This is a genomic window from Novosphingobium sp. IK01 (assembly GCF_033242265.1).
In the GTDB taxonomy this organism is placed as follows: Bacteria; Pseudomonadota; Alphaproteobacteria; order Sphingomonadales; family Sphingomonadaceae; genus Novosphingobium; species Novosphingobium pituita.
This window is the reverse complement of the sequence record NZ_BTFW01000001.1, coordinates 1068144-1182766: the sequence shown is the minus strand read 5'-3', so window position 1 is coordinate 1182766 and position 114623 is coordinate 1068144. Positions and strand designations below refer to the sequence as shown.

The window sequence follows — 114623 nt, the reverse complement described above, 5'->3', positions numbered from 1 at the left end:
CGCCCGAGCCGCCGCCGCGCTGGACACGCACGGAGGCGAGGCGTTCGGGGCTGATCGCGCTGAACGGAATATAGCCGAAGAACGGATCGGCCATCGGCACCCCGTCGAGCAGGACGAGCGTGCGGCTGGTGGCATTGCCGCCCAGCGCGCGCAAGGTGATGCCCTGCGACGAGGGGTTGGAGGCGCGGCTGTCGGACCGGCGGAACTGCTGGAGCCCGGCGATATTGAGCAGGGCATCGTCGATCCGGCCCGAGGCGGTTGCCAGCAGGCGCTCGCGGTCGATGGTCTGGGTCGAATAGGCCGGGGCTGCCGGCGTGGCGTCGAGGCCCTGTCCGGTGACGACGATCACCGGCCCTGAAATCGGGGTGGATGCGGCAGGCGCGGGTGCCTCGCCGGTATCGGCGCCAATATTGGCGGCAGTATCGGCAGCAGTATCGGCCAGAGCAGCCACGCCCGAAAGCGCGGCGACGAGCGCCAGCGCGGAAACCGTCAACCGGGAGAGCGAATTCACACCTGCATGCACGTCGACTGGTTCCTTGTCCTGTTGCCCGGTCCTGTTGCCGTATCCGGGTTTCGGCGCCGGATCGGGGCCCGGACGCTCCTAGGCCGGGCGAAGATGGACGTCATTCGCGATTGTTTGCAATACGACGAAAGGATTGGCCGATGCGTTTCGCATGCAACAGGGGCAGACCCTGACTTGCCGCCCGATGTGGCCCGCTGCGGAGGGGGAAGGGCGCAAAACGCAAAAAAAGGGGCCGCACCAGAACGGGCGGCCCTTTGGAAGTTTGGGAGAGGATGCCTGAAAGGCCCGTTCTTTTTGCTGTTTGGGCGGCCTTTGTGCAAGTGCGAAAACTTCCAAATTCATTGCGGAATATGCAACTGTAAACGGGCGGGAAAGCCCGTTTTATAACGGTTGTTTGCATAGAGATTTTTCAATCAATTGATAAAAATCATTTTTATTTTCGTGCTTGGCGGCATCTGCGCTTTTGCGGGGTGCGCTTTGTGCAAGTCTCTGAGGGGCGGCCCTGAGGGGGCTTTCGCAGGTTTTTCCGGTATTTCTGTTCATTTCCGGCCCTGTGGCGCGTGGTCCCGGTTGCATGCTTGAACAGTGATTGCTATCAATCATAACATAATTGGGAGATTCGAGATGCAATTTGAACGGCACAACCCGCTTACGGGCGCGGTTGCCTCGTCGGCGCAGGCGATGCAGGCGGCTGAAATTCCCGCCATTGCCGCCCGCGCGGGCGCGGCCTTTCCGGCTTGGGCGGAAATGGGCCCCAATGCGCGCCGTGCCGTTCTGATGAAGGCGGCCAGCGCGCTCGAAGCCCGCGCCGAGGCCTTTGTCGAGGCGATGATGGGCGAGATCGGCGCCACGCGCGGCTGGGCGATGTTCAACCTCACGCTTGCCGCCTCGATGGTGCGCGAGGCGGCCGCGCTGACCACGCAGATCGCGGGGGAGGTGATCCCTTCGGACAAGCCGGGGTGCCTGGCCATGGCCCTGCGCGAACCGGTCGGCGTGATCCTGGGCATTGCGCCGTGGAATGCGCCGATCATTCTGGGGGTGCGGGCCATCGCCACGCCGCTGGCCTGCGGCAATGCGGTGATCCTCAAGGCCTCCGAACAGTGCCCGCGCACCCATGCCCTGATCATCGAGGCCTTTGCCGACGCCGGGTTCCCCGAGGGCGTGGTGCAGGTCGTCACCAATGCCCCGGCGGATGCGGGCGCGGTGGTGGGCGCGCTGATCGACGCGCCTGAAGTGCGCCGCATCAACTTCACCGGCTCGACCACGGTGGGCCGGATCATCGCCCGGCGCGCGGCGGACCATCTGAAACCCTGCCTGCTCGAACTGGGCGGCAAGGCCCCGCTGGTGGTGCTGGAGGATGCCGACCTCGATGAAGCGGTCAAGGCGGCGGCCTTCGGGGCCTTCATGAACCAGGGCCAGATCTGCATGAGCACCGAGCGGATCATCGTCGTCGATGCCATTGCCGACGAATTCGCCCGCCGCTTCAAGGCCAAGGTCGAGACGCTCACCGTCGGCGACCCGCGCGAGGGAACCACCCCGCTGGGCGCGGTGGTCGACGCGAAAACGGTCGTCCATTGCCGGTCGCTGGTCGACGATGCGCTGGCCCATGGCGCAAGCCTGCTGGTGGGCGGGGAAACCACGCACAATGTCCTGATGCCCGCCCATGTCGTCGATGGTGTCACGCGCGAGATGAAGCTGTTCCGCGACGAAAGCTTCGGCCCGGTCGTCGGCGTGATCCACGCGCGCGACGAGGCCCACGCCATCGAACTGGCCAACGACAGCGACTATGGCCTGTCCGCCGCCGTCTTCACCCGCGACACCGCGCGGGGGCTGCGCGTCGCCCGCCAGATCCGCTCGGGCATCTGCCACATCAACGGCCCGACCGTGCATGACGAGGCCCAGATGCCCTTCGGCGGGGTCGGCGCCTCGGGCTATGGCCGCTTTGGCGGCAAGGCGGGCATCGACAGCTTCACCGAACTGCGCTGGATTACGATGGAGACCCGGCCCGGACACTTTCCGATCTGACCACTTTCCAATCCGACCCTTTCCCGATCCGCCCATATTTTCAAAAAATAACCTGAAAGGACAAGACCATGGCTGACGCACCTTTCGTCCGCGCCGAAGAAGATACCGTCGCTGTCACGATCGAGGATGGCATCGCCTGGGTGCGCTTCAACCGCCCGGAGAAGCGCAACTGCATGAGCCCCAAGCTCAACCGCCAGATGCTCAAGGTGATCGAGGAACTCGAATTCCGCGAGGACGTGGGCGTGCTGGTGCTCTCGGGCGAGGGCGAGGCCTGGTCGGCGGGCATGGACCTTCAGGAATACTTCCGCGAGACCGAGGCGCAGGGCCTCTGGGCGATCCGCAAGTCGCAGCGCGAGGCCTATCGCTGGTGGAACCGCCTGCGCTGGTATGAAAAGCCGACCATCGCGATGGTCAATGGCTGGTGCTTTGGCGGCGGCTATGGCCCGCTCTATGCGTGCGACATCGCCGTGGCGTCGGAAAATGCCCAGTTCGGCCTTTCGGAAATCAACTGGGGCATCCTGCCGGGCGGCGGCGCCTCGAAAGTTGCCGCTGACCTCATGAGCCTGCGCAAGGCGCTCTACCACGCGATGATGGGCGAGAACCTGACCGGCAGGCAGGCCGCCGAACAGGGGCTGGTGACCGAAGCGGTCCCCCACGAGGACCTGAAGGCCCGCGTCACCCAGATCGCGCAGACCCTGCTCAAGAAGGACGCCAACGCCCTGCGCGCGACCAAGTGGGCCGTGCGCCGCATGATCGACATGACCTACGAGCACGCCGAAGACTACCTCGTGCGCGCGCAGGAAGCCCTGCACAGCTATGGCGGCGTGGCCGCGCGCAAGGAAGCCACCCGCCAGTTCCTCGACGAAAAGAGCTACAAGCCGGGGCTGGGCACGTTCGATACCTCGAAGATCGCGGGCTGATCGTCCTTCAGGGGCATGGCTCCAAAGCCGTGGAGGGCTCCCGATCATGTCCGGGGCCCTTCGCCACCCTTGCGGGAAAGCTCATCTTGCACTGCAAAAAAAGGTTGTATCCGAAACCGTTCGGGATCAGCTTCCGCGCCCGGAAGGAGTACCCCCGATGAAGTTACCCGTGTCGCTTGTTTCTGCTCTGGCGCTGTCTGCCGCCACGGCCCTGACGGCTTCTCCGGCGCTGGCCGCCGGCCATGCCGAGGCCGAAGCGCAGACCCTGGAGCTGTCCAAGCAGTCGATCGCGCTGCGTTCGGTCCAGGGCCCCGGCAACGAGACCCCCAAGGTCGCCGCGCTCTATCGCGACACGCTGGTCAAGGCCGGCTGGGCGCCTGCCGACATCGAGATCGTCCCCGTCGACGACACCGCCTACATGATCGCCACCTGGAAGGGCTCCGATCCCAGGCTCAAGCCGCTGGTGCTCTCGGGCCACATGGACGTGGTCGAGGCCAAGCGCGAGGACTGGGTCCGCGATCCCTTCGTGCCGGTGGTCGAGAACGGCTATCTCTATGGCCGCGGTGCGCTCGACATGAAGTTCAACGCCGCGCTTGCCGTCTCGACCCTGATCGAGATGCGCCATCAGGGCTTCAAGCCCAGGCGCACGATCCTCATCGCCTTCTCCGGCGACGAGGAAACCAACATGAAGACCGGCGAGATCATCGCCAAGCGCCTCAAGAACGCGGGCCTGGTGATCAATGTCGATGGCGGCGGCGGCATGCTCGACGAGACCACCGGCAAGCCGCTGGCGTGGACGTGGGAAGGCGCGGAAAAGAACTATGCCGACTTCCAGCTCGAAGTGACCAATCCGGGCGGCCACAGCTCGGCCCCGCGCAAGGACAACGCGATCGTCCAGCTCTCGCAGGCGCTGGTCAACATCGGCGCCTATCACTTCACGCCCGAGCAGAGCCCGCTGACCAAGGCCTTCTTCGAAAGCGCGGCGAAGATCACGCCCGAGCCGAAGCTGGCCGCCGCCATGCGCGCCTTTGCCGCCAACCCGGCCGATCCGGCGGCCATCGCCACCTTGCGCGCGCTGCCCGAATATATCGGCCGTATCGAGACGACGTGCGTTCCCACCATGGTCAACGGCGGCCACGCGCTCAACGCGCTGCCCCAGCGCGCCACGGCCAACGTGAACTGCCGCATCTTTCCGGGCCACAAGCGCGAGGACATCATGGCCGAGCTGGCCAGGGTGGCCAACGATCCGGCGGTCAAGGTCAGCGACGTGACGCAAGGTTCCACGCCTTCGCCCGCCAGCCCGATGCGCGCCGACTTCCTCAAGGCGACCGACAAGGCGATCCATCAGGCCTATCCGGGCATCGCGGTGATCCCGGCACAGTCCTCGGGCGCGTCGGATTCGATGTGGTACCGGGTCAACGGCGTTGATTCCTATGGCGCCGCGCCGGTCCTGATCAAGGGCAGCGAAGAGTTCGCGCACGGGTTGAACGAGCGCGTCCCGCTCTCCAACATCGCGCCGGGCGTGGTCTACTTCACCAGCCTGTTCACCGATCTGGCCAAGTAAGCCTGCCAAGGCATGACAGGGCTCCGGGGCTGCCCCGGAGCCCTGTCATGACCGCCCTGTCATGACCGCCCTGTCATGACCGCCCTGTCATGACCGCCCTGTCATGACCGCCCTGTCATGGCGGCCCAGTGATGGCGGCCCTGTGATGGCGAAAAGACACACGGCGCTTGATCGAAACGCCGCGCCATGATTGGTGTGGCCCCACGATGACCACCGTGACCCTGCCCCCGCGCCCCGTCTACGATCCCCGCCTGCTGGCCGCCGCCAGCGCGATGAACGCCAACCGCCTGCCCGAGGCCGAGCCACTGCTGCGCGCGCTGCTGCGGGAAGACCCGTTCGACGTGCGCGCGATCCGCCTGTTTGCCGAACTGGCCGGGCGCATCGGCCGCTATGGCGACGCGGAAAACCTGCTGCGCCGCGCCATCGAGCTTGACCCCGCGTTTACGCCCGCCCGCGCCAACTTGGCGCTCGTCCTCTATCGCACCAACCGCGCGGCCGAGGCGCTCGACCAGCTTGCGCAAGTGACCCGCGAAGATCCCGACAATCCCAGCCACGCCAATCTGGCTGCCGCCGCCAATGGCCGCATCGGCGCATTCGACGCGGCACTGGCGCTCTATGAAAAGGTGCTGGCCGATGCCCCAGCCCAGCCGCGCGTGTGGATGAGCTATGGCCACATGCTCAAGACCGTGGGGCGTCAGGCCGATGGCGTTGCCGCCTATCGCCGCGCGCTGGCCCTGATGCCGGGGCTGGGGGAGGCGTGGTGGAGCCTTGCCAACCTCAAGACCGTGCGCTTTTCGGATGAAGACATCGCCGCCATGGAGCAGGCCCTGTCTGATCCCGGATTGGGCGCGGAAGACCGCTGGCATCTCGATTTCGCGCTGGGCAAGGCCTTCGAGGACCGGCGCGAGGCGCAGACCGCCTTTGCCCATTATGCCGCCGCCAATGCCCTGCGCCGCAAGCGCATTCCCTACAAGGCCGACGAGACCACCGCGACCATCGACGCGATGATCGCCGTGGCGACGCCCGCCCTGTTCGAGGCGGGTGAGGGGGCGGGCTGCCCGGCGCCCGATCCGATCTTCGTGGTCGGCATGCCGCGCGCGGGCTCCACGCTGGTCGAGCAGATCCTGGCCAGCCACAGCCAGGTCGAGGGCACCAGCGAACTGCCCGACATCGCCCAACTGGCGCGCAAGGTGCCCGATTATCCGGCGGGTCTGGCGAAACTCACGCGCGAGGATTTGCGCGCGATGGGCGAGAGCTATCTGCATACCACGCGCATCCAGCGCCACACCGCGCGACCCCTGTTCATCGACAAGATGCCCAACAACTGGGTTCATGTTCCGCTGATCCGGCTGATCCTGCCGCGCGCGCGGATCATCGATGCGCGGCGTCACCCGCTCGGCTGCTGCTTTTCCAACTTCAAGCAGCATTTCGCGCGCGGGCAGGGGTTCTCCTACGATCTGGAGGACATGGGGCGCTATTATGCCGATTATGTGCGGCTCATGGCCCATGTCGATGCGGTGCAGCCCGGCGCGGTCCACCGGGTGATCTACGAGGCCATGGTCGAGGAGACCGAAACGCAGGTGCGCGCCCTGCTGGCGGCCTGCGGCTTGCCGTTCGAGGAAGCCTGCCTGGCCTTCCACAAGACCGAGCGCGCGGTCCGCACGGCCAGTTCCGAGCAGGTGCGCCAGCCGATCTTCCGCGAGGGCACCAGCGCGTGGAAGCCGTTCGAGCCCTGGCTCGATCCGCTCAGGGCCGCGCTCGGGCCGGTTCTGGAAAGCTATCCTCACGCACCGACAGTTTATGATTGGCCGCAAGGTTATGATTGATTGCAGCAATGCGTTGCAAAACTGTCACGCTTATCTGTGATCTATTGGTATCGTTTGCATCCACTTGACGCATGATCATGTCGCAGCGCACACCCTTGCGCATAAGTATGTAACAGGGTGGATTTATCATGCGTTTTGTGACGGCGGGTCTCCCGCGTTTTCTCCTGATGACGAGCACGGCGCTTCTTGCTCCGGCGACCGTCGCCATGGCCCAGGAGGCCGCGCCCGCACCTGCCTCTCCTCCCACCGTCGTTCCTGACGCTGCACCCGCCGCGGAAGAGGGCAACGTCATCATCGTGACCGCGCAGAAGCGTTCGGAAAACCTCCAGAACGTGCCGATCTCGATCCAGGCGCTCAGCACGCAGAAGCTCGACCAGCTCCACGTCAGCGATTTCAAGAGCTACACCCAGCAGCTCCCCTCGGTGATCTCGCAGAACTCGGGCACGCCGGGCACCAACATCATCTACATGCGCGGCGTGGCCTCGGGCGGCGACGGCAACCACTCGGGCCCGCTGCCCTCGGTCGGCGTCTATCTCGACGAACAGCCGGTCACCACCGTGGGCGGCAACCTCGACGTCCACATCTACGACATTGCCCGCATCGAAAGCCTCGCCGGGCCGCAGGGCACGCTCTATGGCGCCTCGTCGGAAGCGGGCACGATCCGCATCATCACCAACAAGCCCGATACCACCGGCTATTATGGCCGCATGGACGCCGAAGTGAACAAGGTCGGTCCGGGCGGCGTCGGGGTCAAGGTGGAAGGGATGGTCAACATCCCGCTCTCGCAGAAGGCCGCGCTGCGCGTGGTCGGCTTCTACCAGAAGGACGCGGGCTACATCGACAACGTGGCGGGCACGCGCTGCTTCCTGCCGACCGACGGCGGCATCTGCGTCAACAATTCCAAGTACGTGAAGAAGAACTACAACGACACCGAAGTGGCCGGTGGCCGCGCGGCGCTCAAGGTCGATCTGGACGACAACTGGACGGTCACGCCCACCGTCATGTACCAGGACACCCGCAGCCACGGCTCCTATGGCTATGACCCCAAGGTCGGCGACCTTCAGGTCCAGCACTTCTTCCCCGAATATCGCCACGATACGTTCGTTCAGGCCGCGCTGACGGTCGAGGGCAAGATCGGCTCGTGGGATCTCACGTATGCGGGTGCCTACCTCGACCGCAAGACGTTCCAGTCGAGCGACTACACCGACTATGCCGAGGCGTATGATTCGCTCTACAGCAGCGCGGGTGGCCTGGCCGGTTATGCCTATTACAAGGACAATGCGGGCAACACGATCGACCCGCGCCAGCAGATCTTCGGCTCGGACCATTTCAAGAAGCTGAGCCAGGAACTGCGCATCGCCTCGCCCTCGACCGAGCCGCTGCGCGTGGTCGGCGGCCTGTTCTACCAGCGCCAGTCGAACCTGATCCATCAGGACTATCAGGTCGCGGGCCTGGCCGACGATCTCTCGGTCAATGGCCATCCCGGCACGCTCTGGCTGACCCAGCAGCACCGCATCGACAAGGACTATGCGATCTTTGGCGAGGTCAGCTACGACATCTTCCACAATCTGACCGCGACGGCAGGCGGGCGCTACTTCAAGTATGACAACTCGCTGATCGGCTTCTTCGGCTTCGGCCGCAATCCCGGCTACTATCAGGGCGCCGACGACAATCCGCCGCCCAACGGCGCGGGCTCGTCGCGCACGGGCGTGGCGGGGTGCTACACCAGCGATGGCCTGACCCTGCGCGATGCGCAGTTGGCGGGCGAAACCGGCATCTCGCTGCTTCCCGCGGCGGTTGCGGGTGGCCCCTGCACCAATCTGGGTGACTATGTGAACGGGGGCGTGGTGCCCAAGCGGGCCAAGGGCGATGGCGCGACCTATCGCTTCAACCTGACCTGGAAGCCCATGCATGATGTCATGGTCTATGGCACGATTTCGCGCGGGTTCCGTCCGGGCGGGATCAACCGCCGCGCCGATGTCGCGCCCTATCGCTCGGACTTCCTCACCAACTACGAGCTGGGTATGAAAACGACCCTGTTCAACGGTTTGCTGCGCCTCAACGTCGCGCTCTACCAGCAGAACTGGAAGGACTTCCAGTTCGCCTATCTGGGGGCGAACAGCTTCACCGAAATCCACAACGGCCCCGATGCGCGCATTCGCGGCGTGGAATTCGATGCCAATGTGGTCAAGGGCGGGCTGAGCCTGAACGTGGGCGGCGCCTATACCAACGCCACGACGCGCAAGAACCTCTGCTCGGTCGACGATCCGACGTATACTTGCGCGGGCAGCGAAATTCTTGCCCCCAAGGGCACCCGCCTGCCGATCACCCCGCAGTGGAAGCTGGCGAGCACGCTGCGTTACGCGAAGAATGTGGGCGAGGCGAAAGTCTATGGCCAGGTCAACGCCACGTTCCAGAGTTCGGCGGCGTCCGACTTGCGGGTCTACATGGCCAATGCGATGGGCTGGCTCCAGCCCTTCAGCCAGGTCAACCTCGCGCTGGGCACCGAATGGCGCAAGTACAGCCTCGAATTCTTCATGACCAACGTGGCCGACGAACGCGGCGATCTCTCGCGCTACATCGCCTGCTCGATCTGCACGAGCCGCACCTACATCGTGCCCAACCAGCCGCGCACGTTCGGCGTGCGTCTCGGGGCCAAGTTCTGAGGCAACGGGATCAGACGGGGGCCTCATGGCCCCCGTCCCTTTCAGGGCCAGGCGGGAGGGAAGGGGCGAGGCGCCTTCCCTCCCGTTTCTTTTCAAGGTTTTGAGGAAATAATTCTAATTTGGAATGATGATAATTCAAAACTATCATTTCAGGAATGATGTTGGGCTCTCTATCTTCGGCGTCCCTTTTGCTGCGCCGGGGAGCGTCCCGGCCTGATCCGCCGGATTTCAAGCATGACCTTCGCGAATGTTCCGCCAGTTGCCAGTGCCAGCCATGTCCCGGTTTCCGGCCAGCCGGTCGATGCCGAAGGGCTTGTCGCGCGGCTTGAGGGGCTGGTGGGCCGGGCCCATGTCCTGACCGGGGAAGGGGCCACGCGCGGCTTTTCCCATGGCATCCGGTTTGGCGCGGGGCCGGTGCTGGCGGTGGTGCAGCCCGGCAGCCTTGTCGAGCAATGGCGGGTGTTGTGCGCCTGTGTCGCGGCGGGGGTGATCGTGATCACCCAGGCGGCCAACACCGGCCTGACCGGCGGATCGACGCCCGATGGCACCTATGATCGCCCGGTGGTGATTATCTCGACGCGCCGCCTTCACGGCATTCACCTGATCGATCAGGGGCGGCAGGTGGTCTGCCTGCCGGGGGCCACGCTCTATGAACTGGAGGCCCTGTTGCGCCCGCTCGGGCGCGAGCCGCATTCGGTGATCGGCTCGTCGTGCATCGGGGCCTCGGTCATGGGGGGCATCTGCAACAATTCGGGCGGCGCGCTGGTGCGGCGCGGACCGGCCTATAGCGAGATGGCGCTCTATGCCCGCGTCGATGCGCGCGGGCAGCTCGAACTCGTCAACCATCTGGGTATCGCACTGGGCGAGGAGGCCGAGGCGATGCTTGCCCGCCTCGAACGCGGCGGATTCACGCCCGAAGAGATCGATCTGGCTCCCGCGCGCGCGGCAAGCGACCATGGCTATGCCGGGCATGTCCGCCAGATCGATGCCGATACGCCCGCTCGTTTCAACGCCGATCCGGGCCGTCTGTTCGAGGCTTCGGGCAGCGCGGGCAAAGTCATGCTGTTCGCCGTCCGCCTCGATACGTTTGAAAAGGACAAGGAAACCCGCGTTTTCTACATCGGCACCAACGATCCGGCGGAACTGACCGCGCTGCGCCGCGCGATCCTGGGCGGGTTTGCCCATCTGCCGGTGGCGGGTGAATATATGCACCGCACCTGCTTCGACATCGCCGCGCGCTATGGCAAGGATACCTACCTTGCCATCCAGAAGCTGGGGACCGACCGCATCCCCGCGCTGTTTGCGGCCAAGGCGCGCATCGATGGCCTGCCGTTCGTGCCGGCCGGATGGTCGGACAAGGTGATCCAGTTCGCCGCCAACCTGCTGCCTTCGCACCTGCCGCCGCGCCTTGTCGAATGGCGCGACCGCTATGAGCATCACCTGCTGTTGCGCATGGCCGACGAGGGCATTGCCGAGGCAAAAGCATGGCTGGAGGCGCATTTCCCGTCAGCCAGCGGCGATTTCTTCGAATGTACCCCGGCTGAGGCCGAAGGCGCGTTTCTCCACCGCTTTGCCGCGGCGGGCGCGGCCAACCGCTATCGCGCGGTCCATGGGGATACGGTGGAGAACATCGTCGCGCTCGACATCGCCCTGCCGCGCAATTGCGAGGACTGGGTGGAGACCCTGCCGCCCGAAATCGAGGGGCCGATCCTCCACAAGCTCTACTATGGCCACTTCCTGTGCCATGTCTTCCATCAGGACTACATCGTGGCCAAGGGCACCGATTGCATGGCGCTCGAAGAAGCGATGCTGCCCCTGCTCGACCGGCGCGGCGCGGAATATCCCGCCGAGCACAATGTCGGCCATCTCTACCACGCCAAGCCCGCGCTGGCCGATCACTATGCGGCGCTCGATCCCTGCAACGTGTTCAATCCCGGCATCGGGCACACCTGCCGCGATGCGCGCGCGCCCAATCCGTAATCAGGGTTTGTCGAGCACATAGCCGAGCGCGCGGACCGTGCGCAGCGGATAGCCCGCGCCCACCTCGCGCAGCGCGCGGCGCAGCCGGCTGACCCAGGCATCGACGGTGCGCTCGTCGATCGGCTGGGTCTGCTTGCCGAGCGCGGCGATCAGTTGCGCGCGCGAGAAGACCTGTCCGGGCTGTTCCATCAGATAGCGCAACAGCCGCAGTTCGTTGGGCATCAGGGCAATGGCCTTGTCCTTCCAGCGCGCCTGAAGCGCCGTCAGGTCGAGGCTGAGATCGCCGAGCCGCAGCGTGCGCGCGACGATCTCGCGCTCGGGCAATTGCACCGAGAGCACGCGGTCGAGCACGGTGCCCCGGTCGATCGGCCCGACGATATAGTCGTCGGCGCCTGCGCGCATGGCCCGGCGCTTGGCTTCGGCATCGTCCTCTTCGAGGATCATCGTCACATGGGCCTGCTCGGTCTGGAGGTCGCAGCGAAGGCGGCGGCACAGTTCCAGCCCCGAAAGCTCGGGCAGCAGCCAGTCGACAAAGGCCCAGGGGCGCCCGTCGAGCAGCGGCAGCGGCCCGTTCCAGCGCCAGGGATGGAACACCACTTTCAGGTCGCCATGGGCGAAACTGTCATGTCCGCCCTCAAGCGGATTGGTCAGAAGAATATCGATCTGGCGCATGGTTTGCCCGCGGGATGAACACTTGCGCGCCTTGTGTCGGCAGTTTGTGACGGGCCTGTGACGGTTGGAGGGTATTTGTCACATTGACGGGAAACTTCGTGTCGTGAGCGGCAATCGGGCGTCTTGTCCCGCTGTTTCACCGACTTGGAGCAGGCGTGGCGCAGGGCCCCGGACCCGGTCCGGGCCCCCGCGCTGTCCGCCCGATCAAACCGGCAGGCCCACATAGTTCTCCGCAATGCTGGTCTGCGCCGCCCGGCTGCCGGCGATATAGTCGAGTTCGGCGACCTGCATCGCCCGCTCGAACGGGCCATCATCGGGAAAGCGGTGCATGAGCTTGGTGAGCGACCAGCTGAACCGTTCCGACTTCCACACCCGCGCCAGGGCTTTGGCCGAATACCCGGCAATGGCATCGGCATCATGGGTTTTGAAGAACGCGCAGAGAGCCTGCGCCGCATAATGCACGTCGCTGGCGGCCAGATTGAGCCCCTTGGCCCCGGTCGGCGGCACGATATGGGCCGCGTCGCCACAGAGCAGCAGGCTGCCATGGCGCATCGGTTCGAACACGAATGAGCGCAAGGGCGCGATCGACTTCTCGATGGCAGGCCCCCGCGTGATCCGCGCGGCGGCCTCGGGGCCAAGGCGGATGCCCAGTTCGTCCCACAGCCGTTCGTCGTCCCAGTCCTCGACCCGTTCGGTCAGCGGCACGTCGATGTAATAGCGGCTGCGCGCGGCGCTGCGCATCGAGGCGAGGGCAAAGCCGCGCGCGTGGTTGGCATAGATCAGTTCGTCGTTGCACGGCGGGACATCGGCGAGGATGCCCAGCCAGCCGAACGGATAGACCCGCTCGAACACGCGCCCGACCGAGGCGGGAATGGCCCGGCGCGAGGGGCCGTGGAAGCCGTCACAGCCCACGATGAAGCGTGCGTCGAGGCGCCGGGCCCGGCCTTCGTGGGTGAACGAGAGCCATGGCGCATCGCTTTCTATGGCGTGGAGCGCGACATCGGCGGCCTCGTAGAAGATCGGCAGGCCCCGTTCGGGGGCGGCGTCCATCAGGTCGCGGGTCACTTCGGTCTGGCCATAGACGGTGACTGTCTGGCCGGTGAGATTGGCGACATCGATGCGGATCAGCCGCTCGCCATCGGCCAGGTTGAAGCCTTCCTCGACAAGGCCCTCGGCCCTGAGCCGCGCGTCGAGGCCGAGGCGCTCCATCAGCTCGACGGTGATCGCCTCCAGCACCCCGGCGCGGATGCGGCTGAGCACATAGTCGCCGCTTTGCCGTTCGACGATCACGCAGTCGATGCCTTCGACCTTCAGCAGATGGCCCAGCAGAAGCCCGGCGGGCCCCGCGCCAACGATTGCAACCTGGGTTTTCATGAGGTTCGTCTCTCCCGTTCGACCCGCATTTTTTCGAGGGAAAGGCGCGTCGTGTCCGGGCCTTGTCCGCTCTGGCGGGCTCATGCCCGAAACTTGACAGCGGCCCTTCCATACGGGAAGGCATGGAGGCGACATTTGCTGGTACTTTGAGGACAGATCGATGGTCCGCCCTGCCATTCCCAGCTATACCCTCTATGGCGAGCGCGAACCCGCCATCGACAGCGGTTTTGCCCATATCGAGACGATTGCCGCGCGCTCCTCGCTCAACGACTGGGAGATCAAGCCCCATCGCCATGCCGATTTCGTCCAGATGCTGCTGGTGCATCGGGGACAGGTGCGGATCTCGTTCGACGGGGCCGTGCAGGCGCTGGAAGGGCCGCTGGCGGTCGTCGTTCCGCCCGGCATCGTCCACGGCTTCGTCTTTGCCGCCGACGTGGAAGGCCATGTCGTCACGCTCGGCGCCGATTTTGCGGGACGGGGGCGAGGGCGGGGGGAAGGCGATGGCCTCCATCGCGTGCTGACGCGCGGACAGGCCGCGCCGCTCGCGCCTGAACCGGCACGGCGTGCCGCATGGCTGGCCGGAGAGATGCTGGCCTTGCAGGTTGCGGCCCGCGCCGATCACGGCTGGAGCGACCCGCTCGTACTGGCCCTGGCCGAGGCGCTGGCGCGCTGCATCGTGCAGGAGACTTCCGAACGGGGGCCTGCGCCCGATCCCCGGATCGACCGTTTCGCCGGGCTGGTCGAGGTTCATTTCCGCAGCCACCGCGATCTGGCTTTCTATGCCGCCGCGTTGGGCATGACCCCGCGCACGCTCTCGCGCCTGACCGCCGCGCGGCTGGGGTGTACGCCGATGGATGTGGTCCACCGCCGCCTCGTGAGCGAGGCACGGCGGCTCTTGCGCTATACCAATGCCACCGCCGCGCAAGTGGCCGCCGAACTGGGCTTTGACGACCCGTCCTACTTCTCGCGGTTCTATCTTCGCCTCACCGGACGGCGCCCGGCGCAGGAGCGCGCATCGGGCGGAGTCCGGTGATCAGGTTGCCGCTTCGCGCGCCTGCGGGGCATGGGCATCGACCAGAACCGCGCTCGCCTGGTTGAGGCCGACGAGTTCGACATGGGTGCCATGGCGGTGCAGGCGGGCGACCACTTCGTCGAGCGCGCCCACGGCGGTCACGTCCCACAAATGCGCCGCCGCAAGGTCGATCCGCACCGATTTGGCCGTCTCGCGCAAGTCGAAGCTGTCGGCAAAGATTCCGGCACTGGCAAAGAAGACCTGCCCCGCCACGGTATAGACGCGGGTGTCGTTCGCCTTGTCGTAGGTGACCGTCACATGCATCATGCGCGTGACCTTGAAGGCGAAGAACACCCCGCTGAGCATGACCCCCACGATGACCCCGGCGGCCAGATCGTGGGTGGCGACAGTCACCGCGACGGTCGCCAGCATGACCACGCCCGAGACTTTGGGATGGCGGCCCAGATCGCGCAGCGAGCCCCACGCGAACGTGCTGGCCGAAACCATGATCATGATCGCCACCAGCGCGGCCACGGGCACTTGCGCGACCCACGGGCGCAGCGGCACCAGCACGACCAGCAGGAACACCCCGGCCATCAGCGTCGAGAGGCGTCCGCGCCCGCCATAGCGCACATTGCCCACCGTCTGGCCGATCATGCCGCACCCGGCGATCCCGCCAAAGAGCCCGGCGGCCATGTTGGCAAGGCCAAGGCCGGTGCATTCACGGGCCTTGGAACTGGTGGTCTCGGTCAGGTCGTCGACGACCGCGGCGGTCATCAGCGATTCGAGCAGGCCCACGGCGGCAATCGCCAGCGCATAGGGCGCGACCACGACCAGCGTTTCGAACGTCCACGGCACGTGCGGCAGGGCGAAGGCGGGCAGGCCCGCAGGCAACTGGCCCAGATCGGCAATCGTGCGCACGGGCATGGGCACGGCCATGGTGATCCCGGTCAGGACGAGGATGCAGATCAGCGGCGAGGGCACCGCCTGGGTCAGGCGCGGCAGCAGGTAGATGATCGCCAGCCCCAGCGCGACGAGCGCATACGTGTGCCAGCTGACCCCCAGCAATTGCGGGACTTGTGCCGAAAAGATGAGGATCGCCAGCGCATTGACGAAGCCCGTGCGGACAGAGCGTGAAACGAAGCGCAAGAGCACGTCGAGCCGCAGCAGCCCGAACACGATCTGGAGCAGCCCGCCCAGCACGCTCGCGGCCAGAAGATAGGGCAGGCCGTGGGCCTTGACCAGCACGCCCACCACCAGCGCCACCGAGCCCGCCGCGCCCGAGATCATCGCCGGGCGCCCACCGAAGATCGCAATGACAATGCCGATCACGAACGAGGCAAACAGGCCGACCTGCGGGTCGACCCCGGCCACGAAGGAAAAGGCGATCACTTCGGGAATGAGCGCGAAAGTGGCGACCAGCCCGGCCAGGATGTCGCGCCGCGCGGCGGCAACCCCGTCGAACCATTCGGCGCGATAGTGATCAAGAAAGGTCGAAGCCATGAAACGGGAAAGTCCACGAAAATCGCATTGCGTGCGCCAGTGGCATGAAGCCCGGCGGCGCGACCAGCCAGCGGCCCACGGAGGCCATGGAACAGCCATGGGGCCTGTCACGCGGCCATAATATGCGAATTGCGTTGTCCGGCGGATCGGCGGCCGGAATAGCCACCCGGAATTTCACCGGGTCCATACGAATGCCCTCATGTTAGCAAGCCCGGCCATATCCGGCAACCGTCGGGCCTTTTCCGTCCGGTGGTGCCGGATCGGTCAGGCTGCGGCGGCCCCGCGATCGGTTTGCGGGGTGATTTCTCCGAGGGCGGGGCGCCAGTCGGCATCGGGGTCGGTGCAACGGGCGAGCAGGGTTTCGAGCGGAAGGGGATGGCTGAACAGATAGCCTTGGGCATATTCGCAGCCCGCCTGCCTGAGCAGCGCACACTGGCTGGCGGATTCCACCCCTTCGGCCACGCAGGCCAGCCCGATGGTGTGGCACAAGGTGATCACCGCGCGTGTCATCGTGCAGCCGCGTTCCCCATCGATGGCGCGCACGAAGCTGCGGTCGATCTTCACTTTGTCGAGCGGGAGTGTCTGGACATAGCCAAGGCTCGAATAGCCCGTGCCGAAATCGTCGAGCGCGATGCGTATGCCCATGTCGCGAAAGGCCTGGAGCGCACCTGCGGCGGCCTCGGCATTGCGCATGACCGCCGTTTCGGTCACCTCGATCCAGATCCGGCCCGGCGCGATGCCCGCCAGTTCGATTTCGCGGCGGATGAAGGCCAGGGTCGTGGCCGAGCCGAGGTCGCAGACCGAGAGGTTGAACGACAGCGCCACGTGGGCGGGCAGGCATTGCGCGGCCTTCAGCCCTTTGCGGAACACGGTCCGGGTGATCGAATGGATCGCGGTCGAGCGCTCGGCGATGGCGATGAATTCGGTTGCCGAAATCTCGCCCAGATGCGGATTGGTCCAGCGGGCGAGCACTTCCACCCCGCCCAGATGGCCGGTGTCCAGCGCGATGATGGGTTGCAGCACGATCGAGAGTTCGTCCTCGAAGCTGCTGGCCTGAAGCGCGCGCTCGATCGCGCGGTTGGCCCGAACGGCAGTTTCGAGCGCGGCGGTGAACACGCACATGCCCCCGCCATTGACGTGCTTGGCGTGATAGAGCGCATAGTCGGCGCGGTCGAAAAGATCCGTGGCGGTAGTGCCCGCCTCGGGAAAGCGCGAGATGCCCAGCGATCCCCCCACACGCAGGACGATTTCGCCGATGTGCAAGGGCGCCTTGACCTGCTGGAGCAGGCGCTCGCACGTATTCTCGAAGGAGGGCAGGTCGGTGTCGATCAGGCCGAATTCATCGCCGCCGAGGCGGTAGACCATGATCTGCGGGCCGGTCATCGCGCGCAAGCGGGCGGCAATCGCGGTGAGCAGGCGGTCGCCGACCTGATGGCCATAGGTATCGTTGATCGGCTTGAAACGGTCGAGGTCGAGCACGCCGATGGCAAAGGGCGCCCGACCTTCCTGTGCGGTCAGGCGGTCGAGGTCGGCGTGGAACTGGCGGCGGTTGGGAAGGCCGGTCAGGCTGTCGGTCAGGGCGAGCCGGCGGTTTTCCTCATTCAGCCGCTGCAATTCGGCATGCTGGCTGGCGAGCAGGGTGGCGGAGAGCACCTGATTGCGAAAATAGGAAAAGGTGTTGAAAAGCACGCGCAGCAACACGCCCAGCACCAGCGCGACATTGATGCCGATCGTCACCAGCGTCAGTTCCTGACGTTCGATGCACATGTAGATGAACGCGGGCAGGACGGTGAGGGCCACCAGCAGCGCGGCCTGGGGCAGGATCAGCAGGCAGAAGATGCAACCGATTACCGTGGTCGAGATATAGAGCCCGACATGGGCCTGCACGAGGGGGCCGCCATAGGGCGCGAGCGCCAGCGACCAGAGGATATAGGCCAGCGCCATCAGCGCGGCGAGAACGGTGATCGTGCGCAACTGGCGCCGTGCCAGCGCGGGCGAGGGCGGCCCCAGCCGTGCCCGGCGCAGCCAGTGGACCATCCGCACCACCGAAATCGTGAACAGCACGGCCGGAACGCTCACCGTGAGCATGAACGGCGCCTGCCCGCGATGGGTGATCGCCACGGCCAGCGAATTGATCAGCAGGAGCCCATAGAGCAGCGGCACCTGCTTTTGCAGGTTGACCGCCTGGGGCACGGCCAGTGCCGGATCACTGCCGATTTCCGCAAACCAACGGACCGGCCACCATGATCGCAAGGGCCTTCTCCTTCAGGGTTTCAGGCTGTGCCTGCCCACCGGGTATGACGCCGAAGGGTAAAGGGACCGCGAGGAACGCCTAAGGGGTTTTCCTGGGGCGATCCTCACGTGTCAAGGGCAACATGGCCCCGCCCGGCGCCGGGCACGCCTCGTGCCGGATGGGATCGAGGCGGATCGCAGACGTGAAAAGGGCCGGTTTCCGCGCGGGAAACCGGCCCTTTTCAGGCGTCACGAGAAAGGCTGGATCAGCCTTCGACGTGCTCGGCCAGGACCGTGAGGCCCTTGTCGTTCACTTCGGCAAAGCCGCCCTGAACGCGGATTTCTTCCGGTTGGCCGCCCTGGGTGCGATAGACCTTGAGCGTGCCGTCCTTCACCGTCGACATGAACGGCGCGTGGCCTTCCAGCACACCGAATTCGCCTTCGGTGCCGGGAACGACAACCTGCCACACCGCTTCCGAGCGGACGAGGCGGGCCGGGGTGACGAGTTCGAAGTTGAGCATCGCACTATTCCCTTTGGCCCCCCGCGTGTTCGACAGGCCTCTTCGAGGCGAGCCGGGCGGCGGGGGGCAAGGTGTCTGTTATCAGGCTTCGGCAGCCAGCTTCTTGGCCTTCTCGACGGCTTCTTCGATGCCGCCGACCATGTAGAAGGCTGCTTCGGGCAGGTGGTCGTATTCGCCGTCGACAACCGCCTTGAACGAGCGGACGGTGTCTTCGAGCTGCACGAACTTGCCCGAGATGCCGGTGAACACTTCGGCCACGTGGAACGGCTGCGAGAGGAAGCGCTGGATCTTGCGGGCGCGAGCCACGGTCAGCTTATCTTCTTCCGACAGTTCGTCCATGCCCAGGATGGCGATGATGTCCTGAAGCGACTTGTACTTCTGGAGCGTTTCCTGGACGCGACGGGCGGTTTCGTAGTGCTCGGCACCCACGATGCGCGGTTCGAGAACGCGGCTGGTCGAGTCCAGCGGGTCGACCGCCGGATAGATGCCGAGTTCCGAGATGGCGCGCGAGAGCGTGGTGGTAGCGTCGAGGTGGGCGAACGAAGCGGCCGGCGCAGGGTCGGTCAAGTCGTCGGCCGGAACGTAGATCGCCTGAACCGAGGTGATCGAGCCCTTGGTGGTCGAGGTGATGCGTTCCTGGAGCGCGCCCATGTCGGTCGCCAGGGTCGGCTGGTAGCCCACCGCCGAAGGAATACGGCCGAGCAGCGCCGACACTTCCGAACCCGCCTGGGTGAAGCGGAAGATGTTGTCGACGAAGAACAGCACGTCCTGGCCTTCCTGGTCGCGGAAGTACTCGGCCATGGTCAGACCCGAGAGCGCGACGCGAGCGCGGGCGCCCGGCGGTTCGTTCATCTGGCCGAACACGAGCGCAACCTTCGAGCCGTCCGAGGTCGGGTTGCCCTCGGCGTCCTTGGCGATAACGCCCGCGTCGAGGAATTCGTGGTAGAGGTCGTTGCCCTCGCGGGTACGTTCACCCACGCCAGCGAACACCGACACGCCGCCGTGGCCCTTGGCGATGTTGTTGATCAGTTCCTGGATGAGCACGGTCTTGCCAACGCCCGCGCCGCCAAACAGGCCGATCTTGCCGCCCTTGGCGTAAGGCGCGAGAAGGTCGATGACCTTGATGCCGGTGACCAGGATCGCCGCTTCGGTCGACTGGTCGACGAAGGAGGGAGCCTTGGCGTGGATCGGGGCGAACTGGTCGGCGCCGACCGGGCCGTTGTCGTCGATGGGCTCGCCCACGACGTTGAGGATGCGGCCGAGCGTCTTGGGGCCGACGGGCACCGAGATCTGCGCGCCGGTCGAGGTCACGCTCTGGCCACGGGTGAGGCCGTCGGTCGAGTCCATGGCGATCGTGCGGACGGTGCCTTCGCCCAGGTGCTGGGCGACTTCGAGAACCAGGCGGTTGCCGTTGTTGTAGGTCTCGAGAGCCGAGAGGATGGCCGGCAGTTCGCCGTCGAAGTGAACGTCGACGACGGCGCCGATGACCTGGCTGATCTTGCCGGTCGGGGTGATGACAGGTGCGGTTGCCATTCTAGTCTTTCCTTGCCTGCTTGGTCGTCGTCAAAGCGCTTCGGCGCCGGCGATGATTTCGACGAGTTCGGTGGTGATCGCGGCCTGGCGGCTGCGGTTGTACTGGATGGTCAGCTTCTTGATCAGTTCGCCGGCGTTGCGCGTGGCATTGTCCATCGCGGTCATCGAGGCGCCCTGTTCGCTGGCCATGTTTTCGAGCAGCGCGCCGAAGATCTGCACGCGCAGGTAACGCGGCAGCAGATCGGCAAGGATCGCTTCCTCGTCGGGTTCGTAATCGACCACGGCCCCATCAGCCTTGGCGGTGCTCCGGGTGTCCGCCTTGGGAGCGGGCACGGGGATGATCTGCTGCGCGGTCGGGATCTGGTGCAGGGCGCTGCGGAATTCCGAGAAGAACAGATGCGCCACGTCGAACTTGCCACCCTCGTAGAGGGCGAGCAGTTCCCCGGCGATCTTCTCGGCTTCGACAAAGCCGGCTTCGCGCACGGTGGTCGTGTCGAAGTGCCCCACGATCGCGTTGGGGAAGTCGCGGCGGATGGCCGGACGACCCTTGCGGCCGATCAGGTAGAAGTGAACGGTCTTGCCCTGGGCAATCAGTTCGTTCGCCTTGGCCTTGGCGGCCTTGACGATATTGGCATTGAACGCGCCGCACAGGCCGCGGTCGGAATTGGCGACGACCAGAAGGTGAATCTGGTCCTTGCCGGTTCCCGCGAGCAGCTTGGGGCTGCCCTCGCCGACTTGCACTTTGCTTGCCAGGCTGGCCATGACATCGGCCAGACGACCGGCATAGGGGCGCGCGGCCTCGGCAGCCGCCTGCGCCTTGCGCAGCTTGGCCGCGGCGACCATCTGCTTGGCCTTCGTGATCTTCTGGGTCGATTTGACCGAGTTGATCCGCAGCTTGAGTTCCTTGAGCGAGGCCACTCGTCTATCTCCACTTCATCACCCCCGGCCCGTCCTTTGCTGATGCGCGGATGGCCGGGGGGATGGTTGGTGTCTTGTCTTCAGGCGATCTGGCCCTCAGGCGAACTGCTTTCCGAAAGCCTCGAGCGCTTCCTTCAGCTTGGCCTTGGCGCCATCGCCCAGGTCCTTGCTGTCGCGGATCTCGGCGAGGAGGTCGGCCTTCTGCGTGCGCAGGAAGCTGAGCAGTTCGGCTTCGTATTCGGTGACCTGCGACACGGGAACCGAGTCGAGGTAGCCCTGGGTGCCCGCGAAGATCACGCAGGTCTGCTCTTCGAAGCCGAGCGGCGAGAACTGGGGCTGCTTGAGCAGCTCGGTCAGGCGCGCACCGCGGTTGAGGAGCTTCTGGGTCGAGGCGTCGAGGTCCGAACCGAACTGGGCGAAGGCCGCCATTTCGCGGTACTGGGCCAGTTCGAGCTTGATCGACCCGGCGACCTTCTTCATCGCCTTGGTCTGGGCCGACGAACCGACGCGCGAAACCGACAGACCCACGTTGATGGCCGGACGGATGCCCTGGTAGAACAGGCCGGTTTCAAGGAAGATCTGGCCGTCGGTGATCGAGATCACGTTGGTCGGGATGTAGGCCGAAACGTCGCCCGCCTGGGTTTCGATGATCGGCAGGGCGGTCAGCGAACCGGCGCCGAAGTCGTCGTTCATCTTGGCCGCACGTTCGAGCAGACGGCTGTGCAGGTAGAACACGTCGCCCGGATAAGCTTCGCGGCCCGGAGGACGACGCAGCAGCAGCGACATCTGGCGATAGGCGACGGCCTGCTTGGAAAGGTCGTCGTACACGATCACGGCGTGCATCGCGTTGTCGCGGAAGAACTCGCCCATGGCGCAGCCGGTGTAGGGCGCCAGGTACTGGAGCGGAGCGGGTTCCGAAGCGGTCGCGGCCACGACGATGGAGTATTCCATCGCGCCGTTTTCTTCGAGCTGGCGGACGATCTGCGCCACGGTCGAGCGCTTCTGGCCGACGGCGACGTAGATGCAATAGAGCTTCTTGCCTTCGTCGTTGCCCGCGTTGGCGGCCTTCTGGTTGATGAAGGTGTCGATCGCAACGGCGGTCTTGCCGGTCTGGCGGTCACCGATGATCAGCTCGCGCTGGCCACGGCCCACGGGAACCAGGGCGTCGATCGCCTTGAGGCCGGTCTGCACGGGTTCGTGGACCGACTTGCGGGGGATGATGCCCGGAGCCTTCACTTCGACGCGGCGGCGCTCGGCGGCCACGATCGGGCCCTTGCCGTCGATCGGGTTGCCCAGCGCGTCGACCACGCGGCCCAGCAGGCCCTTGCCGACGGGAACGTCGACGATCGTGTTCGTGCGCTTGACGGTGTCGCCTTCCTTGATCTCGGCGTCCGAGCCGAAGATCACGACGCCGACGTTGTCGGCTTCGAGGTTGAGGGCCATGCCCTGCACACCGTTGGCGAATTCGACCATTTCGCCGGCCTGGACCTGATCAAGGCCGTAGATGCGGGCGATGCCGTCACCGACCGAGAGCACGGAGCCGACTTCCGAGACCTGGGCCTCGGTACCGAAGCTGGCGATCTGGTCCTTGATGACCTTAGAGATTTCAGCGGCGCGGATTTCCATCGTTCAGCCTTTCGTGCAAACTTTTTGGCTTCAGCCCTGCATGGCCTGGGCGAGCGAATTGAGACGGGTGCGGATCGAACTGTCGATCATCTGGCTGCCGATCTTGACGACCAGCCCACCAAGAATGTCGGGATCGACCGCGGTCTTGAGCTTGACCGACTTGCCGGCACGGGCGGCCAGCTTGTCGGCAAGGGTCGCGACCTGCGCATCGTCGAGCGGGTGAGCGCTGGTGACGTGGGCGGTCACTTCGCCGCGCAGGGCGGCGGCAATCGTGGTGTAGGCCCGCGCGATGTCGACGAGCTTGGGCAGACGGCCCTTGCTGGCCAGCAGGCCGAGGAACTGGCCGGTCAGCGGGCTGACGCCCAGCGTCTGACCCACTGCGGCCATTGCCTGTCCAGCCGCGTGGCGGCTGATCAGGGGGTTGCGGATAAGCGCAGCGAAATCATTCGATTCGCGCAGCGCGTCGGTCAGGCGCTCCAGATCGCCTTCCACGGCCGAAACCTGGCCCTGTTCATGTGCCAGCTCATAAAGAGCCGTAGCGTAACGCCCCGCAAGGCTGGCCGTGATGCCGCCGGAAATCTCCACGCGCCTCAGTCCCCTTCAGTCCAAGGATTTCAAGCAAGGCGCATGACGCGCAAAAATGCACGTGACGCCCCCTAATCCCGGCGCGCCTAGCAACGTCGCACCCGTATGACAAGCCACCAGTTGGGTCGGGCTGTTGATCGAGGCGCAAACGTATGCGTAAACGGGGCTCAAACGTATCGTCTGCGGGACGGTTTGCGGCGAAGGCGCCGGGGGTGTGCCGCAATGGACACAGGGCTCGCGAATCAGGTCTTCCTGATCTTCAACGCGGGCAGGGCACCATACTTGACCCGGTGCCCTGCGGCAGGCTGGCAAAGATCAGGGCGCGGGCTGGCAGTTGTAGCGCATGCGCTCGTTGGGTTCGGCGGGAAGCAGGGCGCGGATCGCAGCCTGTGCGTCGCCAAAGCGGCGCGCCTCGGCATCGCCTGCGCCGCAGGCCGGGGCGATCGTCTTCTGGCGCTGGGCGCGCGCCGCGTTCATCGCGTCGAGGCCCATCAGGAAGCGTTCGACGGTGTACGTGTGGCTGTCGGGATCGAAATGGGTGACCGCGATGGTGTCTTCGCCATTGGGCACCAGCACGCGCGACCAGCCATCGCTGGCAAGTCCATACTGGCTGCGCTGGTTCATGCAGCCATCGGCGGACCATTCGATGGGAACATCGGTGATGTCCGAGACGGTCACGCGGCTGCGCTGCGGATCGAGCACGCAGATGAACTTGCCGGTCGTGCGCGTGGCGGGTTGCGGGCTGGCCGAGGCGCTGGCGCCGGGCTGGTCGTCGACCATGTCCTGCGCGCGGGTGTCGATCGATTGCAGGCTCGGGCGCAAGGCCCAGGCCGCGCCCGCGCCCAGCAGCAGGATCAGCGCGCTGCCCCCGGCGATGCGGGTCGCCTGCGGGCGTTTGCGCTGGGCGAAGATGAAGGCGCTGCCGCCCGCTGCCAGCGTGCCCACGAGCATCAGCACGGCCAGCGCCATGCCGTTGTCGCGCTCGGTCAGCACGGCGATCTCGGCCTGACGGCGCGCGGTTTCGAGCGCGCGGTTGCGGGCAAGCGCCCTGGCGTCCTGCTCGGCGGTCTGGCGGGCCTGGTCGGTGGCGGCGCGTTCGCTCTCGGCGCGGTCGAGGTCGGCGATCGAGGTGCAGGGCAGGTCGCTGGCATGGGCCTGGACCCCGGCCTGCTGGAGGAAGCGCGAGAGTTCGCGCATCGAGATCGCGAAATAGAACGCGGAATCCGTGCCGTTGTCGCTCACCGTGCCGAACGAATTGACCCCCACCACGCGCCCGCAGGCATCGAGCAGCGGGCCGCCCGAATTGCCCGCACCAATCGGTGCGGTGTGCAGGATGGTGTCGAATTCCTTGGAACTGCGCCCGGCCGAGACATAGCCGCGCGTCTTGACCGCTGCTTGCGGGCTGACCAGATCGCCCAGCGAAAGCCCCTGTGCCAGATCGACATTGCCCGGATAGCCTACCGCGCTCACATCCGCGCCATCGGTCACCTGTCCGGCATAGAGCGAGAGCGGGGTCAGTCGTCCGTCGCCCTTGATCTTGAGCAGGGCAAGGTCGTTGCGCGGCGAATAGGCGACCACGCGCGCCTCGAAGCCGCCGCGCCCCTCAGGGGGAACGACGCCTGCAATCAGCGTGTCGTCCTGCCGCAGCGGATCGACCACATGGGCATTGGTGACGACATATTCGGGGGTGACGGCAAAGCCCGTGCCATGGCCGATCAGCGAGGAACCATGCCCGTCGCTCTGCACGATGACCACGCGCACGACCCCACGGCTCGCCGCCGCGATATCGGCGGGGTCGGCATGGGCGGCGGTGATCCCGGAAGGCGTGACAGGCACGACACACAGGGCGGCAACAGCGAGCAGCGGGGCGATGAGGCGGCGCAACATGGGCAGGGGAATGGCCGGGATTCGGTTTGATCGCAAGGCGCGGGATGCACGAAGGGCGCCGCAATGGCATGAGGGATGGGCAAACCATGTTCGGAGTTTTCGATGTCGCAGTGTCCGCTTCCCGATCCCGAGGCCTGCTGGCGGGCGGTTTTGGCGCGCGACCGGGCCTTTGACGGCGTTTTCGTGACCGGCGTTCTGTCCACGGGAATTTACTGTCGGCCCTCCTGCGCGGCCCGGCATCCCGCGCGCGCGAACGTCCGTTTCTATGCCGATGGCGCGCAGGCCCGTGCCGCAGGCTTGCGTCCCTGCCTGCGGTGCCACCCCGACGACATGGCGCGCGACGAGGCCGCCGTGGCCGGGGCCCTGACCATGATCAAGGAGGCGCAAACACCGCCCACGCTCGCACAACTGGCGGAGCAGGCCGGCTATTCCCCCGGCCATTTCCAGCGTGTGTTCACCCGCGCCACCGGTCTTTCGCCCGCCGCCTATGGCCGCGCCCTGCGTCAGCAGCGCATGGCCGAGGGGTTGAGCCATGCGCCCAGCGTGACCGAGGCGATCCACGCGGCGGGCTATGGCGCGCCCTCGCGCTTCTATGCGGAGGCCGACCGACTCGGCATGGCGCCTTCAGCCTGGCGCAATGGCGGGGCCGGGGTAACCATCCACTGGGCCCAAGTGGCCACGACACTGGGCCCGATGCTGGTGGCCGCGACCGACAAGGGGGTCTGCCGCCTCTCGTTCGGCGAGGGTCGGGAGGCGCTGGAAAGCAGGTTTCCCAAGGCCTTGCTGGTCGAAGGTGGCACGGTGTTCGAAGCCCTGCTGGGGCAGGTCGTCGATGCGGTCGAGGTACCGGGGCGGGCCGACCACATCCCGCTCGACGTGGCCGGGACGGCGTTTCAGGAGGCGGTCTGGCGCCAGCTTCAGGCCATTCCGCCCGGAGAAACGCGCTCTTACGCGCAGATCGCCGCCGCCGTGGGCAAGCCGGGCGCCGTGCGCGCGGCGGGCAGCGCCAACGGGGCGAACGCTGTGGCCGTGCTGATCCCGTGCCACCGGGTGGTCCGCTCGGACGGATCGCTGGGCGGCTATGCCTGGGGCCTTGCCATCAAGCAGGCCCTGCTGGACCGCGAACGCGGCGATTGAGACGCACGGGAGGTGGCCGATCAACAGGGGGCGGTCAAACGAAGCTGTAGGGATCGATATCGACCGCCACGCGCACCCCTTGCGGAAAGCGCAAGGGGGCAAGCCAGCCCCGGATCACCTTCTGCACCTCGCTCGTGCGCCGCGCATTGATCAGCAGCCGATAGCGATAGCGCCCGCGCAGCAGCGAAAGCGGGGCAGGGGCGGGCCCCAGGATCATCACGTCGGGCAGGCGCGGCGCGCAGCCGCCGATGGCGCGGGCCGCGTCGCGCGCCTCGGCCTCGTCCTCGCTCGACACGATGATCGCCGCCCAGCGCCCGAACGGCGGGGCATGGGCCTCGCGCCGGGCTTCGGTCTCGGCCTCGTAGAAGGCGTCGCGGTCGCCGCTGGCCAGCGCGGCGATGACCGGGGCTTCGGGATGGCGGGTCTGGATCAGCACTTCGCCCGGCTTCTCGCCGCGCCCGGCGCGCCCCGCCACTTGCGCGACCTGTTGATAAGTCCGCTCGGCAGCGCGCAAGTCGCCCCCTTCGAGGCCCATGTCCGCATCGACCACGCCGACCAGCGTGAGGTCGGGAAAGTGGAAGCCCTTGGTGACAAGCTGGGTGCCCACGATCACGTCGATCGCCTTGTTCTCGGCCTGCTCGACGAATTGCGCAGCCTTGGCCGCGCTCGTCAGTGTGTCGGAGGTGACGAGCGCGACGCGCGCTTCGGGCAGGATCTGGGCCACTTCGTCGGCGATCCGCTCCACCCCCGGCCCGCAGGCGACGAGGCAGTCCGGCTCGCCACATTCGGGGCAGGTGTTGGGCGTGGGCACTTCGTGGCCGCAATGGTGGCAGGCGAGGCGGTGCGAAAGCCGGTGCTCGACCAGCCAGGCCGAGCAATTGGGGCACTGGAAGCGGTGGCCGCAAGTCCGGCACAAAGTCAGCGGGGCAAAGCCGCGCCGGTTGAGGAACAGCAGGCTCTGCTCGCCCCGGCCAAGCCGCTCGTGCAGCCCTTCGACGAGCGAGGGGGCCAGCCAGCGCCCGCGCTCGGGCACGTCCTCACGCAAGTCGACAATGCGGATCGTTGGCAATTGCGCGCCCCCGAAACGGCTGGGCAGGACGAGGCGTTCGTAGCGCCCGCTCGCGGCCATCTGGAGGCTTTCGAGCGCCGGGGTCGCGCTCGCCAGCACGACCGGAACGCCTTCGAACCGCGCCCGCATCACCGCCACGTCGCGGGCATTGTAGCGCACCCCGTCGTCCTGCTTGAAGCTGATCTCGTGGGCTTCGTCGACGACGATCAGGCCCAGGTTGGCAAACGGCAGGAACAGTGCCGAGCGCGCGCCGACCACCACTTGCGCGCGTCCTTGCGCCACCGCACGCCAGGCCCGCCGCCGCTCCGAGGACTTGAGCGCGGAATGCCACGAGACCGGCGGACTGCCGAAGCGTTGCTCAAAACGCGACAGAAAGCTTTGAGTCAGTGCGATTTCTGGCAAGAGGACGAGAACCTGTCGCCCCTCTTCGAGGGCCGCGGCAATCGCCTCGGAATATGTCTCGGTCTTGCCCGATCCGGTCACACCGTCGAGCAGGAACGGCTGAAATGCCCGCGCCTTGACCGCCGCGACGAGGCGCGCGGCAACGGCCCCTTGTGCATCGGAGAGTGCGGGCTGGGCATGGTGCGGGTCGGCGCGGGGGTAGGCGCGGTCGGCATCGACGGTCACCGCTTCGAGCAGCCCTGCGGTCACCATCCCGCGCAGCACGGCTTGCGAGACTTCGGCGATTTCGGCCAGTTCGCGGATGGTCGCCTGCTGGTCGATCAGGAGGTCCATCGCCTGCGCGCGCTGGGGGGTAAGGCGCCCCTTGGGCAGGCTCTCGGGGGCACGGCCCGAGAGGCGATATTCGGTAACCGTGCTGCCCCCTTGCAGCGCCGCCGTGCTCGAGAGCGCCATGCGCGCGACCGAGGCCAGCGGGGCAAGGTAATAGTCGGCACACCACTCGATCAACCGGCGCAGCGGCGCGCCGAGCGGGGGCACCGGCAGCACGCCCAGGATCGGGCGCAGCTTGGCCTCGGGCACGTCGGCTTCGGGCAGGCGGTCGGCTTCCCACACCACGCCCAGAATCTGGCGGGGCCCGAGCGGGCAGATCACCACATGGCCGGGCTGAACGTCGAGATGGGCAGGAACCTTGTAGTCGAGCGGACCCAGGGCGGCGTTGAACACCACGCAGCGGATGCGAGCAGAAGAAGGCTGGGTCATCGCCCCCGGATATAGGGAGCGGGACGCCACAGGGCAAACCGGAGGCGGGAAACAGGGCGCAAGGGTGTGCATGAGCGCACCTTGTGGCCACAAGCGGGCCTGACAGGCCGGGGCAGGTGGCCTATAGGCCGCCCCAGAATCAACTTGGCCAATCAACCTGGCCAATCAAGTTGGTCACTCAACTTGGACAATCAATGTGGACCGCCGCCGTGGGCTTCACGGGTGGAAGGCTCCACAAACCTGCGCAGGAAACACCGCCATGAAGTTCTTTGTCGACACGGCCGATACCGCCGAAATCGCCGATCTGGCCGCCACCGGCCTGCTCGACGGCGTGACCACCAACCCCACCCTGATCGCCAAGTCGGGCCGCGACTTCATCGAGGTGACCAAGGAAATCTGCGGCCTGACCCATGGGCCGGTCTCGGCCGAAGTGGTCGCGCTCGACCATGAAGGCATGATGCGCGAGGCCGAAATCCTGCGCAAGATCGCCGACAACGTGTGCATCAAGGTGCCGCTGACCATCGACGGCCTCAAGACCTGCAAGAAGCTCTCGGCCGATGGCACGATGGTCAACGTCACGCTGTGCTTCTCGGCCAACCAGGCCCTGCTGGCCGCCAAGGCCGGCGCGACCTTCATCTCGCCCTTCGTGGGCCGTCACGACGACAACGGCTTCGATGGCATGGACCTGATCCGCGACATCCGCCTGATCTTCGACAACTACGCGTTCGAGACCGAAATCCTCGTCGCCTCGATCCGCCACGGCGTCCACATCCTCGAAAGCGCCAAGATCGGTGCCGACGTGATCACCGCGCCGCCCGCCGTGATCAAGGGCCTGTTCAAGCACGTTTTGACCGACAAGGGCATCGAAGGCTTCCTTGCGGATTGGGCCAAGACCGGCCAATCTATCGGCTGACGCGATGGTTTGCGCCCCGGTGCCGGTCTGGCTTGGTTGCCTTTCCCGGCCCGGGGTGCCTGAAATACGGAACTGATCTTGGCTGGCGAATCTCCTCTCGACACTTTCCGCTCGGTGCTCACCGGCACCGCACGGGCGCTTTCCGAACAGAGCGACGTGGAGGTGGCCTGGACCTCCGATCAGGCCAGCCAGACCGGCCATTTGATGCGCGTGCCCATGCCCGGTCGCGCCTTGCCCGAAGCGCAAGTGGCGCAGGCGCGCGGCGCCGCCGATTCGATGGCGCTGCGCCTGCGGCTGCACAACGACCGTGTTCACGAGACCGGCGCGCCGACCGAACTGCTCGCGCGGGCCTGCTATGATGCGGTCGAGCGCGTGCGCTACGAGGCGCTCGGCTCGCGCGGCTATGCGGGCATGCAGGTCAATCTCGATGCGGTGACCGCCCAGCGCGTCGCCGCCGACCCGATCTCGCGCGCGACCAAGCCCGAGGAAGTGCCGCTGCCCACCGCGATCGCGCTGCTGCTGCGCGAGAAGCTCACCGGCCAGTCCGTGCCGCCGCTCGCCCGTCTGGGCACCGACATGGTGCGCAGCTGGATCGAGGCGCGCGCTGGCGACGATTTCACCCATCTGGCCGACAAGCTTGAAGACCAGAAGGCTTTTCAAAAGCTTGCCCTCGATATGTTGGGCCATCTCGAACTGACCCAGGCCACCCCTCCCGAGCCGAACGAGAACCAGGACCAGGAAGACGAGGAAGACCAGGACGACGGCACCGAACAGCCCGAGGAAGCCGAGACCTCTGCCGACGACCAGCAGCCGGTCGAGATGGCCGGCGACAGCGCGCAGGGTGACGATCAGGGCGAAAGTCAGGAAGACACCGACCGTCCCGATGACCCCGCCGATTCGGATGTCGACGACGAGGGTGAGGACGGCATGCTGCCGACCCGGCCCAACCGTCCGTGGACCGACCTGCCCGAAGATTTCGATTATCAGGCCTATACCACCCGGTTCGACGAGGTGATCGCCGCCACGGATCTGTGCGACGAGGAGGAGCTGACCCGCCTGCGCGCCTATCTCGACAACCAGATGAAGGGCCTGCAAAGCGTCGTCACCCGGCTGGCCAACCGGCTTCAGCGCCGGTTGATGGCCGCGCAGAACCGCAGCTGGGATTTCGATCAGGAAGAAGGCCTGCTCGACGCCGCCCGCCTCGCGCGCGTGGTGATCGCGCCGGGCCAGTCGCTGTCCTACAAGATGGAACGCGATGTCGAGTTCAAGGATACCGTCGTCACCCTGTTGATCGACAATTCAGGCTCGATGCGCGGGCGCCCGATCTCGATTGCGGCGATCAGCGCCGACATTCTCGCGCGCACGCTCGAACGCTGCGGGGTCAAGACCGAAGTGTTGGGCTTCACCACCCGCGCGTGGAAGGGCGGGCAATCGCGCGAGGCCTGGCTGGCCGGTGGCAAACCGGCTCATCCGGGCCGTCTCAATGACTTGCGCCACATTGTTTACAAGAAGGCCGACGAACCCTGGCGCCGCGCGCGCAAGAATCTGGGCCTGATGATGCGCGAGGGCCTGCTCAAGGAAAACATCGACGGCGAGGCGCTGCTCTGGGCGCACAGCCGCATTCTCGCCCGCCCCGAAGACCGCCGCATCCTGATGGTGATCTCCGATGGCGCGCCGGTCGATGACAGCACGCTCTCGGTCAACCACGCGGGCTATCTCGAACAGCACTTGCGCAAGGTGATCGGCTGGATCGAGAAGCAGAGCCCGGTCCAGCTTGTCGCCATCGGCATCGGCCACGACGTCACGCGCTATTATCGCCGCGCGGTGACGATCATGGATGTCGAGCAACTGGGCGGCACCATCGTCGAACAACTCGCCGACCTGTTCGAGGTCGATTGATCGCCAAGGAGGCGGGACAGGTTCCAACGGCAAAGCTTGACCGGACCTGCCCCGCCGGGGCAAGGCGCGGGGCTATGACGCACACCGCAGCCCCGCTCACGCTGTTCAACAGCCTCACCCGCGCGCTCGAACCTTTTGTCCCGGTCCATCCCGGCGAGGCGCGCGTCTATTCGTGCGGGCCGACGGTCTACAACTATCCCCACATCGGCAACATGCGCGCCTATGTTTTTGCCGACGTGCTGGGCCGCACGTTGTCGTGGAAGGGCTATGCGCTCACCCACGTCATCAACATCACCGATGTCGGCCACCTGACCGACGACGCGGACGCGGGCGAGGACAAGCTCGAAAAGGCCGCCAAGGCTGGTTCACAGTCGATCTGGGACATCGCGCGCCACTATACGCAGGCCTATTGGGCCGACATTGCCGCACTGGGCATCCGCCAGCCCGCGCACTGGTCGATCGCCACCGACTATGTGCCCGCGATGATCGAGTTTGCCAAAACAATCGCCGACAAGCACTGCTACGAGCTGCCCGGCGGCCTCTATTTCGATGTTTCGACCGTGGCCGATTATGGCCGCCTTGCCCGCGCGGCGACGGACGAGGGCGAAGGCCGCATCGAGCAGGTCGAGGGCAAGCGCCATCAGGCCGACTTCGCGATCTGGCGCAAGACGCCAGAGGGCGAGACCCGCCAGATGGAATGGGACAGCCCGTGGGGCCGCGGCGCGCCGGGCTGGCATCTCGAATGCTCGGTCATGTCGGGCCAGTTGCTGGGCTTTCCGTTCGACATCCACACCGGCGGGATCGACCACCGCGAGATCCACCATCCCAACGAGATCGCCCAGAATCAGGCGTTCTGCTGCGCGGGCAGTCTGGCCAATCCGGCCAATTCGGGCGCGCGGACGTGGATGCACAACAACTTCCTCGTCGAACGCTCGGGCAAGATGAGCAAGTCTTCGGGCGAGTTCCTGCGCCTGCAACTGCTGATCGACAAGGGCTACCACCCGCTCGCCTATCGCCTGCTGTGCCTTCAGGCGCACTATCGCAGCGAACTGGAATTCTCGTGGGAGGGCCTTGGCGCCGCGCTCACGCGCCTCAAGCGGATGGTCATGGCTGTTGCGCAACTGCGCGAGCGGGTCGAGGCTGGCGCTTCGGGCGAGGGCTGGGAGCGCCATGCGAAGATCGCGCCGCTGGTCGAACGCTTCGACGCGGCGATTTCCGATGATCTCAATACCGCCGTGGCGCTCACGGTGATGGACGAGGTGATCGCGCTCAAGAAGGTCGATCCGGCGCTCAAGCTGGCAGCGATCGGCGCGCTCGACGCGGTGCTGGGCCTGCAACTGACCACTCTGGCGCGCACCGACCTGCGCCTGACGCCCAAGGGCGCGACAATCACGCCCGAGGCGATTACAGCCGTGCTCGACGAACGCCGCGCGGCCCGTGCGGACAAGGATTTCGCGCGCAGCGATGCCCTGCGCGACGATCTGGCCACGCAGGGGGTCGAGGCGATGGACGGCGATCCGCTGGGCTGGGACTGGCGCCTGGGCTGAGCATGGTCAGGTCCCGTGCCGCCTGACGCGGATACGGGACCTGCTCCCTTCAGGCGGGGATGATTTCCAGCGACAGGGCCGGGGCGCCCCCGGCAATCGCGATCAGGCGGTCGATATTGGGGTGGGCGCCGGGCGTGGTGCGCGCGCCGGGGGTATGTTCGGCAAAGATTTCGAGGCCGAGTTCGGCAGCCTGCGCGTCGAGCGTGGCAAAGCGCGTCTTCAGATACTGGTAGACCGCGAGCGAGCCCTGCTGGCCCGGCTGGTTGGCAATGCTGCCTGCAAGTGTGCCATTGGCGTCGAACAGGTCGATCCGGGCCACGCCGTCGATGGCGGGAAGCCGGGCGAGATTATCCTTGAACGAGGGGCCGAACAGGAGCGTGGTCGTCATGGCAAAAAGCACCTTTGAAACGAAGGAAGTGCAGGGGGCTGGCAGGGTCTTCTGAGGCGACTGCCAGCCCCCTGCAACCGGTTTCGCTCAGTGGTAGCGGCGCAGGAGACCGGCGAGCTTGCCCTGTACCTCGATCTCGCTTTCGGCGTAGAATTGCGGTTCGTAGGCGGCATTGGCCGGGTCGAGGCGGATGCGGCCGCGTTCGTGGCGCAAATACTTGAGCGTGGCTTCCTCGCCATGGATGAGGGCAACCACGATCTCGCCATCGCGGGCGACATTGGTGCGGCGCACAAGCGCGACATCGCCATCGAGAATGCCGGCGTCGACCATCGAATCGCCTGAAACTTCGAGCGCATAATGTTCGCCCGAGCCGAGCAGGGCGGCAGGCACGGGAAGCATGGCGCTGCCCTCGATCGCCTCGATCGGCATGCCTGCGGCGATCCGGCCATGAAGCGGGATTTCGACCACGTCGTTGGCGGGCTTGCGCAGCGGGGGCGTGCTTGCCGGGGCGGCACTCGTGGCGCGGGCACGCGACGGTGCCTTGGTGGCCAGGCTCTCGGGCTCGCGGATCACTTCGAGGGCGCGGGCGCGGTTGGGCAGGCGGCGGATGAAGCCGCGTTCTTCCAGCGCGGAGATCAGGCGGTGGACGCCTGATTTCGACTTGAGGTCGAGCGCCTCCTTCATTTCCTCGAACGAGGGGGAGATGCCGGACGCATCAAGCCGCGTCTGAATGAACGAGAGCAGTTCGTGCTGCTTGCGCGTAAGCATCCGCAAGTCTCCTTTGGCGAACGAATGCGGAACGAATAAGCAACCAAACCGAACCCGTCAAGCAAATCCGCCACAATCGAGCAGATAGATCGGCACTTCACTCGCTTCTGGCTGCATTGGCGCGCGCGCTTCGCGGCGCACGAGGCAATTGGCCCGTGCGATGGGCGAGAGTGCGCCCGAATCCTGCAACGGGTCGAGCATGACCTTGCGGCCATCCCATTGTCCGCGCAAAAATTCGGTGCGGCTGCCCCCTGCAGGCATGGCTTCGCCCAGCGGCACCATCAGCGGGCGGGGCAGGGGGTGGGCGGCGCCCAGCGTGGCGCGCAGCAGCGGCAGCAGGAACAGGTGTGCGGTCACGAAGGCCGAGGCCGGATTGCCCGGAAGGCCGAGGATCACTTGCGACTGGTGCTCGCGCGGGCGGCGTCCGACGAGGATCGGCTTGCCCGGCTTGATCCCAACCCGCCAGAAATCGAGGCTGGCGCCAATGGCTTCGAGGGCGGGGCGCACGAGGTCGTGATCGCCGACCGAGGCGCCGCCGCTGGTTACCACGATGTCGGCCTCGCGCGCGGTGTCGAGCGCGCTGGCCAGTGCATCGAGGCGGTCGGGCACGGGGCCGATACGGGTGACCTTGACCGGCAGGCTCGATGCCATGGCCGCCAGCATCGGGCCATTGCTGGCCGGGATCTGGTGGGGGAGCAGCGGGTGGCCGGGGGCGGCCAGTTCGTCGCCGCTGTCGATCACCGCGACGGTAAGGGGACGGTGGACGGGCAGGTGGGAGTGACCTGCGGCGATGGCCAGCGCGATCTGGGCGGGCCCCAGGCGGGTGCCGGATTCGAGCAGGGGATGGCTGGTGGCAAAGTCCATGCCCGAGGGGCGGATATGGCGCCCGAGCGGGTCTGGCGGGGTTCCGGTGAAGGCCACCTGATCGCCGTGGCGAGCCGTGTCTTCCTGAAGCAGGACCATGTCGGCCCCGGCAGGCAGGGCCGCGCCGGTGCTGATGCGGACGGCCTCACCCGGCCCGACCGTACCGGTGAACGGATGCCCGGCGGCGCTTTCGCCCACGACTTCCCACGGGCCGGGCATGTCGGCCTGACGCAGGGCATAGCCGTCCATCGCCGAAAGGGCGGTGGCGGGCTGGGTACGCTCGGCCAGCAGGGGGCCTGCCAGATAGTGGCCGAGGCATTCGGCGCTGGCGATGTGTTCGATGGCCACGCGCGGGGCGAGCGCGATCAGGCGGGCCTGCGCCTCTTCAAGCGCGAGCGGGGGCTTGCGCGGGCGCCCCTGGGGAACGGGATTGGTCACGGGAAATGTCTCACTCGGGGCAGGTCCAGTCGCCCGACTTGCCGCCGCGCTTGGCGATCAGGCGGACGGCCTCGATGATCATGCCCTTGTCGACGGCCTTGGCCATGTCGTAGATCGTCAGGAGGGCCACGCTCACGGCGGTCATCGCTTCCATTTCCACGCCCGTGCGCGCGGTGAGCGAGGCGGTAGCGGTGCATTCGACGCCATGGCCGGTCAGTTCGAAATCGATTGTCACCGCGTCGAGCGCGAGCGGATGGCATAGCGGGATCAGGTCGCCGGTCTTCTTGGCGGCCATGATCCCGGCGATGCGCGCGGTGGCCAGAACATCGCCCTTGGGCACGGTGCCGTCGCGGATGGCGGCGAGCGCGGGGGCGGACATGCGGATCAACCCGCGCGCGACGGCCACGCGCCGGGTCTGGGCCTTGGCGCCCACGTCGACCATGCGTGCATGGCCACGGGCATCGAGATGGGTCAGGTCGCTCATCGCTCGCTCATGCCAGACTGGATGGCCGGTGCAAGTGGCTGCGGCGTGGGAAGACCCGCGCGCAGGCGTTCCAGCGCAATTCCGGCGAGATTTTGCGCGCGCCCCACATGGCGCAGGCGCACGCGCGAAAATGGAACGATGGCGTTCCGATAGGCCGCGAGGCAATCGGCATGGGCAGAGAGCGGCGCGGTGCGGCCCTCGATCTGGTCGATCACGCAGGCCGAATCGCCGCAGAGGATCACATCGGTTTCACCCATTCGCGCGGCCAGCGCGAGCGCGGCCAAGAGGGCGAGCCATTCGGCGCGGTTGCAATCGCCCTCTCCGGCGTCGGGCGTGAACCAGGTCTGCCCGCGCGTGACGACAGCGTGTTCCATCCGGCCCGGATTGGGGCGGCAGCCACCGTCGAACCACAGCTTGCAGGGCCGGTTCGCGGCGGCCACGGGGTCAGCCTTCGAGGAGGGTGCGCGTGGCGGCAGTTACGTCGGCGTGGCGCATCAGGCTTTCGCCCACGAGGAACGTGCGCGCGCCGCACGCCGAAAGGCGCACGAGGTCGGCATGGGTGTTGATGCCGCTTTCGGCAACCAGCAGCGTGCCTTCCGGGGCGAGCGGGGCGAGGCGTTCGGTCGTGGCGATGTCGGTCACGAAGCGCTTGAGGTCGCGGTTGTTGACGCCGATCAGGCGCGAGCGCAGGCGCGCGGCGCGTTCCATTTCGGCCTCGTTGTGAACCTCGACGAGGACATCCATGCCCGCCTCGCGCGCGGCGGCCTCGATCTCGGCCATCTGCGCGTCTTCAAGCGCGGCCACGATGATCAGGATCGCGTCGGCCCCGATCGCACGGGCCTCGGCGACCTGCCAGGGATCGACCATGAAGTCCTTGCGCAGGACGGGCAGGGCACAGGCCGCGCGGGCGGCGACGAGGAAGTCCTCGTGCCCCTGGAAATAGGGCGCGTCGGTCAGCACCGAAAGGCAGGCCGCGCCCCCCGCCTCATAGGCGCGGGCATGATCGGCAGGGTGAAAATCTTCGCGGATCAGGCCTTTGGAGGGGCTGGCCTTCTTGATCTCGGCGATCAGCGCAAAGCCATTGGCGGCGCGCGCGCGCAAGGCGGCCTCGAAGCCGCGCGGCGGCGTGGCGCACGCGGCGCGTGCGGCCAGATCGGCGAGCGAGGCGAGCGGCTTGCGGGCGGCGACTTCCTTGCGCTTGGTGGCGCAGATTTCGGTGAGCTTGTCGGTCATGAGCGGTCGGCCTGATCGGGAATGCGGGAAATGGACGGGTTTAGGCGAGGGCGTCGATCCAGCAGCGCAGCAGGCCATAGGCGAGGCCCTTGTCGATCGCTTCGGCGGCTTCCTCGACGCCTTCGTGCCAGTCGGTCACTTCGCCCGCCACCATCAGCGCGGCCGCGGCGTTGAACAGCACGGCGTCGCGATAGGGGCCCGGTTCGCCATCGAGCAGGGCCTTGAGCGCGGCGGCGTTGTAGGCCGCGTCCCCGCCGCGCAGCGCGCTGACGGGGGCTGTGGGCAGGCCGGCCTCGCTGGCCGAGACACGGCGCAGCGCGATGGTGTGGCCGGTCACGTCGGCCAGTTCGTTGCCGCCCGCAAGGCTCAGTTCGTCGAGGCCTTCGTCGCCCGAGATCACGAACGAGCGGTCGGTGCCCAGGCGCTCGATGGCCTGCGCATAGATCGGCACATAAGCGGGCCGTGCGATGCCCACGAGCTGGTGGCGCACGCGCGCCGGATTGGCCAGCGGCCCCATCAGGTTGAAGATCGTGCGCCGACCGATGGCGCGGCGGATCGGCATGATCCGCCCCATCGCCGGGTGGTGCTGCGCGGCAAAGAGGAAGCAGATGCCCAGGTCAGCCAGGGTCTGCTCGGCGGTCTGCGCCGCGCGGTCGAGGTTGAGACCGAGGGCTTCGAGCGTATCGGCCGCGCCCGCCTTGGAGCTGGCCGCGCGGTTGCCGTGCTTGGCCACCGGCACGTTGCAGGCGGCGACCACGAGGCTGACGGCGGTCGAGACATTGAGCGTGTGGTGCCCGTCGCCGCCCGTGCCGCACACGTCGATGGCGTTGGCCGGGGCCTCGATGGCGATCATCCGCTCGCGCATGGCGCGCGCCGCGCCCGCGATTTCGCTCGCGCTTTCGCCCCGGTCGGACAGGGCGACGAGGAAGGCAGCGGTGTCTTCGTCGGCCACGTCGCCATCGAGAATGGCGCCGAAGGCGGCGAGCGCAGTCTCCTCGTCGAGCGGGGTTGCCGTGATGGCGGGCAGTGCGCTCATGCCGGGAGCTTGGCCCTGATCCCGCAGATCGCGAGGAAATTGGCGATCATGGCATGGCCATGTTCGGTCGCGATGCTTTCCGGGTGGAACTGCACGCCGTGGATCGGCAGGCTGGCATGGCGGAAGCCCATCGTGTGGCCGTCATCGGAACGGGCGTTGACGACGAGGCATTCGGGCACGTCCTCGACGATCAGCGAGTGATAGCGCGTGGCCATGAACGGCGAGGGGAGCCCGGCGAACAGGCCCGTGCCGTCGTGGGTGACCGGCGAGACCTTGCCGTGCATCAGCCCGCCGCGCACGACCTTGCCGCCAAAGTACTGGCCGATCGACTGGTGGCCGAGGCACACGCCGAGCAGCGGCACCTGGGCCTGCGCCGCCGCGCCCACGAGGTCGAGGCTGATCCCCGCTTCGTTGGGGGTGCAAGGGCCGGGCGAGAGGAGGAAGCCCTTTGCGCCCGAGGCGAGCGCATCGGCGGCGGTGAGCGCGTCGTTGCGCACCACTTTCACTTCGGCCCCCAGTTCCATCAGATAGTGGACGAGGTTCCAGGTGAAGCTGTCGTAGTTGTCGATGACGAGGATCATAACCTTGCCTTACTGTCCGAACTGCGGCTCGGCGGCGACGCGGATCGCTTCGCGCGCGGCGGCGAAAAGGGCACCGGACTTGTGTTCGCATTCGCGCTGTTCGGCATCCGGGTCGCTGTCGGCGACGATGCCAGCGCCCGCCTGGACGTGCATGACACCATCCTTGACGACCGCCGTGCGCAGCACGATGCAACTGTCGACCGAACCGTCGGGCGCGAAATAGCCCACGCCGCCCGCATAGGCGCCGCGCGTTTCGGGCTCCAGTTCGGCGATGATCTGGCAGGCGCGCACTTTGGGCGCGCCGCTCACGGTGCCTGCCGGGAACCCGGCGAAGAGCGCGTCCACGCTGTCGGCCCGCGCGGTGTCGAGCTTGCCGACGACGTTCGAGACGATGTGCATGACATGGCTGTAGCGTTCGATCGTGTAGCTCTCGGTGACCTTGACCGTCCCGGCGGCGGCCACGCGGCCCACGTCGTTGCGCCCGAGGTCGAGCAGCATCAGGTGCTCGGCGCGTTCCTTGGGGTCGGCCAGCAGGCTTTCCTCGTTGGCGCGGTCTTCCTGCGGCGTGGCGCCGCGCGGGCGGGTGCCGGCGATGGGCCGGATGGTCACTTCGCCGTTGCGGATGCGCACGAGGATTTCCGGGCTGGAGCCGGTGAGCGCGAAGCCGGGCATGTCGAGGAAGAACAGGAAGGGCGAGGGGTTGATCCGGCGCAGCGCGCGGTAGAGCGCGATGGGCGGGAGGGGAAACGGCGCGGTGAAGCGCTGGGCAAGCACGACCTGAAAGATGTCGCCCGCCGTGATGTAGTCCTTGGCGCGCGAAACGATCTGCGCGTAGAGGCCCGGCGCCATCTGCGGCTCGCGGGCAAGCTCGATGGCTTCGGGCAGGCGCGGATCGGCAGGGGCGGGGCCATGGAGGCGCGCGAGCGCGGCGTCGATCCGCTCGGCGGCGGCATCGATCAGGGCCTGCGGGTCGCTGCCATCAGAGCAGGGGCCATCAGCCCAGACAGGCGCGACGGCGGTCAGTTCGTCGCTCAGGCGGTCGAACACCAGCACCACGGTCGGGCGCACGAACAGCATGTCGGGCAGGACCAGCGGGCTTTGCGGCGCGCGCGGGAGCGTTTCGACAAGGCCGATGGTCTCATAGCCGAAATAGCCCACGAGACAGGCCAGCGTGGGCGGAAGCCCTTCGGGAACGTCGATCCGGCAGCGTTCGACGAGCGCGCGCAGTTCGACGAGGCTGTCGCCTTCGCGCGGAGCGAAGGCCTCGCGGTCGGTCTGCCAGACCGGGTTGATCTCGGCCTTGGGGCCGGTCGCGCGGAAGACCAGATCGGGGTCGAGCCCGAGCAGGCTGTAGCGGCCCCGCACTTCGCCACCCTGCACCGATTCCAGCAGGAAATCGCCGCGTTCGGGCACGATCAGCTTGCGTGCGGCGCTGATCGGGGTCTCGCTGTCGGCAATCAGCTTGCGCCAGACCAGCGCCGGCTTTCCGGCGGCCAGTGCCGCGCGGGCGGCACTGCTGTTTTCGGGCTGGGCGCCAGCTTGCGGCGCGGAACGCGAGAGAGTGGTGGTCATGGGCCTGCTTGTGTTGGGGACGCCCCGTTGCCGGGGCGTCCGGTCTTTGGTCTTTTGGGCCTTACTGGCCGCCTGCCAGACGGGCGCGGAGCGCGCGGATGGCGGTTTCGTTGCGGGTGACGCCCACTTCCTTGCGGATGGCGCTGCGCAGTTCCTCGGCCAGTTCACGCCCGGCCGACTGGCCCAGCTCGGTTCCGGCCTGGGTCAGGAACGGATCGCCAGCCGGGATCGTGCCGGGGGTCACCGACTTGAGCGAGACGATGTAGAAACCGGCCTTGTTGGGGGCTTCGATCGGCTTGGCGGTGTTCTTGGCCATGGCGAAGAGCAGGACGAGCGGCGGGGGAATCTGACGGCCCGACTGCTGCATGGCGGCGAGCTGTTCGCGGCTGATGCTGATCGGCTGGGCCGGGGGAACCGCCACGCCGAGGCCCTTGAGCGCGTCGGGGAGCGAGGCGCCCTTGGCCATGGCGGCCAGAACCCTGGCTTGCGCGTCCTTGGCCTTGGCGGCACCCTGTTCGGTTGCATAGTCGCGGACGAGAGCGTCCTTGACCTGATCGAACGGGGCGGGCGAGGCCGGGATGATCTGCGCCACCTCGTAGATCGCGATGCGCTTGCCATCGGCGAGCGGCGCGATCTGGCCTTCGCCCTCGCGTTCGACGGCAAAGGCGTTCTGGACGAGGGCCAGCACGTCGGCGGGAGCTTTCTCGCCGGTCTTGCCGAACACGCTGCCATCCGAGGTCAGCGGCGCGGTGGTCGCAAGCGTCAGGCCCTGGGCCTTGGCGACATCGGCAAGGCCGGTGTGGTTTTCGAATTCGTCCTCGATCCGGCTCGACAGGTCGAGCAGCGCGGCATGGCGCTTTTCGGTGGAAAGGGTGGCGACGATCTCACCACGGGCCTGGTCAAGGGTCTTGCCCGGCTTGTGGGTGATCACGTCGACGCGCACGACATGCCAGCCAAGGCCGCTCCGGGCGGGCGTGGCGACCTTGCCCTGCGCAGCGGCGAAGACCGAGTCGGCCACGGCGGGCGAGGCCTGGGCGGCGAGCTTGTCGCGGGTGAGGTCGGCGAGCTTGCTGGCAGCCAGACCCTTGGCGCGGGCGGCGGCCTCGATCGGGGTTCCGGCGGCCACTTGCGCGGCCAGCGCCTTGGCGTCGGCCTCGCTGAGCACGACGACCTGGGTCAGCGTGCGGGTCTCGCTCGGGGCATACGTGGCGGCGTTGAGCTTGTAGCGGGCGGCGATCTCGGCCTCGCTGGGGGTGGCCGCATCCTTGAGCGAGGCCTCGTCGATCACGGCATAGCGGATCGTGCGGCGCTCGGGCTGGAGGTAGCGGGCCGCATTGGCCTTGTAGAACGTGGCCAGAACCGCGTCGGTCGGCTTGTCCTTGGGCGCAAACAGCAGGCTGGGCAGGAAGGCGATTTCGCCATCCCGCTTTTCCTTGAGCATCGCGGCATAGCGGCTGACCGCCGAACCGGGCAGGGCGGCGCCCACGGCGACCGGCGAGAGCAACTGGCGCGCGATCAGGCTTTGGGCCAGATCGGTGCGCACGGTTGCGTCGGTCAGCCCGCGCTGGGCAAGGAAGGCGCGATAGACGGAATCGCTGAACTTGCCGTCAGGGCCCTGGAAGGCCGTCTGCTTGGCGATTTCGCTGTCGACGAGGCGGTCGCTCGTGCCCATGCCGTGGGCCTTGGCCCATTCCTGCATGGCGGCGCGGTCGGCAAGGCCCGACAGGGCATCGTCGAGAACGCCCTGCGCCAGGAATTGCTTCATGGTCAGCGTGGGGGTGTTCTGCCGCTCGCGTTCGAGCGCTGCGGTGACGATCTTGCCAAGCTCGCTCGCTGTCACGCTCGTATGGCCGACCTTGGCGACGTCATCGTCGCTCGAAGAACTGCCAAGGCGCGAGCCCGTCACGTCGGCGCCGACGAAAGCCAGCGCGAGAAGCCCGATGAACACCAGCGCACACAGCGCGCCGATGCGGGAATGGATCAATTTACGAAACAGCGAGAGCATGAGGTGCGATCAAATCCGCCACAAAGTCCAATGGTCGCCTGCCTTAGGAGCCTTGAGGCGATCCCGCAATGCTTGGAAGGCAAGATCTGGGCTTGGCGGTCAAGATCCGGGGGCTGGCTGGCAAGATCCGGGGCTTGGCGGGCAAGAATGCCGGGCAGGTGCGGTCGATTGTAAATTTATGGAATCGCAAGGCGCAGAAATCTCCGCATGGATCTTGCGCTCGAAGGGCAAATGCAGGCAAGGGGGAGCGGGTCAGGAATTCGTATTCCTACTTGCCGGGCATCGCTTTGCCGGGGTGGGAGGCCTGACCGGAACGCGGCGCCGGTATTCGTTCTGGCGCCGACATGAATAGCGATACCAGAAGGGGCACTGCCGGGCATGGCGCATCGACCGTATATCGTCGGAAACTGGAAAATGAATGGCAGCCGGGCCATGCTGGCCGAGGCGCGCGCCATCGACCGCGCCGCTGCGCGCCATCCGGGCGTCGATATTGCACTGGCACCGCCGTTTCCGCTGATCGGCCTGATGGGCGAGGCGGTTTCGGATATCGGGGTGGGCGGCCAGGACTGCCACACCCTCGCCAAGGGCGCGCATACCGGGGACGTTTCGGCGGCCATTCTGGCTGACATCGGCGCCAGCTTCGTGATTCTCGGCCATAGCGAGCGTCGCCGCGACCATGGCGAGAGCGACGCACTGGTGCAGGCCAAGGCACAGGCTGCACTGGGCGCCGGGCTGGGCGTGATCGTCTGCGTGGGCGAGACGCTTGAACAGCGCGATTCCGGGCAGGCCGAAGCTGTCGTCGGCGCGCAGGTCGATGGCTCGATCCCGCGCGATGAGGCCGGGGCGGCGCTGGTGGCCGAGGCCCTCGAACAGGGGCGCGTGACCGTGGCTTACGAGCCGGTCTGGGCCATCGGGACCGGGCGCGTGGCGGCGGTCGAGGATGTGATCGCGATGCACCGGGCCATTCGCGGGCGCCTTGTGGCGACCTATGGCGAGGCCGGTGCGCGGGTGCGCATTCTCTATGGCGGCTCGGTCAATGCCGACAATGCGCCTGCGCTGCTGGCCGCGCCCGACGTGGGCGGGGCGCTGGTGGGCGGGGCAAGCCTGACGGCGGATGCGTTCCTGCCGATCGTGGCGGCTGCGGCTCTCGTCGAGAGCTGAGGCTCCACAGCAAGGGGCCATAAGAAGGAGGCTGTGTGCAGACGCGGCGGGGCGGGGGACGGAAACCACCCCTTGCGCCGCGCGTCTTGCCGCCTTAAGTGCCCCCCAACAGTTTCAGGCGGAATGTCATGTCGCTCTTTATCTTCCTCACCGTTGTCCAGGCGCTGGTGGCTGCCGCGCTGGTCGGCGTGATTCTCATCCAGAAGTCCGAAGGCGGTGGCCTCGGCGTGGGCGGCAGCCCGGCGGGCTTCATGTCGGCGCGCGGTGCGGCCGACTTCCTCACCCGCGTGACCGCGATTCTCGCGGGGCTCTTCGTGGTGCTCAGCATCGTCCTGGCGGCCCTTGCGGTCCACTCGGGCGGCACGCGCGAACTCGATACCTCGCTGGCGCGCACGCCCGATCCGATTGCGGCAGGCGCTGCGCCTTCGGCTCCGGTTGCGGCCCCAGTGGCCCCGGCTTCGGTTCCGGCTGACCCGCTTCAGGGTGCGGCCAAGCAGTAATTTTTCGTTCCAGTTGCGAACACACGGCGTTCCTGCCGCTTCCGGCGGGGGCGCCGCTTGTTTTTTGCGAGTGGAACCTGTCCTTTTCGTGATGCTTTCGCGTGCCGGTTTGCGGCATGGTGGCGGTCACGGTTCGTCCTTGCGCATGTGGCATATCGGTTAACGGATTCGTGGCCTTCCACGGATTTGTATGCGGACGCCGCTTGCGTTCCTCCCCCTTCTGACGCTAAGGCCCAACTCCCATGGCGCGGTACATTTTCATCACCGGCGGCGTGGTCTCCTCGCTCGGCAAAGGTCTCATGGCGGCAAGCCTCGCGGCATTGCTCCAGGCTCGTGGCTATCGAGTGCGGATCCGCAAGTTCGACCCCTATCTCAACGTCGATCCGGGCACGATGAGCCCTTATCAGCACGGCGAGGTCTTCGTGACCGACGACGGCGCGGAGACCGACCTCGACCTTGGCCACTACGAGCGCTTCACCGGCGTCTCGGCGCGCCAGGCCGACAACATCACCTCGGGTCGCATCTATCGCGACATCATCGCCAAGGAACGTCGGGGCGACTATCTGGGCGCGACCGTTCAGGTCATCCCGCATGTCACCGACGCGATCAAGGACTTCGCCCAGGCCGAGACCGACGACCTTGATTTCGTCCTGTGCGAAATCGGCGGCACGGTGGGCGACATCGAGGGCCTGCCCTTCATCGAGGCGCTGCGCCAGCTCCACAACGACCTCGACCGCGACGAGACCTGCTTCGTCCACGTCACGCTGGTGCCCTATATCGCGGCCGCCGGCGAGCTGAAGACCAAGCCCACGCAGCACTCGGTGCGCGAACTGACCGGCCTTGGCATCCAGCCCGACATCCTGCTCTGCCGCTGCGAAAAGTCGCTGCCCGACAGCGAGCGCGGCAAGATTGCCCAGTTCTGCAACGTGCGCAAGTCGGCGGTGATCCCCGCGCTCGACGCCAGCAGCATCTATGCGGTGCCGCTCCAGTATCACGCCGAGGGCCTCGACGCGGAAGTCCTGCGCCACTTTGGCATGACCGCGCCCGAGCCGGAACTCTCGCGCTGGGACGACATCGTCGACCGCTTCCAGAACCCCGAAGGCGAAGTGACCATCGGCGTGGTGGGCAAGTATGTCGGCCTTCAGGACGCCTACAAGTCGCTGAACGAGGCGCTGGCCCATGGTGGCATGGCCAACCGCGTGAAGGTCAACGTGCGCTGGCTCGACGCCGAAGTCTTCGAGAAGGAAGACGACGAGATCGCCGCCCAGCTCGAACCGATGCACGGCATTCTCGTGCCCGGCGGCTTTGGCGAGCGTGGCTCGGAAGGCAAGATCGCCGCGGTGCGCTTTGCCCGAGAGCGGAACGTGCCCTTCTTCGGCATCTGCCTTGGCATGCAGATGGCCTGCATCGAAGGCGCGCGCAACACGGCGGGAATCGCCGAGGCTTCGTCGACCGAATTCGGCCCGACCAAGGAGCCGGTGGTGGGCATCATCACCGAATGGATGACCGCCGAAGGCCTCGAAAAGCGCGAGGCGGGCGGTGATCTAGGCGGCACGATGCGTCTGGGCGCCTATGAGGCGCAGCTGGCCGGCAACAGCGATGTGGCCGCGATCTACGGCGCCACCACGATCAGCGAGCGCCACCGTCACCGCTACGAAGTGAACGTCGCCTATCGCGAGGCGCTTGAAAAGGGCGGCCTGCGCTTCTCGGGCATGTCGCCCGATGGCCTGCTGCCCGAAATCATCGAGCGCCCGGACCATTCGTTCTTCATCGGCGTGCAGTTCCACCCCGAATACAAGAGCCGTCCGTTCGATCCGCACCCGCTGTTCAAGGGCTTCATTGCCGCAGCGGTCAAGCAGGCCCGTCTGGTCTGATAAAGCCTGGTCTGATTGCCGGGCACAGGACACGAAAAGAAAGGGCGGGACCGCAAGGCCCCGCCCTTTTTGTTTGCCTTGATGCAGGGATCAGGCCGCGTGGGCGGTATCGCCACCTTCGACGACAGTGAGCGTCTTCTGGTCGCCGATCAGCACCTTCTTGGGCTTCATCGCCTCGGGCACTTCGCGCACGAGGTCGATGGTCAGCAGGCCATCGGCCAGGTCAGCGGCATCGACGCGCACGAAATCGGCCAGTTCGAACCGGCGTTCGAAACCACGGTTGGCGATGCCGAGGTGGAGGTACTGGCGGTCGGAAAGGTCCGCCTTGCTGCCCTTGATCACCAGCAGGTTCTGCTGGGCGGTGATGTCGAGTTCCTCGGGCTTGAACCCGGCCACGGCCAGCGTGATCCGGTAGGCGTCCTCTCCCCGGCGCTCGATGTTGAAGGGGGGATAGTTGTCGCCGGCATTGGCGCGGGCCTGGCGTTCGAGCAGGTCGAACAGGCGGTCAAAACCCACGGTCGTGCGGCGATAGGGGGTAAAATCGAAACGGTTCATGGCAATATCCTCAAAAAAGAGCAATCTGCACTGGCCCCGGCCCGGCAAACTCCGGCGTCGGGGCGGCTGAAAGTGAGGAGCCCGTCTTGCGGCGCCCTTCACGAAAGACCATGTGTGGGCTCGAAAGTCCCGTTTCAAGACCCCGTTTCCGGTCTTCCCGTTCGAGGAGAAAACATGAGCTCGTCCCAGTTTCCCAAAGTCGAAATCTACACCAAGTGGGGCTGCCCCTATTGCGTGCGGGCCAAGCAGTTGCTCGACGCCAAGGGCGTGCCTTACGAGGAATATGACGTGACCATGGGCGGGCCCAAGCGTGCCGAAATGGTCGAGCGCGCGCCCGGCGCGACGACCGTGCCGCAGATCTTCATCGCCGGTCAGGCCATGGGCGGTTGCGACGACATCCACGCGCTCGACCGCGCGGGCAAGCTCGACCCGCTGCTGGGCCTGGCGTGATGGGCACGCCTTCTCTGACTGAGGGACGGGGGCCGGTCAGGGTTGGCCTGTTGCAGATGACCAGCGGGATCGACCCGCTGGCCAATGCCGGCATGCTCGTGGCCGCGATGGAGCAGGCGGCGCGCGAGGGTGCGGCCATGCTGTTCACGCCCGAGATGACCGGCCTGATCGACCGCAACCGCGCGCGCGCGGCGGCCCATATCGTGGGCGAGGACGAGGACCGCGTGCTGGCCGCCGCGCGCGAGGCGGCGGCGCGGCTGGGCCTGTGGGTCCATCTCGGCTCGCTGGCGATCCGGCCCGAAACCGGGCCCGATGGGCGCGCGGGCGACACCCGGCTGGCCAACCGGGCCTTCGTGATCGACGATACCGGTGCGATTGCCGCGCGCTACGACAAGATCCACATGTTCGATGTCGATCTGGCAAGCGGCGAGACATGGCGCGAATCGGCAGCCTATCGGCCCGGCGAGGCGGTCGTCACGGTCGAATGTCCGGTCGGCAGGCTGGGGCTGGCGATCTGCTACGACATTCGCTTTCCCGCCCTGTTCGAGGCGCTGGGCCGCGCGCGCTGCGACTGCATTGCGGCGCCTGCCGCCTTTACCGTGCCCACGGGCGCGGCGCACTGGCACCTGATGCAGCGCGCCCGTGCGGTCGAGGCGAGCGCCTATGTGATCTCGGCGGCGCAATCGGGCCTCCACGAGGACGGGCGCGAGACGTATGGCCACAGCCTCGTCGTCGATCCCTGGGGCGAGGTCGTGCTCGATATGGGGCAGGCTGCGGGACTTGGCTTTGCCACGATCGACCCGGCCCGCACGGCGGCGGTCCGCGGGCAAGTGCCCAGTCTTGCCAACAAACGGTCCCTCGGAGGGGACTTGCCAAGCCCGCTCGCCTGCACGTAACGGGCGCGCCATGATTGTCTTCGATCTGCAATGCACGCCTGAAGGGCACCGGTTCGAGGGCTGGTTCGGCTCGTCGGGCGACTATGCCGACCAGCAGGCGCGCGGGCTGCTGGCCTGTCCGGTCTGTGGCAGCGCGGCGGTGGGCAAGGCGGTCATGGCCCCGGCAGTGGGGCGCAAGGGCAATCAGGCGCCGGTCCGGGCCGAGCCGGACAAAAGCGGGCCGGAAGGAGCCGCGCCTGCTGCGCCCTCTGCACCGACCCCCGCTGCGCCGCCGGCTCCTCCGCCCCTTCCGCCCGAAGCCGTGGCAATGCTCAAGGCGGTCGTGCAGGCGCAGGCCGAGGCGCTCAAGCGTTCGACCTGGGTGGGCGATACTTTCGCCGACGAGGCCCGCGCGATGCACTATGGCGACAAGGAAGTGGCCCCGATCCACGGACAGGCGACCCCCGGCGAGGCGCGCGACCTGCTCGATGAAGGGATCGAGATCGCCCCGCTGCTGGTGCCCGTGGTGCCGCCCGAGCAGGCCAATTGAGGGCCTGCAAGTCTCCTGTTCAAACGCGCATTGCCTTGGCGGCACGCCTTGCCTAAGAGAGGCGCGGGCGCCCGTAGCTCAGCAGGATAGAGCACAAGATTCCTAATCTTGGGGCCATGGGTTCGAATCCCGTCGGGCGCACCATTTCTCGTCGAAATCTGGGCTGGAGCGGGTGTGCATGACCAGTGCTCTCCATGCGAACGAGACTGTCGGCCAATTTCCCCCCTCGTTCTATGCGGCGACCACGCCGCCGCTGCCTGCCTTCCCGGCGCTGGCGGGCAAGGGCACTTGCGATGTGTGCATCGTGGGCGGGGGGCTTTCGGGGCTTTCGGCAGCGCTTCATCTGCGGCGGCGCGGCTATGACGTGGTCGTGCTCGATGCGCACCGGCTGGGCTGGGGGGCTTCGGGGCGCAACGGTGGACAGATCGGGCCGGGGCAGCGGGTCGACCAGATCGCCCTTGAAGCGATGGTCGGGCGCGAGGACGCGCGCGCGCTGTGGGATGCGGGGCTGGCGGCAAGGCAACTCGTGCTCGATCTGGTCGACGAACTGGGCATTGCCTGCGACCTCAAGCGCGGGATCATCCATGCCAACCACCGCGCGCGGCTGGGCGCCCATACCCGCGCCGAAGTGGACCTGCTGCGCACGCGCTATGGCTACGAGGCGATCGACTGGCTCGGGCGCGAGGACATCTGCGCCTTGCTGGGAACGCAGGCCTATCACAACGGCTCGTTCGATGCGCAAGGGGTTCACCTTCAGCCCTTGCGCTATGTCTTCGCTCTGGCGCGGGCCTGCATCGCGGCGGGCGTGCGGGTTCATGAAAAGTCGGAAGTTCTGGCGCTAGATCAGGGCGCAAAGCCGCTGGTCAAGACCCTTGGAGGAAGCCTGCGCGCGGGCCATGTGATCTTGGCGGGCAACGGCTATCTGGGCAAGCTTGATCGCAAGGTCGCGGACCGGGTCATGCCGATCAACAACTACATCATCGCGACCGAGCCCCTGGGCGAGGATCTGGCCCGTTCGCTGGTCGCCAACGATGCGGCGGTGGCTGATTCAAAGTTCGTGATCAACTATTTCCGCCTGTCGGGTGATCATCGCCTGATCTTTGGCGGGCGCGAGAGCTATGGCTATCGTTTTCCGGCCGACATCCCCGCCTATGTGCGCAAGGCCATGCTGGGCATCTATCCGCAGCTGGCGGGAACCCGGATCGATTATGGCTGGGGCGGCACGCTGGGCATCACGATGAACCGGATGCCCTATTTCGATTTCCTCGCCCCCAATATCCTGACCATCGGGGGCTATTCGGGGCAGGGGGTGGCCATGGCGACCTGGGGCGGGGCCGTGGCCGCACAGGCGATTGCCGGCAGTGCCGAGCGGTTCGACCTGATGGCCCGCGTGCCCACCGCCAGAATTCCCGGCGGCTACGAGGCGCGCCTGCCCCTGCTGGTGCTGGGCATGGCCTGGTATTCGCTGCTCGACCGGCTCTAGACCGCAGTCAGCAGTCCTCTTCGGCGACCATGGGACTCGGGTTCGTGACCCCAGCGTTCAGATTGCGGTCGTCGCGCACGTACATGGCGGCGTCCTTGTGCAGCAACTGGGGGGTGAACAGCGAGCCGAAGAACATCGGGCGATACTGATAGACCACCTCGACGAACATGATGGCATTGGGATATTCCACGGTCATCACGTGGCCCGGCTGGCCCATTCCCGCAAACGAGGTGCCGCTCGCGCCGGTTCCCTCAACGCCATAGCGCGAGGCATAGGACGTATTGCCCCAGCAGCGCTGCCAGTGAATCCACTGGCCGCCTTGCGCATTGGTTTCCAGGCTGGAGAGGATCACGCGCCCGTTGGTGGGGAAATCGAGATCCCGCACCGAGAGCGAGGCGCCGGTGAAGACCTGGTTGACGTCGAACTCGCGGAAGACCGGCGCGCCGCCCACAACCGATTGCTTCGCGCGCGAGGCATTGTCGGCCACCGAGATCGCCAGCTGGTTGAGCCGGTCATGGAGAATGCCCAGGTTCACCATTTCGAGCGTACCGAGGATCATGACCATCAGGAACGGCAGGCTCACCGCCAGTTCGATGACGGTCACGGCCCCGCGGTCGCGGATGAGGCGCGCGAGCAGGCGCGCGATCCCGGTCTGGCGCTGCCGTTTCACGAAGGAAGAGCGAATGTTCAGCATACCTGGGTCGTCGTGCGGGTGGACTGGGTGGCGAAAGGCTGGTTTCGCATGATCGTGCTGGCGGACAGGCTCATCTGCGAAGGCAGCCCGAGCATCGGCGTGAACGGGAAGATCGGCGCATAGGTGACCCTGACGGTGTAGAGTACGGCGTCGTTGGCGCCGCCGATGCCCGATGCGCCCATATCGGCGTCCCACACACCGTTGCCATTGGCATCTGCAAAGCATTCGCCCTGGTCATACTGGCCGTTGTGGTTGGAATCGGTGAAGTCTTCGGGCGTGCCGATATTGGTGAAATTGGTGTAGTTTTTTCGTGACATGGTCACCTGCGCCCAGGGCACGGCATTGCGGATCTGGGCCGTGACCTGGGCATCGATTGCGCTTGTCCCGGTTTGCCCGCTCTGGAGCGAGGAGGCCCGGCCCGCCGCATTGATCGTGCCGTTCAGAACCGTATCGACATAATAGGCCATGCCCAGTTCGACCCCCATCGACATGATCAGCAGGAGGAACGGCACGACCAGCGCGAATTCGACGGCGGTGACGCCTGCCCGGTCGCGTAAAAGCCGGTCGCGCCGCAACCGGCGCCCTGCGCGGGCGAGGGGGATGGCGCGCCTTCCCATCACTTGTTGATCCGCAGGTCGGCGACCTGACCGGCAATGTACTGGAACGTGGTGGTCAGCTTCGAGGTGTCCGAGGCGTAGTAAGCGCGGCCCGCCGTGGCGCACGAGGTCATCTGCGGGGTAAGCGTCTGGCCAAAGCCGATCACCCAGATCGTGTAGCCCATCGCCTTGACCGTGTTGCAGGCGGCCAGAAACCGGTTGTTGTGATAGTTGACGAGGCTGGTGTTCGAGGTGTTCGTCGGTGCATCGCGACCGTCGTAGGCGGTCACGCCCCAGGCGGTATAGTTGCTGGGATAGTTTTCCATCGTGCCATCGGTCATGAAGATGATGTGACGGCTGACCGAGGAGAGGTTGCCGGCATTCACATTGGCAGCGAAGATCCCGCTGGGGTTGCCCAGGCGTCCGCCCCATATCATGCCGATGTCGTGATAGGTGCCGCCATTGGCGACGAGGCCGCTGAGATAGGTATTGAGCCAGTCGGGCACGGTATTGGGGGCCGTGGTATCGACGGTGGTGAACGGCATCATCGGTGAAGGGCAATAGCCGACCTGCCTGTCAAACACCGATGTGGTATCGGGCGTCGAGGTCGTATAGTTCGACCGATAGTATTCGAGGTCCGCAAGATAGGGCTTCCAGCGCGTGTCATCATTGATCGGCGCACTGGTCAGGTCCATGTCGGTCGCGCCGCTGGGAATGGGCGACATCGAGAGCTGCGGCACGGTCGCGCGTTCTTCGATGCATCCCCCCCAACTGCTGTTGGTGGTGCTCAGGTTCCCGACGGTGCCTGTCACATTGGTGCCGGTGGCCAGGTCGCGCAGGTTGTAATACGGGTTGGAACTCGACGGCTGGTTGGTCACATAGGTCGCGCTCGAGGCATTGTCGTAATAGCCCCACCAGCCGTTGGATTGCGTGTAGAGCGTGACCCCGGTGCCCAGCGCCACGTTGCCAAAGCCCTTGAAGTCGGAAACCGGGATCGTGCTCTGGATATACTTGTAGGCGATGGCAAGGTAGCGGGCCTGCCTCACCCCGTTCACGGTGACATAGGTCGGGCTCGTCGAAAACTTGACCATCATCGTCTGGTAGGGCGCACTGTCGGCGAAGTAGCTTGTCGGCATCGCGCCTGATGTCAGCAGGTTCTTGGCGTTGACCGTCATGCCATAGGGCACGAAGCCGAAACGGATGCGGGTATTGGCCTTGTCGGTCACCGCCGAGGCAACGGTCTGGTAGAACGAGCGGACAGCCGCGCGCAGGCCCACGATCTTGGACGAGGAGCCCGAGTTGCAGTTGTTGCCATTGACGTCGCAGGCCATCGAGCCGGTGGTGTCGAGTACGAACATCACGTCGGCGTTGGCCATCTGCAATTCGGCGCTACAGACCACCGAGACCGGCACGCTGGTATAGCCGGCCATCTGCATCAGGGTGGTGGGCATCGTCGTGCTGGCGGTGCCGTTGACGTGGCCGGTGGAATCGGCCGAACTGCTGAAGACCGGGGTGCTGGAGCCTGTCTCGCTCTGGTGGAAGTTGAAGGCGAACATCTTGTTGGCCTTGGCGGTTTCGCTCGTGCCATAGGTGCCCGAGGCGGCCATGGCCTTGCGCCCGGCCAGCACGCCGGCGTCGCATGCGTTTTGCAGGCTGGTCTTGACCAGATAGGCGCGCGACGCGTCGGTGCCCAGGCCCGCCAGGGTGATCACCAGAAAGGCGGTGAGGGCGACGATGGCCCAGGCATTGCCCGCACGATCGGTGGCCAGTTCGCAGGCGAGGCGGGCGAAAAAGCCGCGTTCGTTTCGGCGCGTGCAACCGTCCCGGTGCGTGCGCCTCGAACCCAACTGGCGCATGATACCTGGACCAAACCAACCAAGACGCATGAGCTGAACAGAGCCTTCCCGCAAATTCGGCACGCGACAAGGCGCCGCGTCCTCGGGGAGAACTTCCCCGCAGCGGCGATCATGCATGCGCAAGTGCTTCGGACGGGTTAATGTCTGCCGAAAATTTCCCCCGGATTGCTACGCAGGGGCCCGGCCCGGCATGGCCGGGAAAGGCGTGGGCGCGGCGCGGGAATGCGCGAGGAACCATGCTGATGCCATCGGTTTTGGGGCAGCGGGCACGCAGCAGGTACATGGCGAAGATTGACCGTTCCGGTTCCTTGCGCGAGCCCGTCCTGAAGCCTCGCGCCACACGCGGGTTTTCCATCGCATTTGCGACGAGGCGTTCTTGCCAAAACGAAAGCAATGTGATCTCGTTTGGCCATGAAGCGGCGCCGTCCAAACCTCAAGATGCCCCGCAACAGCATGACCGAGTCTCTGGCTTTGCTCGCGCTGTTGATGATGGGTGCTTTCGCCGTGGCGGGCCCCAGCGGGCTGCTCGCGTGGAGCGAGAACGCGCGCCTGCTCGAACAGCGCCAGAAGGAAGTCGTGCTGCTCACCGCCGAGCGGGACCGGCTTTCCAACCGCGTCAACCTGCTCGATCCGCGCCATGCCGATCCCGATCTGGTGGGCGAGTTGCTCCGCGCGGACCTCAACGTCGCCCACCCTGACGAAGTGGTGATCCCGCGCCAGCCGTGACCCAGCAAGAATAATGCTGGCAATAATCCTGCGACGGCGGGGGCGGGAACGTTTCCCCGCCATGGCTTGTTTGCCGACAGAGCATTGCGAAGCGTTCGCGGAGCGGGTAGCGGCTTGCGCGTGGACTTTGCCCGCAAGCGGCGTGAAAACGCGGGGCGCGGGCGGTTTCCTGATGGTGAGTTGAGGACTGGACGACAATGAGCAAACTGCCCGGCTGCGGCCATGATGAGGCCGACGAGGACGCCCTGCGCGGCAAGATGCCGGTTCCCGACGATGTACAGGAGGCGATCCGCACGCTGCTGCGCTGGGCGGGCGATGACCCGACGCGCGAAGGCCTGCGCGACACCCCCAAGCGCGTGGCCCGCGCCTGGGCCGAATATTGTCAGGGTTTTCAGGAAGACCCGGCCATCCACCTGAGCCGCACGTTCGAGGAAGTGGGCGGCTATGACGAGATCGTCGTGCTCAAGGACATCCCGTTCCAGTCGCACTGCGAGCACCACATGGCGCCGATCACCGGCAAGGCCGCGATCGCCTACCTCCCCAAGAACCGGGTGGTTGGCATTTCCAAGCTGGCGCGCGTGCTTCACGGCTATGCCCGCCGCCTCCAGATTCAGGAGCGCCTGACCGCCGAGGTCGCGCAGTGCATCTGGGATCACCTCCAGCCCGAGGGCGTGGCCGTGGTGATCGAGGCGCAGCATGGCTGCATGACCGGGCGCGGCGTGCGCACGCCGGGCGTGGGCATGGTGACGAGCCGCCTGCACGGCTGCTTCCTGGCAGATTCGCGCAGCCGCAAGGAAGTGATGAGCCTGATGGGCTATTGACCGGGATCGGCAGTCAGCCTGCCCCCGGCGCGAAGCAGGGGGCAGGCTGACCTGATCACGATGTGATCAGAGCTGTTCGAGCAGGTATTCGGCCGAACTGACCTTGAAATCGCCGGGCGCTTCGACGTGAAGCTGCTCGACGACGCCGTCCTTCACCACCATCGCATAACGCTGGCTGCGCAGGCCCATGCCAAAGCCGCTGCCGTCCATGGTCAGGCCCACGGCCTTGGCGAAGTCGCCGTTGCCGTCGGCCAGCATGGTGACGGTGTCGGCGCCATTGGCCGCACCCCAGGCCTTCATCACGAAAGCATCGTTGACCGAGATGCAGGCGATCTCGTCGATGCCCTTGGCCTTGATCGCATCGGCCTTTTCGACGAAGCCGGGCAGGTGCTTGGCCGAGCAGGTGGGGGTGAAGGCGCCGGGCACGGCGAACAGCGCCACGCGCTTGCCCTTGAAGAACTCGGCCGACTGGACGGCTTCGGGGCCTTGCGCAGTGGCCTTGACCAGCTTGACGTTGGGCAGGGTGTCGCCAACAGAAATCGTCATGCCCAAAATTCCTTTCGCTTATGCGGCGCGGCGGGGGTGCGCGCCGGGCCATGGATATAGACCGGGCGCAGCGTTGCGCAACCGGGCCGCAACGGGAGTGCAGGTGCGTGACCCTGCGAAAAGACCCGATATAAAGACATCTTTATATTAACGTTGCCCTGCCGGTGGGGAGCGGCTAAGAGGCAGCCATCAACGATCCGCCGTGATCCGCCTGACGCGGATTTCGCGTGCGGCTCTGGTACGTGAAAATACCTCATTTGACGGAGAAAAGCCTCGTGGCCACCGCGCTCGAAGCCAGCAAGGACTATGTGATCGCCGACCTCGGCCTGGCCGATTTTGGCCGCGCCGAAATCGCCATCGCCGAAACCGAAATGCCCGGCCTGATGGCTCTGCGCGCCGAATTCGGCGCCTCGCAGCCCCTGAAGGGCGCGCGCATCACCGGCTCGCTGCACATGACGATCCAGACCGCCGTGCTGATCGAGACGCTGGTCGCGCTGGGCGCCGAAGTCCGCTGGGCGACCTGCAACATCTTCTCGACGCAGGATCACGCCGCTGCCGCGATCGCCGCGCAGGGCATCCCCGTCTTCGCCATCAAGGGCGAGAGCCTGGCCGACTATTGGGACTATGTGGGCCGCATCTTCGACTGGGGCGATGAAACCGCCAACATGATCCTCGACGATGGCGGGGACGCCACCATGTTCGCGCTGTGGGGCGCGCGCGTGGAAGCGGGCGAAGAGCTGTTCGAGCCCAGCAACGCCGAAGAAATCGAGTTCTGCCGCGCGCTCAAGGCGTTCCTGGCCGCAAAGCCCGGCTACCTGACCGCCAGCGTCAAGGCTATCAAGGGCGTTTCGGAAGAAACCACCACGGGCGTTCACCGCCTCTACCAGATCGCCAAGGACGGCAAGCTGCCGTTCCCCGCGATCAACGTGAACGATTCGGTGACCAAGTCGAAGTTCGACAACCTCTATGGCTGCAAGGAATCGCTGGTCGACGCGATCCGTCGCGCCACCGACGTGATGCTGGCCGGCAAGGTCGCGTGCGTGGCCGGTTTTGGCGACGTGGGCAAGGGTTCGGCCGCCTCGCTGCGCAACGGCGGCGCGCGCGTCATGGTCACCGAGATCGACCCGATCTGCGCGCTTCAGGCCGCGATGGAAGGCTATGAAGTCGTCACGATGGAAGAGGCCGTCACCCGCGCCGACATCTTCGTGACCGCGACCGGCAACGAAGACGTGATCACCGCCGAGCACATGAAGGCCATGAAGCCCATGAGCATCGTGTGCAACATCGGTCACTTCGACAGCGAGATCCAGATTTCGGCCCTGTCGAACTACAAGTGGACCGAAGTGAAGCCGGGCACCGACCTCGTCGAATTCCCCGACGGCAAGCAGATCATCGTGCTGGCCAAGGGCCGCCTGGTGAACCTGGGCTGCGCCACCGGCCACCCCAGCTTCGTGATGAGCGCCAGCTTCACCAACCAGACGCTGGCCCAGATCGAACTGTTCACCAAGAACGGTGAATACAAGAACGACGTCTATGTGCTGCCCAAGCACCTCGACGAGAAGGTCGCCGCGCTTCACCTCGAAAAGCTGGGCGTCAAGCTCTCGAAGCTGAGCGAGAAGCAGGCCAGCTACATCGGCGTGACGCCGCAGGGGCCGTTCAAGCCGGACCACTACCGCTACTGATCGCGCGCCAGCGCATCGCAAGGCGTGACAGCGCCCCGCATCCTTCAAGAGGATGCGGGGCGTTTGCTTTGGGGCCTTGTTGCGCCGGTTTTGGCCATTTTTGAAGGTTCGTACAGTTGTCAATTGCGGGCGCTGGGCCTAGCCATGGGCCGATGCAGTCCCATTCCCTTGCACTCGTGGCCGTGGCGCTGCTTCTGGCGGTCTGGACGCTGGTGGCCGGTTGGGCGGTGCTGGCCGCGCGCGCGCGCATGGCCCGTGCGCAAGGGGCGCAGCAACTTGCGCGCAAGCTGGCCCGCATGGTCGAGGAAGCGCCCGCCCTGCCGCTGCTGGTCCGCGCCGACGGGCGGATCGAGGGCGCCTCGCGGCTGGCCGGCTGGCTGGGGCGCGATGCCCTGCCCGATTACCTGACCGAGCTGGAAGATGTGCTCGACGCCCAGGCGCTGGGCGCCTTGACGCAGGCCGTGCGCCACACCCAGAAGACCGGGGCGCCGCTGGCCATGGCGCTGGTTCCGCGTGGGGGTGCCCGCACGCTTTCTGTGCGTGGCGGGCTGGCCGATCCGCAAGTGGCCCCTGCCGATGCGGCGCTGCTCTGGGTCTTCGATGCGACCGACAGCGAAAGCCGCGTGCGCGCGCTGGAAGCTGAATCCGCGCAGGCCCATGCCGATTTTTCGGGGCTGGCCGGGCTGATCGAGGCCGCGCCCCTGCCGATGTGGTTTCGCGATGCGGCGATGCGCCTGCGGCTGGTCAATTCGGCCTATGTCCGGGCCGTGGGCGCGGCCAGCGCGGTCGATGTCGTCGAGCAGGGGATCGAACTGGTCGAGGCGGGCGAGGGGCCGACCCCGGCCAAAGTGGCCGCCGATGTCTTTGCCAGCGGGCGCCCGCTCGAACGGGTGGTGTCGGCCACGATCAACGGCCAGCGCCGCACGATGCGGGTGAGCGACCTGCCCATCGGCGCGGAAGGCGTGGCCGGCTATGCGGTCGATATCGAGCAGATGGAGGAACTGACCCGCCAGTTCCGCCGCTTCCGCGAGGCCGAGCGGCAGACGCTCGACACCCTGTCGGCGGGGATCGCCCAGTTCGACGCAGGCCGCAATCTGGTCTTTGCCAACCAGCCGTTCCTGCGCATCTTTGCCATTCCGCCCGCCTGGGTGGCCGATACGCCGCCCTTCGACCGCGTGCTCGACCGGCTGCGTGATGGCGGCAAAGTGCCCGAAGTGCGCGATTTTCCCGAGTGGCGGCGCGAGCGGCAGGCATGGTTCCACGCGCGCGAGCCGCGCGAGGAGCCATGGCACCTGTCGGACGGCACGCATTTGCGCGTCGTTGCCCAGCCGATGCCCGATGGCGGGCTGCTGCTGATCTTCGAGGACCGGACCGAGCAGTTGCAGCTTTCGGCCACGCGCGACACCCTGCTGCGCACGCGCACGGCCACGTTCGACAACCTGTTCGAATCGCTCGCCGTGTTCGGGCCGGACAGCCGTGTGCAACTGTGGAACCGCCGCTTTGCCACCGACTGGGCGCTCGACGAGGAGTTCCTCGCCACCCATCCGCGCGCCGATCACCTGCTCACCCGTCTGGCGCCCTCGCTGCGCCGCCCGGCGCAAGTGGGGCAGATCGGGCAGGTGATTCAGGCCGCCACGCTCGAACGCAAGCAGACCAGCGGGCGTCTGGCGCTGGCCGATGGGCGCCACCTCGAATTTTCCGGCGTGCCGCTGCCCGATGGCAATGGCCTGCTGACCGTGCTCGACATCACCGATTCCCAGAAGGCCGAAGCCGCCCTGCGCGAGCGCAATGCCGCGCTGATCGAGGCCGACGCGGTCAAGTCGCGGTTCATGGCCAACATGAGCTATGAATTCCGCAATCCGCTCAATTCCATCGGCGGCTTTGCCGAAATGCTCGACAGCGGCCTTGCCGGGGAACTGACCCCGCAGGCGCGCGATTATGTCGCCGCCATTCTGGCCTCGGTGGCGCGGCTGGGCGAGCAGATCGAGAACGTGCTCGACCTGTCGCAGAGCGAGGCGGGCATGTTGCCCCTCGCGCGCGAGCCGGTCGATATTTTCCCGCTGCTGGCCGATGTCGTGCGCGAACGGGCCGAAAAGATCACCGCTGCCGGGCTGACCCTCGATTTGCGCGGCACTTCGGCTGTGGGCAAGGTGACGGGCGACGTGCGCCGCCTGCGCAAGGTGTTCGGCCTGCTGATCGACAATGCCATGGCTGCCACGCCGGAGGGCGGGCGCATTCTCGTCGAATGCACGCGGCAGGCGCACGACGTGCGCGTGGTCGTCTCCGACAATGGCAAGGGCATGGATGCGGCCGCGCTGGCCCGCGCGATGGAGGGCCTGAGCCTGAGCACCGATGGCCGCCCGGTCGAGCGGCGGCTGGGGCTGGGCCTGCCGCTCGTGCGCCAGTTGATCGCCGCGCACGGGGGCCAGTTCGAGCTTTTGTCCGAGCCGGGCGCGGGCACCAGCGCGATTGTCACACTGCCCTGATTGTTTTCACTTTTACCTGACAAGGCCTTGTTTTTGCATGTCTTCAGTCGTTCCCTTGCCCGATCTGGCCGCAACGCAGGCCTTTGCCCGGCGCCTTGCTCCCCTGCTGCGCGCGGGCGATGTGCTGGCCCTCGAAGGGACGCTGGGGGCCGGCAAGACCACGCTGGCGCGCGCCCTGCTCGAAGCGCTGGGTCACGAGGGGGAGGTGCCTTCGCCCAGCTTCACCATCGTCGAGGCCTATGATCCGCCCGCCGTGCGCCTGCCGGTGGTTCATGCCGATTTCTACCGGTTGAACGACCCGGCTGAGGCCGAGGAGATCGGGCTGGACGATTATCGGTATGGCGCGGTGCTGATCGCCGAATGGCCCGACCATGCCGGGGGGTTTGCCCACGAGGCCGGGTGTTTGACGCTGCGTCTGGAAATAGCGGAAAACGGGCGGCAGGCCATTGTCTTGCCGGGCACTGGCTGGCTAGAGCGTTTGCCATGAGCAGCGATCTTCCGATGGGAATCGAGGCGTTCCTGGCCCATGCGGGCTGGGCGGGCGCCGCAATCGAACCTTTGCCCGGCGATGCCTCGTTCCGCCGCTATTTCCGCGTGGTGCGAAGCGATGGCAGCAGTGCGATGCTGATGCACGCGCCCCCGCCGCAGGAAGACCCGCAGCCGTTCCTGCGCGCGGCGCGCTGGCTCGACGCCAATGGCTTGCGCGCGCCCGCGATTCTGGCTGAAGATGCGGGCAATGGCTGGGTCTTGCTCGAAGATTTCGGGAATGTCCGTTGCCGCGAATATCTCGACGCCTGGCCGCAGGATGAAGACGCGGTCTATCGCGCGGCGATCGACGTTCTGGTCGAGCTGGCACACCTGCCTGCCGGGCCGTTCACGGCCTATGGCATGAGCGAGTACTTGCGCGAGGTGAAGCTGTTCATCGAATGGTTCTGCCCGGCGCGCGCGCTCTATGTCGATGTGGAGGGCTGGCAGAAGGCCTGGGAAGAAGTGCTCGCGCCCTTGCTGCCCAACCAGCGCCCCGGCGTGACCGTGCTGCGCGATTATCACGCCGAGAACATCATGCTGCTCGGCGGGCTCGAAACGCAGGGCCTGCTCGACTTTCAGGACGCGCTGACCGGCCATCCGGCCTACGATCTCGTCTCGCTGTTGCAGGACGCGCGGCGCGAGGTCTCGCCCGAGCTTGAGGCGCGCATGTTCGACTACTACGTCGAAAAGGCGCAGCCGCAGGGGGATTTCCTCGCCGACTATGCCCGGCTGGGCGCGCAGCGGAACACCAAGATCGTGGGCATTTTCGTGCGCCTGTGGAAGCGCGACGGCAAGCCGCGCTATCTCGATTATATCCCGCGTGTCTGGGCCATGCTCGAACGCGATCTGGCCCATCCCGCGCTCGCCCCGGTGGCGCGCTGGTTCGATGCCAATATCCCGGCTGACTTGCGCGATCCGGCGCGGCGTCTGGGCGGGGAGTTTGCGGCATGAGCAAGCCTCTGGTTTCCGATACCGCGATGGTGCTGGCGGCCGGGATCGGCAAGCGGATGCGCCCGCTCACCGTCAGCCGCCCCAAGCCGCTCGTGCGCGTGGCGGGCAAGGCGCTGATCGACCATGCGCTCGACAAGCTGTCGGAGGCGGGCGTGACGCGCGCGGTGGTCAATGCCCACTATCTGGCCGACCAGCTCGAAGCCCATGTCCTGATGCGCGAGGCCCCGGCCATCGCCGTTTCGGACGAGCGCGAGGCCTTGCTCGAAACCGGCGGGGGCCTCGTCAAGGCGCTGCCGCTGATCGACCGGGAGACGTTCTTCTGCCTCAACAGCGACAATATCTGGCTCGACGGGCCGCGCAATGTCTTTGCCGCTCTGTCCGATGCCTGGGACCCGGCGCGGATGGACGCGCTTTTGCTGATGGTCAGCCATGCGCAGGCCTTCAACTATGCCGGGCCCGGTGATTTCCATCTCGATCCCATGGGCCTTGTCGCACGGCGCAAGCCGGGGCGGGTGGCACCCTATATCTTCACCGGCATCCAGATCGTGTCGCAGCGGCTCTTGCGCGATGCGCCGCAAGGGGCGTTCTCGACCGGGATCTTGTGGGACCGGGCGATTGCCGAAGGGCGGCTCTATGGCCTGCCCCATACCGGGCTGTGGTATGAGGTGGGCGCGCCCGAGATGATCGCGCCGACCGTTCAGGCGCTCACCGGAGCGTGAGCAGCCGGGGCGCAAGCGTCTATACCATCGCCGCCCATCGCGGCTTTGCCGATGCCCTCGTGGCCGGGCTTTTGCCGCGCTATCGCGAGGACACGTTCGGCCTTGCGCGGCTCACCCTGCTGTTGCCCAGCCAGCGCGCGGTGCGCAACCTGACCGAGGCCTTTGTCCGCGCCTCGGGCGGGGGGCTGCTGCTGCCGCGCATGGCGGTGGTGGGCGACCTCGATCTCGACGAGACCCTGGGCGCCCTGCTCGATCCGCTGGGCGGGGGCAGCGTGGCGCCGCCTGCCTGCGATCCGGTTTTCCGGCTCTTGCGGCTGGCCGAATTGCTGCGCGGGGAATTGCAGGCCGAAGGCATCGTGCGGGGCGAAGCCGGGCTGGTCCGTCAGGCGCGCAGTCTCGCCCAGTCGCTCGACCGCATGGCCGCCGAGGATGTCGCGCCCGAGCAATTGCTCACCATCGACATGCTGCCCGAGCTGGCCGAGCACTGGCAGGACAGCCTGCGCCTGTTCGCACGGGTGCAGATGCGCTGGCGCTTTGAACTGGAGGAGCGCGGACAGGTCGACGCGCCGGTGCGGCGCAATCTCCTGCTCGATCATGCCGCGCAGGCCTGGCGCTTGGCGCCGCCGCCGTTTCCGGTGATCGCCGCCGGGGTGACTTCGGGCGCGCCCGCGATTGCGCGGCTGTTGCGCACGGTCGCCGACCTGCCGCAAGGGGCGGTGGTACTGCCCGATCTCGACCTTGCGCTCGATCCTGCTGTCTGGGACGCACTGGGGCAGGCGGGGGCGAGCGAGGAGGACGCCGAAACGGGGGAGCCGGGCCCGGTGTTCGGGCGCGGGGACCAGCTCACCCACCCGCAGTATCACCTCAAATTGCTGCTCACCCGCATGGGCCTGACGCGCGAGGACGTGAAGCCGTGGCACCGTGCCGGGATGTCCGCCGCGCCCCCTGCGCGCAGCCGGGCGATTTCCAACCTGTTCCTGCCGCCCGAGGCGAGCACGGCGTGGATCGACCTGCCGCCGGGCGACCGGCGCTTTACCGGCGTGCGCCTGATGCGCAGCACCCACCCGGAAGAAGAAGCACAGGCGATTGCCGTTCTCGTGCGGCAGGCGCTGGCCCAGCCCGAACGCCGGGTGGCGGTTGTCACCCCCGATCGTGGGCTGGCCTCGCGCGTGATTGCGCATCTCGAACGCTGGAACATCGCGGCTGACGATACCGCCGGGCGGCCCTTGCCCCAGACGGTGGCCGGGCGCCTGTTCCTGCAACTGGCGCAAGTGCGCGCGGAACGCTGCGCGCCTGTCGCCCTGCTGGCGCTGCTCGGCCATCCGCTGGTCATGGCCGGTGAGGCGCGCGCAGCCTGGCTGGAGCGCGTGCGGCAACTCGATCTGGTCTTGCGCGGGCCCCGTCCGGGCCCCGGACTGGAGCCGATCCGCGAGGCCGTGCGCGAGCGCGAAAAGCGCTATCCGGGCCTTTCGGCCTGGTGGGACGGGGTCGAACTGCTGCTCCTGCCGCTGCTCGGCGCGAGTGGGCTGGAACAGGACGATGGCTTGCCGCTGGCCGCCACGCTGACCATGCTGGCCGATCTGGCCGAAACGCTGGCGGGCGCAAGCATCTGGGGCAATGCCGACGGGCGCGCGCTGGCGCAGTTTGTCGAGCAATGGCGCGAGGCGGCGGCACAGGCGGGCAGCCTGCCGGTCGACCCGCGCGAGATCCCGGCGCTCTTGCGCGATGCGATGGACGAGGTTTCGGTGCGCCCGCCCTATGGCGGCCATCCGCGTCTGGCGATCTATGGCCTGCTCGAAGCGCGGATGAGCCGGGCCGACCTCGTGATCTGCGCCGGGATGACCGAAGGCTCGTGGCCCGCCGCGCCCACGCCCGATCCGCTGCTGGCCCCGCCGATCCTGCGCGCGCTGGGCATTCCGGGGGCCGATTTCCGCATTGGTCTTGCCGCGCACGATCTGGCCGCGATGCTCGGCGCGCCTGAAGTCGTGCTCAGCTATGCCGAGCGCGATGCCAGCGGCCCGGCGATCCCTTCGCGCTTTTTGCTGCGCGTCCACGCCCTACTCGACGAGGAGGACGTGGTCTGGGAAACGGACTCGGTGCAATGGGGCAAGGCGCTCGACCATGCGGCGCAAGGCCCGGCGTATCGCCGCCCCCGGCCCCTGCCGAGCCGCGACCAGCGGCGGGTCGATATTGCGGTGACCGCGCTCGACCGCCTGCGGTCCGACCCGTACCAGTTCTATGCCGCGTCGATTCTGGGGCTCAAGACGATTGACCCGCGCGACGCCGATCCGACCCCGGCCTGGCGCGGGACGGCGGTTCACGCCATTCTCGAAGCCTGGCACCGCGCGGGCGCGCCGCCGGGCGAGCTGATCCCGCTGGCCGAACGCGCGCTGGCGCAGATGAGCGCGCATCCGTTCATGCGCAGCCTGTGGCGTCCGCGCCTGCTCGCCGCGCTCGGCTGGATCGAGGACGAACAGGATCGTCTGGCGGGCGAGGGCCGCGATGTTGCCGCGTTCGAATGCTGGGGCGAAACACGGGTGGAGGGCGTGCGCATCTTTGGCCGCGCCGACCGGATCGACCGGCTGGCCGATGGCACCCTGGCGATTGTCGACTACAAGACGGGCACCCCGCCATCGGGGCGGATGGTGCAGGAAGGCTTTGCCCTGCAATTGGGGCTGATCGGCCTGATCGCGCAAGAGGGCGGCTTCCGCGACAAGGACGGCAAGTTGCGCGTGGAGGGCGACTCTTCGCGCTTTGAATACTGGTCGCTGGCCCGCGATCCCAAGGGTGGCGGCTTTGGCTTCATGCGCGAGCCGATCCTCGAAGGGCGGCGCAAATCGGGCATCCCGCGCGAGGATTTCCTGCCCGAGACGCGGCGCTTTCTTGAAGAGGCGATTGCCCGGTGGATCCTGGGCACGGAGCCGTTCACCGCGCGGCTCAACCCCGATCTGCCCGGCTATGCCGACTATGACCAGTTGATGCGGCTCGAAGAATGGCAGGGCCGTGATGGGCGCGATGATGAAGGGCGGGACGCATTGTGAGCAAGGTCTATCCGCTTCAGGGCAACCAGGCCCGCGCGGTCGCGCCTGATCGCACGGTCTGGCTTTCCGCCTCGGCAGGCACGGGCAAGACGCAGGTGCTGTCCGCGCGCGTGCTGCGCTTGTTGTTGCAGCCCGATGTCGAGCCGGAGAATATCCTGTGCCTGACCTTCACCAAGGCGGGTGCGGCGGAAATGGCCACGCGCGTCAACGATGTGCTGGCGCGCTGGGTGCGGATGCCCGATGTGGAGCTGTTTGCCGATCTGGAGGCGATTGGCGCGCAGGCCGGGTCCGACAAGCTGGCACGCGCGCGCAGCCGCTTTGCCGCCGTGCTCGATTGCCCCGGCGGCGGCCTGCGGATCGAGACGATCCACGCCTTTTCGCAGTGGCTGCTCTCGGCCTTTCCGGTCGAATCCGGGCTTTTGCCGGGCACGCGGGCGATGGAGGATCGCGACCGCGAGCTGCTCGTGCGCGAGGTGCTCGCCCAGATGTTGGTCGAGGCCGAGGAGCATGGCGACGAGGGCCTGCTCGACGCCCTCGCGCTGCTGGCGCTGCGGATGGATCAGGGGAGCGTCATCGGCTTCCTGCTGCGCTGTGCCTCGGCCATTGAGCTGTGGACCGGGCCGACCGGCTGGCAACTGCCGCTGCGTCCGCAGATCAATCAGTTGCTGGGGCTTGAGGCCGACGAGGACGGCAGCGATCTGGCCGCGTTCTGTTCGGACGAGGCCTTTGACGTTGCCTCGGTGCGCCGCTGCATGGAGGCCAATGCCGCCTGGGGCACGAAGACCGGGATCGACGCGGCCAACATGATGGGCGATTGGCTGGCCTGCAATCCGCAGGCGCGGCTCGCCGGGATCGACGACTTTGCCAAGCTGTTCCTGACCGGCAAGGGCGAGGCCAAGTCGACCCGCAACATCGACAAGCACGAACCGGCCTATGGCGACTATCAGGCCCGCGTGATCGCCGGGATCGCCGCCTTGCGCGAGCGGGCGGCGCTCTTGGCACTGGCCGAGCTGCTTGATCCGGCGCTGACCGTCGGGCGGCGTTTTGCCCTCGCGTGGGACGCGGCCAAGGCGCGCGAAGGATTCATCGATTTCGACGACCAGATCCGCGCCGCGGCCTCGCTTTTGACCGAGCGGGCCTCGGCAGAATGGATCCGCTTCAAGCTCGACCGGCGTTTCGACCATGTGCTGGTCGACGAGGCGCAGGACACCAACGAGGCGCAATGGCGCATCGTGCTCAAGGGGCTGGTCGACGATTTCTTCAGCGGCGAGAGCGAGCGCGCACGCACGCTGTTCGTGGTGGGCGACTACAAGCAGGCGATCTTCGGTTTTCAGGGCACCAGCCCGGAAAATTTTGCCAAGGCGCGCGAGCAGGTGCGGCGCGAACTGGCCGGGCTGGCAGAGGCCACCGGCGAGGAAACACGCAAGCTGCTCTCGCTTGGCCTTGGGCAATCCTATCGCACGGCGATGCCGATTCTGGCGTTTGTCGACCGCGCGATCCAGACCATCGGCCCCGAGCGGTTCGGCCTGCCCGAGGCGCCCGAGCAGCATGTGGGCGACATGCGCCCCGGTCTCGTGCGGCTCTGGCGCACGGTCGGCGATGGCTCGGACGAGAGCAGCGAGGATGACGACGCGCCCGAGGCCGGGGAGGAGGGCGCGGAAAACTGGCTCTCGCGGCCCGACCGCGATCTGGCCGACCGGCTGGCGCGGCAGGTGCGGCTCTGGATCGACACCGGATACCCGCTGCACAAGGGCAAGCCGCGCAATGCCGGTCCGGGCGACATCATGGTCCTCGTGCGCAAGCGCAAGGATCTGGCCGGGCTGATCGTGGCGCGGCTTCATGCCCATGGCGTGCCGGTGGCGGGCGTCGATCGCTTGCGGCTTGGGGCGCCGCTGGCGGTCAAGGACCTGATGGCCGCGCTGCGGTTCTGTGCGCAGCCGTTCGACGACCTCAACCTTGCCAATCTGCTGGTCTCCCCGCTGATCGGGTGGAGCCAGGAAGACTTGCTCGCGCGCGGCTATCGCAAGGACGGGGTGCGGCTGTGGAGCCATCTGGCCGCCTCGCGCGATCCGGCCACGGTCGAGGGTGTCGAGCGGCTGCTCGACCTGTTGCGCCGCGCCGATTACGAACCGCCTGCGTCGTTGCTGCACTGGTTGCTGGTGGGCCCTTGGCAGGCGCGCTATCGCCTTGTCGCGCGACTGGGGCGCGAGGCCAACGACCCCATCGACGAACTGCTCAATGCGGCGATGGCCTATGCCTCGGGGCAGGTGGCCAGCCTCGTCGGCTTCATCCAGTGGTTCGACAGCGGCGATGGCGAGTTGAAGCGCGAGGCCGGGCAGGCCGCCAATCTGGTGCGGGTGATGACCGTCCATGGCTCGAAGGGGCTTCAGGCGCCCATCGTGATCCTTGCCGATGCCGCCGACGACCCGGACGCGAGCATGGCGCGCGGGGGCGAACTGCACGAGCGCGTTGTCGTGCCCGGACAGGCCGCGCGCGCGGTGCCGCTGCCGCCCTTGCGCAAGGCCGAGAAAGCGGGCCCCGTGCGCGCCGCGCAGGAAAAAGCCGCGCTCGAGGAGCGGGCCGAACACTGGCGCCTGCTCTATGTGGCGCTGACCCGCGCCGAAGAGGCGCTGTTCATTGCCGGCGCGCGGCCCAAGAGCCGCAAGGACTTGCCTGCCGACAGCTGGTATGCCCGCCTGCAACCGCTGTTCGAGGGCGGCGAGGATGAGGAAGACGGCTGGGCGCCCGATCCGATCTGGGACGGTGCGCGCGATATCGGCATGGCCGGGCCGCCGGTTTCGCAGGGGTATCAGCCCGCCACCTCTCTGGGCCTGCCGCTCCTGCCGCCGGTCCTGACCACCCCCATCGGCCCCGAACCACGCCCGCCGCGCCCGCTCGCCCCTTCGGCGCTGGGCGACGACGAAGCCCCCGATCCGCCCACGCAGCCGGGGCCGGGGGCCTTGATGGCGGCGCGGCGGGGAACGCTGATCCACCGCCTGATCGAACGGATGCCCGCCGTGCCGCGTGACGAGCGCGAGGAGGCCGCGCGCGGCTGGCTGGCGCGGCAGGCCGCCGATTTTGCGCCAGATCAGCACGAGGACATGGTGCGCGCGGCCTGTGCCGTGCTCGACCATCCCGACTGGCAGGGGGTGTTCGGGCCGCAGTCGCTCGCCGAAGTGCCGCTGGCGGCGGTTGTCGAGGGGCGCGTGGTCTCGGGCAAGATCGACCGCCTGCTGATCGAGGACGAGCGCGTGCTGATCGTCGACTTCAAGACCGCGCGGCGTCCGCCAGCACGGCTCGAAGAGGTGCCGGTGGCGACTTTGCGCCAGATGGCGGCCTATGCCGCGGCGCTCAGCGCAATCCATCCGGGCCGCCGGGTCGAGGCCGCGCTCCTTTATACCCATGCGCCGCACCTGATCGCGGTTCCGCCCGGGGTTCTGGCGCTCCATCGGCCCCAGCCTGTCTAGATTTGCCTCGCGGGGGACGAGCAAAGCTTTCTGCACTGCGTGGTTGTCAGGGCCGCGCCAGCGCCTAGATACTGTTCCAAACGTTCAAAGGAGTTCTGTTTCATGTCGACCAAGGCCGTCACCGACGCCAGCTTTTCCGCCGATGTCCTCGAATCGGGCAAGCCCGTGCTCGTCGATTTCTGGGCCGACTGGTGCGGTCCGTGCAAGATGATCGCCCCGGCGCTCGAAGAAATCGCCGGGGAACTGGCTGACAAGGTGACCATCGCCAAGGTGGACATCATGGAAAACACCGCCACGGCCAGCAACTTTGGCGTGCAGTCGATCCCGCTGCTGATCCTCTTCAAGGATGGCAAGCCGGTCGCCCAGAAGCTGGGTGCGGCGCCCAAGAGCCAGCTCAAGGGCTGGCTGGAAAGCGTTCTCTAAGGCCCTTTCTCCTCCCCGCTCGCGGGGAGGCGGACCGCTCGCGTAGCGGGTGGTGGAGGGGTTCCTCCCCTCCGTCAGGCCTTCGGCCTGCCACCTCCCCACGGTGTGAGGAGGATCTTTGGGGCACTGCTGTTGCTCCTCCCCGCGTGCGGGGAGGGGGACCGCTCGCGTAGCGGGTGGTGGAGGGGGGCCTCCCCTCCGTCAGGCCTGTGGCCTGCCACCTCCCCACGGTGTGGGGAGGATCTTTGGGGCACTGCTGTTGCTCCTCCCCGCGTGCGGGGACGGGGACCGCCCGCGTAGCGGGTAGTGGAGGGGTTTCTACAGGTCGCGCAGGCGCTGGGCCATGGCGTCGAACAGGGCCGGGCTCGATGCGGCGATCAGCCCGCGCTGGCCGATCTGGTCGACGCGATAGGGTGTGCCGTCTGGCCTTGCCGCCTTGCCGCCCGCCTCGTTGACGAACAGCACCCCGGCGGCATGGTCCCAGGGCAGGGTGCGCTCGAAGATCGAGACATCGTTTACCCCCAGCACCAGACGCGGATATTGCTCGGCCGCGCAGCGCGGAATGTCGACCACGGTGTAGTGGGGCAGGATGTGCTGGCGCATCGCCTCGCGCCGGGTGGCGTCCATGAACACGGTGGAAATCGCGGCGACGGGCGGGGTCTGTCCGGTCGTTTGCGCGCGCACCGGCTTGCCATCGACAAAGGCACCGCGACCGTCTTGCGCGGTACACAGACGGCGCGTGAGCACGTCGTAGATCCAGCCTGCCACGCAGACGCCATCATGCGCCAGCGCGATCAGCACGCCGAAGGGCGGGCGCCCGGCGGCGAAATTGTTGGTGCCATCGAGCGGGTCGATGATCCAGCACAGGCCCTGTTTGAGCCGCTCGAACACCGACGGATCGGCATGGGCGGCTTCCTCGCCCACGATCCGTGCCTCGGGCAGGATGCGCGCGAGGCCCTCGGCCAGCAGGCGTTCGGCATGGGTGTCGGCCACGGTTACCACGTCGTCGGCGGCCTTGGCGGTCACGTCGTGTTCGGCAAGCTGGCGATAGCGCGGGGCGATGGCTTCGTCGGCCACGCTGGCGATCAGGGCTGAAACAGCCTGGTCGAGCGCGGGAGTCCAGCTCATGTGAAGGGGACCGCGGCGATGTCCTGAAAACCGGGGCGCGTGCGCAGGCGGGCCATCCAGTCTTCGACATGGGGCAGCGAGGGGCGCTCGACGGGGAGGTGGAACCAGGTGTGGGCATAGGTGCCCATCGGGATGTCCGCGACACCGAAGCTGTCGCCCGAGAGCCAGGGCGTGCGGGCCAGTTGTGCGTCGAGCAGGGTCATCAGCTCGGCGCAGGCCGCCGCCGATTTGGCCACGACCGGATCAGAGCCGTCCTTGCCGCCGCGCACGCAGCCCAGGAACGCCTCGCGCTGGGCGTCGGCATAGAGGAACTGCCAGTCCATCCACTGATCACCCTGCGCGCGCACGGCCGGATCGGCAGGCCACAGCGCCGGAGCATGGGCGGCGAACAGGTAACGCAGGATCGCGTTCGATTCCCACACCACAACATCACCATCCTCGATCATCGGGACCAGATGGTTGGGGTTCTTGGCGAGATAGTCGGGCGTGTAGCCGAATTTCCCGCCCATCTCGCGCCGTTCGAAGGGCAGGCCGCATTCCTGCGCGGCCCAGACCACTTTCTTGACGTTGTGCGAATTGATGCGGCCCCAGATGATCAGCATGGTCTTGTTTTAGCTCCGGTAGTCGGCGTTGATCGAGATGTAGCCGTGGGTGAGGTCGCAGGTCCAGACCGTGGCGCGGCCTTCGCCAAGGCCCAGATCGACCGTGATGGCGATTTCGCGGCCCTTGAGGTGGGCGGCAACGGGCGCTTCGTCGTAGTCGGCGACGGGCTGGCCGTCCCTGGCCGTCCAGATGCCGCCAAAGCCGATCGACAGACGGTCGCGATCCGCCGGTTCGCCTGCCTTGCCCACGGCCATGACCACGCGGCCCCAGTTGGCGTCCTCGCCTGCGATGGCAGTCTTGACCAGCGGCGAATTGGCGATGGCCAGGCCCACGGTGCGCGCGCTGGCGTCCGAAACAGCGCCCGTGACGCTGACCGCGATGAACTTCTGCGCGCCTTCGCCATCCTTGACGACGAGGTGGGCGAGCTGGCGGCAGATGTCCTCGATGGCGGCGGCAAAGGCATCGGCGCCAGCATCGGCCCGGCTGGTGAGCGGGGCATTGCCCGCCTTGCCGGTGGCAAAGGCCAGCACGGTGTCGCTCGTCGAGGTGTCGCTGTCGACGGTGATGCACGAGAACGTGCGGGTGTTGGCCGCCGACAGGCATTCCTGAAGGAAGGCGGGCGAAACGGCGGCATCGGTGAAGATGTAGCCGAGCATCGTGGCCATGTCGGGCGCGATCATGCCCGAACCCTTGATGATCGCGCTCAGGGTCACGGTGGTTTCGCCGATCACCGCCTGCGCGGTTGCGCCCTTGGCGAACGTGTCGGTCGTGCCGATGGTGTTCGCGGCCTCTTCCCAGGTGCAGGGCTGGGCAAGGAGCGCGGCTTCGATCCCGGCGCGGGCCTTGTCCTTGGGCAAGGGCACGCCGATCACCCCGGTCGAGGACACGAAGACCTGCTCGCGCGGGCAGCCGCGGTGGGCGGCGACCTGATCCATGATCGCCTCGACCGCCTCGCGCCCGCGATAGCCGGTGAAGGCATTGGAATTGCCCGCATTGACGACGAGCGCGCGGGCCATGCCTTGCGCCACGTTCTGGCGGCCCAGTTCGACCTCGGACGAGCAGCAGACATTGCGGGTGAAGACCCCGGCCACCGCCGTGCCTTCATCGAATTCCACATACGTCAGGTCGCAGCGGCCCCAGTCCTTGTATCCGGCGCGGGCCACGCGCGGGGTGACCCCGGCAATCGCGGGGAGGGCGGGGAAGGGCGAGGCGAGCGGGGAAATGGCGTCGGACATGGCGCCGTTCCCTAGCGGCTTGGCCGGGCGGCGTCCATGGGTGAGAAAGGCGAGCGGCATAGGGGAAGAAGGGGGGAATTTCGTCGTTTCGGGTGGACGTTTCGCTGCGGCTTGCCTATCTCAAAGCGCAATGCGGTTTCTGCTTGTCCTGTTTGCCCTGCTCAGCGGCCTGTCGCTGCCCGAGGTGGCCAATGCCACCACGCGCACCGAAGTGGCCGGATGCGCGGCTGTGGCGAGCGTTTCGGCAGCCGCGCCGACGGCCTGCGTGGTCGCTGCGGCGCGGGTCATGGCGGCCCGTCCGGTGTTCGATCCCGCGCAGGGGGTGCTGCCTGCATCGGCGCGACCTTTCGGTCTGGCGCCGGGCCTGCCGCATCGTTCGGACCGCGCGCGGGAATGAGCCGCGCCTGAGGGCGGCCTTGCGCGCCCTGTCCTGATTTGGGCTGTCCTGATTTGGGGGCCCTGCCTTTGCTGTGCGGGCACCAATCCTTGTCTTTCGCGTTGCCGGTTCCATGCGCGCGCCCTTTGAGGCCCTCGCGCCCGGCTTTGCCGCCACCATCACATGCATCTCATGCATCGCATAACGGGGAACCACCGCCATGTTCGGCGCACTTGCCAAGTCCATTTTCGGTTCGTCCAATGATCGTTACGTCAAGTCGCTCGACAAGCAGGTGAAGAAGATCGCCGCCTTCGAGGACACCATGAAGGCGATGAGCAACGAGGAACTGGCCGCCCAGACGGTCAAGTTCCGGGGCCAGCTCGAAGCGGGAGCGACCCTCGACGACCTCCTGCCCGAAGCCTTTGCCACCGTGCGCGAGGCGGCGGTGCGCGCGATGGGGATGCGCCATTTCGACGTGCAGATGATCGGCGGCATCGTGCTGCACCGGGGCGAGATCGCCGAAATGCGCACCGGCGAGGGCAAGACTCTGGTCGGCACGCTGGCGGTCTATCTCAACGCGCTCGAAGGCAAGGGCGTTCACGTGGTGACCGTGAACGACTATCTCGCCCGCCGCGACGCCGAGACGATGGGCGTGCTCTATGAATTTCTGGGCCTGACGGTCGGCGTGATCGTGCCCAACCTCAACGAGTACGAGCGCCGTCAGGCCTACGAGGCCGACATTACCTATGCCACCAACAACGAACTGGGCTTCGACTACCTGCGCGACAACATGAAGCACGAGCGCTCGCAGATGGTGCAGCGCCCGTTCAACTTCGCGATTGTCGACGAAGTGGACTCGATCCTGATCGACGAGGCACGTACCCCGCTGATCATTTCGGGGCCGACCGACGACAAGAGCGAACTTTATGTGTCGGTCGACGCGGTGGTCAAGCAGATCGACCCCGAGCTTTACGAGGCCGACGAGAAGACCAAGAGCATCACGCTGACCGAAGACGGCGTGGAATGGGTCGAGCGTCGCCTTGAGGAAGCCGGCATACTGGTCGGCTCGAACCTCTACGATGTCGAGAACACGATGGTCGTCCACCACCTCGACCAGGCGCTCAAGGCCAATGTCATGTTCAAGCGTGACATCGACTACATCGTCAAGGACGACAAGGTCGTGATCATCGACGAGTTCACCGGCCGCATGATGGATGGCCGGCGCTGGTCGAACGGTCTGCACCAGGCGGTCGAGGCCAAGGAAGGCGTCAAGATCGAGCCGGAAAACCAGACCATGGCCTCGATCACCTTCCAGAACTATTTCCGCATGTACCCCAAGCTGGCGGGCATGACCGGCACCGCCGCGACCGAGGCGACCGAGTTCTTCGAAATCTACAAGATGAACGTCGTCACCATCCCGACCAACCTGCCCGTGAAGCGGATCGACGAGGAGGACGAGTTCTACAAGAACACGCTCGACAAGTTTGCCGCCATCGCCCGCCTGATCCGCGAGAAGAACGAGATCGGCCAGCCGGTGCTGGTCGGCACGGTCTCGATCGAGAAGTCGGAACTGCTCAGCGAGTTCCTCACCCGCGAGGGCGTCAAGCACGCGGTGCTCAATGCCCGCTTCCACGAGATGGAAGCCCATATCGTGGCCCAGGCCGGGCGCCTTGGCGCGGTGACCATCGCCACCAACATGGCCGGGCGCGGGACCGACATCAAGCTGGGCGGCAACCTCGAATTCCGCATCGATGACGAGCTGCGCGACGTGCCCGAAGGCCCCGAGCGCGAGGCCGCGATTGCCCGCATGGCCGCCGAGATCAACGCCGAAAAGGCCAAGGTTCTCGAGGCTGGCGGCCTGTGCGTGATCGGCACCGAGCGCCACGAAAGCCGCCGCATCGACAACCAGCTGCGTGGCCGTTCGGGCCGTCAGGGCGATCCGGGGCTGTCCAAGTTCTATCTGTGCCTCGAGGACGACCTCCTGCGCATCTTCGGGCCCGACACGCTGTTTGCCCGCATGATGAATTCCAACCTTGCCGACGGCGAGGCGATCGGTTCCAAGTGGCTGTCCAAGGCCATCGAGAACGCGCAGAAGAAGGTCGAGGCGCGCAACTACGACATCCGCAAGCAGGTCGTTGAATACGACGACGTGATGAACGACCAGCGCAAGGTGATCTACGAGCAGCGCTCGGACATCATGGACGCGCAGGCGGTCGACGATGTCGTGCTCGACATGCGCCACGAGACGATCAACGCCATCGTTGGCGATGCCTGCCCGCCCGGTTCCTATCCCGAGCAGTGGAACGTCGAAGGCCTCAAGGAGCGCGTCGCCGAAGTGCTGGGCATGACCCCGCCGATCGACGACTGGCTGGAGGAAGACGCGGTCGAGCCCGACCTCATCAGCGAGCGCCTGATCGCGCTGGCCGATGCCCACATGGCCGCCAAGCTCGAAACGGTCGAGCCAGAGACCTGGCGCGGCCTTGAAAAGTCTATCCTGCTCGAACGCCTCGACCATCACTGGAAGGAGCATCTGGCGACCCTCGATGCGCTGCGTCAGGTGGTCTACTTGCGCGCCTATGCCCAGAAGACGCCGATCAACGAATACAAGCAGGAAGCCTTCGGCCTGTTCGAGAAGATGCTCGACGGAATCCGCGAGGATGTGACGCGCATCCTGATGATCAGCGAGATCCGCATGCAGCCGATCGACCAGATGGGCGATTTCCAGCTTCCCGAACTGCCCGATTTCCTCACCAGCCATATCGATCCGTTCACCGGCGAGAACGATGCCGTGCCCCAGGTTCCGGGGGCGGCGGCGATGCTGGGGGCGCTGGGCGGCGGTCTTGGTGGCAGCGGCTTTGGCGGCGCGGCCCCGGCTCCCGTTCCCGGACAGGACCCCTATGCGGGGCAGGGCGTGAACCGCAATGCGCCGTGCCCGTGCGGCTCGGGCCAGAAGTACAAGCACTGCCACGGCGTGGCGGCCTGACACGGCGCATCGCGCCACCCGGACATAATACGAAAAGGCCCGCCACAAGACCGGCGGGCCGCACATGCAGGAGCCCTTTGTGGACAAGACGATCAAGTTGACCTTTAGCGAAGACGAAGCCGAGATGCTGGTCGATGCTCTCGAAGTGGACCTCGAAGGCTACCTCGAATCGGCCAAGGAAGCGCGCGGCAACGGCAACCGCGCCGATGTCGAGACGTTCACCGAAGCGGCTGACCGCATCGGCAAGCTGATCGCCAAGATCCGCGCCAAGCTCGACTGATCCTCCCCGGACTGCGCGAGCCTGAATAAAAAAGGCCCCGGCTGATCCAGCCGGGGCCTTTTTCGTGTCATGCTCTGGCGCGCAGGCTCACCACAGGTGGGCGCGCTTGTCGGGCGCAATGTACATCGCGTCGCCCGGCTTGATGCCGAAGGCCTGATACCAGCCCTCGATATTGGGCAGCGGGCCAAGGATGCGGAAACGCGGCGGGCTGTGCGGGTCGGTCGTCACCTGGCTGCGCAGGAAATCCTCGCGCGCGCGCGAACGCCAGGCCTGCGCGAACGAGAGGAAGAACCGCTGGTCGCCGGTCAGTCCGTCGATCAGCGGGGCCTCGTGGCCGCCCAGCGCGGTGTGATAGGCCACCAGCGCGACCTGAAGCCCGGCCAGATCGGCGATGTTCTCGCCCATCGTCAGGCCCGGATTGATGAACGATCCGGGCGCGACTTCGAATTTTGCATATTGCGCGCCGAAGACTTTGGCCTCGGCGTCGAAGCGGGCGCCGTCCTGCGCGGTCCACCAGTCGGTAATCGCGCCGCTGGCGTCGATCTTGCGGCCCTGGTCGTCGAAGCTGTGGCTGATCTCGTGGCCGATGACCGCGCCGATGGCGCCATAGTTGACGGCCAGATCGGCCTTGGGATCGAACAGCGGGGGCTGAAGGATGCCTGCCGGGAACACGATCTGGAGCTTAGCCCCGGCATTGTAGGCGTTCACGATCTGCGGGTTCATGCTCCACTTGGCGCGGTTGACCGGCTTGCCGAGGTCTTCCATGGCATAGGCCGCATTGAACGCCGCGCCGCGCACGATATTGCCATAGAGATCGTCGGCCCTGATCTCCAGCCCGTCATAATTGCGCCAGACATCGGGATAGCCGACCATGACGTCGATTTTCGCGAGCTTGTCGAGGGCGGCCTGCTTTGTGGCTGGTTCCATCCAGGTGTTGGCATTGATCCGCACGACGAAGGCCTTGCGCAGGTTCGCCACCAGATCCTGCATCTGCGCCTTGGCTTCGGGCGGGAAGTATCGGGCAACATAGGCCTGCCCGGCCAGTTCGCCCAGTTGCGCGTTCACCAGCGCGATCCCGCGCTTCCAGCGCGGCTTGATCTGGTCGACGCCGCTGAGCGTGCGGGCAAAGGCGAACTGGCTGTCGACCATCGCATGGGTCAGGTAGGGGGAGGCATCGTCGGCCATGTGGAAGACCTGCCAGAGCCGCAGCGTGTCGAGGCTGGTCTGGTCACAGAGCTTCGCGAGGTCGGCAATCGCGCTCTTCTCGCGCACGATCATGCGCTTTTGCGGGGGAACCTTGCCGCCCTCGAAGAAGGCCGCCCAGTCGAAGCCGGGGGCAAAGGCTTTCAGTTCGGCAAGGCTCATCGGGTTGTTGGTGGCGTTGCGGTCGCGGCGGCGGGCCACGTCCCAGCTCAGGCTGGCGATCGAGGTCTCGAAGGTCAGGATTGCCTGCGCGCCGGCCTCGGGGTTCTTTTCGCCCACGGCCTTGAGCGTGCGGGCGATATAGGCGAGGTAGGCGCCGCGCTGGCGGGCGAAGCGGGGCAGCAGGTAATAGTCGCGGTCGGGCAGGCCAAGGCCCGACTGGCCCAGGGTCAGTACCGATTGCGTGGCGTCTGCCGTGTCGGGCCCGACGTAGAAGCCGAACAGGCTGTTGCCCAGGCCATAGTGCGCCGCGCCCATCGCGCGGGCGAAGGCGGTCTTGTCGGACAGCGCGCGTATCGGCGCCAGATCGGCCAGCAGCGGGGCGAGGCCGCGCTTTTCGATGGCCGCCTCATCGAGGAAGCTGGCGTAGAGCGCGCCAACCTTGCCATTGCGCGGGGCCTGCTCGACGAGCGCGCGCATCTGGCCCTGAACCTGCTCGTCCATCAGCGCGAGCGTGCCGATCTGCGGACGGTCGGCGGGGATCGGCGTGCGCGCCTTCCATGCGCCGTTGGCATAGGCATCGAAATCGTCGCCCGGCTTGATCGCAAGGTCGCGGCCGCTCAGATCGACGCCCCAGCCGCCGATGGGCATGGGCGCCGAGGCGGGAGCAGGGGGGGCAGGCGGGGGCGTCTGGGCGAGCGCTAGACCCGGCGTGCCGAAGGCCAGAAGGGCGGTGCAGGCCATTGTTTTGGCGCGCAGGGCCTGCCTGTTCAAACGCCGCATGTTCAAACGAGTTTCGTTCACTACCGGTCCTGTCCTTGCATTGCCTCGGTCTTGGCCGGGCATCGCGCGGGGCGCGGGCGGGCTGGTCAACCCGTGCCCGATGGACGGCACAGTGGGGTCGATCAACGACGTCGCAGCAGGGTCTTGACGCTGATCGCCACGGTGGCCTGCTTGGCGTCGAAGCCGGTTTCCTGTTCGATGTCGGTGCGGATCTGCGAGATCTGGCTGTCAGGCAGGTGCTCGATGCCGATGAATTCGCCGCGTGCGCCTTCGAGCGCGCGGATCAGTTCGTCGAGCTTGGCCTGCATGGCTGCCGCGTCGCGGTTCTGGGCGTTCTGGATCACGAAGACCATCAGGAAGGTGACGATGGTGGTCCCGGTGTTGATCACCAGTTGCCATGTATCGGACCAGCCGAAGATCGGCCCGGAAATGCCCCAGCCCAGAATGATCACGGTGGCCAGGGCAAAGCTCGCAGGCTGGCCGGCCCAGGCCGAGATGCGATTGGCAAAGGCGGTGAAAAGCCGGTCCATTGCAGGAAGTTCCTTGTCTTGATCGGGGTTTTTGTCGGACTTTCTGGTAAGCGATCAGGACGGCAACGATAAGCCGGATTTCGGTGCTGCGTGCGCTGTGCGAGGCCTATGCGGCTGACGACGCGCAGGAGGCTTTCCCGAGGTTTCAGAACATATCTGCATGGCCCGGTATGCAGGCGGGCGGGGCTCGCCGTTGCCGCCTTTGTCGCAGGGCGCGGGATCAGGAAAATCCTGCCGCTATTTCAGCCTGTTTGGGGACATCCGGGCCAGAATGCGGGCCAGTTCCCGGCGCGGGCGCATGAAGAGGGCGGGGGCTGAAAACAGCCGCTGCTTGACATCGATCAGCGTGACCGGCCCCGCGCCCGAGAGCGTGTGCAGGCCATCAAGAAAGGGCGCCGCCGCAGCGGGCGGGCGCAGCAGGCCCCGTTCGCTGGCGACCAGTCCGGTTTCGTCGATGCGCTCGATGGAGAGCAAGCGGATCGCGCAGCCATAGGAGTGCGTGCAGTCCTGCACCGGCAGCACGATCTGGCCGTCGATATGTACCACCGGTCCGGCCGGGCGCACCCCGCGCGGGTCGATCCGCAGCGGATTGGCCCGGTGGGGTGTCCACGGACCGGTCAGGTCGGGGGCCCAGGCGGCATGAAGATGGGTGAGCCGTTCGCGGGGGGTGCCGGCGGGGGAATAGAACATCCACCAGCGATCCCCGATCCATTGCGGTGTCGCATCGAGCGCGGGCAGGTCGATCCTGCCGACCCGCTCCCACTCGAAGGGAAAAGCGCGCGCGCGATAGAGCCACTGGCCACCGCTCGCGCTGGTTTCGGGGATCATCCATGTTGCGCCGTCATGCTCGACCAGCAGCGGATAGGAGACATGCCAGGGCTCGCGCAGGACTTCGCGCGTTTCGAGCACGCGCAGCGAGGCATCGAGCACATGGACGGCGATGGCGCCATGGGCGCTGCGGTAATCGAACGTCTCGACGAAGACGTGGAGCAGGCCATTGCGCCAGATCCCGAACGGGTCGGCGGAAAATTGCAGGGCGGGTGCGGCAGGCAGCCAGTGGCAAGGCAGGCCATCGAGGCTGCCTCGCCGGATGATCGTATCGACAGAGGCTCCAACGACCATGGGTCGCCAGATGTCCTTCTTCCATTCCATCGCGCCGCGTCAGCCGCCCATGCCTTGAGAGTCCCGGTCTCATGTGGATGTTTTCCATCGCTTCCCTGCTGCTGCGCGGAGCAATGGTCAATCCTGCCGCGCCATCATTTTTGTCGCCGCTTGGGACAGAATGGCCGTGCCGGGGATAAAGGAAGGTCCGATGACGGAAACAAAAAAGCCGGCCCGAAGGCCGGCTCTTGCAAACCGCTGGAAACCAGCGGTTTAAATGGTCGGGGAGAGAGGATTCGAACCTCCGGCCCCTGCCTCCCGAAGACAGTGCTCTACCAGGCTGAGCTACTCCCCGACCGGAGCGGTTCGGGCTAGGCCGTCCCCGCTGGGCAGGGCCGCCCTATATGCGGGGGATTCCGGGCGCGCAAGCTTCGTTTTTCAAAAACTTATCAACAGCTTAGAAAAATATGTAAAAACAGTGACTTGGCCTGTTTGCGGGCAATATGCGGGCCAGCGTGTTGGCCTGCGGGCGGGGGCGGACTATGCATTGCGGCCATGACGATGGCTTCCGAATCCCGCTCTGCCGCCCAGAATATTCATTATGAAGGGCAATATCTCGACCTCATGCGCCGCATCTGGGAGCATGGTGACGAACGCATGGACCGGACCGGGGTGGGGACGCGCGCGGTGCTGGGCGCACAGTTGCGGTTCGACCTTGCCGACGGGCGCGTGCCGCTGCTGACGACCAAGCGCGTGTTCTGGAAAACGGCGACCCGCGAATTCCTGTGGTTCCTGACCGGGGATACCAATATCCGCGCGCTTTGTGCGCAAGGGGTGGAGATCTGGACCGACTGGCCGCTCGACCGGTATCGCCGCGAAACCGGCGAGGCGATCAGCCGCGAGGCCTTTTCGCAGCGGATCGTGGCTGATGAAGCCTTTGCCGCGCGCTGGGGCGATCTGGGCCCGGTCTATGGCAAGCAGTGGGTCGATTGGCCGGTCTATGAGCCGGCGGGCGAGGAGGGGCTGTTCCGCCGCCGCCCGCAAGGGATCAACCAGGTGGCCCAGCTGATTGCGGGGCTGCGCAGCAATCCGGGCGGGCGCCGCCATATCGTCGAGGGCTGGAACGTGGCCGAACTGGACGCGATGGCGCTGCCGCCGTGCCACAAGACCTATCAGTTTCATGTCGCTGGCAATCGCCTCTCCTGCGTGCTCTATCAGCGCAGTTGCGACGTGGTGCTGGGTTTGCCGTTCAACTTGTGGGGTGCTGCGCTGTTTGTGCACATGGTGGCGCAGCAATGCGACCTTGAACCGGGCGAACTGGTGTGGATGGGCGGGGACACCCATCTCTATCTCAACCATGCCGATCTGATCGCCGAACAACTGACGCGCGTGCCCGCGGGCGCGCCGCGTCTGACCATCGCGCGCCGCCCCGAGACGATCTTTGACTATCGGATCGAGGATTTTTCGGTCGAGGGCTACCATCCGCAAGGGCATCTTTCCGCGCCGGTTGCGGTTTGAGCGCGCGGGTCACAGGAAAATGCACCTGTGACGATGCGATTTTGGCCCCGTGTTTCCGGGCACTTTCCCAGTAATCCACAGCTCGTTGTAAAAATTGTGCGGGTCAGTTTGTTGACAGAAATGCGAGGGGCGCATAGAGGCCGCCTCACCCCAAGGGAAGTGCGGGTGTAGCTCAGTTGGTTAGAGTGCCGGCCTGTCACGCCGGAGGTCGCGGGTTCGAGCCCCGTCACTCGCGCCACTCCCTTGGGGATGCCGTTTCACGGCGTCAGCTTTGGAAAGGGTCAAATCTTTCCATTCGGTTGTTTTTCTCACGAAAAATTGCCGGTTGACAGTGAAATGGACGCGCCTTAGAGGCGCGGCATTCCAAGATGCGCGGGTGTAGCTCAGTTGGTTAGAGTGCCGGCCTGTCACGCCGGAGGTCGCGGGTTCGAGCCCCGTCACTCGCGCCACTTGGATCGCACAAGAAGGCCCCCGAAAGGGGGCCTTTTTTGTTGCGCGCAAGGCGGGCGATCTTGCGCCAGATAATGGGGTCCAAGGGGCAATGGCCCCTTGCTGTTCTCTTTTCTTTTTTATTTTTGACGGGCTCTCAGCCCCAGCGCCCGGTTTCCATCCAGATCAGGAAACGGCGCAAGGGCAGCAGCCAGATCGTCCCGAGGACGAGATAGACGGGTGCTTGGGCGAGAATCGGCAAGGCTCCGATCCATGGCGAAAGCCCCATGATCACCCCGGCATAGACCATCAATCCCGCCAGCAGCAGCAGGATGCCCACCGGCTTGCGCCATGTCGGGGTGGGGGGAATCAGAATGGACCGTAGAGGCGCGTGGGCGTGACCACGGCGCGCAAGGGGTGGTCGTGGGCCTCGTGGGGGAGGGCGTCGACGCATTGCGCGTCCCAGCCCATGCCGATCGCGGTGGCGCCGGGGTTGGCGGAAAACCAGCGGTCGTAATGGCCGCCGCCCTGGCCCAGGCGCGCGCCCTGCGCCGTAAAGCCGACGAGGGGCACGAACAGTACGTCCGGGGTCATTTCCGGCGCATGGGCGGGGGGCTGTTTGACGCCCCAGGGATCGGCTTCGAGATCTTCTTCGAGCGGAGGCACCTGCCACTGGCGGAACTGCATCGGCGCTTCGCGCGTGGCAAACCAGGGCAGGGCGACCGCGTGCCCGGCTTCATGGAAGAACGCCGCATAGCTTGCTGCGGGGGCTTCCCAGCGCCCGGCATTGTAGACGCCGATGACCGCGTTTGCGGGGATCAGGTCGAGCAGCGGGGCGGGTGGTCGGCGAAACAGCAGGGCGCGGGTGCGCGGATCGAGCCCTTCGACATGGGCGCGGCGCGCGGCGCGCAACCGGCTGCGCAGCGCCTGCTTTTCGGCTGCCGCCTGCTTGTCGGTTACGGCGTCCGTTTTGGCAGCGGCTTCTTCGGAAAAGGGGGGTGACGGGCCCACCATGGGTCGTTCTCCGGGAAAATCCTCTGACGCCTCAACGTCAGGTGGGGACCATGTGCCTGTGCCAGGGCCCAGGTAGGGACAGCCCCCTTGGATTTGCTTATAGCCTCAGGGATGTTTCATGCGGCGCGTGCCGGGCAGAACCCGTCAGGGACTGATCTAGGCGATGGTCTCGCCCGGCTCAAGGGGAGCGGCCAGATTTTGCGCGAGTTTTTCGATCCGCTCGGCAAGGCCTGCCACGCGGGCGACCAGTTCGGGCGGCGGTTCGACCGTAGTGGTGACGGGCTCCGGGGCTGGGCGGCTGTGCAGTTCGTGCAGTTCGTCGGCAAGCATGAGCGAGGCAAACAGCATCATGCGCGCCTCGCCCTGGTTGGCGATCGTGCCCATGCGTCGCACGCGCTCGTCGATCATCCGGCCGAGCATCTCGACATGGGCTTCCTCGCCGCTGGCCACCGCAATCGTCAGCGCCCGGCCGCCAATGTCCAGTGTCACGTTGGTCATCTGCATGGCTGGATCGCGATCCTTGAAGGGAGCAGGGGGTGAGGCGTCGTTGTCGATGGTGCCGATTTATTGGGGCAGGCTGGAAAGCAGCAGGTCGAGTTGTTGCAACTGGGCATCGACCCGTTCCTTGAGCTTGTGGTGACGGGTCTTGAGTTCGCTCAGTTCGACCTGGGTCGACTGCGCCTTTGCGGCCTGGGTCTCGCGCTCGTTCATGCGCTGGGCGACCGCGCCTTCGAGGCGGGCCAGCGCCAGTTCGATCCGTTCAACTGCGGAAAAAAGGTCTGAAGTGCCATTTGGTATAGCCATGGCTTCACCGGTATCACACTGGCTCGTCCCTGCAAATTCCCCCTGCGCACGGATGTGGGGAAGGATCGGTGAAGTGAAAAGCGGTCAGACTGCGCTGTCAATCGCAGCTATGGCCCAATTGCGCGCAATTCCGGGCCCCTTGTTCTTGACGCTGGCAGGCAGGGGAACCAAAGAGGCGGCGATTTATCCGAATCAACACGTACCGGCGCCCGAGCGCGCAAGGCCTCGATGTGCAAAAGGACATTAACTCGAGTATGACAAGCGATCCGACCGCGCTGGCAAACATGGCCAACGCGATCCGTGCGCTGGCGATGGACGCGGTCCAGGCAGCGGAATCCGGCCACCCCGGCATGCCCATGGGCATGGCCGACGTAGCCACTGTGCTGTGGTCGCGCTTCCTGAAGTTCGACCCTGGCGCGCCCAAGTGGGCCGATCGCGACCGCTTCGTGCTGTCGGCGGGGCACGGCTCGATGCTGCTCTATTCGCTGCTTCATCTCTCGGGCTATGCCCAGCCCACGATGGATGACATCCGCGATTTCCGCCAGCTTACCAGCCCTTGCGCCGGCCACCCGGAAAACTTCCTGCTGCCCGGCGTCGAATGCACGACCGGCCCGCTGGGCCAGGGTTTTGCCATGGCCGTGGGCATGGCGATGGCCGAACGCCACCTCAACGCCCAGTTCGGCAGCGATCTGGTCGATCACCGCACCTGGGTGATCGCGGGCGACGGGTGCCTGATGGAAGGCATCAACCACGAGGCCGTGGGCCTTGCCGGTACGCTCGGCCTTGGCCGCCTGATCGTGCTGTGGGACAACAACAAGATCACCATCGACGGCGACACCTCGCTTTCGACCAGTGAAGACATCCTTGGCCGCTATGAAGCCAGCGGCTGGCACACCGAGGATTGCGACGGTCACGATTTCGTCGACATCGAGCGCGCGATTGCCGCGGCCATGGCCGATGGCCGTCCCTCGCTGATCTCGTGCCGCACGGTGATCGGCAAGGGCGCCCCCAACAAGCAGGGCGGCCACAATGTCCACGGTTCGCCGCTGGGCAAGGACGAGATCGCCGCGGCCCGCGAATATCTGGGCTGGAGCGCGGCTCCCTTCGAGATTCCGGCGCAGATCATGGCCGACTGGCGCGCCACGGGCGATGCTGGCCGCGACCTCCATGCCGAGTGGGACGCGCGCCTCGCCGCCGCGCCGCAGGGCGCCGAATTCATGCGCCGCATGGCTGGCGAGCTGCCTTCGGGCGAGGAAGCGGGCAAGGCCTTTGCCCAGTGGCTCGAAAAGAGCCAGAACATCGCCACGCGCAAGGCTTCGGAGCTGGCGCTTGAGGTGCTGACCCCGCTCGTGCCCGAAATGGTTGGCGGTTCGGCCGACCTGACCGGCTCGAACAACACCAAGACCAAGGCCACCACGCCGTTCGGTCCGGCCGACTATGCCGGTCGCTATATCTATTACGGCATTCGCGAATTCGGCATGGCTGCGGCGATGAACGGCATGGCGCTGCACGGCGGGATCATTCCCTATGGCGGCACCTTCCTGATCTTTGCCGACTACTGCCGCAATGCGATCCGCATGTCGGCGCTCCAGCACCTGCGGGTGATCTACGTGCTCACGCACGATTCGATCGGTCTGGGTGAAGACGGCCCGACCCACCAGCCGGTCGAGACGATCATGAGCCTGCGCATGATCCCCAACCTTCAGGTCTTCCGCCCCGCCGACGCGGTGGAAACCGCCGAATGCTGGAACATCGCGCTCGCTTCGCCCGAGACGCCTTCGGTCCTCGCGCTGACCCGCCAGAACCTGCCCCAGCTGCGCCACGACGGCGCGATGCTGAGCGCGCAGGGCGCCTATCGCCTCGTTTCGGCGCAGGCCGCGCGCAAGGTCGTGCTGCTGGCGACCGGTTCGGAAGTGTCGCTGGCGGTCGATGTCGCCAAGGCGCTCGAAGAGCAGGGCATCGGCGCCGATGTCGTCTCGATGCCGAGCTGGGAACTGTTCGAGAAGCAGGACGCCGCCTACAAGGCCGACGTGCTGCCCGCGGGCGTGCTCAAGGTCTCGATCGAGGCTGGCGTGACGCTGGGCTGGCAGAAGTATGTCGGCGATGGCCTGACCATCGGCATCGACAGCTTCGGGGCCTCGGCCCCCGCGCCGGTGCTGTTCGATCACTTCGGGCTGACCGTCGCCAAGATCGTTCCCCAGGTGCTCGCCCGTCTCGGGTGAGCGCCCGGCGGGGCCGGGCGTGCAGGGCCGAACAGGCAGATAATTCTATAAATATTCCAGTCTCTTCAAATCGAGGGAGTAAGACCATGGCGACCAAGGTTGCAATCAACGGTTTCGGGCGTATCGGCCGCAATGTGGCCCGTGCCATTCTTGAACGTCCCGACTGTGGTCTCGAACTGGTGGCGATCAACGACCTGGCCAGCCCCAAGGCCAACGCGCTGCTGTTCAAGCGCGACAGCGTTCACGGCGCCTTCCCCGGCACTGTCGAGGTCGACGGCGATGACCTGGTCATCGACGGCAAGCGCATCAAGGTGACCGCCGAACGCGATCCGGCCAAGCTGCCGCACGCGGAACTGGGCGTCGACATCGCGCTCGAATGCACCGGCTTCTTCTGCGACCGTGAAGGCGGCCAGAAGCACATCGACGCGGGCGCCAAGAAGGTGCTGATCTCGGCTCCGGCCAAGAACGTCGACCTCACGGTCGTCTTCGGCGTCAACGACGACAAGCTGACCGCCGAGCACGTGATCGTCTCGAACGCGTCGTGCACCACGAACTGCCTCGCGCCGTTCGCCAAGGTGCTCAACGATTCGATCGGCATCGAGCGTGGCCTGATGACCACGATCCACAGCTACACCAACGACCAGAAGATCCTCGACCAGATCCACTCCGACCCGCGCCGTTCGCGCGCCGCGGCGATGAGCATGATCCCCACCACCACCGGCGCCGCGCGCGCCGTGGGCGAGGTTCTGCCCGAACTCAAGGGCAAGCTCGACGGTTCGGCCATCCGCGTGCCGACCCCGAACGTCTCGGTCGTCGACCTGACCTTCCAGCCCAAGCGCGACACCACCAAGGAAGAAGTCAACGCCCTGCTCAAGGCAGCGGCGGAAGGCCCGCTCAAGGGCGTTCTGGGCTATACCGAGGAACCGCTGGTCTCGATCGACTTCAACCACGATTCGCACTCGTCGACCATCGACAGCCTCGAAACCGCGGTGATCGACGGCAAGCTGGTGCGCGTGCTCTCGTGGTACGACAACGAATGGGGTTTCTCGAACCGCATGGTCGATACCGCCGGCGCGATGGCTGCGCTGATCTGATTGCCTGATTGAAGGCCCGGTTGCCCGCGCGCCTGCCTCCTTGCGAAAGGGGGCGGGGGCGGGCGCCGGGCCTTTCTCTTTCCAAAGGGGCAAATTGCATGACTTTCAAGACTCTGGACGATCTTGTTGACGTGGCCGGCAAGGCCGTGCTGGTGCGTGAAGACCTCAACGTGCCGATGGCCGATGGCAAGGTGAGCGACGATACCCGCCTGCGCGCGGCTGTCCCCACGGTGACCGAACTGGCCGACAAGGGCGCCAAGGTGCTCGTCCTCGCGCACTTCGGCCGCCCCAAGGGCGAACGCAGCGAAGCCAATTCGCTGGCCCAGATCGTTCCGGCCTTCGCCCATGTGCTGGGCCGCGAAGTGGTCTTCATCGCCGATTGCGCCGGGGCCGAGGCCGAAGCGGCCGTGGCCGCGCTGGCCGATGGCACGATTGCCGTTCTGGAAAACACCCGCTTCCACAAGGGCGAGGAAAAGAACGATCCCGAACTCGTCGCCGCCATCGCCAAGCTGGGCCAGGCCTATGTGAACGACGCCTTTTCCGCCGCGCACCGCGCCCATGCCTCGACCGAGGGGCTCGCCCATGTGCTTCCCGCCTATGCGGGCCGCGCCATGCAGGCTGAACTCGAAGCGCTCGAAAAGGCGCTGGGCAACCCGGTCAAGCCGGTGGCAGCCGTCGTTGGCGGGGCCAAGGTCTCGACCAAGCTCGACGTGCTCAAGCACCTTGTCGGCAAGGTCGACCACCTGATCATCGGGGGCGGCATGGCCAACACCTTCCTCGCCGCGCGCGGCGTGGATGTGGGCAAGTCGTTGTGCGAACACGACCTGACCGGCACCGCCGAGGAAATCCTCGACAATGCCGACAAGGCCGGTTGCACCGTCCACCTGCCCTACGATGTCGTGGTCTCGAAGGAATTCGCGGCCAACCCGGCCTCGCTGCGCACCACCAATGTCCACGAAGTGGCCGCCGACGAGATGATCCTCGACGTCGGGCCCGCTGCGGTCGAGGCGCTGGGCGACGTGCTCAAGACCTGCCGCACGCTGGTGTGGAACGGACCGATGGGCGCGTTCGAGATGGCGCCGTTCGATGCGGCCACGGTGGCGCTGGCCCGCACGGCGGCGGCGCTGACCAAGGAAGGCTCGCTGGTTTCGGTGGCCGGGGGCGGGGATACCGTCGCCGCGCTCAACCATGCCGGTGTTGCGGCTGATTTCTCGTATATTTCAACCGCAGGCGGCGCTTTCCTCGAATGGATGGAAGGCAAGGAACTTCCCGGCGTTGCGGCGCTGGAAGCCTGATTTCCAGTTCTGATCTGACAGGCGCGTGTTGCAGTGCAGCGCGTGCCTGTTTATTTTTGTACTCTGCATAGGTATGCGTAGTCAGATTCGCGGCGCTTTGGGGTCATACTCCGTGCGTGCGCGCTCGTTCGCAAGCCCTCCAGTTTTCAGGCCCTCCAAGTCATAGGATGATCCATGAACCACGCTGAAATGACCGAAAAGATGGCCGCCGGACATGGCTTCATCGCCGCTCTCGACCAGAGCGGGGGCTCGACCCCCAAGGCGCTCAAGGGGTACGGCGTCGAGGCCGACGCCTATTCGAGCGAAGAAGAGATGTTCGGTCTCATCCACGAGATGCGCAGCCGCATCATCCGCTCGGACGCCTTTTCGGGCGACAAGGTGATCGGCGCGATCCTGTTCGAACGCACCATGGACGGCACTGTCGATGGCAAGCCGGTTCCCACCGCGCTGATCGAAAAGGGCGTGGTGCCCTTCATCAAGGTCGACAAGGGCCTTGAGGACGAAGCCAACGGCGTGCAGCTGATGAAGCCGATGCCCGAACTCGACGCGCTCGTCGCCCGCTCGAAGGCGCTGGGTGTGTTCGGCTCCAAGGAACGCTCGGTGATCCACTCGGCCAATGCCGAAGGCATCGCCGCCGTGGTCAAGCAGCAGTTCGAGATCGGCAAGCAGATCCTTGCCGGTGGCCTGATGCCGATCATCGAGCCCGAAGTGAACATCAAGAGCGAAACCCGCGCCGAATGCGACGCGATCCTCGCCGCCGAGATCCTCAAGGAACTCGACGCCCTGCCCGAAGGCGTGCAGGTGATGCTCAAGCTCTCGCTGCCCAAGGTGCCCGGCACGTTCGACGCGCTGGTCGATCACCCCAAGGTGCTGCGCGTCGTGGCGCTCTCGGGCGGCTTTGCGCGCCCCGAAGCCTGCGCCGAACTGGCCAAGAACAAGGGCATCATCGCCAGCTTCAGCCGCGCCCTGCTCGAAGACCTGCGCTATCAGATGACGCCGGAAGAATTCGACGCGGCGCTGGGCGGCGCGATCGACGAAATCTTCGCCGGTTCGGTGAACAAGCTCGTCGCAGCCTGATTTTTTTTGCAGGCTTGACGCGTGAAAGGCGCTCCGGGGGAAACTCCGGGGCGCTTTTTCTTGGGCGTCGTGCGGTTTTGGGGGCGATGGACGGGGCCAATGGACTGGGCCAATGGACTGGGACGGGCGAACGGGCTAGGGGCGCAAGGATGACCGATCTTGCCAGCCAGCTTTATCTGATCTCGCCGCTCGATGTGACCGGCGCTTTCCCCGATCGCCTTGCCCGCGCGCTCGATGCCGGGCCGGTTGCGGCCTTCCAGTTCCGCGTCAAGGACATCGACGAGCATGGCGCGGCGCGTCTGGCCGAGCCGCTTCAGCGGATCTGCGCCGATCGCGACGTGGCCTTCATCGTCAACGATTCGGTCGGCCTCGCCAAGCGCCTGGGCGCCGACGGGGTCCATCTGGGGCAGGAAGACGGCGACGTGGCCGAGGCCCGCCAGCGTCTGGGCCGCGACGTGCAGATCGGGGTGACCTGCCACGGCAGCCGCCATCTGGCGATGGAAGCGGGCGAGGCCGGGGCCGACTACGTGGCCTTCGGCGCCTTTTTCCCGAGCACGACGAAGGATGCCAAGCACCGCGCCGAGCCCGACATCCTGACCTGGTGGTCGACCCTGTTCGAACTGCCCTGCGTGGCCATTGGCGGGATCACCCAGGCCAATTGCGCCCCGCTGGTGAGCGCGGGCGCCGATTTCCTCGCGGTGAGCGCGGCGGTGTGGAATGCCGATGGCATGAACGAGGCCCAAGCCGTGGCCGCCTTCATCGAGGCGATCAGGGCGGCCCCCCCGCGCGAGACCGAAGGTCTGGCCTGAACCTGGCCAGTTTGCGCCATACCGGCCAAAGATAATGGGGTGCAGGGGCCTTTGGCCCCAAAGATAATGGGGTGCAGGGGCCCTTGGCCCCTGCGTCAGCCTTTTCTTTTTTCCATTTTTCGCGAAACCTCGCGCCTTGCGCGCAGGAGAAACGTGACATGACGGCCAAGACCCACCCACACGAACCCACGCCCAAAGAATTGACATGGCGCGGCGTCGCGCTCGGCGCGCTGCTCACGGTGATCTTCACCGCCGCCAATGTCTATCTGGGCCTGCGCATCGGGCTGACTTTTGCGACCTCGATCCCCGCGGCGGTGATCTCGATGGCGATCCTGCGGCTGCTGCCCGGATCGACCATTCAGGAAAACAACATCGTCCAGACCATCGCCAGTTCGGCGGGCACGCTTTCGGCGATTGTCTTCGTGCTGCCAGGTCTGGTCATGGTCGGCTGGTGGAGCGGCTTTCCCTATTGGCAGTCGATGGCGGTGATCGCCATCGGCGGCATTCTGGGGGTGATGTATTCGGTTCCGCTGCGCCGCGCGCTGGTGACCGGGTCGGACCTGCCCTATCCCGAGGGCGTGGCTGCTGCCGAAGTGCTCAAGGTCGGCGCGGGCGAGGCGGGCTCGGAGGAAAACCGCAAGGGTCTGGCCGCCGTGGCGACCGGAACGGCGCTGTCCGCCGGGTACCCGCTGCTGGCCAAGCTGGGCGTGGTGGCCGAGGAGGCGAGCGGGGTGTTCCGTCTGGGCGGCGGGGCAACAACGGCGGGGGGCGGGCTTTCGCTCGCGCTGATCGGGGTTGGCCATCTGGTCGGCCTTGCCGTGGGCCTTGCGATTTTGAGCGGGATCGTCATCGGCTTTGGCGTCCTGCTGCCGATCTATACCGCCGGGGGCGCACCAGCGGGTACCGATCTGGCCGATTTCGTCTCGGGCGTATTCCGCGCCAAGATCCGCTTTATCGGTGCCGGGACCATCGGCGTTGCCGCAATCTGGACCCTGCTGCGGGTGATCGGCCCGATCGTGCGCGGGATCGCGGGCGCGCTGGCGGCGAGCCGCGCGCGCGCGGCGCAGGGCTATGCCGGGCTCGACCTGACCGAGCGCGACTTGCCCATCGGCCTTGTCGGGGGCACGATCCTCGCGCTCATGCTGCCGATTGCGGGCCTTCTGGCGAGCTTTGCCAGCGGCGGCCCGGCGGCCGATCACCTGGTGGCGACGCTCGTGGCGACGGTGCTCTATGTTCTGGTCGCGGGCGTGATCATCGCTTCGGTCTGCGGCTATATGGCCGGGCTGATCGGGGCTTCGAACAGCCCGATCTCGGGCGTGGGCATTCTGGCGGCGCTGGGCATCGCGCTGGTCCTGCTGGCGCTGTTCGGGCATCTGGCCGATCCGGCATCGGGCAAGGCGCTGGTGGCCTTTGCCCTGTTCGTGACCGCGCTGGTCTTCGGCGTGGCGACCATTTCCAACGACAACCTGCAAGACCTCAAGACTGGTGAACTGGTCGGCGCGACACCGTGGCGCCAGCAGGTCGCGCTGGCGCTGGGCGTGGTGTTCGGTTCGCTGGTGATCCCGCCGATCCTCTCGCTGCTGAACAGCACGTTCGGGTTCGTCGGTGCGCCCGGTGCCGGGCCCGATGCCCTGGCTGCGCCGCAAGCCGCGCTGATTTCGGCGATCATCCAGGGCGTGCTGGGGCAGGGGCTCGACTGGTCGCTGGTGGGGCTGGGCGCGCTGATCGGCGCGGGGGCGATTGCCGTCGACGAGATCCTGCGCGCGCGCGGCAAGGGCGCCTTGCCCGCGCTGGCGGTGGGCATGGGGATGTATCTGCCGATGCCCACCACGCTGCCGGTCGTCGTCGGCGCGGTGCTGGGCCATGTCTACAATCGCTGGGCCGAACGCCAGCGCGATCCGGCACTGGCCGAGCGCATGGGGGTGCTGACCGCCACGGGCCTGATCGTGGGCGACGGGCTGTTCAACATCGCCTTTGCCGCGCTCGTGGCGGGAAGCGGCAAGGCCGACATTCTGGCCGTGGCGGGCACGGGGGCGTGGGCGATGCCGCTCGGGCTCGCGCTGTTTGCCGCGCTGGTCGCCTATGCCTATGCCCGGATGGTGCGGGCCGTGCGGTGATCAGCTGATCAGTTGCTGCCGTCGGTCAGGACCGCTTGCGGCGCGTCGGAGAAACCGCCCACTGGCGGGCCGACGCGCACGCAGCGCAGGCCCGTGCGGCGCCCGTCGCTGTCGAGTTGCAGGACGGTGCTGGCGCTCTGCGCCTCGAACCGGCGGCCATTGTAGGGCCCCGAGGTGAACGTCAGCGCCCGCCCGAGCAGGAGGTAGCCGCCACCCGACGTGCCATCGGGCGTGCGATAGCTGGAATCGGGCATGATGCGGAAGCCTTCGCTGGCTTCGGGTTTGGGCTGCGACACGGCGGTTCCGGGCATTTCGCAAGTCCAGCGGCCATTGTGCAGCGTGCTCAGGTCGCCGCCGGGCGTCGCGAAGGCGGGGGGGGCGGCGGTAATTGCCAGCAGCAGGCAGGAAACCGGCACGAGAGCAGGGCGGAGAGCAGCACAGAGAGCGGGGCGCTTTGTCATGTCCGACCCGCTAGCACGCAGCACCGGCTTGAAGCAATCGGCGACCTGGGCTAAGGCGCGCGCTTTCCCATACTCGTCAGGGCTCTTTCCATCATGAAGATCAGCGGCGTGGACATCCGTCCGGGCAATATCCTGGAATACGAAAAAGGCATCTGGAAGGTTGCCAAGACCCAGCACACCCAGCCCGGCAAGGGCGGTGCGTTCATGCAGGTCGAAATGAAGAACCTGATCGACGGGCGCAAGACCAACGTGCGCTTCCGCAGCGCCGATACGGTCGAGCGCGTGCGTCTCGACACCAAGGACTTCCAGTTCCTCTATGCCGAGGGCGAAGACCTCGTGTTCATGGACGTGGAAACCTACGACCAGATCACCCTGCCGCGCGATCTTCTGGGCGATGCCGCTGCCTTCCTTCAGGACGGCATGACCGTTCTGCTCGAAATGTATGACGAGCGCCCGATCTCGGTCGAACTGCCCGAAACCGTCGAAGCCACCATCGTCGAGGCCGACGCCGTGGTGAAGGGCCAGACCGCTTCTTCGTCGTACAAGCCCGCCGTGCTCGACAACGGCGTGCGCATTCTGGTGCCGCCGCATATCGAAAGCGGCACGCGCATCGTGGTGGACGTCTACGAACGCACGTACGTCGGCAAGGCGGGTTGAGATCATGGCGATTTCAGGTCTTGTCCGGGTGATGGAGCGTGCCGCGCGCAAAGCCGGCACGCGTCTGCGCCGTGACTTCGGTGAAGTCGAACACCTTCAGGTGAGCCGCAAGGGCCCCGCCGACTTCGTGTCGAAGGCGGACAAGGCGGCTGAGCGCACGCTCTACGAGGAACTGCGCGCCGCGCGTCCCGACTGGAACTTCCTGATGGAAGAGAGCGGCAAGATCGAGGGCGACCCGACCAAGCCGCGCTGGATCATCGATCCGCTCGATGGCACCACCAACTTTCTTCACGGTATCCCGCACTTTGCGATCTCCATCGCGGTGCAGGAAGCCCTGCCCGATGGTTCGGGCTGGGGCGAGGTGATCGCCGGTCTGGTCTACCAGCCGATGACCGACGAGAGCTTCTGGGCCGAGAAGAGCCGCGGCGCCTGGCTTCAGGACCGCCGCCTGCGCGTTTCGGCGCGTCGCCACCTCGACGAATCGGTGATCGCCACGGGCATCCCATTTGCCGGGCAGGGCGACATGGGCGAGTGGACGCGCATCTACCACGAGATCGGCACCCGCGTGGCGGGCATCCGCCGCTTCGGCGCGGCCTCGCTCGATCTGGCCTGGGTGGCCGCTGGCCGTTACGACGGCTTCTGGGAAAGCAGCCTCAAGCCCTGGGACACGGCGGCAGGCTGCCTGCTCGTGCGCGAGGCGGGCGGTTTCGTGTCCGACTATCGTGGCCGTTCGCCGCAGATCTGCGACGAAACGGTGCTGGCGGCCAACGATGGCCTCCACTCGCGCCTGCACAAGCTGGTCGCCACCGCGATCCGCGACTGATCGCGCGAACGAGGGGCCTTGAACGGCGGGTTTGCCGGATTTTTACGGCAAACCCGCTGGTCCCCCGTTGATCCTTTGGGCCGGTGCGGCTAAGCCGCGCGGGCAAGCCGCAGTGCCCCTGTGGTGGAATGGTAGACGCGACCGACTCAAAATCGGTTGTCGAAAGACGTGCCCGTTCGAGTCGGGCCAGGGGCACCATTTGCCGGACTTGCGGTCTGGCCCCTTTCTCTCTTTTCCAGATGCCGCTTTCCTGGACTGGCCGGACGGGCGAGACAGGATTGCCCATCGCTCTCCTTCGCGATAGGGCCACACCTGCATTTTTGCCGCGACCTGTTCCCCTGCGATCGGGCGCGGCCTGGCGGGTTGAACCTTGGGCATGCGGCGCGGTTTCCTTCACGCGGGTCTTTCCTTTGCGATTCGGTTGACGGCGCGCCAGCGGAGGCTGCTGCGCGAGAGTGAAACCGCGTTCATCGTGCTGGCCGCGCTGGCCGGACTGGCCGCCGGGTTCTCGACCAATTTGCTGGGCTTTCTGGCCCATGCCATCCAGCAGGTGCTTTATGGCCTCGACGGAAACCGGCTGAGCGCGCTGGGGCAGATCCGTCATCCCTGGCGTCTGTTGGCGCTTCCGGCGGGGGGCGCCTTGCTGGCGCTCTGGGCGCGCCACTTGCGGCGGCGCGGGCGTGGACTGATCGACGTGGTCGAGGCCAATGCGCTTCATGGCGGGCGGATTCCGCCTGCCGACAACCTGATCATCGCCGGACAGACGGTCCTTTCCAACGGGGTGGGGGCCTCGGTCGGGCTTGAGGCGGCCTATGCCCAGATGGGCGGGGGCATGGCCTCGCTGATCGGGCAGGCGATGAAGCTGCGCCGGACCGATTTGCGCACGCTGGTGGGCGCGGGGGCCGGGGCGGCGGTGGGGGCGGCGTTCAATGCGCCGCTGGCCGGGGCCTTCTATGCCTTCGAGATCGTGATCGGCTCGTTCGTGCCGGGCGCGGTGGCGCCGGTCATGGCGGCGGCGCTGGCGGCGGCGGCCATATCGCGGCTGCTGGGCAGCGAGCCGTGGCTGATTGCGACGACGACGGCCGGGCGCGAACTGACCATCCTCCACTATGTCGCGTTCGGCATTCTGGGGCTGGTCTGCGCCATGGTCGGTATCGCGCTCATGCGGCTGGTGACGGCCGCCGAACAGGGCTTGCAGCGGCTACCGTGGCTGACGCGGGTGCGTCCGGTGCTGGGCGGGTTCCTGCTCATGCCGCTGGCCTTGCTCACGCCGCAGTCGCTCTCGGCCGGGCACGGGGCGCTGCATCTCAATCTGGCGCTGCGGCCGGGCCTCGATTTCCTGACGCTGGTGCTGGTGGTCAAGATGACCGCCTGCGCGGTGGCGCTGTCGAGCGGGTTTCGTGGCGGGCTGTTCTTTGCCTCGCTGTTCCTGGGCTCGGTGGTCGGGCAGATTTTCTCGATCATCGCGGGGCAACTGGTGCCCGGTTTCGCGCTCGACCCTGTCGATGCCGCGCTGGTGGGCATGGCGGCGCTGAGCGTGGCGATCGTCGGCGGGCCGATGACGCTGGCCATGCTGATGCTGGAGATTACCCACGATTTCGCGCTGATGGGGCTGGTGCTGACCGCCTCGCTGGTCTCGACCACGCTTACCCGCGAGCTTTTCGGCTATTCGTTCTCGACATGGCGCCTGCACTTGCGCGGCAGCAACATCAAGGGCCCGCGCGACATCGGCTGGATGCTCAATCTGGCTGCCGGGCGGATCATGCGGCGCGACTGGGTCAGCGTTTCGCAGGATCTGACCATCGCCGAATTTCGCGCGGGGCACCCGTTGGGCGCGTCGAGCAAGGCGATCCTCGTCGATGGCGAGGGACGCTATGGCGGCATTCTGGCGACGGCGAGCGCCTATCGCCCCGATCTCGACCCTGAAACGCGCCTGCACACGCTGGCCCAGCTCGAAAACGTCACGCTGGCGCCCACGGCGGGCATCCGCGCGGTGCTGGCCCTGTTCGACGAGCATGCCGCCGACGAGATCGCGGTCGTCGATGGCGTCGGGCATGTGCAGGGGGTGATCACCGAGCGTCATGCCCGGCGGCGCTATCTCGAAGAAATCGATGCGGCGCAGCGCTCGGCTTTCTCGGATTGAAGCGCGCACCCATTTGCAACACTCATAACGGACGGGCATTCCTCATTGGATGACCATAAACTCAACTGATAGAGTTGAGTTTATGGTCACTTCGAGCGAATTTCCTGTTTCGTCCGCCGGTTGGTCCCGGCGCATGGTTCTGGCTGGCACGGGCGCGGCGTTTCTGGCCGGGTGTGGCCGGGGCGGAGGTGCAGGCCGGGGGGCCTTGCGCGTGGGCATTACCGGCAAGGGCGAGAACGACGCGCGCCTGCTGTTTTCCGCAGCCGGGATCGTGCCCGATTTCCCGATCACATATGCCGAGTTCGAATCCGGCCATCTGGTCGTCGAGGCGCTCAATTCCGGGGCGCTCGACTTTGGCGGGATGAGCGAGATTCCGCCCGTTTTCGCCGCGGCCTCGACCGTGCAGAGCTTCCGTCAGATCGGCGTCTTGCATGGCGACGTCAACAACCAGGCGGTGCTGGTCCCCAAGGGCTCGACGATCACGGGGCTGGCCGGTCTCAAGGGCAAGCGGGTGGGCTACGTCCGGGCTACCACCACCCAGTATTTCCTGATCCAGATGCTCAAGTCGGTCGGGCTGGGCTGGGGCGACATCGAGCCGGTGGCGATGAGCGTGGCCGATGGCGCGGCGGCCTTCGAGCATGGCGCGCTCGACGCCTGGGCGATCTATGGTTTTCCGATCCAGCGCGCCATTGCCACCCAGGGCGCGCGCGTGTTGCGGACGGCGCTGGGGTTCCTCTCGGGCAACTACGTAATTTCCGTTCACCGCGACGTGTTCGGCGATCCGGCCCGCGCCGATCTGGTCGGGCGCTACCTCAAGTTGACGCGGCAGGCCTATGGCTGGGCGCAGGCCAACGAGAAGGAATGGGCCCGCGTGGTGGCTGGTGCCATCGGTGTGCCGGTTGCCTATGTCGAAGCCCAGTTCCGCGCCAAGAGCGCGCCCTATGCGCTGCGCCGGGTGAGTGACGAAGCCATCGCCTCGCAGCAGGCCGTGGCCGATGTCTTTGCCGCCGCAGGCCTGATCGGCCGCCGCGTCGATATGCGCCCCTTGTGGGACACCCGTTTCAATTCCGCCCTTCCGGAGGCCTGAGCCATGGCGACGCATGCCCATTCCGATCCGTATTCCGAACATCACCCCGACTTGTCCGACGCCGCCCTCGCGCGGCTGACCCACGAACTGGCCCACTGGGCGCAGGATTATGACCGCAATCCCCGCTTTCCGCGCGAGGCCTTCGACATTCTCGCCCGCGAGGGCCTGATCGGCCTGACTGTGGCCAAGCGGCTGGGCGGGGCCGGGGCAGGGCTGGTCGATGCGCTGCGCGTGCTGGGCGCGGTGGCCAAGGGAGAGCCTTCGACCGCGCTGATCCTGTTCATGACTTATGCGTTCCACGCGGCGCCCGACAAGGGGCGCCGCTGGGACCGCGCGCTCTACGAACGCCTCGCGCGCGAGGCGGCGACGGGGGCGGGCCTTGTCGGCACGTTCCGGGTCGAGCCCGAACTGGGCACCCCGGTACGCGGCGGTCTTCCGGCAACGACGGCGCGCCGCGCGGGAAGCGGCTGGCTGCTCTCGGGCGAGAAGATCTATTCGACCGGGTCGAGCGGGCTCGACTGGTTCGCCGTCTGGGCGCGGACCGAGGAAGACCCGGTGCGCGTGGGCCTGTTCCTGGTCAAGCCCGACAGCGCGGGGATCACCATCCTGCCCGAATGGGACCATCTGGGCATGCGCGCGACGGTCAGCCACAAGGTCGTGTTCGACGATACGCCGGTTCCGCCCGCGCTCGCTGTCGACTTGCGCGCGCCCGAGGACTGGGCCCCGCGTCCTGAAGACGGAAGCGCGCTGGTCTGGAACGCGCTGGCCATCGCCACGATCTACGACGGTGTGGCGCGCGCCGCGCGTGACTGGCTGGTGGGCTATCTCAATGCGCGCAAGCCCGCCAATCTGGGCGCCGCGCTCGCCACATTGCCGCGCGTGCAGGAAAAGGTCGGCGAGATCGAGGCCCTGCTCCACGCCAACCGCGTGCTGATCGACGAGGCCGCGCGCCTCGCCGACGCCGGGCTGGGGCCGGGCGCGACACAGGCCAATCTGGTCAAGCATCTGGCCAATGCCAATGCGATCAAGGCGGTCGAGATCGGCCTCGAACTGACCGGCAACCCCGGCATTAGCCGCGCCAACCCGCTCGAACGCCACTATCGCGATGTCCTGTGCAGCCGCATTCATTCGCCCCAGGCCGATACCGTGCTGGTCGCGGCGGGCAAGGCGGCGCTCTCTCTTCCGGGCGGATTTCCGGCCCGATGAGCCTGGTCATCGCCAGCCAGCTCGAACCCGAGCACAACGAGGCGCTCGCCCGCCATCCGCTGCGCCCGCGCGTGATCGCGGCCAGCGAGGAGGAACCCTGGCGCGCGGCGGACGAGGCCGACGTGCTGGTCGTGCGCCCTTCGCCGGTCTGGCGCGAGGCAGGCCGGGCGCCGGTGCCCGCGCCCTGGCCGGGGCGACTGCGCTGGGTGTGCAGCGCTTCGGCGGGGGTCGATTTCTATCCTGCGTGGCTGCTTGAGGCCCCGCTGGTGACATGCGCGCGCGGCACCGCCTCGGAAGAAATCGCCGACTACGTGATCGGGGCGCTCTACCGTCAGGCCAAGGATTTCGACGGTGCGGTCGCCCGTGGGCCGCAGGAATGGCGCTATCGTCCGCTCGGGCAGGTTCTGGGCAGCACGGTGGGCCTGATCGGGCTGGGCGCGATCGGCACGGCGGTGGCGCGGCGCGCGCTGGCGCTGGGCGCGCGGGTGGTGGCCGTCAGGCGCAGTGGAGGTGGGGGCAGTGGAAGCGGGGGCAGCCTCGTTCCGGGTGTCGAGGTGGTAGAGCGCGTCGAGGACGTGGTGGCACAGGCCGATCACATCGTCGTGGCCGTGCCCGCCACGCCCGCCACGCGGCATCTGGTCAATGCCGATCTTCTGGCAAGGGCGCGGCCGGGCGCGCACCTTGTCAATGTCGCGCGCGGGAGTGTCGTTGATCAGGAAGCCCTGCTGGCCGCGCTCGATGCCGGGCAACTGGGCTTTGCCACGCTCGACGTGACCGAGCCCGAGCCGCTGCCCGCCGGGCACCGGCTCTACACCCATCCGCGCGTGCGGCTCACCCCGCATCTGGCCTCGAACTACACCCTCGCACGCGACAAGCTGCTGGCCAAGATTCTGGCCGACATCACCCGCTTTGGCGCGGGCGAGCGCCCCAGCGACGTGGTCGAGCCCGCGCGGGGCTATTGAACACGCTTTCGCCCCTGTTTCACGCTCAAGGAGCACCCCACATGGCAACCGTTCTTGACCGTCCCGCCCGCTTTTCGTCCACGCGCCCCCACGGCATCAGCGAGGCCGAATGGGCCACCCGCGTCGATCTGGCCGCTTTCTACCGGGTCGCGGCGATCCACGACTACGACGACTTTCTCTACACCCATATCACCGCGCGCGTGCCCGGCCCCGACGCGCATTTCCTGATCAACCCGTTTGGCCTCGCCTTCGACGAGATCACCGCGTCGAGCCTGGTCAAGGTCGACATCGACGGCAACGTGATCGGCGAAAACGAATATGGCATCAACTACGCGGGCTATGTGATCCACTCGGCCATCCACGGCGCGCGCGAGGATGCGCACTGGATCGCCCATTTCCACACCCGCGACGGCATGGGCGCCTCGGCCCACAAGGAAGGCCTGCTGCCGCTCTCGCAGCGCGCGCTCTATATCATCCCCCGTCTCGGCTATCACGACTACGAGGGCGTGGCGCTCAACCTCGACGAGCGCGAGCGGCTGGTGGCCGACATCGGCGACAAGCAGTACCTGCTCCTGCGCAACCACGGCACGCTGGCTGTCGGGCGCACGCCGGGCGAGGCCTGGGGTGCGATCTACCAGCTTGAGGAAGCCTGTTCGGCGCAAGTCGCCGCGCTGGCTGGCGGGCGCGACAATGTCCTGCTTGCCCCGGCCGAGGCGCAGGAGGAAGCCTTGCGCCAGCTTTCGCAGCGCCCCGCCGCCGCGCTCGCGGCGCAGGGAACCAAACCGCACAACCAATTGGTCTGGGAGGCCGTCCTGCGCCGCGTGCGCCGCGCCTCGCCCGGCTTCGACACCTGAACGAGGGGAGAGGAGCGCGGGTATCGGCGCCGGATTGCGACCCCTGATGCCGATCCTGCATTCTTCAGGGCCGGTTTCGCCCCCGGATCCACCCCGGTGGCGAAACCGGCCTTTTGGTTTTCAGGGCGGAACCGCGATCCGGGCAAGATGGTGGGCCAGATCGCGCGCCTGCACGCGGATGTCGGGCACGGCGACCATTTCCCAGCCGAGCCCCTTGGTCAGCGTGCCCATGGCATAGAGCGGCAGCGCGGCCTTGCCCTCGCGGTCGCGCAGGCGCCATGCCGGATCGATGTCGAGCCCGAGCCGTTGCGGGCAGGCCCGCGCCGCGCCGCGGCTGAGCAGCGTGCGCAGCAAGGGATCGCGGCTGCGTTCCGGGTTGCCATCGGGCCCGGTACAGATCACTGCATGGTCGACCAGCGTTTCCACCGGGGCATCCGTTCCGCGCGGGCGCCAGCGCAGCGCGAGGCGGGCCCCCGCAGCCTGCGCCGCTTCGAGCGACCCGGCCACGACTTGCAAGCGTCCCTCGGCCTCCAGCGCGGCGATGCGCCGGGCGATCTGCGGGGCCATGCGATGGCGGTGAACGTCCCACCACGGGCGCGCATGGCGCAGGAAACGGGCCTGTCCCTCTGCCGCATGGGCCTGCCACAGGGCGTGGGTATGGGGGCGCAATTCATCAATGGCATGATGCCAGCCCACGGTGCGGGCGCGCTTGCGGACATGGGCCACCAGTGCGCTTCCCCGTGCCGTGGGCAGGGGCTGGGGATCGACCACGGGGCCGATGTCGGCATGGGCGCGCGGCAGCAGGCCCCGGCGGGACAGCGCCAGGATCGGGCCGCGATGGCCGCGCGCGTCGAGCGCCTGGATCACGTCGATGGCGGTCAGTCCGGTGCCCAGCAGGAACACGGCAGCCTCCGGGCTGATCGCGTCGAATGCATGCCGTGCCCAGGGATCGGCGATCACGCGCGGGGGCGGCAGGCCCGCGAGCGCCCGGTGGGGGGCGGGCGGGGCATTGCCCTGTGCCAGCACGACCGCGCGGGCATCGAGTGCGCGCCCGTCGTGCAGCAGCACGCGCAAGGCTCCATCATGCGCGGGCACGACATCGTGGGCCGTGCCAAGGCAGACTTCGACAAGGCCGGGCATGGCCGCGCGCGCCTGTGCCAGCACATCGGCCAGATAGCGGCCATAGTCGGCCCGGCTGGCGAACCGGTTGGGCAGGTCGCTGCCCGAGGTTCCTCCGCCCGGTGGCTCTCCATGCCCGAGCCAGCGCAGGAAATGGGCCGGATCGTCGGGAAAGGCGCTCATGTTGGCCGCGCGCACGTTGAGCAGGTGCTGCGGCCCGCAGGCGCCATAGGCCAGGCCATGGCCAAGCGCTGTGCCCTCGCGCTCGACAATCACCGCCCGCGTGCCCGCGCGGGCCAGCTGAACGGCCAGCAATGTGCCCGAAAAGCCCCCGCCGATGATGGCCACGGGCTTTTCCGAAGGTCGGTCCTGCCCGTGATTCTGCACAGCGATCGGCATATCTCAACCTCCCAAGTTGACTTATCTGTCGCAAGTTTGGCTTGGCCCGTCAATAGCCGGGCTTGGGCAGCCTGACGAAGCGAGGCAGGGTGGCGCCCACCTGTTTGCGGGCACAATAAAGAGCCGCCGCCGGACCATGCCCGGCGGCGGTTTTTTCGTGGGATTTGAGGGGAGGCGTCAGGCCGCCGAGCGGGCGTGACGGGCCAGGGTGTTGCGGTTAACCGGCACGTCGAGGCCGAGCGTGTCGCGGAAGGTCTGGCCCGGATAGTCGGTCTTGTAGATGCCCCGGCGCTGGAGGATCGGCACGACCTCGTCGACGAACACGTCGAGCTGGCCCGGCAGGCTCTCGAACAGGTTGAAGCCATCGGCGCCGCGCTGTTCGAGCCATTCCCCGAAGCGGTCGGCAATCTGCTCGGGCGTACCCACGAAATGGCCGCGCGGGGTGGCGCTGCGCAGCGCGATCTCGCGCAGGGTCAGGCCTTCCTCGGCAAGGGCGAGGATGCGGGCCGACTGGCTCTGGTTGCTCTTGTGCCCTTCGGCGGCAACGTGGCGCGGGAACGGCCCGTCGGGGTCGTACTGGCTGAAATTGTGGTCGTTGAAGCCACGGCCCAGCGCGCGCAGGGCGTTCTCCAGATTGCCGAGCGAGGCCAGTTCGCGATACTTTGCCTCGGCTTCGGCCTCGGTGCTGCCGACCACCGGACGCGCGCCGGGCAGGATGAACAGCGTGTCGGGATCGCGTCCGAAGCCACGGGCGCGGGCCTTGAGGTCGGCATAGAACGCGCGTGCTTCGTCCAGATTGTCCTGATGGGTGAAGATCGCATCGGCATGGGCGGCGGCAAAGCTGCGCCCGTCCTCGCTCGATCCGGCCTGGAAGATCACCGGCTGGCCCTGGGCCGAGCGGGAAATGTTGAGCGGGCCCTTGACCTTGAGGAACTCGCCCTTGTGGTTGAGTTCGTGGAGCTTGTCGGGATCGAGGAACTGGCCGCTGGCCTTGTCGCGCACGAGGGCATCGTCTTCCCAGCTGTCCCACAGGCCCTTGACCACGTCGAGATATTCGCCCGCGAGGCGGTAGCGGACATCATGGGCGAGGTGTTCGTCCTTGCCGAAATTGGCCGCGCTCCCCTCCAGCCACGAGGTCACCACGTTCCACCCGGCGCGCCCGCCGCTGATGTGGTCGAGCGAGGCGAACTGGCGCGCGAGATTGTAGGGCTCGGTATAGGAGACCGTGGCCGTGCCCACGAGGCCAATGTGCTCGGTCACCGCGGCCAGCGCCGAGAGGATCGTGAGCGGCTCGAAGCGGTTGAGGTAATGCGGGCTGGAGCGCGCGTTGATCGAGACGCTGTCGGCCACGAACAGATAGTCGAACTTGCCGCGCTCGGCGGTCTGGGCCTGATGCTTGTAGAAGGAAAAGCTGGTGCTGGCGTCGACCTGGGCATCGGGGTGGCGCCAGTCGTCCCAGCCGGGGCCGACACCGTGGAGGAGAAAGCCGAGGCGCAGTTGACGGGTCTTGTCGTGGGCTTTCTTGTCGTGGGCTTGGGTCATCGTTATGTCCCTTCGTGGTTGATCCGATAAATAACGTGGTATTTTCGGATCATACGGAAATGTCTTGAGGGTTTGAGCGAGGTCTTCTCAAGTCGGTTCAAGAAATGCGAATGTCGCATTTTCATCGTGTTACAGGCTCTGGTTCAGATCACCACGAAGCCGTGGGTGCCATCGCGGCGCAACTGGTCGACGAGGCCGAATTCCCAGTCGAGATAGGCCTGCATGGCGGCCTGCGCGTTGTCGGTGCCTTCGTAGGGGCGCTTGTAGCGGCCCTGTCCGTCGCGCGGGGGCGGGGCCCCGTCGGGCCCGGTTTCGAGGGGGATGCCGCCCGGCCAGTCGACCACGGCGACCTCCCAGCCCATCTGGGCCAGCCACGAGGCGGTCATGTCCGCGCGCGGGCCAAGGTCGTCGGCCAGCACGATGCGTGCGCCGCGCACGGGGGCGAAGTGGTCGGTTTCCTGCACCAGCTGGCCCCCTTGCGCATTGCGGAAGCCGGGCAGGTGGCCGCGCGCGAAGTCTTCGGGCAGGCGCACGTCGAAGCGGTAGAGCGTGCGGGTGGTGTCGCGGGCCAGCCAGGCGAGGTCTTCCCAACTGATGTGGCGCACGCCCGCGCGCCAGGCGACATCGCGCGCGCGGGCGCGGGCTTCGCCGGCAAGGGCTGTCTCGGGCGCGGGGGCGCGGCGCTGCTGGCCGGTTTCGAGGCCTTGCCCGGCCAGCGTCCAGCCGATCGTGCCGTTGCGCAGCGCGAAGATGCGGTTGGGCAGGCCTGCATTGATCAGCGACTGGGTGCCGATGATCGAGCGGGTGCGCCCCGCGCAGTTGACGATGATCGTGGTATCGGGATCGGGGGCGATGGCGCGGGCGCGCAGAACCAGTTCGGCGCCCGGCGTGCTGACCCCGCCCGGAATGCTCATCGTCGCATATTCGTCGAAGCGGCGCGCATCGAGAATGGCGATATCGGCCTTTTCCTCGATCAGCGCGGCAACATCGGGCGCGGGGAGCGAGGGGGTGTGGCGGTGATGCTCGACCAGTTCGCCAAAGGCCTTGGAATAGGAGTTCACGTCCTCGAACAGCTCGTATCCGGCCTCGCGCCAGCCCGAAAGGCCCCCGGCCAGCGCCGAGACGCGGGTGAAGCCGAGGTCCGCCAGTATGCCAAGGGCCGGGGCTGTCAGGCCTTCACCGTCATCATAGACGACGATCCGGGTGTCGCGCCGGGGCAGGCGCCATGGAGCCTCGATTTCGAGGCGGCGCAGCGGGATCTGGGCGGCGAACAGCGGGTGGCCGCGTGCAAACGCGGCTTCCTCGCGCAAGTCGATGAGGGCGATCTCCTCGCGGGCGAGAAGGGCGCGGCGGATGTCCTGCGGGGTGGTGGTGCTCATTGGTTGCGCGACCGGTCCCAGAGGTTGGGCACGAGGCTGTTGGCGTAGCCCGAGATGAAGCGTTTGGGGGTGCCATCGGGCGCATAAGTCGCGCGATCGACCGCGCCGATGTTGGCGCCATAGACATGGATCGAGATCGAGGGGGCATCGGCCAGGGCATTGCTGACCCGGTGGATGTCGCCCACGCGGGGGCTGACCGCCTCGACTTCGCCGGGATGGAGCAGGTGGGCCGGACCATCGGCGCGCAGGCTGCCATCGGGGGCGCGGACAAAGCGCTCGGAGCGTTCGGCCCCGCGCAACATGCCGACCAGGCCCCAGACGCGGTGATCGTGGATCGGGGTGCCCTGTCCGGGGCCCCAGACGAACGAGACCACGCTGAAGCGTTCGCGGCTGTCGCAGTGGAGCAGGTATTGCTGGTAGCGGTCCGGGTCGGGCACGGCGAAGGCGGGGGGCAGCCAGTCGTCACTGGATACGAGCTTTCCCAACAGCTTGGAGCCCGTTTCGAGGATTTCGGCTTCACTGCGCGTGGCCGCCAGCAGTTCAGCCAGGCTCGTGACGAAGCCGCGCAGGCGGGCGATGCCGCCAGTGGATGGCTGAGCGGATGGCTGGGCGGAGGGCTGATCGGGGGCCGGGGGCACAGGTGCAGGCGCGGGAGCAAGCGTGGCGGTGGTCATGCCAAAATTCCTTGGGCCAGATGTTCGGGGGCCAGATGTCCGGACGCCGGTTCCCTGGGGGCCGGTTGGTCGGAGGCCGGATGCTTGTGGGGGAAGGGGATTACGTGATCGGTGCGCGGCGCATGGCCGCCATGGCCGCCCAGAATGCCGAGCAGCTTGTCTTTCAGGGGCTGGGTAAGCGCGCCGCGCTCGCCACGAGGGATCGTGATCGTTTCCTGCGCGGCGATCCGCCCGCCATCGAGGACGAGGATGCGGTCGGCCAGCGCGATCGCCTCGTCGACATCGTGGGTCACCATCATCACCGCGCAACCGTGCGCGCGCCAGAGCGCGAGGACGAGTTCGTGCATGCGCAGGCGGGTGAGCGCGTCGAGCGCGGCAAAGGGTTCGTCGAGCAGCAGGAGTTTGGGTTCGCGCACCAGTGCGCGGGCCAGCGCGACGCGCTGCGCCTCGCCGCCCGAGAGCGTGAGCGGCCAGGCGTCGAGCCGGTGGCCCAGCCCGACCTCGCGCAAGGCGTTCTGCGCGGCCTCGCGGATCGTCGCCCGCGCGCCTTTCAGCCCCAGCGCGACATTGCGCCAGACTTTCTTCCACGGCAGCAGCCGCGCGTCCTGAAAGACCACCGCGCGCGAGGCAGGAACGGTCACGTCCTGTCCGTCCGCCCCGTCCAGCCCGGCAAGCGTGCGCAGCAGGGTGGTCTTGCCCGAGCCCGAGCGGCCCAGCAGCGCGACGAATTCGCCGGGCCGGATCGTCAGGTCGAGGTTCTCGATGACGGTGACATCGCCAAAGCGGCGGGTGAAGCCGGAAAGCCGGACCACCGCGTTTTGGGCCGGAGCCCTGCCCTCCTGAGCCCTGACCTCCGGGGCCGGGTCTCGGGAGAGGTCGGGATGGATGTCAAGGCGCAGATCCATGGGCGAAACTCCGGTTCTGGAAATGGGGGAAGGGCGCTGATTTCAGGCTTTGAGCAGGCTTCAGGCTTTGAGCAGGCTGGGGCGCCAGACGAGCGCACGGCGTTCGACGAGATTGACCAGCCAGTCGGCGCCAAGACCAAGCGCCGCGTAGACGATCAGGCAGACCACGATGATGTCGGTGCGCAGGAAGTCGCGGGCATTGTTGATCAGGTAGCCAAGGCCTGCCGAGGCATTGATCTGTTCGGCCACGACCAGCACGAGGATGGCGATCGAGAGCGAATAGCGCAGGCCCACCAGCAGCGAGGGCAGCGCGCCGGGCAGGATGACATGCCAGATCAGTTCGGCCCGGCTCAGCCCGAAGCTGCGCGCGGCTTCGACCAGCCGCACATCGACCCCGCGAATGCCGCTATAGAGGTTGAGATAGACCGGAAAGATCGAGGCAAAGGCGATCAGCGCGATCTTGGGCGTCTCGCCGATGCCGAACCACACGATGAACAGCGGGGTCAGCGCAAGGGTGGGGATCGTGCGCTTGATCTGCATGATCGGATCGACCGCCGCCTCGCCCTGCCGCGAGAGCCCGGCGATCAGCCCCAGCGCAATCCCTGCGCTCACCCCGATGGCCAGCCCCGCCACGATGCGGGCGAACGAGACCAGCAGGTTGCTTTCCAGTTCGCCCGAAACGAGCATCGACCACAGGGTCGCGACTACCGCCGAAGGGGCCGCCAGCGTGTGTTCGGGAATGACCCCGGTGCGCGAGGCCAGTTCCCAGGCCGCCAGCAGCACCAGCGGCGAGAACCAGCGCGAGCCGACAATCTGGCTTGCAACAGCCCCCAATCCGGATGGCCCGGTGGCGTGGAAGGAAGCGATAGCGGGGGACGTGACATATGACATGGGCACATTTGACATGGGCGGGGGCCCTTTGTTGACCGAATGCCCGAAGCAGAACATTCAATGTCTATCATATCAATTGAGTTTTGATGGTCACCTATTGGTCGCGCTCATACGTGGCGGTGAAAGGCCCGCCCGCTGCGGGGGATCGCGGCGGACAAACTTTGCCCAAGAGTTACTTTGCTATTTTAAATGTCTACTATTTTGATAGATAAACTGTCGGAAGCTATCAACGGGCATCTTCAGTGATGATCCCGACGCGCCGGCGGACGACCGCAGCCCGTTGCCCCCTATTCCCGCTCGCATTGCACCTGTCCCGCCAAACGACGGATATTCCCTATGCCGGTCAATCTTCCCACCAATCTCCTGCGCAGTTTCGTGGCCATCGTCGACACGGGGTCGATGCTCAACGCCTCGGAAAAGGTCTTCGTCACCCAGTCCGCGCTCAGCCTCCAGATCAAGCGGCTGGAGGAACTGCTGCAACAGGCGCTGTTCCATCGCGACGGCCGCCGCCTGACGCTCACGGCGGCGGGCGAGCTGATGCTCGACTATGCGCGCAAGGTACTCACCCTGCACGACGAGGCCGTCGCGGCGGTGAGCGCCGGGCAGTTCAGTGGCCCGGCGCGGATCGGCATGGTGCAGGACTTTGCCGAACTGCTGCTTTCGGGCCTGCTCGCGCAATTTGCCGAACTGCACCCCGATGCGCAGATCTATTCGCGCGTGGCCGGGACCGCCGAACTGCTGACCCTGCTCGAACGGCGCCAGCTCGACATCGTGTTAGGCTATGCCGCGCCCGGCGATCCCCATGCGGTCAGCCAGGCGGCGATGGTCTGGTTCGGCGAGAGCGCCCTGGCCTCGCGCGAGACGATCCCGCTGGCCGTTCTCGAACAGCCGTGCCGCTTCCGCGAGGCGGCGATCCGGGCGCTCGAAGATGCCGGGCGTTCGTTCCGCATCACCGTGGAAACGCCCAACCTGACGACCTTGCGCGCGGCGGTCGAGGCGGGCCTCGGGCTTACCTGCCGCACGCCGCTGTTCCTGCCGGGCGAGGAAATCGCACCCGACCTGCTGCCGTCCCTGCCGCGTGTGTCCTGCATCCTGCAAACCGCGGGCGCTCTGGACGAGGCCACCACCCGGCTGGCCGATCTGGCGCGTCAGACAGTGGCCGCGCTCTGAAAATCTGCTTATTGCAAAATCTCAAGCACGATCATGGGCTTCTCGATATTGCCGGGACAGGGGGCGGCCTAGGCCTGAGCGGCCAAGTATCCTTGCCGGAGCCGCCCTTTCATGTCCACATCCCGTCCTGCATCGCCTGTTGTTTCCTCAACCAGCCTCTCGGCCCGCTTTGCCGCGCTTCAGGCCGAGCGCGAGCGGAGCTGGCCGCCCGAACAGCTCGCCCGCAATGCCGGGCAGCGGCGCGCTCTGGTCGAGCGGGCGGGCACTGTCGCGCATCCGGCGCCGGGCGCGCGGCTCGCCCCGTTCGTCTTGCGCGATGCAGCGGGCGTGGAAGTCGATGGAGCGCGGATCGTCGCCGATGGACCCGCCGTCCTGCTGTTCTTCCGCTTTGGCGGGTGTCCGGCCTGCAATATCGCGCTGCCCTATTACAACGAGACGCTCTATCCTGCGCTGGCGGCGGCGGGCATTCCGCTGCTGGCGGTGAGCGCGCAAAATCCGGTCGATCCGGGCCCCACGGCCCGCCATGGCCTGCGCTTCCCGACTTATGCCGACCCCGGCTATGCGCTCTCGCGCCAGTTGGGGCTGACCTTCTTTCCGCAGGACCAGCCCGCCGTCACGCCCGGCGAGCCGTGGATCGGCGCGACCCTGGGCACCGACAGCTATGAAATGGGGCAACCGGCGGTGCTCGTGCTCGAACCGGGCCTGCGCGTGCGCCATCTGGCGGTAAGCCCGGACTGGATGGACCGCCCCGAGACAGAGACCATTCTTGCCCGGGTGCCAGGCCCCGTTGGCGATGAACCTGTCCGGGAGGCGCGCGCACAAGCTTGATTTCGATCCCGTCCTGCGCGACGAGGGCCATGAGACGGAAGGGCGCCTGCCACCGACAGGCTGTGCCCGGCACCCTTCCGGGGCTCCTCTTGCAGCGCTAGGATATTTGCCATGGACCGCACCACCATCGGACGCGACACGCGCGTGTGCATGTCGCTCTCGGCCCGGCCCGGCAACGCGGGGTCGCGGCTGCACAACTGGCTCTACGACCGCTACGGGCTCGACTATCTCTACAAGTCGTTCACCACGACGGATCTTCCCGCCGCCGTGGGGGGCATCCGCGCGCTGGGCATTCGCGGCTGCGCAATCTCGATGCCGTTCAAGGAAGCGGTGATCCCGCTGCTTGACGGGCTGGAAGCTTCCGCCCGCGCGATCGACAGCGTGAACACCATCGTCAACGACGATGGCGTCCTTACCGGCTACAACACCGATTATGTGGCCGTGCGCGCGCTTGTCGAACAGCGCATGGCCCGGCCCATGCCCTTTGTCCTGCGCGGCAGCGGCGGCATGGCCAAGGCGGTGGCCGCAGCCTTGCGCGACGCGGGCTTCACGCAAGGGACCATCGTGGCGCGCAATCCGGCCAGTGGCCCGGCGCTGGCACGGGCCACTGGCTTTGCCTGGGTGCCCGAACTGCCCGCAACGGGGGCGCCATTGCTGGTCAACGTGACCCCGCTGGGCATGGAAGGCCCGCAGGCCGATGAACTGGCCTTCCCGCAAGAGCAGATCGAGGCCGCCACCATGGCCTTCGATGTCGTCGCCCAGCCCGCGCAGACCCCGTTCATCGCGGCGGCACAGGCAGCGGGCAAGCCGGTTATTTCGGGCGCCGAAGTGATCGTCTTGCAGGCTGTCGAGCAATTTGCATTGTATACAGGCATCAGACCAGACGACGAGGCAGTAGCATTGGCCGCTACTTTCGCGCATGGTGCAGCTGTCGCCGAAAAACTGGGCGCAGGAAAAATCGTCGTCGACTAATTCGGCGCGGGAAAACCTGCTTGCCGGTTACTTGCGAAAGGCGGATGTCTTTTGTACCGGCGCAACCCCGCGTTTTACGTTCCCATCTTCCGGGTGTCGTGCCCGTCAGGAAAGGCCCAGATGCAACCGATCACGTTGACCCGCTTCCTCATCGAGCAGCAACGCCGCGACGATGGAACCTGTCCCGCCGAGCTGCGCCTCCTGATCGAGACGGTCGCCCGCGCCTGCAAGACCATCACGTTCGCCATCGCCAAGGGCGCGCTGGGCGATGTGCTGGGCGCGCTGGGTTCGGAAAACGTCCAGGGTGAAGTCCAGAAGAAGCTGGATGTCATCGCCAACGAGATCCTGCTCGACGCCAACGAATGGGGCGGCCACCTTGCGGCCATGGCGTCCGAGGAGATGGAAACCATCCACCTCATTCCCAACCGCTACCCCAAGGGCGAATACCTGATGCTGTTCGATCCCATCGACGGGTCGAGCAACATCGACGTCGACCTTTCGGTCGGCACGATCTTCTCGGTGCTTCAGGCCCCCGAAAGCTGCGCGGGCCGCGAAGTGACCGAGGACGACTTCCTTCAGCCCGGCGTGAACCAGGTCGCTGCGGGCTATGCCATCTATGGTCCGCAGACGCTGCTGGTCCTGACGCTGGGCACGGGTGTCTATGAATTCACGCTCGACCGCGAAATGGGCACCTGGCGGATGACCGACGGGCCCATGCGCATTCCGGGCGGCACCCACGAGATCGCCATCAACATGGCCCGCCGTGCGCAGTGGGCGCCGTCGATCTGCGACTATATCGATGCGCGTCTGGGCGCCGAGGAAGGCCCTTATGCGGGCCTTTACAACATGCGCTGGACGGCCTCGATGGTGGCCGACATCCACCGCATCCTCAAGCGTGGCGGGATCTTCCTCTATCCGGCCGATCACCGCAAGCCGGGCAAGGCGCGCCTGCGCCTGCTCTATGAAGCCAACCCGATGAGCATGCTGATCGAGCAGGCCGGTGGCGCCGCGTTCGACGGCTATGGCCGGATCATGGAAGTTGCCCCCACAGGCCTGCACCAGCGCGTCGGCGTGATTCTGGGCGATGCGGCGGAAGTTGCTGCCGCGCTTGCCTCGCAGGAAGCCGCGCTGGTCTGATTTTTGGGGCCTGATTTTGGAGCCTGATCGGGCCCGTCGGCTGAAACGGAAAAACCCCGCGCATCTTCGCGATGCGCGGGGTTTTTCGTTGGCGCGAAGGTATCGGCAGGGGTGTCAGCGCGTGGCCGAGCCACTGGCCGAACCCTGGGCGGCGAGCGAACCGCTCAGGCTGGCTGCCGAGGTCGCCCCGTTCAGGGCCGACGTGGCCGCGCCGGTGGCCGAGGCCGCACGGTTGCGGGCCGAGCCTGCGGTCGAGGCAATCTGCTCGCGTCCGGCCTGCGCGGTTCCGGTGGCGCGATCACGGGCCGCGCCAGCCGTCGTGGCGAGGCGGTCGCGCGTGGCGCCAGCCGTGGTCGTGGCCCGGTCGCGGGCGCTCGTCGCGGTGGTGGCAAGGCGATCCCGCGCCGCGCCGGTGGTGTCGGTCACCCGGCTGCGTGCCTGACTTGCAGCGGCGGCGAGCTGGTTGGTGCCCACGGCCTGCATGTCGAGGCTGCCCGCGCCTTGCGCCGAACCGTTGCCCGCGCCGCTGGCGGCCAGTGCGCCATGGGGCGTGTCGAGCGTCTGGCCCAGCGCGCCGGAGGCCGCGCCATTGGCGCTGCGATCGGCGTGGACCTGCCCGGTGCGGCGGTTGACATGGGTGCTTCCGCTGCTCGACCCCGAGGCCGAAGCGGCGTGGCTGGTGCGTTCGCCCGACGTGCGGACCGTGTCGAGGGTCGAGCCCAGCGGCATATTGCCATCGAGCCCGCCACCCAGCGTGCCGCTGAGCGAACCGCCCATCATGCCGCCCATGGCTCCACCAAGGCCCCCACCAAGGCCGCCACCCCCCAGCAACTGGGCATGGGCAGGCGCCGCCGCAAGGGTAAGGGCCGAAAGCGCGAGAAGCGAAGCCGAAGCAAAAGTGCGCATGGGATCCATCCTTCTGTCAGTGGTGCGGGATGAGCCGGAGCGTCCATCCCTCTTGCCCCTGACAACGGCTGGCCTTCCGGCTTTAATCCCGCAGCATCGACGATTTTTCAGGAAAAATATGTATGTCGTTGGAATTTCATCGACAAATCGTGCAGATCAACCCGCGCCCGAAGGCCGCGTCGGCCCCGCGCGGGGGAAGGTCGATGGCTTCCCGGTCGAGCGCGGTGATCACCATGGATGCCGTGGCCCCCCGGCTGGCCATGGCCGTGGCGGCCCGCGCGGCGACGAGCGGCGTCGCATAGGACGTGCCGCGCACCCCCACGAGGCGCCCGCGCGCATCCATCGCGCGCATGTCCGCACCGGGCGCGGCATAGTCGAGATGGAGCGCATGGCCCGCCTCGATCAGCGCGCGGTTGCGCCGGTCGACCCCGGTGACGGCGATCACGCCGGGATAGGAGGCCGGATAGGCAGGCGGCGCGCCGGGGCCGTCGTTGCCGACCGCCGCCACGATCACCGCCCCGCGTTGCCGCGCGGCGCCCAGGGCCTGTGCGACGAGGGCATTGGCAGGGCCGACCAGACTGATCGAGACGACCCGCACTCCGCGCCCGATCAGCCAGTCGAGCCCGCGCGCGATGGCCAGCGCATCGCCGCCCGCCGGGCCTGTGCCCGAAAGCCACTGGCCGAACACATCGGCCACCAGCACCCGTCGCACGCCCGCGCGGTGCAAAAGCCAGACCATCGCGCTGCCATGGTCGCCGGGAAAGGGGGCTCCGGGGGCAAATCCGGCGATGGCCTGCGTGCCAGCCGCCGCGCCGGGGGCGCCGTCGATCACTCCCACGGCCACGTCCACCGGAGGCAGGCTCCAGCCCGGAGCTGTCGGGGAAGAGGCTGGCGCAGAAGCCGTCGCGGCAAAGTGGAGGTTGTCGGGCGCGAGGGTCGCATCGGGCAGGGCCTTGCGCAGCAGGGCCTGCGCCCGCGCGAGCGACAGGCCGGGGGGCAGGGCCAGCCGGGTGACGGCAAGGCCAAGGGCATCGAGCCGTTCCTCGCCCGCCACCGCAAAGCCCAGCGTGCCCGCTTTGGCGAGCGTGGCCGGATCGGGCGCGACCAGCAGGATCTCTCCCTTGCGCGCCGGGTTGCCGTCCGCGTCGGGCTCAAGCCGGGCCCTGTTCTGGCGCAAGAGGGCGTCCAGCCGCGCGCGGCGCTGCTGTTCGAGGCTGTCTCGCAGGCGCTGCGTGCCCCGGCGGGCCGTCTGGCCGAGGACGTCGGCGCCATCCTGAAGGCGCTCGCCCAAAGTGTCGAGCGGATCGCCCGGCCCGGATGGCAACTCGGGGCGCAGCGCGCCGGGCAGCGCGGGCACGCCGATCTGCGCCTGTGCGGGCATCGCGGCCAGCAGGGTGAGCGAAAGAAGGATTGCAGGCGATAACGGACGCGGCATGGGCATTTCCCTGCGGGCTTGAACTTTCTATGGATGAAACGGACGAGGCCGTCCGTTCTATCCATGGCCCGTTTTTTCACCCTGAAGGCAAAGGCTCGTTGCGGATCGTGCCAGACCATCGTGAGACAGATCAAGCGGGACCGGACGCTTTCGAAAGCGGGTTGCTTGCGCTCTTGCCGCGCCTGCGCCGCTTTGCCCATGGCCTCACCCGCGATGGGGCCAGGGCCGACGACTTGTGCCAGATGACGGTGGAGCGCGCCTTGCGCAGCCGCGACCAGTGGCAGGAGGGAACCCGGATGGACAGTTGGATGTACCGGATCATGCGCAATCTGTGGATCGACGAGGCCCGCGCCGCCACGCGCCGGGGGCAGACCTTCGTGGACGAGGAAGCTGGCGAGAGCGTGGGCGCCGATGGCGGGCAGGAAGCGCGCGTGGCGCTCTCGGACATCGACCGCGCGATGGCCCGCCTGCCCGAGGAGCAGCGCGAGGCGGTCCTGCTGGTCATGGTCGAGGGGTGGTCCTACAAGGAAGCCGCCGGGATCATCGGCTGTCCGGTCGGCACCCTCAATTCGCGGCTGGTGCGCGGGCGCGACGCGCTGCTGGCCCTGCTGGGAGAAGCGGCATGAGCATATCGCCCGAGATGCTGGCGGCCTATGCCGATGACCAGCTCGACGGCGCCGAGCGCGCGATGGTCGAGCAGGCCCTCGCGCAGGACCCGGCGCTGGCACAGGAGGTCGCCACCCACCGCGCCCTGCGCGCGCGGCTTGTCGCCCATTTCGCGCCGATCCTCGAAGAGACGCTGCCCGAAAGCCTGACGCGCGCGCTCAAGGCCCCGCCTGCGCCGCAAACGGCAACCGTTGTTTCTATCGAGACCGCCCGCGCGCGCCGCCGCGAACGCGAGGCACGCTCCCCGAACCCGGAGCCCGTGAGCAAGGCCCGCGCGCGCCCGCGCTGGGCCGTGGGGGCGGGGATCGCGCTGGCCGCTTGTGTGGCGCTGGCCGTGGTGATCGGGCGGCCCGCGATAGTGCCTGCGTCAAACTATGCCGCCCCCGAACTGGCGCAGGCGCTCGACAGCCGCCTGTCGGGCGAGCAGGGGGGCAGCGGCCCGCAAGTCCTGCTCAGCTTTGCCGATGCAACGGGCGCGGTCTGCCGTGGCTTTGCCGGAAGCCAGGCCTCGGGCATTGCCTGCCACGATGCCCATGGCTGGCGCCTCGAACGCCGGTTCCCCGGCGTGACGGCGCAGGAAGGCGCCTATCGCCAGGCGGGCAGCACAGACCCGAAGCTGATGGCCGCGATGCAGGACATGGCCGTGGGCGGGGCGCTCGATCCCGCCGCCGAACGCGCCGCGCGCGCGCGGGGCTGGACAGCCGCCCCGCCGCCTACTTCACGGTGAAGTCGAAACCGCCTTCGACCCGGTGGGTATCGGCGCCCACGACATGCCAGGCGACATGATAGGTTCCGGCCGGCAGCGCGCGGGGCAGGGTGGCCAGCAGGGTCTTGCTCTCGTTGGCCAGCGTGGTCTGGAAGCCGGTCACCTTCATCGGCGCGTGGTGGGCCATGCCGGGCATGCCGGTCATCGCGAGGTCCAGCCCCGAGAGCCTGTCGACCAGCGGGCCGGAAAAGCCGAGCGAGAGCTGGCGCACGTCGGACGCTTCGCTCTGCGCGGCAGGGCTGGCCTCGACCAGCGCGACATGGGCCAGCGCTGCCGGGGCCAGCGCGGGGCTGGCGGCGAGCAGGCCGGAAGCAAGAAGCAGATTGGCAAATGGCCGGGGCATGGGCAGGAATCCTTCAGAAGCGCGAAAACAGGCTTATGGTCGTCAACTACGCGGCCCGTCGCTCGATCCCTTGGCCTTGCCTCATAAAAAAT

Annotated in this window: 98 protein-coding genes, 5 tRNA genes and 1 other annotated feature (1 of these 104 only partly in view); of the genes, 55 read left to right on the top strand and 48 right to left on the bottom strand. The window is 66.9% G+C overall.

Annotated features, from left to right (window positions below; translation table 11 throughout):
* Positions 1-523: the beginning of a TonB-dependent receptor gene (locus SBI20_RS05600; RefSeq protein ID WP_317974127.1), read on the bottom strand. 1634 nt of this gene lie to the left of the window's left edge; 523 of the gene's 2157 nt are visible here — the first part of the coding sequence; it begins with the start codon at positions 521-523; the stop codon falls past the left edge of the window.
* Positions 524-1147: 624 nt separating this feature from the next.
* Here SBI20_RS05600 and SBI20_RS05595 point away from each other — a divergent pair.
* From SBI20_RS05595 to dld, 6 genes are all read left to right on the top strand, one after another.
* The gene (locus tag SBI20_RS05595; protein ID WP_317974126.1) at positions 1148-2548 is read left to right on the top strand and encodes an aldehyde dehydrogenase; all 1401 of its coding nucleotides are present in this window, start codon (positions 1148-1150) and stop codon (positions 2546-2548) included.
* A gap of 68 nt (positions 2549-2616) precedes the next feature.
* Entirely contained in the window at positions 2617-3468 is an 852-nt protein-coding gene (locus tag SBI20_RS05590) for a p-hydroxycinnamoyl CoA hydratase/lyase (RefSeq protein WP_317974125.1), read from the top strand.
* Positions 3469-3625: 157 nt separating this feature from the next.
* Entirely contained in the window at positions 3626-5032 is a 1407-nt protein-coding gene (locus tag SBI20_RS05585) for a M20/M25/M40 family metallo-hydrolase (RefSeq protein WP_317974124.1), read from the top strand.
* A gap of 206 nt (positions 5033-5238) precedes the next feature.
* Positions 5239-6858: a tetratricopeptide repeat-containing sulfotransferase family protein gene (locus SBI20_RS05580; protein ID WP_317974123.1), complete on the top strand. Its 1620-nt coding sequence runs from the start codon at positions 5239-5241 to the stop codon at positions 6856-6858.
* Positions 6859-6986: 128 nt separating this feature from the next.
* Positions 6987-9524, top strand: a complete 2538-nt coding sequence (locus SBI20_RS05575) for a TonB-dependent receptor (protein ID WP_317974122.1) — start codon at positions 6987-6989, stop codon at positions 9522-9524.
* 234 nt (positions 9525-9758) lie between these two features.
* Positions 9759-11504, top strand: a complete 1746-nt coding sequence (gene dld, locus SBI20_RS05570; RefSeq protein WP_317974121.1) for a D-lactate dehydrogenase — start codon at positions 9759-9761, stop codon at positions 11502-11504.
* Here dld and SBI20_RS05565 read toward each other — a convergent pair whose 3' ends face one another.
* Together SBI20_RS05565 and pobA are read right to left on the bottom strand one after the other, a co-directional pair.
* Entirely contained in the window at positions 11505-12176 is a 672-nt protein-coding gene (locus SBI20_RS05565) for a response regulator transcription factor (RefSeq protein ID WP_317974120.1), read from the bottom strand.
* 204 nt (positions 12177-12380) lie between these two features.
* Positions 12381-13550 (bottom strand): 4-hydroxybenzoate 3-monooxygenase, encoded by a 1170-nt coding sequence (gene pobA, locus SBI20_RS05560; RefSeq protein ID WP_317974119.1) that lies wholly within the window; start codon positions 13548-13550, stop codon positions 12381-12383.
* 160 nt (positions 13551-13710) lie between these two features.
* Between pobA and SBI20_RS05555 the strand changes: the two genes are divergently transcribed.
* On the top strand, positions 13711-14583 hold the full coding sequence (locus SBI20_RS05555; RefSeq protein WP_317974118.1) for a helix-turn-helix domain-containing protein: 873 nt from the start codon (positions 13711-13713) through the stop codon (positions 14581-14583).
* On the opposite strand, the gene SBI20_RS05550 is transcribed toward SBI20_RS05555, so the two are convergent.
* The 8 genes from SBI20_RS05550 to SBI20_RS05515 form a co-directional block, all read right to left on the bottom strand.
* The gene (locus tag SBI20_RS05550; protein WP_317974117.1) at positions 14584-16065 is read right to left on the bottom strand and encodes a SulP family inorganic anion transporter; all 1482 of its coding nucleotides are present in this window, start codon (positions 16063-16065) and stop codon (positions 14584-14586) included.
* Between the two features lie 132 nt (positions 16066-16197).
* Positions 16198-16253, bottom strand: a sequence feature (sul1 is cis-regulatory element that is thought to sense ions involved in sulfur or methionine metabolism; They are found in Alphaproteobacteria).
* 76 nt (positions 16254-16329) lie between these two features.
* Positions 16330-18318 (bottom strand): putative bifunctional diguanylate cyclase/phosphodiesterase, encoded by a 1989-nt coding sequence (locus SBI20_RS05545; RefSeq protein ID WP_317974116.1) that lies wholly within the window; start codon positions 18316-18318, stop codon positions 16330-16332.
* A 245-nt stretch (positions 18319-18563) separates the two neighbouring features.
* Positions 18564-18818, bottom strand: coding sequence for an ATP synthase F1 subunit epsilon (locus tag SBI20_RS05540; protein WP_317974115.1), 255 nt, complete (start codon positions 18816-18818; stop codon positions 18564-18566).
* Between the two features lie 81 nt (positions 18819-18899).
* Positions 18900-20351 (bottom strand): F0F1 ATP synthase subunit beta, encoded by a 1452-nt coding sequence (gene atpD / locus SBI20_RS05535; protein ID WP_317974114.1) that lies wholly within the window; start codon positions 20349-20351, stop codon positions 18900-18902.
* Positions 20352-20381: 30 nt separating this feature from the next.
* Positions 20382-21269 (bottom strand): F0F1 ATP synthase subunit gamma, encoded by an 888-nt coding sequence (locus SBI20_RS05530; RefSeq protein ID WP_317974113.1) that lies wholly within the window; start codon positions 21267-21269, stop codon positions 20382-20384.
* Positions 21270-21365: 96 nt separating this feature from the next.
* The gene (atpA, locus tag SBI20_RS05525) at positions 21366-22895 is read right to left on the bottom strand and encodes a F0F1 ATP synthase subunit alpha (protein ID WP_317974112.1); all 1530 of its coding nucleotides are present in this window, start codon (positions 22893-22895) and stop codon (positions 21366-21368) included.
* A gap of 30 nt (positions 22896-22925) precedes the next feature.
* Positions 22926-23480, bottom strand: a complete 555-nt coding sequence (locus tag SBI20_RS05520) for a F0F1 ATP synthase subunit delta (protein ID WP_317974111.1) — start codon at positions 23478-23480, stop codon at positions 22926-22928.
* Between the two features lie 315 nt (positions 23481-23795).
* Positions 23796-25367: a S1C family serine protease gene (locus SBI20_RS05515; RefSeq protein ID WP_317974110.1), complete on the bottom strand. Its 1572-nt coding sequence runs from the start codon at positions 25365-25367 to the stop codon at positions 23796-23798.
* A 102-nt stretch (positions 25368-25469) separates the two neighbouring features.
* Here SBI20_RS05515 and SBI20_RS05510 point away from each other — a divergent pair, with 102 nt between their 5' ends.
* Entirely contained in the window at positions 25470-26504 is a 1035-nt protein-coding gene (locus tag SBI20_RS05510; RefSeq protein ID WP_317974109.1) for a bifunctional transcriptional activator/DNA repair enzyme AdaA, read from the top strand.
* Positions 26505-26538: 34 nt separating this feature from the next.
* On the opposite strand, the gene SBI20_RS05505 is transcribed toward SBI20_RS05510, so the two are convergent.
* The gene (locus SBI20_RS05505) at positions 26539-28734 is read right to left on the bottom strand and encodes a primosomal protein N' (RefSeq protein WP_317974108.1); all 2196 of its coding nucleotides are present in this window, start codon (positions 28732-28734) and stop codon (positions 26539-26541) included.
* A gap of 259 nt (positions 28735-28993) precedes the next feature.
* On the opposite strand from SBI20_RS05505, the gene fsa reads away from it, so the two are divergent.
* The 3 genes from fsa (at position 28994) to cysS (ending at position 33093) form a co-directional block, all read left to right on the top strand.
* Positions 28994-29647, top strand: a complete 654-nt coding sequence (gene fsa / locus SBI20_RS05500) for a fructose-6-phosphate aldolase (protein WP_317974107.1) — start codon at positions 28994-28996, stop codon at positions 29645-29647.
* A 78-nt stretch (positions 29648-29725) separates the two neighbouring features.
* Positions 29726-31546 carry a cobaltochelatase subunit CobT gene (gene cobT, locus SBI20_RS05495; RefSeq protein WP_317974106.1) on the top strand — a complete coding sequence of 607 codons (1821 nt, stop codon included), beginning with the start codon at positions 29726-29728 and terminating at the stop codon, positions 31544-31546.
* A 74-nt stretch (positions 31547-31620) separates the two neighbouring features.
* Positions 31621-33093 (top strand): cysteine--tRNA ligase, encoded by a 1473-nt coding sequence (gene cysS, locus SBI20_RS05490; protein ID WP_317974105.1) that lies wholly within the window; start codon positions 31621-31623, stop codon positions 33091-33093.
* A gap of 49 nt (positions 33094-33142) precedes the next feature.
* On the opposite strand, the gene SBI20_RS05485 is transcribed toward cysS, so the two are convergent.
* The 10 genes from SBI20_RS05485 to SBI20_RS05440 form a co-directional block, all read right to left on the bottom strand.
* The gene (locus SBI20_RS05485) at positions 33143-33481 is read right to left on the bottom strand and encodes a DUF2322 family protein (protein WP_317974104.1); all 339 of its coding nucleotides are present in this window, start codon (positions 33479-33481) and stop codon (positions 33143-33145) included.
* 87 nt (positions 33482-33568) lie between these two features.
* Positions 33569-34249, bottom strand: a complete 681-nt coding sequence (lexA, locus tag SBI20_RS05480; protein WP_317974103.1) for a transcriptional repressor LexA — start codon at positions 34247-34249, stop codon at positions 33569-33571.
* 57 nt (positions 34250-34306) lie between these two features.
* A complete protein-coding gene (locus SBI20_RS05475) occupies positions 34307-35551 on the bottom strand; it encodes a molybdopterin molybdotransferase MoeA (protein WP_317974102.1) in 1245 nt (414 codons plus the stop codon).
* Positions 35552-35561: 10 nt separating this feature from the next.
* Complete coding sequence (gene moaC / locus SBI20_RS05470; RefSeq protein ID WP_317974101.1) at positions 35562-36035, bottom strand: cyclic pyranopterin monophosphate synthase MoaC; 474 nt, start codon at positions 36033-36035, stop codon at positions 35562-35564.
* Complete coding sequence (locus tag SBI20_RS05465) at positions 36032-36475, bottom strand: reverse transcriptase-like protein (protein ID WP_317974100.1); 444 nt, start codon at positions 36473-36475, stop codon at positions 36032-36034. Before SBI20_RS05465 ends, moaC begins: the two co-directional genes overlap by 4 nt.
* A 4-nt stretch (positions 36476-36479) precedes the next feature.
* On the bottom strand, positions 36480-37268 hold the full coding sequence (gene trpC / locus SBI20_RS05460) for an indole-3-glycerol phosphate synthase TrpC (protein ID WP_317974099.1): 789 nt from the start codon (positions 37266-37268) through the stop codon (positions 36480-36482).
* Positions 37269-37308: 40 nt separating this feature from the next.
* Positions 37309-38304: an anthranilate phosphoribosyltransferase gene (gene trpD, locus SBI20_RS05455; RefSeq protein WP_317974098.1), complete on the bottom strand. Its 996-nt coding sequence runs from the start codon at positions 38302-38304 to the stop codon at positions 37309-37311.
* Positions 38301-38885: an anthranilate synthase component II gene (locus tag SBI20_RS05450; protein WP_317974097.1), complete on the bottom strand. Its 585-nt coding sequence runs from the start codon at positions 38883-38885 to the stop codon at positions 38301-38303. Before SBI20_RS05450 ends, trpD begins: the two co-directional genes overlap by 4 nt.
* A 9-nt stretch (positions 38886-38894) precedes the next feature.
* Entirely contained in the window at positions 38895-40457 is a 1563-nt protein-coding gene (trpE, locus tag SBI20_RS05445; RefSeq protein WP_317974096.1) for an anthranilate synthase component I, read from the bottom strand.
* A 61-nt stretch (positions 40458-40518) separates the two neighbouring features.
* Positions 40519-42462 (bottom strand): peptidylprolyl isomerase, encoded by a 1944-nt coding sequence (locus SBI20_RS05440; protein WP_317974095.1) that lies wholly within the window; start codon positions 42460-42462, stop codon positions 40519-40521.
* A 378-nt stretch (positions 42463-42840) separates the two neighbouring features.
* On the opposite strand from SBI20_RS05440, the gene tpiA reads away from it, so the two are divergent.
* The 3 genes from tpiA to SBI20_RS05425 all read left to right on the top strand — a co-directional run bounded on the left by tpiA (position 42841) and on the right by SBI20_RS05425 (position 45997).
* Positions 42841-43623 (top strand): triose-phosphate isomerase, encoded by a 783-nt coding sequence (tpiA, locus tag SBI20_RS05435; protein WP_317974094.1) that lies wholly within the window; start codon positions 42841-42843, stop codon positions 43621-43623.
* 128 nt (positions 43624-43751) lie between these two features.
* Positions 43752-44123, top strand: a complete 372-nt coding sequence (gene secG, locus SBI20_RS05430) for a preprotein translocase subunit SecG (RefSeq protein ID WP_317974093.1) — start codon at positions 43752-43754, stop codon at positions 44121-44123.
* 242 nt (positions 44124-44365) lie between these two features.
* Positions 44366-45997, top strand: coding sequence for a CTP synthase (locus SBI20_RS05425; RefSeq protein WP_317974092.1), 1632 nt, complete (start codon positions 44366-44368; stop codon positions 45995-45997).
* Between the two features lie 90 nt (positions 45998-46087).
* Here SBI20_RS05425 and SBI20_RS05420 read toward each other — a convergent pair whose 3' ends face one another.
* Positions 46088-46552 carry an Hsp20 family protein gene (locus SBI20_RS05420; protein ID WP_317974091.1) on the bottom strand — a complete coding sequence of 155 codons (465 nt, stop codon included), beginning with the start codon at positions 46550-46552 and terminating at the stop codon, positions 46088-46090.
* 174 nt (positions 46553-46726) lie between these two features.
* Here SBI20_RS05420 and grxC point away from each other — a divergent pair, with 174 nt between their 5' ends.
* The 5 genes from grxC to SBI20_RS05395 all read left to right on the top strand — a co-directional run bounded on the left by grxC (position 46727) and on the right by SBI20_RS05395 (position 49910).
* Entirely contained in the window at positions 46727-47002 is a 276-nt protein-coding gene (gene grxC, locus SBI20_RS05415; RefSeq protein WP_317974090.1) for a glutaredoxin 3, read from the top strand.
* Positions 47002-47898: a carbon-nitrogen hydrolase family protein gene (locus tag SBI20_RS05410; protein WP_317974089.1), complete on the top strand. Its 897-nt coding sequence runs from the start codon at positions 47002-47004 to the stop codon at positions 47896-47898. The genes grxC and SBI20_RS05410 overlap by 1 nt, the downstream gene beginning before the upstream one ends.
* A 10-nt stretch (positions 47899-47908) precedes the next feature.
* Positions 47909-48427 (top strand): DUF1178 family protein, encoded by a 519-nt coding sequence (locus SBI20_RS05405; RefSeq protein ID WP_317974088.1) that lies wholly within the window; start codon positions 47909-47911, stop codon positions 48425-48427.
* A 67-nt stretch (positions 48428-48494) separates the two neighbouring features.
* Positions 48495-48571 (top strand) — tRNA-Arg (locus SBI20_RS05400).
* Between the two features lie 34 nt (positions 48572-48605).
* Positions 48606-49910: an NAD(P)/FAD-dependent oxidoreductase gene (locus SBI20_RS05395; protein ID WP_317974087.1), complete on the top strand. Its 1305-nt coding sequence runs from the start codon at positions 48606-48608 to the stop codon at positions 49908-49910.
* Between the two features lie 7 nt (positions 49911-49917).
* Here SBI20_RS05395 and SBI20_RS05390 read toward each other — a convergent pair whose 3' ends face one another.
* Genes SBI20_RS05390 through SBI20_RS05380 form a run of 3 tightly spaced genes read right to left on the bottom strand, consistent with a single transcriptional unit; the run spans position 49918 to position 53056 of the window.
* Positions 49918-50580, bottom strand: a complete 663-nt coding sequence (locus SBI20_RS05390; protein ID WP_317974086.1) for a TadE/TadG family type IV pilus assembly protein — start codon at positions 50578-50580, stop codon at positions 49918-49920.
* Between the two features lie 17 nt (positions 50581-50597).
* Complete coding sequence (locus SBI20_RS05385; protein WP_317974085.1) at positions 50598-51221, bottom strand: TadE family protein; 624 nt, start codon at positions 51219-51221, stop codon at positions 50598-50600.
* Positions 51221-53056: a TadE/TadG family type IV pilus assembly protein gene (locus SBI20_RS05380; protein ID WP_317974084.1), complete on the bottom strand. Its 1836-nt coding sequence runs from the start codon at positions 53054-53056 to the stop codon at positions 51221-51223. The genes SBI20_RS05385 and SBI20_RS05380 overlap by 1 nt, the downstream gene beginning before the upstream one ends.
* A gap of 453 nt (positions 53057-53509) precedes the next feature.
* On the opposite strand from SBI20_RS05380, the gene SBI20_RS05375 reads away from it, so the two are divergent.
* Positions 53510-53782, top strand: a complete 273-nt coding sequence (locus SBI20_RS05375) for an FtsB family cell division protein (RefSeq protein ID WP_317974083.1) — start codon at positions 53510-53512, stop codon at positions 53780-53782.
* A gap of 197 nt (positions 53783-53979) precedes the next feature.
* The gene (gene folE / locus SBI20_RS05370) at positions 53980-54603 is read left to right on the top strand and encodes a GTP cyclohydrolase I FolE (RefSeq protein WP_317974082.1); all 624 of its coding nucleotides are present in this window, start codon (positions 53980-53982) and stop codon (positions 54601-54603) included.
* A gap of 66 nt (positions 54604-54669) precedes the next feature.
* Here folE and SBI20_RS05365 read toward each other — a convergent pair whose 3' ends face one another.
* On the bottom strand, positions 54670-55149 hold the full coding sequence (locus tag SBI20_RS05365) for a peroxiredoxin (protein ID WP_317974081.1): 480 nt from the start codon (positions 55147-55149) through the stop codon (positions 54670-54672).
* 257 nt (positions 55150-55406) lie between these two features.
* On the opposite strand from SBI20_RS05365, the gene ahcY reads away from it, so the two are divergent.
* The 8 genes from ahcY (at position 55407) to trxA (ending at position 68446) form a co-directional block, all read left to right on the top strand.
* Positions 55407-56831: an adenosylhomocysteinase gene (gene ahcY / locus SBI20_RS05360; protein ID WP_411911497.1), complete on the top strand. Its 1425-nt coding sequence runs from the start codon at positions 55407-55409 to the stop codon at positions 56829-56831.
* A 152-nt stretch (positions 56832-56983) separates the two neighbouring features.
* Positions 56984-59317: a sensor histidine kinase gene (locus SBI20_RS05355; RefSeq protein WP_317974080.1), complete on the top strand. Its 2334-nt coding sequence runs from the start codon at positions 56984-56986 to the stop codon at positions 59315-59317.
* 37 nt (positions 59318-59354) lie between these two features.
* Positions 59355-59804, top strand: a complete 450-nt coding sequence (tsaE, locus tag SBI20_RS05350; RefSeq protein ID WP_317974079.1) for a tRNA (adenosine(37)-N6)-threonylcarbamoyltransferase complex ATPase subunit type 1 TsaE — start codon at positions 59355-59357, stop codon at positions 59802-59804.
* A complete protein-coding gene (locus SBI20_RS05345; RefSeq protein WP_317974078.1) occupies positions 59801-60796 on the top strand; it encodes an aminoglycoside phosphotransferase family protein in 996 nt (331 codons plus the stop codon). The genes tsaE and SBI20_RS05345 overlap by 4 nt, the downstream gene beginning before the upstream one ends.
* Positions 60793-61515, top strand: a complete 723-nt coding sequence (locus SBI20_RS05340) for a nucleotidyltransferase family protein (protein ID WP_317974077.1) — start codon at positions 60793-60795, stop codon at positions 61513-61515. Before SBI20_RS05345 ends, SBI20_RS05340 begins: the two co-directional genes overlap by 4 nt.
* Positions 61512-64556 (top strand): double-strand break repair protein AddB, encoded by a 3045-nt coding sequence (gene addB, locus SBI20_RS05335; RefSeq protein WP_317974076.1) that lies wholly within the window; start codon positions 61512-61514, stop codon positions 64554-64556. The genes SBI20_RS05340 and addB overlap by 4 nt, the downstream gene beginning before the upstream one ends.
* Positions 64553-68023 (top strand): double-strand break repair helicase AddA, encoded by a 3471-nt coding sequence (gene addA / locus SBI20_RS05330; RefSeq protein WP_317974075.1) that lies wholly within the window; start codon positions 64553-64555, stop codon positions 68021-68023. The genes addB and addA overlap by 4 nt, the downstream gene beginning before the upstream one ends.
* A gap of 102 nt (positions 68024-68125) precedes the next feature.
* The gene (trxA, locus tag SBI20_RS05325) at positions 68126-68446 is read left to right on the top strand and encodes a thioredoxin (protein WP_317974074.1); all 321 of its coding nucleotides are present in this window, start codon (positions 68126-68128) and stop codon (positions 68444-68446) included.
* 318 nt (positions 68447-68764) lie between these two features.
* Here trxA and SBI20_RS05320 read toward each other — a convergent pair whose 3' ends face one another.
* From SBI20_RS05320 to argJ, 3 genes are read right to left on the bottom strand one after another with little or no spacing between them, the layout of a single operon-like run.
* Positions 68765-69574, bottom strand: coding sequence for an inositol monophosphatase family protein (locus SBI20_RS05320; protein WP_317974073.1), 810 nt, complete (start codon positions 69572-69574; stop codon positions 68765-68767).
* Complete coding sequence (locus SBI20_RS05315; RefSeq protein WP_317974072.1) at positions 69571-70176, bottom strand: glutathione S-transferase family protein; 606 nt, start codon at positions 70174-70176, stop codon at positions 69571-69573. Before SBI20_RS05315 ends, SBI20_RS05320 begins: the two co-directional genes overlap by 4 nt.
* A gap of 9 nt (positions 70177-70185) precedes the next feature.
* A complete protein-coding gene (gene argJ, locus SBI20_RS05310; RefSeq protein ID WP_317974071.1) occupies positions 70186-71412 on the bottom strand; it encodes a bifunctional glutamate N-acetyltransferase/amino-acid acetyltransferase ArgJ in 1227 nt (408 codons plus the stop codon).
* Positions 71413-71542: 130 nt separating this feature from the next.
* On the opposite strand from argJ, the gene SBI20_RS05305 reads away from it, so the two are divergent.
* The 3 genes from SBI20_RS05305 (at position 71543) to SBI20_RS05295 (ending at position 75051) form a co-directional block, all read left to right on the top strand.
* A complete protein-coding gene (locus SBI20_RS05305) occupies positions 71543-71809 on the top strand; it encodes a hypothetical protein (protein WP_317974070.1) in 267 nt (88 codons plus the stop codon).
* 199 nt (positions 71810-72008) lie between these two features.
* Positions 72009-74771, top strand: coding sequence for a preprotein translocase subunit SecA (gene secA / locus SBI20_RS05300; RefSeq protein WP_317974069.1), 2763 nt, complete (start codon positions 72009-72011; stop codon positions 74769-74771).
* A gap of 79 nt (positions 74772-74850) precedes the next feature.
* Positions 74851-75051, top strand: coding sequence for a hypothetical protein (locus tag SBI20_RS05295; protein ID WP_317974068.1), 201 nt, complete (start codon positions 74851-74853; stop codon positions 75049-75051).
* An 87-nt stretch (positions 75052-75138) separates the two neighbouring features.
* On the opposite strand, the gene SBI20_RS05290 is transcribed toward SBI20_RS05295, so the two are convergent.
* From SBI20_RS05290 to SBI20_RS05275, 4 genes are all read right to left on the bottom strand, one after another.
* Positions 75139-77217 carry a M13 family metallopeptidase gene (locus tag SBI20_RS05290; protein ID WP_317974067.1) on the bottom strand — a complete coding sequence of 693 codons (2079 nt, stop codon included), beginning with the start codon at positions 77215-77217 and terminating at the stop codon, positions 75139-75141.
* Between the two features lie 101 nt (positions 77218-77318).
* Positions 77319-77726 carry a low affinity iron permease family protein gene (locus SBI20_RS05285; protein WP_317974066.1) on the bottom strand — a complete coding sequence of 136 codons (408 nt, stop codon included), beginning with the start codon at positions 77724-77726 and terminating at the stop codon, positions 77319-77321.
* Between the two features lie 237 nt (positions 77727-77963).
* Positions 77964-78848 (bottom strand): glucosamine inositolphosphorylceramide transferase family protein, encoded by an 885-nt coding sequence (locus tag SBI20_RS05280; RefSeq protein WP_317974065.1) that lies wholly within the window; start codon positions 78846-78848, stop codon positions 77964-77966.
* 257 nt (positions 78849-79105) lie between these two features.
* A tRNA-Pro gene (locus SBI20_RS05275) sits at positions 79106-79182 on the bottom strand.
* Positions 79183-79382: 200 nt separating this feature from the next.
* Between SBI20_RS05275 and thyA the strand changes: the two genes are divergently transcribed.
* From thyA to SBI20_RS05260, 3 genes are all read left to right on the top strand, one after another.
* Entirely contained in the window at positions 79383-80345 is a 963-nt protein-coding gene (thyA, locus tag SBI20_RS05270) for a thymidylate synthase (RefSeq protein ID WP_317974064.1), read from the top strand.
* Positions 80346-80506: 161 nt separating this feature from the next.
* Positions 80507-80583, top strand: a tRNA-Asp gene (locus tag SBI20_RS05265).
* 134 nt (positions 80584-80717) lie between these two features.
* Positions 80718-80794 (top strand) — tRNA-Asp (locus tag SBI20_RS05260).
* A gap of 137 nt (positions 80795-80931) precedes the next feature.
* Here the strand turns inward: SBI20_RS05260 and SBI20_RS05255 are convergent.
* The 4 genes from SBI20_RS05255 to SBI20_RS05240 all read right to left on the bottom strand — a co-directional run bounded on the left by SBI20_RS05255 (position 80932) and on the right by SBI20_RS05240 (position 82592).
* Positions 80932-81114, bottom strand: a complete 183-nt coding sequence (locus tag SBI20_RS05255) for a DUF2842 domain-containing protein (RefSeq protein ID WP_317974063.1) — start codon at positions 81112-81114, stop codon at positions 80932-80934.
* 29 nt (positions 81115-81143) lie between these two features.
* The gene (locus tag SBI20_RS05250) at positions 81144-81788 is read right to left on the bottom strand and encodes a 5-formyltetrahydrofolate cyclo-ligase (RefSeq protein ID WP_317974062.1); all 645 of its coding nucleotides are present in this window, start codon (positions 81786-81788) and stop codon (positions 81144-81146) included.
* A gap of 156 nt (positions 81789-81944) precedes the next feature.
* On the bottom strand, positions 81945-82292 hold the full coding sequence (locus SBI20_RS05245; RefSeq protein ID WP_317974061.1) for a cell division protein ZapA: 348 nt from the start codon (positions 82290-82292) through the stop codon (positions 81945-81947).
* A 60-nt stretch (positions 82293-82352) separates the two neighbouring features.
* Positions 82353-82592, bottom strand: coding sequence for a hypothetical protein (locus SBI20_RS05240; RefSeq protein WP_317974060.1), 240 nt, complete (start codon positions 82590-82592; stop codon positions 82353-82355).
* A 254-nt stretch (positions 82593-82846) separates the two neighbouring features.
* Here SBI20_RS05240 and tkt point away from each other — a divergent pair, with 254 nt between their 5' ends.
* The 6 genes from tkt (at position 82847) to SBI20_RS05210 (ending at position 91206) form a co-directional block, all read left to right on the top strand.
* Complete coding sequence (tkt, locus tag SBI20_RS05235; protein ID WP_317974059.1) at positions 82847-84814, top strand: transketolase; 1968 nt, start codon at positions 82847-82849, stop codon at positions 84812-84814.
* 86 nt (positions 84815-84900) lie between these two features.
* Positions 84901-85908: a type I glyceraldehyde-3-phosphate dehydrogenase gene (gap, locus tag SBI20_RS05230; protein WP_317974058.1), complete on the top strand. Its 1008-nt coding sequence runs from the start codon at positions 84901-84903 to the stop codon at positions 85906-85908.
* A gap of 98 nt (positions 85909-86006) precedes the next feature.
* Complete coding sequence (locus tag SBI20_RS05225; protein ID WP_317974057.1) at positions 86007-87203, top strand: phosphoglycerate kinase; 1197 nt, start codon at positions 86007-86009, stop codon at positions 87201-87203.
* Between the two features lie 174 nt (positions 87204-87377).
* A complete protein-coding gene (locus SBI20_RS05220) occupies positions 87378-88280 on the top strand; it encodes a fructose bisphosphate aldolase (protein ID WP_317974056.1) in 903 nt (300 codons plus the stop codon).
* 149 nt (positions 88281-88429) lie between these two features.
* A complete protein-coding gene (gene thiE, locus SBI20_RS05215) occupies positions 88430-89089 on the top strand; it encodes a thiamine phosphate synthase (protein WP_317974055.1) in 660 nt (219 codons plus the stop codon).
* Between the two features lie 158 nt (positions 89090-89247).
* Entirely contained in the window at positions 89248-91206 is a 1959-nt protein-coding gene (locus SBI20_RS05210) for an OPT family oligopeptide transporter (RefSeq protein ID WP_317974054.1), read from the top strand.
* 8 nt (positions 91207-91214) lie between these two features.
* On the opposite strand, the gene SBI20_RS05205 is transcribed toward SBI20_RS05210, so the two are convergent.
* The gene (locus tag SBI20_RS05205) at positions 91215-91667 is read right to left on the bottom strand and encodes a hypothetical protein (RefSeq protein WP_317974053.1); all 453 of its coding nucleotides are present in this window, start codon (positions 91665-91667) and stop codon (positions 91215-91217) included.
* A 93-nt stretch (positions 91668-91760) separates the two neighbouring features.
* Here SBI20_RS05205 and efp point away from each other — a divergent pair, with 93 nt between their 5' ends.
* The 8 genes from efp to SBI20_RS05165 all read left to right on the top strand — a co-directional run bounded on the left by efp (position 91761) and on the right by SBI20_RS05165 (position 99399).
* On the top strand, positions 91761-92324 hold the full coding sequence (gene efp, locus SBI20_RS05200; protein WP_317974052.1) for an elongation factor P: 564 nt from the start codon (positions 91761-91763) through the stop codon (positions 92322-92324).
* Position 92325: 1 nt separating this feature from the next.
* Positions 92326-93147: an inositol monophosphatase family protein gene (locus SBI20_RS05195; protein WP_317976044.1), complete on the top strand. Its 822-nt coding sequence runs from the start codon at positions 92326-92328 to the stop codon at positions 93145-93147.
* Between the two features lie 114 nt (positions 93148-93261).
* A tRNA-Leu gene (locus SBI20_RS05190) sits at positions 93262-93345 on the top strand.
* 178 nt (positions 93346-93523) lie between these two features.
* Entirely contained in the window at positions 93524-95290 is a 1767-nt protein-coding gene (locus SBI20_RS05185) for a chloride channel protein (RefSeq protein ID WP_317974051.1), read from the top strand.
* Between the two features lie 82 nt (positions 95291-95372).
* Positions 95373-96377 carry an ABC transporter substrate-binding protein gene (locus SBI20_RS05180; protein WP_317974050.1) on the top strand — a complete coding sequence of 335 codons (1005 nt, stop codon included), beginning with the start codon at positions 95373-95375 and terminating at the stop codon, positions 96375-96377.
* Positions 96378-96380: 3 nt separating this feature from the next.
* The gene (locus SBI20_RS05175; protein ID WP_317974049.1) at positions 96381-97583 is read left to right on the top strand and encodes an acyl-CoA dehydrogenase family protein; all 1203 of its coding nucleotides are present in this window, start codon (positions 96381-96383) and stop codon (positions 97581-97583) included.
* Positions 97580-98545, top strand: a complete 966-nt coding sequence (locus SBI20_RS05170; protein WP_317974048.1) for an NAD(P)-dependent oxidoreductase — start codon at positions 97580-97582, stop codon at positions 98543-98545. The genes SBI20_RS05175 and SBI20_RS05170 overlap by 4 nt, the downstream gene beginning before the upstream one ends.
* A 41-nt stretch (positions 98546-98586) precedes the next feature.
* Complete coding sequence (locus SBI20_RS05165) at positions 98587-99399, top strand: class II aldolase/adducin family protein (protein WP_317974047.1); 813 nt, start codon at positions 98587-98589, stop codon at positions 99397-99399.
* A gap of 120 nt (positions 99400-99519) precedes the next feature.
* Here SBI20_RS05165 and SBI20_RS05160 read toward each other — a convergent pair whose 3' ends face one another.
* The 6 genes from SBI20_RS05160 to SBI20_RS05135 form a co-directional block, all read right to left on the bottom strand.
* Complete coding sequence (locus tag SBI20_RS05160) at positions 99520-100917, bottom strand: FAD/NAD(P)-binding protein (protein ID WP_317974046.1); 1398 nt, start codon at positions 100915-100917, stop codon at positions 99520-99522.
* Positions 100918-101094: 177 nt separating this feature from the next.
* On the bottom strand, positions 101095-102459 hold the full coding sequence (locus SBI20_RS05155; protein WP_317974045.1) for an LLM class flavin-dependent oxidoreductase: 1365 nt from the start codon (positions 102457-102459) through the stop codon (positions 101095-101097).
* 143 nt (positions 102460-102602) lie between these two features.
* Entirely contained in the window at positions 102603-103838 is a 1236-nt protein-coding gene (locus SBI20_RS05150) for a rhodanese-like domain-containing protein (protein WP_317974044.1), read from the bottom strand.
* Positions 103835-104512: a cysteine dioxygenase family protein gene (locus SBI20_RS05145; protein WP_317974043.1), complete on the bottom strand. Its 678-nt coding sequence runs from the start codon at positions 104510-104512 to the stop codon at positions 103835-103837. Before SBI20_RS05145 ends, SBI20_RS05150 begins: the two co-directional genes overlap by 4 nt.
* A complete protein-coding gene (locus SBI20_RS05140) occupies positions 104509-105417 on the bottom strand; it encodes an ABC transporter ATP-binding protein (RefSeq protein ID WP_317974042.1) in 909 nt (302 codons plus the stop codon). Before SBI20_RS05140 ends, SBI20_RS05145 begins: the two co-directional genes overlap by 4 nt.
* Before the next feature lie 60 nt (positions 105418-105477).
* Positions 105478-106251 (bottom strand): ABC transporter permease, encoded by a 774-nt coding sequence (locus SBI20_RS05135; RefSeq protein ID WP_317974041.1) that lies wholly within the window; start codon positions 106249-106251, stop codon positions 105478-105480.
* A 393-nt stretch (positions 106252-106644) separates the two neighbouring features.
* Between SBI20_RS05135 and SBI20_RS05130 the strand changes: the two genes are divergently transcribed.
* From SBI20_RS05130 to SBI20_RS05115, 4 genes are all read left to right on the top strand, one after another.
* Entirely contained in the window at positions 106645-107478 is an 834-nt protein-coding gene (locus tag SBI20_RS05130; RefSeq protein WP_317974040.1) for a LysR substrate-binding domain-containing protein, read from the top strand.
* A 111-nt stretch (positions 107479-107589) separates the two neighbouring features.
* Positions 107590-108306 carry a peroxiredoxin-like family protein gene (locus SBI20_RS05125; protein WP_317974039.1) on the top strand — a complete coding sequence of 239 codons (717 nt, stop codon included), beginning with the start codon at positions 107590-107592 and terminating at the stop codon, positions 108304-108306.
* 111 nt (positions 108307-108417) lie between these two features.
* Positions 108418-109278: a shikimate 5-dehydrogenase gene (locus tag SBI20_RS05120; protein ID WP_317974038.1), complete on the top strand. Its 861-nt coding sequence runs from the start codon at positions 108418-108420 to the stop codon at positions 109276-109278.
* A gap of 120 nt (positions 109279-109398) precedes the next feature.
* Complete coding sequence (locus tag SBI20_RS05115; RefSeq protein ID WP_317974037.1) at positions 109399-110415, top strand: class 1 fructose-bisphosphatase; 1017 nt, start codon at positions 109399-109401, stop codon at positions 110413-110415.
* A 114-nt stretch (positions 110416-110529) separates the two neighbouring features.
* Here the strand turns inward: SBI20_RS05115 and SBI20_RS05110 are convergent, their stop codons facing one another.
* Positions 110530-111321, bottom strand: coding sequence for a hypothetical protein (locus SBI20_RS05110; RefSeq protein WP_317974036.1), 792 nt, complete (start codon positions 111319-111321; stop codon positions 110530-110532).
* A gap of 136 nt (positions 111322-111457) precedes the next feature.
* Entirely contained in the window at positions 111458-112756 is a 1299-nt protein-coding gene (locus tag SBI20_RS05105; RefSeq protein ID WP_317974035.1) for a S8 family serine peptidase, read from the bottom strand.
* Between the two features lie 161 nt (positions 112757-112917).
* On the opposite strand from SBI20_RS05105, the gene SBI20_RS05100 reads away from it, so the two are divergent.
* Together SBI20_RS05100 and SBI20_RS05095 are read left to right on the top strand one after the other, a co-directional pair.
* Positions 112918-113382: an RNA polymerase sigma factor gene (locus tag SBI20_RS05100; RefSeq protein WP_411911496.1), complete on the top strand. Its 465-nt coding sequence runs from the start codon at positions 112918-112920 to the stop codon at positions 113380-113382.
* Positions 113379-114149: an anti-sigma factor family protein gene (locus SBI20_RS05095; RefSeq protein WP_317974033.1), complete on the top strand. Its 771-nt coding sequence runs from the start codon at positions 113379-113381 to the stop codon at positions 114147-114149. The genes SBI20_RS05100 and SBI20_RS05095 overlap by 4 nt, the downstream gene beginning before the upstream one ends.
* Here SBI20_RS05095 and copC read toward each other — a convergent pair.
* Positions 114136-114531 carry a copper homeostasis periplasmic binding protein CopC gene (gene copC, locus SBI20_RS05090; RefSeq protein WP_317974032.1) on the bottom strand — a complete coding sequence of 132 codons (396 nt, stop codon included), beginning with the start codon at positions 114529-114531 and terminating at the stop codon, positions 114136-114138. The two genes, SBI20_RS05095 and copC, sit on opposite strands and share 14 nt — an antisense overlap.
* Positions 114532-114623 lie beyond the last annotated feature (92 nt).

What these genes read in the sequence shown, in the direction of transcription:
- SBI20_RS05595 (WP_317974126.1), top strand. Translation starts at nt 1,148, where the DNA reads ATGCAATTTGAACGGCACAACCCGCTTACGGGCGCGGTTGCCTCGTCG.
- SBI20_RS05590 (WP_317974125.1), top strand. Translation starts at nt 2,617, where the DNA reads ATGGCTGACGCACCTTTCGTCCGCGCCGAAGAAGATACCGTCGCTGTC.
- SBI20_RS05585 (WP_317974124.1), top strand. Translation starts at nt 3,626, where the DNA reads ATGAAGTTACCCGTGTCGCTTGTTTCTGCTCTGGCGCTGTCTGCCGCC.
- SBI20_RS05580 (WP_317974123.1), top strand. Translation starts at nt 5,239, where the DNA reads ATGACCACCGTGACCCTGCCCCCGCGCCCCGTCTACGATCCCCGCCTG.
- SBI20_RS05575 (WP_317974122.1), top strand. Translation starts at nt 6,987, where the DNA reads ATGCGTTTTGTGACGGCGGGTCTCCCGCGTTTTCTCCTGATGACGAGC.
- dld (WP_317974121.1), top strand. Translation starts at nt 9,759, where the DNA reads ATGACCTTCGCGAATGTTCCGCCAGTTGCCAGTGCCAGCCATGTCCCG.
- SBI20_RS05565 (WP_317974120.1), bottom strand. Translation starts at nt 12,176, where the DNA reads ATGCGCCAGATCGATATTCTTCTGACCAATCCGCTTGAGGGCGGACAT.
- pobA (WP_317974119.1), bottom strand. Translation starts at nt 13,550, where the DNA reads ATGAAAACCCAGGTTGCAATCGTTGGCGCGGGGCCCGCCGGGCTTCTG.
- SBI20_RS05555 (WP_317974118.1), top strand. Translation starts at nt 13,711, where the DNA reads ATGGTCCGCCCTGCCATTCCCAGCTATACCCTCTATGGCGAGCGCGAA.
- SBI20_RS05550 (WP_317974117.1), bottom strand. Translation starts at nt 16,065, where the DNA reads ATGGCTTCGACCTTTCTTGATCACTATCGCGCCGAATGGTTCGACGGG.
- SBI20_RS05540 (WP_317974115.1), bottom strand. Translation starts at nt 18,818, where the DNA reads ATGCTCAACTTCGAACTCGTCACCCCGGCCCGCCTCGTCCGCTCGGAA.
- atpD (WP_317974114.1), bottom strand. Translation starts at nt 20,351, where the DNA reads ATGGCAACCGCACCTGTCATCACCCCGACCGGCAAGATCAGCCAGGTC.
- atpA (WP_317974112.1), bottom strand. Translation starts at nt 22,895, where the DNA reads ATGGAAATCCGCGCCGCTGAAATCTCTAAGGTCATCAAGGACCAGATC.
- SBI20_RS05515 (WP_317974110.1), bottom strand. Translation starts at nt 25,367, where the DNA reads ATGTTGCGCCGCCTCATCGCCCCGCTGCTCGCTGTTGCCGCCCTGTGT.
- SBI20_RS05510 (WP_317974109.1), top strand. Translation starts at nt 25,470, where the DNA reads ATGTCGCAGTGTCCGCTTCCCGATCCCGAGGCCTGCTGGCGGGCGGTT.
- SBI20_RS05505 (WP_317974108.1), bottom strand. Translation starts at nt 28,734, where the DNA reads ATGACCCAGCCTTCTTCTGCTCGCATCCGCTGCGTGGTGTTCAACGCC.
- fsa (WP_317974107.1), top strand. Translation starts at nt 28,994, where the DNA reads ATGAAGTTCTTTGTCGACACGGCCGATACCGCCGAAATCGCCGATCTG.
- cysS (WP_317974105.1), top strand. Translation starts at nt 31,621, where the DNA reads ATGACGCACACCGCAGCCCCGCTCACGCTGTTCAACAGCCTCACCCGC.
- SBI20_RS05485 (WP_317974104.1), bottom strand. Translation starts at nt 33,481, where the DNA reads ATGACGACCACGCTCCTGTTCGGCCCCTCGTTCAAGGATAATCTCGCC.
- lexA (WP_317974103.1), bottom strand. Translation starts at nt 34,249, where the DNA reads ATGCTTACGCGCAAGCAGCACGAACTGCTCTCGTTCATTCAGACGCGG.
- moaC (WP_317974101.1), bottom strand. Translation starts at nt 36,035, where the DNA reads ATGAGCGACCTGACCCATCTCGATGCCCGTGGCCATGCACGCATGGTC.
- trpC (WP_317974099.1), bottom strand. Translation starts at nt 37,268, where the DNA reads ATGACCGACAAGCTCACCGAAATCTGCGCCACCAAGCGCAAGGAAGTC.
- trpD (WP_317974098.1), bottom strand. Translation starts at nt 38,304, where the DNA reads ATGAGCGCACTGCCCGCCATCACGGCAACCCCGCTCGACGAGGAGACT.
- SBI20_RS05450 (WP_317974097.1), bottom strand. Translation starts at nt 38,885, where the DNA reads ATGATCCTCGTCATCGACAACTACGACAGCTTCACCTGGAACCTCGTC.
- trpE (WP_317974096.1), bottom strand. Translation starts at nt 40,457, where the DNA reads ATGACCACCACTCTCTCGCGTTCCGCGCCGCAAGCTGGCGCCCAGCCC.
- SBI20_RS05440 (WP_317974095.1), bottom strand. Translation starts at nt 42,462, where the DNA reads ATGCTCTCGCTGTTTCGTAAATTGATCCATTCCCGCATCGGCGCGCTG.
- tpiA (WP_317974094.1), top strand. Translation starts at nt 42,841, where the DNA reads ATGGCGCATCGACCGTATATCGTCGGAAACTGGAAAATGAATGGCAGC.
- secG (WP_317974093.1), top strand. Translation starts at nt 43,752, where the DNA reads ATGTCGCTCTTTATCTTCCTCACCGTTGTCCAGGCGCTGGTGGCTGCC.
- SBI20_RS05425 (WP_317974092.1), top strand. Translation starts at nt 44,366, where the DNA reads ATGGCGCGGTACATTTTCATCACCGGCGGCGTGGTCTCCTCGCTCGGC.
- SBI20_RS05420 (WP_317974091.1), bottom strand. Translation starts at nt 46,552, where the DNA reads ATGAACCGTTTCGATTTTACCCCCTATCGCCGCACGACCGTGGGTTTT.
- grxC (WP_317974090.1), top strand. Translation starts at nt 46,727, where the DNA reads ATGAGCTCGTCCCAGTTTCCCAAAGTCGAAATCTACACCAAGTGGGGC.
- SBI20_RS05410 (WP_317974089.1), top strand. Translation starts at nt 47,002, where the DNA reads ATGGGCACGCCTTCTCTGACTGAGGGACGGGGGCCGGTCAGGGTTGGC.
- SBI20_RS05405 (WP_317974088.1), top strand. Translation starts at nt 47,909, where the DNA reads ATGATTGTCTTCGATCTGCAATGCACGCCTGAAGGGCACCGGTTCGAG.
- SBI20_RS05395 (WP_317974087.1), top strand. Translation starts at nt 48,606, where the DNA reads ATGACCAGTGCTCTCCATGCGAACGAGACTGTCGGCCAATTTCCCCCC.
- SBI20_RS05385 (WP_317974085.1), bottom strand. Translation starts at nt 51,221, where the DNA reads ATGGGAAGGCGCGCCATCCCCCTCGCCCGCGCAGGGCGCCGGTTGCGG.
- SBI20_RS05380 (WP_317974084.1), bottom strand. Translation starts at nt 53,056, where the DNA reads ATGCGCCAGTTGGGTTCGAGGCGCACGCACCGGGACGGTTGCACGCGC.
- SBI20_RS05375 (WP_317974083.1), top strand. Translation starts at nt 53,510, where the DNA reads ATGACCGAGTCTCTGGCTTTGCTCGCGCTGTTGATGATGGGTGCTTTC.
- folE (WP_317974082.1), top strand. Translation starts at nt 53,980, where the DNA reads ATGAGCAAACTGCCCGGCTGCGGCCATGATGAGGCCGACGAGGACGCC.
- SBI20_RS05365 (WP_317974081.1), bottom strand. Translation starts at nt 55,149, where the DNA reads ATGACGATTTCTGTTGGCGACACCCTGCCCAACGTCAAGCTGGTCAAG.
- SBI20_RS05355 (WP_317974080.1), top strand. Translation starts at nt 56,984, where the DNA reads ATGCAGTCCCATTCCCTTGCACTCGTGGCCGTGGCGCTGCTTCTGGCG.
- tsaE (WP_317974079.1), top strand. Translation starts at nt 59,355, where the DNA reads ATGTCTTCAGTCGTTCCCTTGCCCGATCTGGCCGCAACGCAGGCCTTT.
- SBI20_RS05345 (WP_317974078.1), top strand. Translation starts at nt 59,801, where the DNA reads ATGAGCAGCGATCTTCCGATGGGAATCGAGGCGTTCCTGGCCCATGCG.
- SBI20_RS05340 (WP_317974077.1), top strand. Translation starts at nt 60,793, where the DNA reads ATGAGCAAGCCTCTGGTTTCCGATACCGCGATGGTGCTGGCGGCCGGG.
- trxA (WP_317974074.1), top strand. Translation starts at nt 68,126, where the DNA reads ATGTCGACCAAGGCCGTCACCGACGCCAGCTTTTCCGCCGATGTCCTC.
- SBI20_RS05320 (WP_317974073.1), bottom strand. Translation starts at nt 69,574, where the DNA reads ATGAGCTGGACTCCCGCGCTCGACCAGGCTGTTTCAGCCCTGATCGCC.
- SBI20_RS05315 (WP_317974072.1), bottom strand. Translation starts at nt 70,176, where the DNA reads ATGCTGATCATCTGGGGCCGCATCAATTCGCACAACGTCAAGAAAGTG.
- argJ (WP_317974071.1), bottom strand. Translation starts at nt 71,412, where the DNA reads ATGTCCGACGCCATTTCCCCGCTCGCCTCGCCCTTCCCCGCCCTCCCC.
- SBI20_RS05305 (WP_317974070.1), top strand. Translation starts at nt 71,543, where the DNA reads ATGCGGTTTCTGCTTGTCCTGTTTGCCCTGCTCAGCGGCCTGTCGCTG.
- secA (WP_317974069.1), top strand. Translation starts at nt 72,009, where the DNA reads ATGTTCGGCGCACTTGCCAAGTCCATTTTCGGTTCGTCCAATGATCGT.
- SBI20_RS05285 (WP_317974066.1), bottom strand. Translation starts at nt 77,726, where the DNA reads ATGGACCGGCTTTTCACCGCCTTTGCCAATCGCATCTCGGCCTGGGCC.
- SBI20_RS05280 (WP_317974065.1), bottom strand. Translation starts at nt 78,848, where the DNA reads ATGGTCGTTGGAGCCTCTGTCGATACGATCATCCGGCGAGGCAGCCTC.
- thyA (WP_317974064.1), top strand. Translation starts at nt 79,383, where the DNA reads ATGACGATGGCTTCCGAATCCCGCTCTGCCGCCCAGAATATTCATTAT.
- SBI20_RS05250 (WP_317974062.1), bottom strand. Translation starts at nt 81,788, where the DNA reads ATGGTGGGCCCGTCACCCCCCTTTTCCGAAGAAGCCGCTGCCAAAACG.
- SBI20_RS05245 (WP_317974061.1), bottom strand. Translation starts at nt 82,292, where the DNA reads ATGCAGATGACCAACGTGACACTGGACATTGGCGGCCGGGCGCTGACG.
- SBI20_RS05240 (WP_317974060.1), bottom strand. Translation starts at nt 82,592, where the DNA reads ATGGCTATACCAAATGGCACTTCAGACCTTTTTTCCGCAGTTGAACGG.
- tkt (WP_317974059.1), top strand. Translation starts at nt 82,847, where the DNA reads ATGACAAGCGATCCGACCGCGCTGGCAAACATGGCCAACGCGATCCGT.
- gap (WP_317974058.1), top strand. Translation starts at nt 84,901, where the DNA reads ATGGCGACCAAGGTTGCAATCAACGGTTTCGGGCGTATCGGCCGCAAT.
- SBI20_RS05225 (WP_317974057.1), top strand. Translation starts at nt 86,007, where the DNA reads ATGACTTTCAAGACTCTGGACGATCTTGTTGACGTGGCCGGCAAGGCC.
- SBI20_RS05220 (WP_317974056.1), top strand. Translation starts at nt 87,378, where the DNA reads ATGAACCACGCTGAAATGACCGAAAAGATGGCCGCCGGACATGGCTTC.
- thiE (WP_317974055.1), top strand. Translation starts at nt 88,430, where the DNA reads ATGACCGATCTTGCCAGCCAGCTTTATCTGATCTCGCCGCTCGATGTG.
- SBI20_RS05210 (WP_317974054.1), top strand. Translation starts at nt 89,248, where the DNA reads ATGACGGCCAAGACCCACCCACACGAACCCACGCCCAAAGAATTGACA.
- SBI20_RS05205 (WP_317974053.1), bottom strand. Translation starts at nt 91,667, where the DNA reads ATGACAAAGCGCCCCGCTCTCTGTGCTGCTCTCCGCCCTGCTCTCGTG.
- efp (WP_317974052.1), top strand. Translation starts at nt 91,761, where the DNA reads ATGAAGATCAGCGGCGTGGACATCCGTCCGGGCAATATCCTGGAATAC.
- SBI20_RS05185 (WP_317974051.1), top strand. Translation starts at nt 93,524, where the DNA reads ATGCGGCGCGGTTTCCTTCACGCGGGTCTTTCCTTTGCGATTCGGTTG.
- SBI20_RS05180 (WP_317974050.1), top strand. Translation starts at nt 95,373, where the DNA reads ATGGTCACTTCGAGCGAATTTCCTGTTTCGTCCGCCGGTTGGTCCCGG.
- SBI20_RS05175 (WP_317974049.1), top strand. Translation starts at nt 96,381, where the DNA reads ATGGCGACGCATGCCCATTCCGATCCGTATTCCGAACATCACCCCGAC.
- SBI20_RS05170 (WP_317974048.1), top strand. Translation starts at nt 97,580, where the DNA reads ATGAGCCTGGTCATCGCCAGCCAGCTCGAACCCGAGCACAACGAGGCG.
- SBI20_RS05165 (WP_317974047.1), top strand. Translation starts at nt 98,587, where the DNA reads ATGGCAACCGTTCTTGACCGTCCCGCCCGCTTTTCGTCCACGCGCCCC.
- SBI20_RS05160 (WP_317974046.1), bottom strand. Translation starts at nt 100,917, where the DNA reads ATGCCGATCGCTGTGCAGAATCACGGGCAGGACCGACCTTCGGAAAAG.
- SBI20_RS05155 (WP_317974045.1), bottom strand. Translation starts at nt 102,459, where the DNA reads ATGACCCAAGCCCACGACAAGAAAGCCCACGACAAGACCCGTCAACTG.
- SBI20_RS05150 (WP_317974044.1), bottom strand. Translation starts at nt 103,838, where the DNA reads ATGAGCACCACCACCCCGCAGGACATCCGCCGCGCCCTTCTCGCCCGC.
- SBI20_RS05145 (WP_317974043.1), bottom strand. Translation starts at nt 104,512, where the DNA reads ATGACCACCGCCACGCTTGCTCCCGCGCCTGCACCTGTGCCCCCGGCC.
- SBI20_RS05140 (WP_317974042.1), bottom strand. Translation starts at nt 105,417, where the DNA reads ATGGATCTGCGCCTTGACATCCATCCCGACCTCTCCCGAGACCCGGCC.
- SBI20_RS05130 (WP_317974040.1), top strand. Translation starts at nt 106,645, where the DNA reads ATGCCGGTCAATCTTCCCACCAATCTCCTGCGCAGTTTCGTGGCCATC.
- SBI20_RS05125 (WP_317974039.1), top strand. Translation starts at nt 107,590, where the DNA reads ATGTCCACATCCCGTCCTGCATCGCCTGTTGTTTCCTCAACCAGCCTC.
- SBI20_RS05120 (WP_317974038.1), top strand. Translation starts at nt 108,418, where the DNA reads ATGGACCGCACCACCATCGGACGCGACACGCGCGTGTGCATGTCGCTC.
- SBI20_RS05115 (WP_317974037.1), top strand. Translation starts at nt 109,399, where the DNA reads ATGCAACCGATCACGTTGACCCGCTTCCTCATCGAGCAGCAACGCCGC.
- SBI20_RS05110 (WP_317974036.1), bottom strand. Translation starts at nt 111,321, where the DNA reads ATGCGCACTTTTGCTTCGGCTTCGCTTCTCGCGCTTTCGGCCCTTACC.
- SBI20_RS05105 (WP_317974035.1), bottom strand. Translation starts at nt 112,756, where the DNA reads ATGCCGCGTCCGTTATCGCCTGCAATCCTTCTTTCGCTCACCCTGCTG.
- SBI20_RS05095 (WP_317974033.1), top strand. Translation starts at nt 113,379, where the DNA reads ATGAGCATATCGCCCGAGATGCTGGCGGCCTATGCCGATGACCAGCTC.
- copC (WP_317974032.1), bottom strand. Translation starts at nt 114,531, where the DNA reads ATGCCCCGGCCATTTGCCAATCTGCTTCTTGCTTCCGGCCTGCTCGCC.